Genomic DNA, 102,511 nt, shown 5'->3' on the forward strand with positions numbered 1-102,511 from the left:
ATCGATGAAAGCACAAAAGACAATGTAAAAATAGCTAATGAATCTTCTATTATTTCAAATTCTGTAAATAATATAGCTAAAAATATCTTAGATGACGTTCACACAAAGAAATTTTAAATAAAAGGGGGCTTTTTTAAGTTCCCTTTTTACTCTATTTTTTTTAAATCTTTTATAAAAAATCTAAACAAGCCTAGTTTAAATGGGCTTTTATACGCCTTAATAAAGGCAGTTCCTATTTTATATCTTATGTCATTTTTAGCTAATTCATTTGTTTTTTTATCATTAAAAGCTAGGGCTAAATTTGGACTATTTTCTAATCTTTTTTGTGATAAAATTTGTTCTTTATCGTGTTTTTGCTTAATATAGCTTAGTACAAAAAACATTTTTAACATACTAATTAAACCCTTTTTATACTCAAGTATTACACTTCCTAGCTTATAAGCAAGATGATTTTTTGTTTTGTTAATGTCATCATTTTTAATAAGTACGAAATTTGAATTCTCACCAGCTAATAAGGCTTTAAGCCTTGCATTTTCATCATTTGCTAATTTTAACATAGCCCTTTCACTACTTAACCAACCAAGTCTAAATTCACTTCTTTGCAAGAAAAAATCCCTATTAAATTTATAATCTATGCCTATAACTGGAATTTTATGCATTTGAGAATAAGGCACAAACAAAGGATTAAAAGAACCAAACCACAATAAATCACCCTCACAAAAACACCTTGGGTCACTTACTGGCATTCTGTGAAAATAATTATTTGCTACAAAGATATGCTTTTGAGGCAAAGGATGATTTCTTATGGCTTTGTTTTCATAAAATTTTATATAGGTATTTAATCTTAAAGGTGTATCAAAATAAATATCAGGGCGAGTTAATAGGGTATAATCGTAATTTATCAATTTTTCTTTTGCATATTCAAGGGCTAGAATTTGTACCTTTTTAATGCTTAAAAACATGCCCTTATCTTCGTTTAAATGTTCGATTAAATAGGATTTTGGATTATAAATTTTACAAAGTTCTTCTTTATCTTCATTGCTTAAAACCTTGCCATTTAAGCCTTTAAAAATTTCTTCTCCATTATACCAAGCAAAGCCCGATTTTTCAAACTCATCCCAGCTATGCAAAAAAATATCAATCTCCCAATTATCATTTAAATTTGTCTTAACTATATTTTTAAATAGCGATTGATAAGTTTGCTTATAGGTTCTTAAATGCCCAAAAAGACAAAGTGCTAATCTCATAAATATTCCTCATCATGTAAAAGCTCACTTAAAATTTGTGTAGCATAAGAGCCTTTTTGTAGAAAAAATTCCATGCAAAAATGTGCCTTTTCTTCATCATAGGTAAATTTAGTATTTTGCATAAAGCTCCACAAATATCTACGCGACCCTTGCATTTGTGATTTAAATTGCAAATAAGGATTAAAAATTTCTTCTTCTATATCCTTTGCAAAGCCGTTTTCACATTCAAACATTTTTTCACCAAATAAAGCACCTGTCGGGCTAATTTGCTTATTAATAAATCTTTGTACTTCTTCGTTTAAATTCTCACAAATAAAGCATTTTCCAAAGGGATAATGGCTTAACACTTCTGTTTTTAATAATTTAAAAAATTGTTTTTGTTCTTTAATGCACCTTAACTCATCCTTGTCTATTTTATAAATTTGTGCAAGTTCTTTGATTGAAAAATCACACATAAAATGAGAAAGCTGTACTCTTTTACTAAGATATCTATTAAAAAGTTCGCTTTGAAAGGCTGAGATTAAAAAATTTTGCATACGTTTATTTTTCATTTTTTTACCCTGCAAAATTTCAAGTCCACTTTGAAAATTATCCTTAAATTTGCCAAATCTTTGATAGCCAAAATAATTTGCAAAGCCTTCTTTATCAAGCATCTTAAAGGCTTCTTCTAATTTTAAAGCATCAATCTTACTTACCTTTTTAAGCCTTATAAAAAAGGAATTTCCCTTTAAATGTCCTATTTTTAATTTATTATTATGAGTAAATAAATTTATTATTTTTAGTTTTTCGTGTGAAAAATTTTCTATTGTATGTTGCATTTTTTTAGGCATAGAAAGGTATTGATAAGTAAGTCCTTGCTTATCTTTAAGTCCTGCATAGCCAAAATCTTTTATCTTAACTCCACTAATTTCACTTAAAATTTGCAAGGCCTCATTTGTGCTTAAATCCTTTTTGCAAATTTGTAAGATTAAATGCTCGCCACTGCCACTAAATTCATATAACGGCACCTCTCTAACCACAAAATCCTTACTATTTTTACTAAAATAAGCATCAATCTTACTATGTTTTAAAGCAAAAAGAGGCTTAAAAATGGTGTTCTCGTCCGATAAATTCATAACTTCCTTTTATTGCTTTTCCAAAAATATTAATCTTTGTTTTATGTTTTTTAGCAATTTTTTTAATTATATTTTCATATCTTTTATCAAAGGCAAACAAAATTTCATATTCTTCCCCACTATAAAGCGTATAAAAATCAAGTTCTTTAAAGAATTTTACTCCAAGCTTATTAAGGGCTAATAAACGCGATAAATCCTTACTTAGTCCATCTGAAATATCCATAGCACAAGATACAAATTTAGCTATATCATAAAAAAATTTAGGTTTTAATTTAGGTCTTATAAAGGTGTGATTAAAAGGCAGTTTCTTTCCATTTTGCAAAAGTTCAAGCCCCTTTAAAGAAGTCCCAAGTTTTCCTGTATAGGCTAATAAATGGTCTTTTTTTAAGCCCTTTCTAAAAACAGCTTTTTTATTGATTTTAGAAATCAAGCTTATAGAAATTGCTATTTTATCATTTTCAATTGTATCTCCACCTATGATTTTAATATTAAATTTTTTAGCACATTCTAAAAAGCCCTTTTGCAAGGATAAAATTTCATTTTTGCTTAAAGTTTTAGGTAGCCCAAGTCCTAAAAGAACAAATTGTGGTTTTGCATTCATAACAATTGCATCAGAGATATTAACTAACATTGCCTTATAGGCTATTTGTTTTAGGCTTAGCCATTCTCTTTTAAAGTGTACATTTTCAAAAAATAAATCCTTGCTAAAACACCATTTATCAAGCACGGCCCCATCATCGCCATTAATATCATTTAAAAATGCTTTTATAATAAATTCTTCCTTATCCATAGGCAAAATTTTATAAAATTTCTTTTTAAAAGCTAGTAAATTTTTAAGAATTTTTTATATAATTAAACAAAGGAAAAATTATGAAAGAATTAGAATTAAGAATATTTAGATTTGACAAAGATAAGGATTATGAAGCCTATTATAAGCCTTATGTGTATAAAAATTATGAAAATTTTGCTATGCTTTATGACTTGCTTTTACAAATTCAAGATGATGATATTTATTTTAGTTTTGATAAAAATGAGTCTTCTTTTGTTTTGGTTAACAAACAAGCATTTTCGCTAAGCACCCCTTTAAGCGAAATTTTGCAGCTTTGTGGTTTTGAATTAATTATTCAACCACTTAGCACAAAAAGGGCAGTTTATGATTTAATCATTGATAAAAGTGATTTTTTAGATAAATTTAAGCTCATAGAAGAACTTGTAAGCAAAGAAGATAAAAAGCTTTATGAAGGACTTGATTATTTATATTATACTAGTGAAATTTTAGAGTACTTGCCAGAATATTTAGGCGATTCATTTTTTTATTTTGTTAATGAAATGATACAAAAATATCCACTTAAAAAAAGAAAATTTTTAAGCCTTATAGCAGATAAAGAAAGAGGAATTTTTTATCATTTAAGCACTAAAAATGAGAATTTAGAAAAGATTATAAGTAACCTACAAAATGAGATTTTAAGAGAAGGGCTTTTTGATAAAAAATTACTTAAAGCAAATTTAAAAGATGATGAGATAAAAAAGAATCATTTAAGTAGTATAAAATACGATTTTAAAGACTTTAATATAGCTTGTTATGGTTTTAATCCTTGCGAGAATTTAAGGGCTAAGATTAAGGCTAATTTTGTTGATTATGATTTTAAAAGCAAGTCTAGTCCTTATACACTTTTAAATTTAAATGAAAATTTAGCTTATAAAATAGCTGCAAACATTATTTTAGATGCTTATGATAGTGGAAGTGATTTTTTAGTGGTAGCTAAAAATAATGATTTTTACCTTTTTGATACTTGTGCTAAAAAATTAATGAATGAAAGTGGTAGGGATTTTGATGATTTTTATGTCTTAACTAGGGCTGAGTTTATTAGTTTAATAGGTGGAGAAGTATCCTCAAGTCTTAAAAATCATAATTTAAAGGTAAGCTTAATATGAGAATTTCCTTAGAATGCAAAGATATATTAATAGCTAGGGCCTTGGAATTATTTTTAAAAGAACATTTAGTTATGAAAAAGGATTGTGATTTTATAATTTGTGATGAAAAAATAACAAGCCCTAAGCCCTTATTTATCATATCTAACAATTCTCCTTTTTTATCTGTACCATTTAGCAAGGAAATTTTAATTGCAAATTTACAAGAATTTGACACTGCTTTAAAGCTTAACGCTCAAAAATTAGCAGATGAACAAAGGCAAATTTTAGAATCAAAGATTGATGCGATAACTACTGCTTTTAAGGAAGACTATCAACATAAAATTGACTTAGCTATAGCTGATTTAAAAGATAAACTTGTAAAAGCCTTAATGAATGTCTAGAAATGAAAAAATTTATACCATTATAGAAAGTGGCAAATTTAAGGGTAAAAAGCTTTTATTGCCAAGTTTGACAAGTACTAGAAGCACTAAAAGTATAGTTAAAAACTGTGTTTTTAATGTGTTAAGATATAATTTAGAAGATAAAGTGTTTATCGAATGCTTTGGAGGAAGTGGGGTTATGGCAGCCCTAGCACTTAGCAATAATGCCTTAAAAGCTTATGTTATAGAACTTGATAAGGATGCTTATAAGATAGCTTATAAAAATGCCCTGTCTTTAAATTCAAATTTAGAGGTTTTGCAAGGGGATTGTTTTGAGCTTTTAGATACGCTTTTAAAAAGGCAAGATAAGGATATAATCTTATATTTTGACCCACCCTTTCATATAAGATATGGTTTTGAAAAAATTTATGAAAAACTTTGTGCTTTTTTAGAAAAAATTGACTTAACAAGGGTTAAAAATATCATTTTTGAACATAGTTCAAAGATTGAAATTTGTTTAAATATAAAAGAATTTCACAAAAATAAAATTAAAAAATTTGGAAATACTACTCTTAGTTTTTACGAAAAAATATAAGTTGGCATTATTTTTGCTTTAAAAGCATAAAAGCTAGTTATTTAAGGAACTAAGATGAGAATTTTATTAACAATTTTATTTTTTAGTGTAAGCGTTTTTGCAACGCAGATTAAAGAAATAGTAAATACCGTTGGCGTTAGGGATAATCAACTTATAGGTTATGGTTTAGTGGTTGGTCTTAATGGTAGTGGCGATGGTACTAGTAATAGATTTACCTTACAATCTGTATCTAACCTTTTACAAGGTATGAATATAAAGGTTGACCCAAATGATATTAAATCAAAAAATACAGCTGCGGTTATGGTAACTGCTAGAATTCCAGCCTTTGCTAAAAGTGGGGATAAGCTTGATGTAACCGTTTCATCTATGGGTGATGCAAAGTCTTTACAAGGTGGTACTTTATTATTAACTGCTTTAAGAGGAATTGATGGTGAAATTTATGCTATAGCCCAAGGAGCCCTTTCAATAGGTGGACTTAGTGCAAGACCTGGTGGGGCTGGTTCTCACCCAAATGCAGCCTCTGTTATAAACGGGGCAAATGTTGAAAGAGAAATTAATCAAAATTTTAGTACTAGCAATGATTTAACCCTAAGTTTAAAAAATGCAGATTTTAAAACAGCACATGATATTGAAAGGATTATAAATACTATCTTTGATGATGGTGTTGCTGTGGCAGTTGACTCAAGGACTATTAAATTAAATAAGCCTGATGAAATGTCTTCTGTGGAATTTATGGCAATGATTTTAGAACAAGACGTAGCTTACAAGCCTGTTAGAAAGGTAATAATTGACGAAAAAACAGGCACTGTTATAGCAGGAGTTGACGTAGAGGTTGAACCTGTTTTAATTACTCATAAGGACATTACTATCAAGGTTGAAGCAAATAATCAAGCAGGTATTAGTACTAATGAAATTGATATGAAAGATGGAGGGGCGATTGACCCAGCGTCAAATACCTTGCGTATAATGAATGAAAAAACCACGGTTGCAAATATAGCAAGAATGCTTAATAAACTTGGGGCAAGTCCTAATGATATTATTTCTATTATGGAAAATTTAAAAAGGGTAGGTGCTTTTAGTGCTGATTTGGAGGTAATTTAAAATGAAGATTGATACTTCTTTGAATAATTATATATTAAATGGAATAGGCTTTTCAAATATAGCTACAAATTCTATGACAAGTGAGGTTAAGATTGAAAGTAAAGAAGATGAGGCCTTAAAAGAACAAACCGATGCCTTTGAATCTTTTTTAATAAAGACAATTTTAGATATTTCTATAAATCAAGAAAACTCTCTTTTTGGAAAAGATGCAAGTGATGAAATTTATTCTTCTATGTATAATGATACAATGAGCAGGGCTTTAAGTGGTGGAATGGGATTTTCTAATATGTTATTTAATTTTTTAAAGGAAAGGGGTTAAATTTTTATCCTTAATGCCGATTTAGCTTTTAGAAATTTTTAAAGCAAGGAGGCATAATGATAAATCCTGTTAAACAAGGCTTTGTTGCGGGTTCTACTTTGAATACAACAAAGACCGATAAAGATTTAAAAACAAATCAGACTCAAAGAAGTGAGAATGATAAACTTGCAAGAATCAAAGAACAGGTAAAAAGTGGTAGCTATCAACTCGATATGAATGCTACTGCAAATGCCATGGCTGATTCTTTAATATAAAGCTTATCTCCTTTTTTTGAGTATGAATAAAAGTAAAGAAAGGAGATAAGATGATTAAACAATACTTAGACGAGGTAAATGAAATTCTCGAAAAACTCATTGATATCACAAACGAAGATATAGAAAATATAAAAGTAGCAAATCATTCTAGCGTTAAAGAAAGCGTAGAAAAGAAAAATAAGCTTATAGAAGAATTTGTACTAGCTAAAAGAAGACTTGATGCAGCCCTTGTTCAGCTTAATAGTAGCACAGATAAGGGCTTAGCAAGTATGCTTGATAGCGAGGATAAGCAAAAATTAGATATTTTAAAAAAGAATTTAAAAATGCTACATGAAAGAAATAAAGAATATGCAAAATTTATGTTAATAGTTAAAGATTTTATAGATGGACTTGTCAATAAAATGTTTAATATAAATGATGGAACAAATAATGCTTATGGTGATAAGAAGGCACAACCTGAATCGTTATTTAAATTAAATGTGTAAAAAGGAGATAAAATGGGTATTTTTGCAACATTATATACAGGTGTAAGTGGTTTAAAGGTTAATGAACTTCAAATAGCTACGGTTGGTAATAATATCACAAATGCAAATACTGAATTTTACACAAGACAAAGAGTTGTGCAAACTACGAGTGGCTATTATACCACTAGTGGAGGCGTGCAAGTTGGAACGGGTACCACTGCTGAAAGTATAATTAGAATACACGATGAACTTTCATATACTAAGCTTAAAGATGCTACTACCCAGCTTGAATATACTGAGTATATGGCCACTGTTTTACACGAGATAGCAGAACGTTTCCCGGACTTAGAAACTACTGGTATTTTAAATAATTTAGAAAATTATTACACAGCGTGGAATGACTTTGCTTCTAATCCTAATGAAGATGCCACAAAGGTAGCACTAGCAAATGCAGCCCAAACCTTAACTGAAAGCATTAATCAAGCTTATAATGATATGAAAGCTATACAAACTAGAGTTGATGATGAGATTAAATCAACGGTTGAAGAGATAAATTCAATAGCCGAACAAATAGCAGCTATAAACAAGCAAATTTATAGCTCAGAAGTGCTCCCAACAGACCATGCAAACGAGTTAAGAGACCAAAGGGACCAACTAGAACTCCAACTTTCAAAGCTTGTTGATGCAGTGGCTAGCAAAACTGAAATTTCAAGGGATAGTTCGCAAGATTATACTATAACAGAACCTGGTCAGCAATATAATCTTAGTATTTGTGGTTATTCTATAGTAGATGGGGTTAATTATCACCCTTTAACCCTTGAATATAATGATATTACAGGTTCATATAGCATTTATTATCAAACAAGGGATGAAAAGGTACGTGATTTAACAGAAAAAATTTCAGGTGGACAGCTTGGTGCACAACTTGATTTAAGAGGTAGAAGTTATAGTTCTACAAGGGAAAAATATGATGATGGTATTATTCAAGGTTATTTAGATGCTCTTGATACCTTTGCTAAAACCCTTATAAATGAAACAAATAATATCTATGCCTCATCAGCCCAACACACAATGGCTTCTGATTATATGACAGGTTTAAAGAGTGATACTACCTTAATGAATTATGATAAGACCATACAAGCAGGGACCTTTGATATAGTAATTTATGACGAGGCAGGTAACGAACAAGTTAGAAAAACGATAACAGTTACCTTAAAAACTACTATGGAAGATATTGTCTCACAAATTACTTCAAATACTGATGATAATGGCGATAATAATTCATTAAACGACGCGGATGATTACTTACAATCTGTTGCTTTTAGTTATGATTATAAAACAGATAGTGGATTTTTTCAAATGGTTGCTAAGAATGGCTTTAAGGTGGCAATTGAAGATAATGGTACGAATTTTAGTGGGGCATTTAGTATAGGTGGTTTTTTTAGTGGAACAGATGCTAGTACAATTAGCGTTAAAAGCTCACTTCTAAGCGACCCAAGTACTATTAGGGCAAGTGTAAATGGGGTTGATAGTGGTAATGATATGGCAAATGCTATTATCCAGCTTCAATATACTAAGATAAATTTTTATAATGAAGATGGGACTATTGATTATTTAACCACTGAAGAATATTATAGAAAGCTTACAGGACAAATTGCAAGCGATGGGGAAAATAATGATATATTAAATGAAACCTATACTACGCTTTATAACTCAGTTTATAGCGAGTATCTATCAATAACAGGTGTTAATACAAGCGAAGAGTTAACTGCTTTAATACAATATCAATCCTCTTATGCAGCAGCTTCAAAGATTATTACAACCGTTGATGAAATGTTAGATACCCTGTTAGGACTTAAATAAATTGTCTCTAAAAGCTAGGCTTGATAATTTAGCCCTAAAACATAATACAAATTTAGGGCTTTTTACGGCAAGTGATCCCTTGCAGATTGCTAAAAATAATAAGGATGAATGTGCTATTTTACTTTGTGCCCTTTTTGCTTATGGCAATGCTAATCAAATTTTAAAATTCTTAAAAAAGCTTGATTTTTCTTTGTTAAATGAAAGTGAAAAGATCATTAAAAAAGATATTAAAAATTTAAAATATCGCTTTCAAAACGAAGTTGATATACAAGAAATTTTCATTAGTTTAAGAAGATTTAAGCAAGAATATAATTTAAAGGAATTTTTCTTTGAACATTATAAAAAAGAATTTAAGGTACAAGTTGCTTTTAGGGAATTTATAAGAAAAATTTATGCTTTAAATTCTTATAAGAGTCAGGGCTTTTCGTTTTTTTTCTCAAAGGTCTTTGAAAATGAGCCAACCTCTACGCTTAAAAGATATAATCTTTTTTTAAGATGGTTAGTTCGCAAGGATGAACTAGATATAGGAATTTGGGCTGATAAATTTAGCACAAAGGACCTTTTAATACCTCTTGATACACATACTCACAAGGTAGCTTTAAAAAATAAGCTTTTGCAAAGAAAAAGCTATGATTTTAAGGCCGTTTTAGAACTTACTAATAAGCTTAAAGAATTTGACAAAAACGACCCTATAAAATATGATTTTGCCCTTTATAGGTTAGGACAAAGTGGGGATAATTTATTAATTTAAGCAAAATCAAAAAAAATTATCCTTATTTTTAAAGGATAGCTATGAAAATTTTAAATTTTTTGATTTTAAGTTTATCCTTATTTTTAAGTGCTTGTGCCTATGTGGAAAATACTTCAACAAAGTTAAGCAATCCTACTAATAAAATTGTTGATTCTAGTGTTTCTATTTATGATGGCTTTGCTAATTTATTTTCATCAAATGAGTTAACAGAAGAAGATTTGTTTAAGCCTCAAGGTTATGTAGAAGAAGCATATAAATTATTTTATAAAGAATATTCTTCTGATAATTATTACCTTATAAGTTATGAATACGCAGAAAAACTCGCTCAACAAAAAATATAAATCAATTTATCAAAAAGGCGTTCACATAAAATCGCAAAAACAATGTATTGATAAAATAAAAAATGATATTAATACATTTTTTCTTCCTAGTTCTCAAGTTACAATGAGATTATATTATGTTAAAAAATCTAATATTAGACAATATTATATGAAGATTGCAACAATATATTTGCCAAAAGATAAAACTTGTGCAGATTATTTTAGTAAATAATTAAAATTTAAGGTAAAAAACTTTACCTTAAATTCTTAAAATAAGGCAAATAAACTTCCTTGAATCACAACAGCATTAATTAAATCTATAAAAAATGCCCCAACAAGTGGCACCACTATAAAGGCGACATGGCTTTGCCCGTAGTGTTGAGTGACCGTTTGCATATTTACCATAGCAGTAGGGGTTGCCCCAAGTCCAAATCCACAATGTCCAGCAGATAGTACAGCAGCATCGTAATCTTTTCCACAAAATCTAAATGTTATAAAGATAGCATAAAATATCATTAAAATAACTTGTGCGGTTAAAATCATAAGTATAGGCACGGCAAGGGCTACTAATTCCCAAAGATTTATACTCATCATAGCAAAGGCTAAAAATAGCGATAAGCTTACATTTCCAAGTACTGAAACTTCTCTATCAAAGACTTGGTGAATTCTTAAAATAGATAAGGCATTTCTTAATACTACCCCTATAAAAAGACAATATACAAAGGTTGGCAGGTTAAAAAGTGGCCAAGCTGTCTTTGCGTAAGCACTTATAAGTGTTCCTATAAGCAAGGAAATGGCGATTAAGGCAAGGGATTCTATAAAGCTAGTCGGGGTTATAAGCCTTTCTTTTTGTGGGGTTTCAAAGATATGAATATCTTTAATATCTTCTTCTTTTTTAGGTAATTTTAAATTATGCTTTTTTATTAAATACCTAGCAACTGGCCCACCTATTATCCCACCACATACTAAACCAAAGGTAGCACAAGTTACAGCTACTTCTGTGGCTGCACCAAAACTATAAGGTTCGCTTTTAAAAATTTCAGACCAAGCAGCACCTGTTCCATGACCTCCACTCATGGTTATAGAACCTCCAAGTAAGCCTATTAATGGCTCAACTCCCATAACATAAGCAAGGCTAACCCCTACTATATTTTGCAAGGCTAAAAGTCCACAAACTATTACTAAAAATATAGCCAACATTTTTCCACCCTTTTTTAAAGATGCAAAATCAGCACTTAAACCTATGGAGGTAAAAAAGGCTAGCAATAAAGGATCTTTTAAAGAACCATCAAATTTAAATTCTATCTTTAAGCTTTGATAGATTATTAAAATCGCAAGGGCTGCGATAATGCCACCAACTACAGGCTCTGGTATATTATAATCTTGTAGAAATTTTACCTTTTTTATGATTATACGACCAAGTAATAAAACTAAGACCATACAAACTAGGGTAGCATAAAAGTTAAATTCTAAAACTTGCATTTATCTCCTTTTTGAAAATTTATAAATTGTATAAAATTTGAACTAAAAAATGAGTTAGCTATATGAAAATTTATATTTTTGTGTAACTTTTTTGCATGTTTTATTTTTTATATTTTAAAAATATTTATCATTTATTAAAAATTTAAGTAAAAAAATCTTTTTTTTATGTTAAACTTACAATGTTAATTTTTATATTAAGGAGTAATTATGAAAATAACTAGGCTTAGTTTAGTTGCGACTTTAACCGCTGGTGTTTTTTCTAGCGTTAGTGCGATTTCTTTAGAAGAAGCTATAAAAGATGTAGATCTTAGTGGAGTTTTAAGATATCGCTATGATAGTGGTGCTGTTGATAGTGTAAAAACTCATGGCTTTAATGATTCAAGATCAAATGTAGGTGGTAGGCAAGACCATGGCTGGTTGGCACAAATTAATTTTAATGCTGCCATTGCGGATAATTTCAAAGCTTTTATTCAATTAGCTTACGAACCAGAAGATGACTATGGTTTTACAGATGGTAGTGTTACTAAGGTGAGTAACTCAAATACTACTACACCTTTTACTGTTAGACAATTTTATCTAACTTATGAAAGCGAAGAAGCACAAGCTAGTGTATTATTTGGTAAGCAAGCAGTAAATTCTATCTGGTCTGATAATGGCGAAGAAGGACTTATAGGAACTGGTGTTAAAATTTTAAATCAAAGTGTTGAGGGTTGGACCTTTGCAGCCTATGCCTTTGATGGTTTTAATGTTGGTTATACAGGTGATGAGGGCGATGTTATCCTTAGTTCAGGTGTGTATGATGATTTTAGCTTTAATCCATACAGTAATAACCTTTATGGTGTAGCAGCTATCGGTTCTTGGGAGCTTTGGGGATTTGAAATAAGCCCTCAACTTTGGTTAGCTTATCTTAATGATACAGCATTTTTCTACGCACTTGATATAGCTTATGCTACTACCTTTGGAGAAAGCTTGGATTATGTCCTTGAATTTGCATACTTAGGAAATGCTATACAAGGTGATTTAGAAGAAATGAGTTTTAATGCTAATGGTAACCCAATGGGAGGCGTAGGTAGTGCGTCTGCTGTTGATGATGGTAACTTCTTTGCCTTGCAAGGTGCTATTGAATATAATGGCTTTGATGCAAGTTTAGGTGGGGTTTTCTATGGTAATAAGGGCAAATTAACCATAAACACACTTGAAGATAATGGTAATATAGTACACCTTTTAGCAGGTGAAGAAATTTTCTATACAGATGGTTCTAACCTAACTGGTGATATCGGTCAAAATATCTTTGGTTATGTAACTGCTGGTTATACTTTTCAAGAGACTTTTCGCGTAGGTGTTGACTTTATCTATGGTGGTACTAAAACAAAGGGATATGCAAGAACTTACACACCAGGTGGTGAAAAAATGGAAGCTGTTGCAAGACTTGAATATCAATACTCTCCAAAACTTAACTTTTCTGCATTTTATTCTTATATGAGTGTAGATGGCAACAATGACTTAGAGGGTGAAAAAAATACAGTTCGCCTTGAGGCCTTGTATCAATTCTAAGAAAATAAAAAGAATTCTCCAAATTTAACCTAGTTTAACTAGGTTAAATTACTCACTAAGACTATCAAGCAAAAAAGCGATATTTACAAATTCTATCTTAGAATATGAATTTAAGCCTATCTCACAGGTAGCACTTGAACTTACACCTAAATCAAAATCCAAACTTTCATCCTTTAAATACTTAGTCGAACTTTGATTAAGCTCAGGTACAAAAAAGCCCTTATCTCCGGCAAAACCACAGCACTCAAAGCTTTTTATTAGCTCTACTTCATCGCTACACATTCTTGCAAGTTTTTCTATAAATTCATCTTTTTTTGCCTTTTTAAGTAAGCAAAGTTTGTGAACTAGAATTTTTTTATCTGTTTTTTGAATTTTTAATTTAGAAGATATTTGAAATAAAAATTCGCTAATGTCAAGTACCTTTAAATTTGAACCCTCAAATTTTTTAAGCAATTCATAATAACAGCTTGAATGGTCCAAAACTATGCTAAATTTGCCATTTTCACTTAGACTTTCAAGCATATTTTTAAGTCTATTGATATTGCTTTCTTGCAAGTTATCAAAATTACTAAACATTTTTCCACAGCAAAGCTTAGGTAAATTTGGCGGGTAAAGCACAGAAATTTTTGCTTTTTTGCACAAATTTTCAAAAACTTCTTGTAAGCTTTTGTTTTTATTAAATTCTAAATTCGGTTTAAAAAGCCTATTTGTACAAGCACTAAAATAAATAATCTTTTCTTCAAATTCAAAGCTACTTTTTAGCTCATAATTATTAGCCAAAGGCATTTTAACAGGAATAAAAGGTATTTTTGAATTTAATTTTTTCACCCTTAAACTTAAACTTGAAATAAATTTTGGATTAAAAATTTTACTTGTTTGATGATAAATTTTAAGCCCCTTTTTAGCTAAGATTAATTTTTTATCTAAATTTTCATAAAGTTTAATAGCATTTTTTTCAAGGTCTTTATTTAAGCTTTTTCTTAAATCAAGGGCAATTTGTGCCGTGTCAATATTTAAAGGACAAAGTTCTAAACACCTAGAACAGATAGCACAGGTATTAACGCCAAAGTACTCATATTCTTTTAAAAGCTTGTTAGCTTCTTTGTGCAAGCTTTTATTATTAAGCCTTGCAACCTCTCTTAAAACGCTAATTCTTTGCCTTGGGGTTAGGGTAATTTCACGGCTTGGACAATGCTTTTCACAAAAACCACATTCTATACATTTATTTATCATCTCTTTAATGTTTGGTAAATTTTCAATTTCTACCATATCTTTTAAATTTTGCTTGTAAATATCCTTGTTTTTAGTAATTATTACGTCTGGATTTAAAAGATAGTTTGGGTCAAAAAGTTCTTTTATCTTTACATTTAACAAATAAGCCTTTTTACCCCATTCTAACTCAACAAAGGGTGCTACCATTTTGCCCGTGCCGTGTTCAGCCTTTATACTTCCTTTCATTAAGCTTACTTTTTCACTCATTTTTACAACAAGTTTTGCAAAATTTTCATACTGGGTCTTATCGCTTAAATTTGGCGTTATGATAAAATGCAAATTTCCACTTAAAGCATGGCCAAATATAACCCCATTATCATCAAAGCCAAATTCCTTAAAAAGTTCTTTTATAAAGGCAGCCCCATCGCAAAAATCTTCAATATGAAAACAAATATCCTCTGTTATTACGCTACTTCCTTTTTTTCTAACTCCAGCTACAATAGGTAGCAAGCCTTTTCTAATTTTCCACCAATTTATTTGTTCTTTTTCATCTACTGAAAATAAGGGCTCAAAGGCCATATCATATTCTTTTAAATTTTCCTTTATGATTTGTAAATTTTTATCAAGCCCTTCTTTGCTATCGCTTACACTTTGAAGTAAGATACAAGTATAATCTTTTTGACATTCTTTAACAATGCTAGGAACGCCCTCATAGTCCTTAACAGCATTTAAACAAGCATAATCCATCATTTCAGCTGCATTTACTAAATCTCGCCCTAAACTTGCAAGTTTTACAACCACCTTTGAAGTTTCATCTAAATTTTTAAAAAATAATAAGGCACAGCCCTTAAATTTATAATCCTTAACACTTTTATAACGTACCTTTGAAACAAAGCCAAGTGTGCCTTCACTGCCTATAAATAAATGGTTTAAAATATCTTTTATATTTTCAAAGTCAAGCAAGGCGTTAATAGAATAACCAGTGGTATTTTTTATCTTAAATTTATGTCTTATTAGTTCACAAAGTTCTTTATCTTCTAAAAGTTCTTCTCTTAATTTTAAAATGCTTTCAACTAAACTACCCCTAGTTTTTAAAAATCTTCTTATGCTAAGGGCGTCGCTAGTATCTAAAATAGAACCACAAGGTAAGATAACGCGTATTGAAGAAACGGTATGATAACTATTTTCTTCTACTCCACAGCACATTCCACTAGAATTATTATTAAAAATTCCCCCTATTAAAGCCGAACTAATGGTAGCTGGGTCAGGTCCTATTTTTTTATCAAAGCCCTTTAAGGCATTATTAGCTTCTTCTCCTATAACTCCACAATCACAATCTATAATACTAGCATCTTCGTTTAATTTTATATCCTTAAAATGCGAATTTGCAATAACCAAAACCCCACCACAACTTGCCTGACCACTTAAACTAGTCCCAGCTGCTTTAAAAGTAATGCTAGTTTTATGCTTATTTGCTAGTTTAAAAATCTTTTGAATTTCTTTTTCGTTATTTGCATTTATCACAACTTGAGGGGTATAATTATAACAACTTGCCTCTATGCCATAAGCATATCTTAGCAAATAGCTATCATAAACTTCCTTACAAACCCTTTTTGCATCCTTAATAAAATTTGCATAATTTTTTTCAATCTTATACATTGCTTTCCTTGTATTTAATTTTGATTAAAAATCAATTATACTTTAAATTTAAAGAAAATTTCTTAAAATTCTTTGAAAGCTTAAATTTTTAATTCAAAATAAAATTTCTTTTGTGTATAATCTTTCATTTGACTAGTAAAAAAAGGAAAAATCTATGCCAAAGCGAACTGATATTAATACTATTTTATTAATAGGTAGTGGTCCTATAGTTATAGGTCAAGCGTGTGAATTTGATTATAGTGGTACTCAAGCTGCAAAAACCTTAAAAGAATTAGGCTATAGGGTAGTTTTAATAAATTCAAATCCAGCTACCATTATGACAGACCCTGAATTTGCCGATGCAACCTATATTGAACCTATCACTAAAGAAAGTATTTTAAGTATTATAGAAAAAGAAAAGGTCGATGCGATTTTGCCAACAATGGGTGGTCAAGTAGCTTTAAATGTGGCTATGGAGGTCTTTGAAAGTAATCTTTTAAAAGATGTTACATTTCTAGGGGCAAAGCCAGATGCCATTAAAAAGGGCGAGGATAGACAGATTTTTAAAGAATGTATGCAAAAAATAGGTATGGATTTGCCAAAATCAATGTATGCTTATAATTATGATGAAGCCCTAAGGGCTACAAATGAAATAGGTTTTCCTTTAATGATTAGGGCTTCTTATACGCTTGGAGGTGCAGGGAGTGGGGTTGTTTATAATATGGATGAATTTAAAGAATTGGCCACTTCTGCTTTAAATTTAAGCCCTATACATGAAATTTTAATAGAAGAAAGTTTACTTGGCTGGAAAGAATACGAAATGGAGGTTATTAGAGATAGACTTGATAATTGTATTATAGTTTGTTCTATTGAAAATGTTGACCCTATGGGCGTTCATACAGGAGATTCTATAACTATAGCCCCTGCATTAACCCTAACCGATAAAGAATATCAAGCCATGCGAGATGCTTCCTTTGCTATTTTAAGAGAAATAGGCGTTGATACTGGTGGGTCAAATGTACAATTTGCTATAAATCCAAAAAATGGCAGAATGATAGTAATAGAAATGAATCCACGCGTAAGCCGTAGTTCAGCCCTTGCAAGTAAGGCTACAGGCTATCCTATAGCAAAGGTTGCTACCCTTTTAGCCGTTGGATTTAGTTTAGATGAGATTAAAAATGATATTACAGGTACTCCTGCTAGTTTTGAACCTGTAATTGATTATATAGTAACTAAAATTCCTCGTTTTACTTTTGAAAAATTTCCAGGGGCTATAACTACGCTTGGTACTGCTATGAAAAGCGTTGGCGAGATAATGGCTATAGGTAGGACCTTTAAAGAAAGCATTCAAAAGGCACTTTGTTCTTTAGAAAGAAATTTAAGTGGCTTTGATAGAATAGCTTATGAAGATAGTAATGAATTAATTTATAATATAAGAAATCCTAACGAAAAAAGATTATTATACATAGCACAAGCATTTAGAGAAAATTTTAGCGTTGATGAACTCTATGAGTTTTGCAAGATTGATAAGTGGTTTCTAGAACAAATAAAAGAAATTGTTGATTTTGAAAAAAATATAGATATGGATATTTTGCATAATAAAGAACTTTTAAGACAGGCAAAAACCTTTGGATTTTCTGATAAAATGATAGCCTATGAGATAAATTTAAAGGATAATTTAGATTTATGTCAAAATGATATTTATTATGCTAGAAAAAATTTAAATATTATTTGCGAATTTAACGAGGTGGATACTTGTGCGGGTGAATTTAAGGCCCTTACTCCTTATCTTTACTCAAGTATGAATGTAAGCGAATTAACCCCTATTAATAAAAAAAGTGAAAATAATGAAAAAAAGGTTATGATTATAGGAGGTGGTCCAAATAGAATAGGGCAGGGTATTGAATTTGATTATGCTTGCGTGCATGCTAGTTTTGCCTTAAAAGATATGGGTGTAAAGACTATAATGTATAATTGCAATCCTGAAACCGTTTCAACCGATTATGATACAAGTGATATTTTATATTTTGAACCTATTGATTTTGAGCATTTAAGAGCGGTTATTGAACATGAAAAACCAGATGGCATTATAGTGCATTTTGGAGGACAAACCCCTTTAAAATTTGCAAAAAGATTAAGTGCCTTTGGGGCTAAGATTATAGGTACAAGTGCTAGAGTTATTGATTTAGCAGAAGATAGAAAGAAATTTTCAGAATTTATAACAAGGCTTAAAATTTCACAACCTAAAAATTCTACAGCTACAAATATAGAAGAAGCCTTAATCAAGGCTAATCAAATAAAATATCCTGTCTTAGTTCGTCCAAGTTATGTATTAGGTGGTAGGGCAATGCGTGTTGTAAATGATGAAAATGAGTTAAAACTTTATATGCAAGAAGCAGTACAAGTAAGTGATAAAAGCCCTGTTTTAATAGATGAGTTTTTAGAAAATGCAAGTGAGATTGATGTTGATGCTATAAGTGATGGAAAAAATGTATATGTGGCTGGGATTATGGAACACATTGAAGAGGCTGGAATTCATAGTGGGGATAGTGCTTGTTCGTTGCCACCTTGTGATATAGATGAAAAAATGCAAGAATTAATCACTCAAAAAACTGCTGATATAGCCTTGAATTTAGGCGTTGTAGGCTTATTAAATATACAATTTGCAATTTATAATAACGAACTTTTTATGATAGAAGTAAATCCTCGTGCAAGTAGGACCGTACCTTTTGTAAGTAAGGCTACAGGAATTCCACTTGCTAAGGTAGCAACTCGCGTTATGTGGCAAGGAAATTTAGAAGAGGCCTTAAAATTTTATGATAAATTCGGGGTGGTTGATTATAGTAAAAACATATTAAGACCTAAAAAATCAAAGCATATTAGCGTTAAAGAAGCAGTTTTTCCTTTTGCAAAGCTTAGTGGAAGTGATTTAGAATTAGGACCTGAAATGCGTTCAACTGGCGAAGTAATGGGGATTAGTAAGGATTTTGCAACCTCTTTTGCTAAGAGTCAAATTTCTTCTTTTAATCACTTGCCTAAAAAGGGTACAATTTTCATATCTTTAAAACAAAAGGATAAAAATTACGCTAAAAAAATAGCCCAAGAATACTCAAAACTCGGCTTTAAGCTTATGGCTACAAGTGGGACTTGTAAGGAAATTATAAAAAATGGCTTTGAATGTGAGTTAGTTTATAAAATTTCAGAAGGAAGACCAAATGTTGAAGATAAGCTTAAAAATGGTGAAATCGACCTTGTAATTAATACAAGCGACCAATATAGCTTTAAGGATGATACGAAAAAGATAAGAGAAAACATAATAAGATTTAAAATTCCTTATTTTACAAATTTAAGCTCAGCCTTTGCAGGTGTAAAAAGCATAAGCACTATGCAAAATAAAACCTATTTAGAGGTGAAAAGTTTGCAAGAGTATTTGAAAAATGATTAAATGGGAGAGATTATGGAAACTCAAAATTTTACTTATGAAGAAATAGCACAAAAGATATTAAAAGAAGAGAAAAAGCCATTAGGTGGTAGGGAAATTTGGAAGATTGCGAAAGAAAGGGGTTTGAAAGAAAAACATGGTGAAACTCCTTGGCAAACAATCGATTCTCGTATGGCTACTATGAGCAAAGAAGGTGAAATTTTTTATAGAGTTTCAAAAGGAAAATATTATTTAATCGAATTAAAAGAAAGTTTACAAACCCCATTAAAACAAGAAAATAAAAATAAAGAATGTACTTATATAGAACGCGATTTGCACCCATTGCTTGTTAAATTTTTAAAAGAAAATAAGCAATTTAATCTTTATTGTAAGACTATTTATCACGAACAAAGTATAAAGGGTTTAAAAGGTCTTAACAAATGGGATTATCCTGATATCGTTGGTGTGCATTTTTCATTTGATGATAATTATGATGATTTAACTCTTAATTTGCGTAATATGCTTTATAAAAAACATAATTTTTATTCTTTTGAGTTAAAGGTAAGAATTAACTCGCAAAATTTAAAAGAATATTATTTTCAAGCAATTAGTAATTCAAGTTGGGCAAATGAGGGTTATTTGGTAGTTTTTGAAAAAATTGAAGAAGATATTTTTAAGGAGTTAAGAAGACTCAATGAAAGCTTTGGTATAGGAGTGATTTGCTTAAAAGAAAAAGAAGTAAAATTACAAGCTAAATATAAGGAAATTGATTTGTCTACAATCGATATGTTGATTAAACAAAATCCAAATTTTAAGGATTTTATGAAAGCTATAATAAAGGTTGTTAATATACTTGATAAGACAAATGAATCAAGTAAACCAGACATATACGATAAAATTTTAAGCGATGAAGAATTAATAAAGCATTGTAAAGAACATAATATCGAGTATAAAATTTGAACTCTATACAAAAACATTTAAACAAAGAAGAAAGTATAAATTTAGGTAGCTTTTATACGCCTTTAAATTTAGTTAATATTGCTTATGATTTGATTGAAAGGCTGAATTTAAAGCTAGATGAGTATATTTTTTTAGATTCTTCGTGTGGGTATGGGGATTTTTTCATTAAAAACTATACTTATATAGGCACAGATATCGATGAAAAGGCTTTGACAAGGGTTAAGAATGCTAAAATTTTTCATACAAATTCCTTGCTAAATGTTTCAAGGACTAAGTTTAAAATTTCACAAAGTCAAAGATTAATTATTATAGGCAATCCCCCTTACAATGACACGACTTCCTTAGCCCGTCAAAATTTAAAAAATAAAATCATGATTTGCGATAAAGATTTAAAATATAGGGACCTTGGAATTTCTTTTTTACGTTCTTATGCAAAATTAAAGGCTGATTTTGTCTGTGTTTTGCACCCTCTTTCTTATCTAATCAAAAAGACAAATTTTAATGCCTTAAATGATTTTAGAAAAAAATATAAATTAATCGACGAAGTAGTAATTTCATCGCAATTTTTTACGCCAAATTCAAGCACATTTTTTCCCATTATCATAGCCTTATATGAGAAAAATAAGCAAGGAATGACCTATGATTTTATACAAAATTATAAGTTTAAGACTTTGGAAAATACAAGTTTTAGCTTGAAAAATTTTGATTTTATTTCAAATTATATTTGCAAATATCCAAATTTAAAGGATAAAAGAAAGGCTGTTGCGTATTTTCATACCCTAAGGGATATAAATGCCTTAAAACGCAATAAAAGCTTTTTGCAAAAGCAAAGCTCAAATTCCATTAAGGTTTTTAAGGAAAATTTAAAATACTATGTTTACGTGCATCTTTTCAAACAATATGCTAGTAAATTGCCTTATTATTTTGGAAATTTAGATATTTTTATAGACAATGCTAGCTTTTTAAAAATCGCAGGTGAGTTTGAAAAATACTTTTATAAGCAAGATTTTAATCAAGGTGTGATTGATGATTATTTTATAAAACTTTTTGCAAGGTATAAGGTAAAGATTGATGATTTATAAATTAAGCTTTTGCAAAATAAGGAAAAATTATGATTTATGAACTGCCATTAACTCAAATTACGGGCAAAATTCGTATAAAAGAAAGACTTACCTTTAGTGATTATGGATTAAGTATCGCACCACTTAAGACCATAGTAAATGAAAGACATTATATAGAATGGCAGATTGGTTATGATAAAATTGCAACTAAGTATAATTTTCATTTTTATGGGGCAAATAAAAAACCTAAACGACTTTATGAACTTAGTGAGATTATTTTTGATTTTTATAAAAATGATATTATTAAAAGAAAAAGTTTAGAAAATATTAAATCTTTTTTAGAAAATAATACCGAGTTAATCGAAGATAAAGCACAAATCAACAGAAGTATTTTTAAGCCTGAAAATATAGCTAATACCCAGTTTTTACAATCTTTTATTTCTTATCCTTTGTTTATTTATAAGGATAAGAATTTTTTAAGTGAGATTATCATTAAAGAAAAACAAAGGGCAGTTGGTATACAAGCTATGCTTTATTTTTGCTTTCCACTTTCTATGCTAAAAAATAAAAAAGAAGAATCTTTTTTAAAGAAAAGCATACAAAGTAAGGAAAAAGGATATTTAGAAATCAATAAAGAAAATATAGATATATTTTTGAAAATGTTAAAAATTTTTGGAATTTTAAGTAAAAATCACAACTATGATATTTTACAAATTTTAAACTTTATGCTTAAAAATTAAATATCTTTAAAATTTTTCCCACCAAATTTTAAAAGAGCGCATCCCCAAGTAAAGCCACCACCAAAGGCATCAAGCAAGATTAAATCCCCATTTTTAAGCCTACCTTCTTCATAAGCATCATTCATAGCCATAGGTATAGAAGCAGCAGAGGTATTGCCGTATTTATGAACGCTAATAACGCATTTTTCATCGCTTAATTTTAGCTTTTCTTGCACAGCCTTAATTATACGCAAATTCGCTTGGTGAGGGATAAAAAGGTCTATATCATCGGCTTTTATATTGTTTTTTTGCAAGATATTTATCACATCACTACTTAGAGTTTGAACGGCTATTTTAAAAACCTCGTTGCCTTTCATTTTCATAGCTAACATTTCTTTTGTAACACTAAATTGAGCCCTTCTTGTGATGAGTAAATCACCATAATTACCATTGCTTGAAGTATGTACATCGATTATAGGATTTTGCGTATCAAGGCTTATTATCCCAGCACCTGCACCGTCTCCAAAAAGTATACAAATGCTTCTATCTGTATAATCCATAATAGAACTAGCCTTTTCAGCACCTACTATTAAGACATTTTTCTTAACCCCACTTTCTACTAAAGCCCTAGCCACATCTAGTAGATAAATAAAACCAGAACAAGCAGCCGAAATATCAAAGGCGGTTATATTTTCAAGTCCTAAATTTGCAGCGATTTTACAAGCAGTTGAAGGCATGGTAAAATTATCAGGGCTAAGCGTAGCAACTACTATTGCATCAAGCTCACTAGCCTTCATACCTGCCCTTTTTAGTGCTAAAATGGCAGCCTTTGTGCCTAAATCGCTTGTTAATTCGTGTTCACTTGCAATATGCCTTTGTTTAATGCCAGTACGTCTAACTATCCATTCATCATTTGTATCTAAAATTTGTTCAAAATAATGATTATCTAAAATTTTTGCAGGGACATAAGAGGCTATGCTTTTTAAACTAGCTTTTAAATTTGTTGAGTTCATTTTCTATTACTTCATTAATCTTGCAATTATAAAAATCAATGGCTTGAAAAATGGCGTTTTTAATAGCCCTAGCATCGCTTTTTCCATGGCTTATAATAACGCAACCATTTACACCAAGTAAGGGTGCTCCACCATATTCTTGCCAATCCATATGTTTTTTAAGCTTTTTAAAGGATTTTTTCATTAGTAAGGCACCCATTTTTGCACCAAAAGAACGTTTAACTTCTCTTTTTAAAATTTGAAAAATCGCCGTTGCTACGCCCTCACAGGACTTTAAAATTACATTACCACTAAATCCATCACAAACTAAGACATCAATACTTCCATTAAAAATATCACGCCCTTCAGCGTTACCTATAAATTCAGGGATTTTTTTCATTAATTGGTGGCTTTCTTTGGTTAGTTCATTACCCTTGCATTCTTCTTCACCATTAGAAAGTAGGGCAAGTCTAGGCTTTGATAAATTCATAATATGCTTTGCATAAACATTACCCATAACGCCAAATTGAAACAAATTTTCAGCCTTGCAATCAGTATTTGCACCTACATCTAAAAGTAAGGTTTTAACTTGTTCGTTTGGCATAAGCGTAGCAATAGCAGGTCTTAACACTCCTTTAATACGACCTAACCTAAGAGTAGCTAGGGACATTGTAGCCCCACTATGACCAGCTGAAACTACAGCTTGTGCCTTATTTTCTTTAACAAGTTCAATAGCCTTATAAATAGTGGTTTCTTTTTGTTTTAAGGCATCAGTTGCGTTTTCTTCCATAGAAAAAATTTCACTAGCTTCTTCGTAACTAATGTATTTTTCTAAATTCTTTGGAATTAAAGGCTTTAAGATTTCAGATTTCCCAACTAGGATAGCATTAAAAGGCTTAGTATGTAAGGCCTGTATTAAGCCATCTATTATGGGTTTTTCTCCAAAATCTCCACCCATTGCATCAATAGCAATGTTTATCATAGATTTTAGTATTCCTTAGTTACAGGATTAACGCGATGAGACATTTTGTAACTTCCATCCTTATCCTTTACAGGTGTTGGAAGACTTACTTTATAATGAGTTCTACGTTTTGCTACGTGAGTCTTGCTCATCCTTCTTTTAGGTACTGCCATTTTATCTCCTTTTTTTAAGTTTCATTACATTTTTGACAATAAAAATAATCGCTTAAATATGCTTCAAGCTCACTTATTCCAAGTTCTATAAGATTTATTTGTCCATCAAAAAATTCCATTACATCACTTGGAGTATGTGTATCATCTTTAAAAATTCCATCACTTGCGAAGAGTTCCAAATTTTCATCTATATCTAATTCTATTTCTTCGCCACATCTATCACAGGGTCTATAAACTACGCCCTGCATGGTAGAGTTAATTTTAACTAAATTTTGATTAACCCTTTGAATTTTGCCATCAAAGACCATATTTTCTAAATTTAAAGTGAAAGGATATGGGGTTTGATTGATTTTAGAAAATTCTATTTTCATTAACTAAGTTCATTTTCTTTAAAAAAGAAATTAATTTCAATTTTTGCATTTTCTAGGCTATCACTGCCATGTACAGCGTTTGCATCTATATTTTCTGCAAAATCAGCCCTAATTGTCCCAGGCTTTGCTTCTTTTGGATTAGTTGCACCCATTAAATCCCTATTTTTAAGCACTGCGTTTTCACCTTCTAAAACAGAAACTACCACAGGACCACTTGTCATAAATTCCACTAAATCATTATAAAATGGTCTTTCTTTATGAACTGCATAAAAATTTTTAGCATCTTCTTTGTTAAGTTGAATTTTTTTCATTGCAACAATTCTTAATCCATTGCTTTCAAAGCGATCTAAAATTTTTCCTATAACGCCCTTTTTTACAGCATCAGGTTTTATTATAGATAAGGTTCTTTGCATTATTTGCTCCTTATTATTTATTTAAGCTTGAAATTATACTTGACTTTGTATTAAATAAAGTTAAATTTTAGAAAGAAAAGCTAGTTTAAAACTAGCTTTTTGAATTTAGGCAAATACAGGAGTATTTGAATTTCTTAAATCAGCACCGATATTTTCACGGCTTGGTTGACCAGTTTCTACGCTACTCCATACTATACAACCCTCGGTTGGACAGGCGCTTGCACAGGCTGGCTGGTCATTGTGTCCTACACATTCAACGCACTTATTTGCATAAACATAATATCTATCAGCACCTTCTGGATTATTTGCATCATCCACTATTGCACCCACCGGGCATTCATCTATACAAGAACCACATGCAATGCATATATCTGTAATCTTTACTGCCATTTTTGACTCCTTTTTAAATTTTGGTTTTGAATTTACATTTTAACACAAGAAATCTTAAAAAATACAAAAATTATTAAATTTTGATAATCAAAAAAATAGTATTTTGATAAGATATATTAATTTTTAAAATTGGTGAATTTTTGTCTGATTTGTCTGAATTTAAATTTTTTTAAAGTTTTAAAGGATATAATTTTGCCGTCAATAAAATTTATTATTTAGGAGAATAAAAATGGTTGTTACAAAAAAAGCGGTTGATTTTACAGCCCCTGCGGTATTAGGAAACAATCAAATAGTTGAAGATTTTAATCTTTATAAAAATATAGGTCCAAAAGGTGCCGTGGTATTCTTTTATCCAAAAGATTTTACCTTTGTATGCCCTTCTGAAATTATTGCTTTTGATAAAAGATATCAAGAGTTTAAAAATCGTGGTATCGAAGTAATCGGCGTTTCTTGCGATAACGAATTTTCACATTTTGCTTGGAAAAACACTCCTGTAAATCAAGGTGGTATCGGTCAAGTACAATTTCCATTGGTTGCTGATTTAACAAAACAAATCGCTAGAAATTTTGACGTGCTTTTTAGCGAAGCTGTTGCTTTACGCGGTTCTTTCTTAATTGATGCAGATGGTACAATTCGCCACGCTGTTATTAATGATTTACCACTTGGTAGAAACATTGATGAAATGGTTAGAATGGTTGATACTATGCTTTTCACTAATGAACATGGCGAAGTTTGTCCAGCTGGTTGGCATAAAGGCGATGAGGGTATGAAAGCTGATCCTAAAGGCGTTGCTGATTATCTTGGTAAAAACGAAGGTAAACTATAAAAATACAAAGTCCTTTTTTAAGGACTTTTCACTTCTTTAAAATTTCTTTTATAAAATTTCACTTTTAAAACTTTAAAAACAAATTTTATGTAGTTTTATATGCTATAATATTTGCAATTTTGATTAAAATTTAAGGTGCAAAATGGCAGCTGATGACCAAGAAAAAACAGAAGAACCCACGTCCAAAAAGATAAATGACGCTAGAAAGGAAGGCAATGTCCCAAAAAGTCAGGATGCAAGTGCTGTTACTACATTGCTTGTGGCTGTTGTCGTATCACTTTTCACTATAGGTTATATGGGCGATAGGATTAGTACTCTTTATAAATATTATCAAAGTTTAATAGGGCTTGAAGTAAATGTTCATTTAATACAATCTGTTATGATTAAAACTATGCTTGAAGTTGCCTTAATGGTAGCACCTATTTTTATTTGCATTATGATAGCTGGAATTTTTGGTAATGTTATGCAATTTGGCTTTATATTTACCACTAAGCCTATAACTCCAAATTTAAATAAGATGGACCCTATTAAGGGCATTAAAAATCTTTTTTCTATGAAAAAGCTTATTGAAGGTGTGAAGATTATTTTAAAGGTAGGAACTATTTTTACGATTGCTTTTATAGTGCTTTTAAATTTTATGAGAGAATTACCTAGGGTTGAATTATATGACCTTATTTCGCAAATGTATTGGCTTAAAGAAAAGGCCATTATTTTAGCTGCAATCGTAATTATCGCTTTTATAATTATCGCTGTAATTGATATATTCTTAGTCCGTTTCCAGTATTTTAAAGGGCTTAGAATGAGTAAGCAAGAAATAAAGGACGAATATAAGCAAATGGAAGGAGATCCTCAAGTTAAGGGCAGAATTAGACGTTTGCAAATGGAGGCTGCAAGACGTAGAATGGTGCAAGATGTAGCTGGTGCTGATGTTGTTATTACTAACCCTACTCATTATGCTGTTGCCTTGCGTTATGATAGAACCAAAGAACAAGCCCCAAGGGTAGTGGCTAAGGGGGTAGATTATTTAGCCTTGCGTATTAAGGAAGTAGCTTATGAAAATAATGTTATTATCTATGAAAATCCTCCACTTGCAAGAGAACTTTATAAGATGTGCGATATAAATGATATTATCCCAAGGGAAATGTTTAAGGCAGTTTCTGAGGTCTTTAAATTTGTTTATCAAGCAAATTCAAAGGGTCGCCTTGCTACTCAATTTAGACAAGAACACCAATAATTAAATATTTGGCTTTTGATTGATTGCCAAGATAATAACTTCTGGCTTTGCTATTTTTTTTATCTCATCAAGAGGTAAATTTAGCATTTTTTCATCATTATAAATATAAAGTGTGTTGTTTGAAAAGGCAAAATTTATTTTTTCTTCATTTAGACTTAAAATTTTTGCTAGGGCAAGTATGAAATTTAACCACATAAGTACGGGAAGTTTTGGTAATAATTCCTTAAAATTATTTATATAATAAGGGTTAAGTTTTTTGCCATTAAAGCGAATAATACTTGCAATTAATGCCTTTTCTTGGTGTGAAAAACCATAATTTAAGCTATTTAAAATAAAATAAAAAGAATGTTCATTAGCAAAATAAAAATCCAAATACTCACCTATATGACAAAGCTTAGCAGCGTTTATAAGGCTTGTTCTAAAATGAGTTTGTAGTTTATGCAAGGGATTTAGGGCGTTAAAAATTTGCAAGGCAAAATGTGGAGTTTTTTTATCTCCGTGTAAAAATCTATCTTGCAAGCATTTAAGACTTGTATTAAAATTTGCAGGAAATTTATTTGCAGGTCGCAATAAATCTTGCAAATAAACGCCCTCTCTAATGCCAACTCCACTTGTAATAACTTGTTTAATTTTAAGTTTATCAGCTATCTTTAAAAAGATCAGGGTGCCCTCTTTTATAGTATCAAAACGTTCTTTTTTAATGCCATAATTTATTAAATCATCAAAATCAGCGTTTAAAATTTTATTGACATGATTATATTCAGCCTTAAAATCATATCTAAAATCGTGTAAATTTTTCAAAGGATAAGAATTTTTTTGCATAATAGAATTTGAAATCGCTCTTAGACTACCTCCAATTGCTATTAGATTATCATTTGCAAAATTTGCAGGGATTTGCTCTAAAATAGGCTTTAAAAAATCATCAAGGCTATCTTGCTTTTTGGTATCGTAAAATAATTCTTTAAGCCTAACTGTTCCCACGTCAAGTGATATAAAATCAACAATTTTACCATTTTGTATCAAGCATAATTCACTAGAACCTCCACCTATGTCAAGAGTGGTGGCATTTTTAAAAGAACTTAGTAAATTTAGTGCAGCAAAGCCACCTAAAAAAGATTCGTTTTTGCCGTCAATCACTTTTATATTTAAGCCAAGTTTATCTTTGATTCTTTTTACAAAATATTTAGAATTTGGTGCATCTCTAAGGGCTGAGGTACCAACTATAAAAATTTTTTTACACTGGTGTTTAATTGCCCTTTGTTTAAAAAATGCTAGTGTATCTTCTGCCCTTTGCATAGGTTCTTCTTGCAAAACCTTGCCATTATTATAGGCATTTTCACCAAGTCTAACCTTTCTTTTATACTCATAAGTAGTGAAAAATCCATACCTTGAAGTTTTTTCAAAGACAACCATTCTAATGGAATTTGAACCAAGGTCCACAACAGCGGTTTTTTTTGCCATTAATACTCTTTATTATGGCTTTTAAGACGCAATTCTTCGATTGTTTCTATATTGTCAGGGTCTGCTATAATACACTCATAAGGACAAGCCACTATACAAGCAGGTTCTGAAAAATCATTCACACATTCAGAACAAAGGTCAGGGTCAATCACATAAATAGGACTATTTTCATAAATTGCCTCGTCAGGACATTCTTCCCTACAAGCATCACAGCAAACACAATCTTTTGTTATTAAAAGAGACATTGTTACCTTTCATGAAAAAAATTTTAGCAAAGTTTATACAATAATAAGACTTAAAGAAAATTTAAATTTTTGCAAAATTGATTGTGTTGAGAATTTATTGAGAAATTTGCACCAAAAAAGGTGCAAAATATTTTAAGCTTTTTTAGGAAAGCAAAATCTATAACCCCTACGACGAACTGTTTCAATAGTAGAGATATTTAAAGGCTTATCCATTTTTTGACGAATTTGATTAATGGCTACTTCTATCACATTTGGAGTAACAAGTTCAGGCTCTTCCCAAATAGCATCCAAAAGCTGTTCTTTAGATACGATTTGATCAGAATGTCTTGCTAAATGCGTAAGTACCTCAAAAGGCTTACCCTTAAGCTCAATTTCTTGTCCTTTATAGGTGATTTTTTCTTCATCTGGGTCTATTATTAAATCTTCTATTTTAATAATATTTGTACCACCCATTCTTAATCTAGCCTCAATCCTTGCAAGTAAAATATCAAAATCTATAGGTTTTTTGATAAAATCATCAGCCCCAAGTCTTAGCATTTCAATTTCTGTTTCCTTGTCTGTTTTAGAAGACATAATCAAAACAGCAGTGCGTGGAGATTTATGCTTAATAGTATTTATAAGCTCACTACCATCGCCATCAGATAAATTCCAGCTTATTAAAACTAAATCATAATGTCTAATACCAATGAAGTATTCACCATCTTTGAAATTCTCGGAATTATCTGTTTGATAGCCATAATCACTAAGATTGTTAATAATTGCCTTGTTCAAATGAAGGTCATCTTCTATTACCAAGATTCTCATTTTTTATCCTTATTAAGAAAATTTTAAAGGATTGTAGCAAATTTAAGTTAATGTTTAAGTAAATTATAAATTTTTTAAAAGAATTTTTTAATTTTTGCCCCAACCCTTGTATTTTTAAGGATTTGAGGCTTATAGGTAATGATTTTTAAATAAGAGAGTTCATTAAAATTATTTTTTAAGTTTTCACTAATAAATTTAAGAGATTCTTCAATAGTATAAAATTTTTCTTTCTTATAAATTTTTTTAATCTCTTTTGCTAGCTTTGCATAATCTAAAAATGTGTTAGACTTTGCAGAAATTTTTACTATAATTTTTTGTTTTTTCTTGCGTTCAAAATCAAGCATTCCTATTATACATTTAAATTTAAGCCTTATTCTTATATCACTTTGCATTCTTCTTTAAAGACCAATCTTTTTATATTTGGAATGTGCTTGTAAAAGATTATAAAAACTATGATTATAACGGGTGCGTGCGTGTCAATTACAGGCATTTCATAATGATAAATAAAAGAACAAATTATAAAGGTAAAAATGGCAACTAGCGAGGCAAGGGAGGAAATTTTAAAAATTTTTCCTATTATAAACCAAGCAAAAAGGGCACTAAGTGCTTCAAGTGGTAACATTACAAGCATTGCCCCAACCCCTGTTGCTATGCCTTTTCCACCATCAAATAATAAATAAATTGAAAAACAATGCCCAAGTATAAGCAATACAGCCACTGACCATAATAAGCCTTCATCAAAGCCTATAACTTTCATCACAAGCAAGGGAATAAAAGCCTTAGCAAAATCAAGTAAAATAGTAGCAATTGCAAGTTTTTTTGCTAATTTTGGATTATTTTTTTTAACAACCCTTAATACATTTGTAGCCCCTATACTTTGAGAACCATCCTTTCTAATGTCTAAATTTGCAAATTTCTTAGCTATTATCAAACCAAAGGGAATTGACCCTATCAAATAAGCAAGGGCGTAAATTATCAAATTTTCCATTTATTAACCTTATAAAATTTTTCTAAATTATAAGATAAAAATATAAATAAACAAAGTAAATTACCCAACCACTAAAAATGGTTGGGATTAAGATTAAAGTTCAGGTTTTGGTGTCTTATCAGTAGAAATAGGTAGTTGAGGATAGCTAATATCTGGTTTTTTACCTGTTAAAGTGCGTAAAAATACTTCGATTTTAGCTGCTTCTTTATCGTTTATATTAATGCCAAGTTGCACACTTCCCATTTCTTTAATAGCATCTTTTAAAGACCAAATAGCACCATTATGAAAATATGGGGCAGTTTCTGTGATATTTCTTAAAGTAGGAGTTTTAACCAAACCATTTTCATCGCCTTTAAAATCTCCTAAATTTGCAAATTTATACTTTCCAGCCACTTCAAAAGCTTGCATAGAACCACCCAAATTTACACCAGTATGACAAGCTATACAACCCTTATCTATAAACAATTTAAGTCCTGCTTGTTCATCCTTGCTAAGAGCTTTTTCATTACCATTTAAAAATTCATCAAAGCGAGAAGGGGTAATAAGTGTTCTTTCAAAATTTGCAATTGCATCGGCGATATTGTCAAAGCTTACGCCACTTTTTCCATAAATTTTCTTAAATTCAGCTACATATTCAGGCAAAGAAGAAATTTTTTCAACAGCTAATTTTGCAGGAGTTGCCATTTCAGGTTCTGCCTCGATAGGTCCTTTAGCTTGGTCAGCTAAATCACCAGCTCTACCATCCCAAAATTGAGTAGTATTTAAAACAGAATTATAAACGGTTGGAGAATTTAAGTGATGAGGATTTGACGCCCATTTATGCCCAACTGCAGCACTAACACCATCAGTTCCTCCAAGTCCTAAATTATGACAGGTATTACAGCTTATAATCCCACTTTTTGAAAGTCTTGGTTCAAAATAAAGTTTTTTACCAAGTTCAGCCTTTTCAATGCTAAATTCACTTGCCTTAACATTGTTTTCTTTAAGAATTTCATCAACTCCCTTTTGGTCACTTGGCAGTGCAACTAAACCAGAAGATTTTGCCTCTTCTATTAAACTAGCGCCAAATACGCTAGAACAAGCTACCATCAATGATGAAGCAATCATAAATTTAATTTTCATTAAAAACTCCTTAAAATTTGATTTAGAATTGAGAAATTATTATATTTAGTATTGTCTTAAAGAAAGATAAAAATTATTAATTGAATATATTTATTAATAGATATTCTTGAAGATAATGTTTCTATAAATTATTATTTTGATACAGATAAAATTAAAGATTTTTTAAATGATAGTGATTTTAAAATAAGTCAAAAAAAAGAAAAAAAGATTATAAAGCTATTTGATTTACCAAAAGAAGTGCATAATGATTTAGAACGACAAAGAAGAGTATATTCTATATGGAATTTCACTCACTGTATTAGCAAGGTCCGATACAACAAAAATATATATTGAAAAAAATGGAATAAAAAAAATTAGAAAAATAACCCCTGAGGAGAATTTCTATATACAAGGCTTTGATAAAAAATTTGTCAAAAATATTAAGGATACTGGCATAAGCGTGGCACAAATGTATAAGCAATCAGGAAACGCTGTTAGTCCACCAGTTATATCTAAAATCTTAATTACTTTAAATGAAAAGTATAAAAAATGATGATTAAATTTATAGATTTATTTTGTGGTCTTGGTGGTTTTAGAATTGCCTTTGAATCCTTTGGGGCTAAGTGTGTATTTTCTAGCGATATAGACAAATATGCTGGGCAAACATATAACTTAAATTTTGGCGAATATCCAAAAGGAGACATAAGCAAAATAAACGAAAAAGATATTCCTAACCATGATATTTTATGTGCAGGATTTCTATGTCAACCATTTAGCATTGGTGGCAAAAGACTATGTTTTGATGATGCAAGAGGAACTTTATTTTTTGATATATTAAGAATACTTAAAGAAAAAAGACCCTCTGCTTTTTTTAGAAAATGTGGCTGGAATATGCAGTCATGATAGTAGAAGAACAATTAAAATTATAATAAATTCTTTTAAAGAAATTAATTATCAACCTATTTTTAAAGTAATAAATGCCAAAGATGTAGATTACTCTCAAAATAGGACTAGGTGGTATTGTGTTGGATTTGATAAAAGTATATTTAAAAATATAAATGATAGTTTTGAATTTGCTTTTCCAAAAAAGAAAAATCTTAAATATAGTGTTGATTCACTGATTGAAAATGTGGTATCAAATAATTATTTAAATACAAAAATTTGTCAAAATAATATTTTAACCCATATTGATAAATTTAAAAAAAGTAAGCGATTTAATAATAAATATATACTACTAGCTTATGAAGTTAGAAAATCTAGGTGTAATTTTAGATGCGATGGGATATCACCATGTATAACAGCTAAAATGGGTACTGGAGGAAATAATGTACCTATTGTTGTTGAATAAGGAAGAAAATTAACCGAAAGGGAATGCCTAAGAATTATGGGTTATCCCGACTCCTATCTTATTAAAGAAAATTTTCATCAAAGCTATAAACAAATTGGAAATAGTGTTGTAATTCCAATAATAAAAGACATAGCCAAAGAAATTATAAAAATTATAAAAAGTCAAACAAACCTATGATAATCTCTAGGTCTAAATTCAATAGTATACTTTTCCTTGCTACGACCAGCCCCCGTAATAATGGAAAAATCATTTAATTCATTTTTATGCAATTGTCCATTTTCATATATAAAGATGTTAATAAAAATGGCAATAAACAAGAAAATAAATTTAACTCACCATATCTTTTATTATTTAAATATGATGAAATTTCAATTTAATTGCTAAATCCATGTACATTGCTTGCCATAATAAATTTCTCCAAAAAAGCTTAATCTCTTTTTATAATACCAAATTTATAGCATTTTACGCGAAAAAGTATGAATTTTTAAGTAAGTTTTATAAAAAATTGATAAAATTACAATTTTTAAAAAAAGGGTTATAAATGCACTTCTTGCAAAGCTTAGCTTTAAAATATTCTCATATAAAAATGCAAAAGGATTTAAATAAAAATTTAAATATAAGTTTTAATACAAATGAAGATTTTAAAATTCCTACAAAAAAAAGCTATATGCTTTATATGCATATCCCATTTTGCCATACTTTTTGCCCATATTGTAGCTTTCATAAATACTATTATGAAGAAGAAAAAGCTAGGATATATTTTGAAAATTTACGCAAAGAACTTCATTTTATAAAAGAAAAAGGCTTTGATTTTCATACCTTATATGTTGGAGGTGGGACTACTTTGATAAATGAAAATGAGCTTTTAAAAACCTTAGAATTATGTAAAAAGCTTTTTAATATAAAAAAAATATCTTGTGAAAGTGACCCAAATCATATAAGTATAGAACAACTTAGTAGATTTAAAGGCTTAATAGATAGATTAAGCTGTGGGATACAAAGCTTTGATAATGAAATTTTAAAAAAGATTACAAGATATGAAAAATTTGGAAGTAGTGAAATTTTACAAGAAAAATTAAGCAAGGCTATAGGAGTCTTGCCTATTTTTAGCATAGATTTAATCTTTAATTTTCCAAACCAAAATAAAGAAATGCTTTTAAAAGATTTAAATATAGCCAAAAGTCTAAGTCCAAATCAAATAACTACCTATCCATTAATGAAGTCAAATTTAACTAAAACAATCATTACAAAAGCGTTAGGTACCAGTTTAAAAGACAATGAATTTGAATTTTATAAGATAATTTGTGAATTTTTTAAGGATTTTAAGCAAAATAACGCCTGGTCCTTTGCCTTGCAAAAAAGCGATTTTAATGATGAATATGTAAGTTCAAATAACGAATATGTAGGCGTTGGAAGTGGGGCTTTTAGCTTTTTAAATAATAGACTTTTGATAAATATATTTGATTTAGATGATTATACAAAAGCACTTTTTGAAAAAAAAGACGCAAATATAGCTTATGCGAGTTTTGAAAAAAAAGAAATTTTAAAATATCTCTTTTTAACAGAACTTTTTTCAAATAAAATAAATATAAATGCTTTTAATACTATGAAAAATTGCAATTTAAAAAAAGTGTTAAATTTAGAAATGAAGGGCCTAAAAGCTTGTAATGCTATCATAGAAGAAAACGATAATCTTATAAATACTGATTTTGGAAAATATTTATGCCTAACATTAATGAAAGATTTTTATATAGGAATGGATAAAATAAGGGCTGTGTTTAGGGAAAATAAGCACATTTACACAAAGAATAATATAAATATTATGAAAGCAAAACTCTCTTAAAAAGGTCTTGCAATCATAACAATAGCAATTACTATAAAAATAAGGGTTGGAATTTCATTGTAAGCCCTAAAAAACTTACCACTTTTTTTACAGCTATCATTTGCTAAGCTTTTTAAAGATAAGAAATTGTGAAAATGATACAATAAAAGTAGCACTACGCATAAAATTTTAACATGCATAAAACCAGCACCCTTTAAAAGAGCTGGATTAGCAATTAACATTAAAATTCCAGTTATCAAGGCTACAATCATAGCAGGGCTTTGAATATAATAAAAAAGCTTGTATTCTTGAATCTTAACAACCTCAACAAAGCCTTTATTTTCAATGTGTTCAACATGATAAACAAAAAGCCTTGGTAAATAAAAAAGCCCTGCCATCCATGAAACAAAGGCTAGATAATGAATAACCTTAATCCAAATATAATACTCATATAACATTTTAATCCTTTTTAAACATAAAAATTTAAGACTTTGAATTTTTTCTAGTTTTTATAATATTTTGAATCTTTTTTTTATTTTCTTCAAAAGTAGAGTCAAATTCATTATTTTCTTTTTCCTTTTCTATAGGATAAGATTCAAGCAATAAATTTGAAGAACCAAGTATTAAAACATAACGTTTTTCATTGTAATCTATGATAACAAATTGATTATTTTTATCAAGAGGTCTTTGAAAGCTTATGTTAAAGTCTTTAATGCCAAGGACGTTTTTATAAGCCACCCTTCTTTTAAACCACCAAAGCACCAATAATAAAAGCACCAAAATAGATATTATCAAAACATAGTTTAAATAATCAAAATTTGTATTAACTTGCTGCTTGGTACTAACCTTGTCAATATCAGCTTGAAGTGGCTTTTCTACTAAATCTAAATTTGGCGTCGGCAAAGCTTGAGAACTTTGAGATAAATTTTCTTCTGTCTTTGGAACTATCCTTATACGAAAGCCTAAATTATCAGCAATGCTTGGCAATACTTCTATATCTTCTTTACTTTGAAAGATTATATAGGTATTGTTATTATCCGAACTAATCTCCATTTTATCTAGCAATTTAGACTTAAAGCCTTTTTTTTCCTTTGTAGCATAGGTAGCATCTTTTAGGGTTAAAAGCGTGAAATTTTTATCCTTTTGCTTGATAACCTCGCCACCAAAAGCACTATCAAAAGAAAGCATTATATCAACTCTTTCATTCCTATCATAAATATTATAACCTACTATTTGTGCCCCAAATAATGGCAAGGCACATATTAAAAACAATAAAAATTTCATTGAATTTCTTTTTTAAAATATTGAAGCACAGTTTTTGAATCTAAAATTTCATTAATTCTAATGGCGAGATTTTTTTCATAAACCATAACCTCGCCCTTACCAAAAATTCTCTTATTAATATACACCTCAACGCTCTCACCAGCCGGTTTTTCAAGATCTATTACAGAACCAACCTCTAATTTTAAAAGTTCAGCCACGTACATATTTGTAGTACCAAGCTCACTAACAAAATCAACGGTTATATCTAAAATATCCTCATAAGATTCTAAAAGACCATGTGGGTCGTCAAGTACATTATCATCACTCATGATTTCTTATAGCCTAATCTAAATGCGTGTCCATTTATACCATAAGTAATTGATTTTTCAAGTACTATGCTTGAAAAATCAATCCTGCCTAAATACTCAGGAATTCCAAGCTTATAAGCATCATCGCCCTTAATATCGTTTAATAAATTTTTAGCATAACCTACTATTTGATTTGCACATTCTTTTATTAAATCACACCAATCATCTTCTTTAAATTTATTATTAGTAATAAGCACATCAGCAAAAATCTTTAAGGCCTCTTTTGGAAAGAAAAGATAAAAGCTATACTCACCTTCTTCACCAGTAACTGGTATAGAAGCACCATATAATTCACCACCTATACTATCCATCTCAGTAATATGCAATCTTAAAATATGCTCACAAAAATGCGTAGTTGAGTACTCTAAAATCTTTATCATAGTAAAACCACCTTTAAAAAAACTCTTTGCTTGAAATTGTAATTAAATATAGTTAAAAAATCTTTTAATTTTTAAAAATTTCTCTAATTTCTTGCAAAATTTTATCCACATTGCCATCTTCAAAAAGCTTAACAATGCTAGTGCCTACAATACAACCATCAGCCAAGTTTCGCACCCTTTGTACGTCTTGATTGTTTTTAATGCCAAAGCCTATAAAAATAGGCAAAGTTGAAAAATTGCGAATTTCTTCTACCTTTTGTGCTAAAAGTTCATGTTGAGATATTGTTCCACCTGTAATTCCAACACAAGCAAGTAGATAAATAAAACCCTTAGCATCTTTAAGAAGCTTTTTAAGCCTTTCTTTTGGAGTGCTTAAACTAATAAGGGTTATTAAGGCCAAATTTTGTTTATCGCATTCCTTTCTTAAATCATCGCTTTCTTCAAAACTAAGTTCTGGTACTATTAAAGCACTAATGCCTACTTCTTTTGCCTTTTGAACAAAACTAGCCAAGCCATAAGAAAAAATAAGATTATAATACACCATAAAAACAAGGCTTTTTTTTATTTTAATATCCTTTAAAATTTCAAAAACCTTATGTATATCACAACCATTTTCTATGGCCTTTAAGGCTGCATTTGCGATAATTTGCCCATCGGCAATAGGGTCAGAATAAGGCACTCCAACTTCTAAAATATCAATATCGCTTTCATCAAGCCTATTTAAAAATTCCTTGCTAGTATCTAAATTTGGATAGCCCATCACCATATAAGCTACATTTGCATTATCTTTATAAACTTCTTTAAAATCAACCATAAATCGTTCCTTTTTTATAGTTTCTAATAGTATCCATATCCTTATCACCTCTACCTGATAAATTCACTACTATAACGCTTTTTTTCTTTAAAGTAGGACAAAGTTTTTCTAAATAAGCTAAGGCGTGAGAACTTTCAATAGCAGGAATAATGCCTTCTTTTTCACAAAGCAATTTTAAGGCATTCATGCACTCATCATCACTAATTGCTACATAATCTGCCCTTTTTATTTCTTGCAAATAAGCATGTAATGGCCCAACACCTGGATAATCAAGCCCGGCTGATATACTATGAACTGGCAAAATATTACCTAAATCATCTTGTAAAAGCTTAGTTTTCATGCCATGGATAATGCCTGTACTACCCTTTGTCATAGTAGCTGCATGATAAGGCGTATCAATTCCAAGCCCTGCTGCTTCAACCCCTATTAATTTTACATTTTCATCTTTTAAAAAGGCAGAAAAAATTCCAGCTGCATTTGAACCACCTCCAACTGCAGCTATTATATAATTAGGCTTTTTACCCAATTTTTCAAGCTGTTTTTTGCATTCCTTGCCTATTATGCTTTGAAAATGCATTATCATTTGTGGATAAGGATAGGGACCTACCACGCTACCTACTACATAAAATAAATTTTCTATATCATTTACCCAAGCTTGAATTGCAGCAGTAGTGGCTTCTTTCAGGGTTTTAAGCCCTGTTTCAATGGCTTCTACCCTTGCTCCTAAAAGCTTCATTTTATAAACATTTAAAGCCTGTCTTTGCACATCTGTTGCACCCATGAAAATTTCACATTCTAAACCCAAAAGTGCTGCTGCAGTTGCAGTTGCAAGCCCATGTTGTCCAGCACCAGTTTCAGCAATAATCTTTTTTTTACCCATTTTTTTGGCTAAAAGTGCTTGTGCTATTGCATTATTAATTTTATGTGCACCCGTATGATTTAAATCCTCTCTTTTTAAATAAATTTCATGCTTGTAAATTTCACTTAATTTTTTAGCATAATATAAGGGCGTTGGGCGACCTACATAATCTTTTAAAAGATTTTTAAGTTCTCTTTTAAAGGATTTTTTAAAACTAAATTTTAAAAATGCCCTTTCTAACTCATCTAATGCAAACATAGCACTTTCGGGCAAAAATTGTCCACCAAAATTTCCATAATAAGTTTTTTTCATTTAAACTCCTTAATAAGTTCCTTAATCAATTCTACATTTTTTAAGCCCGGTTCTATCTCAACCTTTGAATTTATGTCAATTGCAAAGGGCTTTAAATTTAGGGCATCTTTTATATTGCTAAGCCCTATTCCACCTGCTATTATATAATCTTTTTTAAAATTTTCAAGCAAGGACCAATCAAAACTAGTGCCATTTCCTCCTCTAAATTTACCCTTAGTATCAAATAAAATATAATCATAATAAGCATTTTGTGGTAAAATCAATTTATCTAAAATGCTTACTACCTGCCATACAAAAAGATTTTGTTTTTTTAATCTTGTATAAAATTCCTTGCTTATAGTTTTATGAATTTGTACCCCATCAAACCCAACTTTTATAGCACTTTGTAAAATCATTTCATTATCTTCATCAACAAAAACGCCTACAACTTTTTTATTATTTTCATGTATTATTTTAGCTAATTTTATGCCCTTTTCAATGCTAACTTGCCTTGGGCTTTTTGCAAAGATTAAGCCAAAAAAATCAATATTTAACAAAGATAGTTCATAAGCATTTTGCTCATCTTTTATGCCACAAATTTTAAGCTTTGACAATGATTTTACTCCTTTCTTGGAAGTTTTTAAAATATTCTAAGCACTTACCAGAATGAATATGTTCTAAAATCATATCCTTAGCCTTTAAAGGATTATCTACAATATTTGCTGTATAAAGTGCAAACATGGTATTTAAGATAACTACGTCAAATTTAGCCCCTTTCATTGTGCCACTTAAAGTTGCAATTAAATCTGCTGCATTTTCTTCAGGACTTCCACCCGTAATATCACTATGAAAAGCCCTTTTAAAGCCAAATTGTTCAGGTGAAACATTATATTCTAAAATTTCTTTTTCACTCACCTCAAAGACCTTTGTTTCATCACAAATACTAAGTTCGTCCATGCCATCATTACCCCTAACTATTAAGGCATGTTTTCTACCTAGCATTTGTAAAACCTGTGCTAATAATCTATGTACAGGGGCGTGATAATTGCCCATTAATTGATATTTTAGCTTTAAATTTGGATGCATTAATGGACCTAGTACGTTAAATACCGTTCTAATGCCAAGTTTAACGCGAATTTCGCGAAGTCTCCCAACTAGTGGATGAAAAAATCCAGCATGAAAAAAGCTAAGTCCTGTATCTTCAAGCAGGGCTAGATTATCTTGCAAACTAGTACCTAGTGGGATATTTAGGGCTTCTAGTACGTCTGAGCTCCCACTTTTGCTAGTCATAGCCTTGTTTCCATGTTTTGCAACCTTTACGCCCATACTTGCAAGTATAAAAGCAGAGGTAGTTGATATATTAATAGTCTTAAAGCCATCACCTCCGGTCCCAACAATATCAAGCATCTCACTATCATCAACAAAGGTCTTTGAATACCTTAAAATGCTACGTACAAAATAACTTAAAGATTCTTGATTTAAGGATTTTTCAGTGATTAAAACTAAAAGTGCTGCAAGTTGAATGGGTTCAAAATTTTCACTCATAATTAACTCACAAACTTCTTCAAAATCATCGCTTTCTAAGGCTACATTATCGCTTAATTTTTGCAAATAAGGCGTAAAATCTTTTATATTTTTTTCTTTTTTAATATCAGCATTTAAGAAATTTGCAAAAATTTTAAGTCCATATTCACTAAAATAGCTTTCTGGATGAAATTGAACACCAAAATAAGGTAATTCTTTGTGTCTCATAGCCATTAAAACGCCGTCTTCACTATATGCTAAGGCCTGTAAGCACTCAGGTAGATCGCTAACTTCTAAGGAGTGATAACGCATTATAGAAAATTCTTTTATAAAATCTTTGAAAATTTCACTTTCGTTTATGATTTTTATTTTTGAATTTTGAGCGTGGGCAATTTGTTTTAAAACAGAAATTTTAGCCCCAAAACTAAGACCTAGGGCTTGGTGACCAAGGCAAATTCCAAGTACTGGAATATTAAGCCTTGCCTTAAAAATTTCAAGGCAAATTCCACTATCTTTTGGGTGTTTTGGACCGGGGCTTAAAATGATATGAGTAGGGTTTAAATGCCTTATCTCATCAAGGCTAATTTTATCATTTCTAACAACATAAATTTCATCCTTGCAAAGACTTTCAAGCATTGTTTTTACATTAAAAACAAAAGAATCATAATTATCTATAAGTAAAATCATTTTATCAACCTTTTTTCAAAACTAGCTACTAATGCCTTTCTTTTAGCACAAATTTCAGCATATTCTTTTTGAGGCACTGAACTAAGTACTATACCTGCCCCACTTCCAATATAAGCTTTATCATCTTTAAAAAATGCCGAACGAATAATTATAGCTAAAACAACGTCCTCGCTAAAATTTAAAAAGCCAACGGCCCCTCCATAAACGCCTCTGTCTATTTTTTCAAGCTCACTTATAATCTCAAGTGCCCTAATCTTAGGTGCCCCACTTAGAGTCCCTGCTGGAAAAATAGCAACTATTACATCAAAAATACTAACATCTTCTTTCATTTTTGCGTAAACATCGCTTACTATATGCATTACAAATTTGGTCCTAACTATGCTTAATAGATTATCCACCCTAGTTTTTGTACCAAATTTAGATATATCATTTCTTGCTAAATCAACTAGCATTTTATGTTCACTTAACTCCTTTTCATCGCTTAATAAATCCTTTTCAAGTGCCATTAAATCACTATTTTCATCCAAATTTCTGGTACCAGCAATAGGGGCTACAAAAATTTCCTTATTTTTAATGCTTAAAACAAGCTCAGGTGAAGCCCCAAGCACCACCCCATACTTACTAGGAAAATAAAACATATAAGCACTAGGATTTAACTTGCTTAATTCTTCATAATAATCAAAGGCGTTAAGATTATGCTTTATACAAAGGGTTTTTGATAATACAACTTGAAAAATATCCCCATTAATTAGATATTCTTTTGCCTTTTCTATCATCTTTATATAATCATTTTTTTCATCTTCAAGTTTACTTAAATACTCAAATTCTCCACCACTTTTTTCAAAGATATAATCATCGCTTAAATACTCAAAATACTTTTCATCTCCAAAGCTAAAAATCATCTTGCTTTCTTTTTCATAAACCAGATAAGCCCTAGCATTTGCAAATAAAAACAAAGGATATTCATAATTTTTTTGCCCACATTTTGGCAAGTCTTCAAATAAAGTAATAAAATTTGCACTAAAAACACCAAAAAACCCAGCATATTCACAAAGTTTTTCTCTACTAGCACACTCATAAAATTTAGCCTTAAAATCGCTAAATTCCATATCATTAGCATCTAAAAATTCACAATCAATGCCTATGATAGTTTTATTTAAATCCTGTGCAAGATAGGAATTTGGGTATCTTTGTAAAATTTGTCTATAATAAAAATTTGCTTCCTTTCTAAGCATGATAAAACCTTTACTAAAAAATTAAAAAATAAAATGAAAATAAAAAGAAAATTAGAAACGCCAATAACGAAAGGTATAAATAAATAGAGTTAAAAAACGCATAAAAAACTGACTCATCGCTTACCTTTCTTAATTTAAGTGTCAAGGATTATAAGACAAAAAAAATAAATTTTTGTTTAAAAATTGTCAAATTTAAGTTTTAACTTTGATTAGTTAAATTTTTCATTATTTACAAATTTGCCATAAATTTAAACAAAAAATAAAAAATATCAATATTTTTTAAATAATCCTTTGATAAATTATTTAAAAAATGTTAGAATAATGACGATTTAAATTTATAAAAAGGAAATATTATGAAAAGTGCTAAAGAGATTATAAAAACAACTTGTAATGAATTGGGTCTTACGCAAAAAGAATTGGCCAAAACCATGGGAATAGCCGAAAATACAATAAGCCAATGGGCAAGGGGTGTTACAAGTTTACCTATATGGGCTATGAAAATGTTTGAACTTCTAATCATACAAAAAAGATTTAACATTATGCGTGAATTTTTCAACGATAAAATAAAATCTTAACAAAGCCCTTAACTTAGGGGCTTTTTCTTAAAAAACAACTCCTTTACTATAATCAATACAAGACTAAGATTAATAAACACATCAGCTAGATTAAAAATAGCAAAATTAAACCACTTATGCCAAAAAAACATATCTACAACCCCACTATGAATAAAGCGATCAAGCAAATTTGAAGAACCAGATGAGAGCATTATCCCAAAAGCGATTATATTATCTTGTAAAAATTTTTTTTGCCAAAAAAGATAAATAAAAAGGGCAACAACCAAGGCTAAATGCAAGTATTTTAAATAAGGCCCTAAAAAATCAAACATAGAAAAGGCTACTCCGTCATTTAAAACCAAGGTTAAATCTAAGAATTCACTATTAAATCTAAGCCCTTTTAAGCTTAGAAATTTTAAGCCCTGGTCTAGTAAAAAAACTATTACAAAGCTTAAAAAAAATAAAAAATAAGATTTTTTATCTAAAATTTTAGCCATTTAAAGCTTTCTTAAAAAATTCACTAACCACTTTCATTTCTTTTTCTAAAAGCTTACTATCCTTTGCCTCAAGTAATAATCTAATCAAATTTTCAGTCCCTGAGTATCTAAATAAAGAATTAATGCCCTTTTTTTCTAAATCTTGCTTTAATTCCTTTAAGCCCTTGATTTTATTTAAATCCTTTTTTTCTGAAATTTTAAGATTAACTAAAAGCTGAGGATAAGGCTTAATTTGTGCTAAAATCGCACTTGCTGATTTTTTCTTTGTAAGCATTAAGGCACTGAATTGCAAAGCAGCTATCAAGCCATCCCCTGTCTTTGCATAATCACTAAAAATAATATGACCACTTTGTTCTCCACCAAAATTTCCCCCACAAGCCTTTAATTTTTCAAGCACATATTTATCGCCAACATTGCAAATTTCAAACCCGATACTATGTTTATGTAAAAATTCCTTTAAGGCCCCATTACTCATAACCGTAGTTACTACCTTTGAATTTAGACAATCTCTTTCTTTTAAGAAAAGTGCTAAAACACCAAGTAAGCTATCTCCATTTGCTACCACGCCTTTTTCATCAACTACCACAAGCCTATCAGCATCCCCATCAAAGGCAAAGCCAACATCTGCCCTGAGTTTTTTAACCTCTAAAGCCAAATTCATAGGATGTAGTGCCCCACAATTATCATTTATATTTAAACCATTTGGCTCATCATTTATAACAATAACCTCGGCCCCAAGTTCTTTAAACACGGTAGGGGCTACTTTATAAGCAGCCCCATGTGCTACGTCCAAAACCACTCTTAAAGGCTTTAGGGTTAAATTTTTTGGAAAGGAATTTTTAATACAAACTATATAACGCCCTATAACATCATCAATACGTTTAGCCTGACCTATCTTATCCATAGAAACTTGAGAACTTTTTATAAGATTATCATTAAAATAAATTTCTTCAATCTTTTTTTCTTTATCTTCGCCCAGTTTATTGCCATCAGAATCAAAAAATTTAATGCCATTATCAAAATAAGGATTATGAGAAGCTGATATCATAATACCTGCATCACAACGCATATCCTCTGTTAAAAAAGCAATGGCAGGGGTTGGCATAGGACCTATTTGAATTACATTATAACCTATAGAAGTAAGCCCTGAAACAATGGCATTTTCTATCATATAACCACTTCTTCTTGTATCTTTTCCAACTAAAATATTATTAGTTACACGTTTATCCTTAAAATAAATTCCAGCAGCCATAGCCAAACGCATAGCTAAGAAAGAATCTAAAAATTCTCCAGCCTTACCTCTAACCCCATCAGTCCCAAAAAGTTTCATAATAAGCCTTTGTAAAATTTTAAATAAATTATAGCTAAAATAAATAACAAAAAATAATTGCCTTAAATTTGTTACTTATCTATACAAAAATTTATTTTAATGTGTATTTTTTGTAAAATTTTTTAAAAAATTTCTAATTAATAAATATTATTCATTAGATTATATATAATTTCAAACTTTTATAATAAGGATTTGATATGAACGAAAAAATAAGGACTAGTTTTCCAAAAGAAAGCTTTGAAGAATTTATTAGAAAAAATGAGTTAAAGGCAAGTGAGTATTCTTACAAAATTAGTGATTTTTTTACGCATTATAGTGAGAATAATGATGGCAATTATATCTTACTTGATAAAGAAGAACTAGTAATGTTTGAACATGATAATTTTTTTGTCAATACAAATTTTAAGATTTATCAAGAATATGAGATTGAAATTTATAAAAAAGAAAATGAACCTGTGATTGATTTAAAATTTGTAAATATGGGAAATGTAACCATTGGGGCTGTGCTTAAAAAAAGTGAAAGACCTATTAAGCAAGATATAACACAATTTTTAAAGGATAGAATTTATAGGGCTATGGCAAATGCTGGCTTTTTGCTTGATTTTAGAATTTTTGATTTTCACAATAATATAAAGCTTTTAGGGGCTAAGTTTTTAAAAGATGGTATTATTGATAGAGATTATAGTTTACCTATTGCAAGAGGCGTTGCTAGTGTTGATGATACTGATGAAAAATTAATTTTGCATTATGAACAAATTTTAGAAGAAAAAAAGGGTAAGGATTTTTCTTATGCAAAAAAGGAATTTTCAAGCATTATAGAAAAAAATGAACTTGTTTTAGAATATAAAAAAATCATTGAAGGCAAGGATGGAAAAAATTTAAAATGCCAGTTTTTAAGTCATATTTCTTACTCGCCTCAATTAATTTTTAGCGTTAATGATGAACACTTCATTAAAGAAGAAAATTCAAGCAGTATAAAGTATTTTGCTAAGATTAATGGCTTTGTAAAAAATGAGAGTTTTTATTTTGATATAGTAAATAGCTTGGATATGAAAAATTTAAATCTCAAAAATACAGGCTCAGTTCTTGCAGGTGATAATAAAAAAGTATCCTTAAATATCCAAACCCTAAAAGAAGAAGATGGGATAAAAGATGGGATTGTGGTTGAAACTGAAAAGATAAATTTGCAAGGTTCGGTAGCCCAAAGCACGATTAGAAGTAAAAATGTAAATATAAACGGACAAACGCATTCAAAGTCTAAAATTTATGCAAAAAAGGCACAAATTTTTAATCACAAAGGCTATTTAGAAGCTGATACTGCCTTTGTAAATGTGGCTGAAAGGTGCTTTATAAAGGCTAAGATTGCTGTTGTTAAAACTTGCATAAATTCTAATATTGAAGCAGAAAAAATTTATATTAAAAGTTTGCATTCTCAAAATACCATTAAATTTTTAAAAACTTGCATTATAGAACACTGCAAAGGGGAATCAAATACCTTTTCTTTTGATATGAATGTTTCTCAATCTTTTAAAAATAGTTTAGAAGAGTCATTTAGAGCTATTGAAACCTTTAAAAAGACAAATGTAGCCTTAAAAAAGGAGTTAGAATTTATTAAAAAAAGCCTGGCTGCTAGTAAGGAAAGTATGAGTAATATCTTAAAATCATACAAGCAATTAAGAGAAAATAATCAACCTGTACCTCAAAGCTTTGAAAGGCAGATTGTAAATTTTCAAGGGCTTATTAAAAGGGAAAAAGAACTTATTGAAATTCTAGGAAGTGGGGAGAAAAATGTAGATAAGCTTGGAGAACACTTGACAAAAATGCAAAAAATAGTGACCCAGGCGAAAGTAATAAATATAGACAATACTTGGGGAGATGGTTATAATAAGATTATTTTTAATATACCCTTTCCAAAAACTACACTTGCCCATACTTTAAGAGGAGAAGAAGATTGCACTAAGATTACCTTAAAAGAACAAAATGATTCTTATGTGCTAAATTTTGGACATGCCATGGATGAGAATGAGTTAAAGCCTTTTAACAAGCAAAAATATTTAGATTTTATTTATGAGTAGAGTCTAAATTTTAGCTTTAAATAAGCAATTAAGCCATTTTTAAAATGGCTTAATCTTATAAATTTACGCAAAAATAAATATCTATTAATATATTTATTTTTTGCAAAAAAATGCACATTATTAAAAAAATTAAATCCCTTAAATTTATAGTTATTTAATTTTATTTTTAGTTGATTAATCTTGTTATTTTTAGTATCTTTGATAAATTTCTCACATTTACCCTTATATATCCCACATATATATGTGCTATCTCTGTTTTGTGGTACTCCAGCTTCTAATGAATTTATTATTGTAAAGTCAACAACATACCCAATTTTATTTAATGTAATTAATATTTTTTGTATAGTTTGACAATTATCATGGCTAATAAGATTTTTGACATTTTCTAATAATACATATTTAGGTTTTTTTCCTTAAGAATTCTTGCTATATCAAAAAAACAAGGTTCCTCTAATATCATCAAATCCCTTTTGTTTACCTGCAATACTAAATGATTGACATGTAAAACCAGCTACTAATAAATCATGGCTTGGGATATCTTTTTCGTCAATTTTTGTAATATCTCCATATAAATTTTTATTTGAAAAATTCGCAATATAAGATTGTCTTGCAAAAGAATTAATTTCTGATGCAAATACGATATCTGCTTTTATTTTTGCTTTTTTAAAGCCTTCTTCAAATCCACCAATCCCAGCAAATAAAGATACAACTCTTATTTTAGACATAAAGTTCTTTATTATTTATCTTTGTTATCTTCATCAACTCTTAATATAAGCTGAGAATTAATCTTGTCATAATAAACCTTAAATTTGCTTTTTCCTTTTACAATATCTAAATTTTCTAAGATACTTTTAGGCATACGAATTCGCATATCTTGCTGTAATACATAAGTATCAAGGTAAATTAAATCTTTATTTTTCATTTTTGTTTCCTAGACTATATTTAGTTTAATTATAGTCTAAATTTTAAATTTTGTCAAAGCAAAGATTATTTGCAATATTTAGCTAAAATTACTATTAAAATTTTTTTAAAGGATAAAATGTGAAAAAGGACTTAAAATATTATATGAATTTGCCTTATGAACTTATTATAACAAGTAAAGAGGGAAAGTATTTTGCTAGGTATAAGGATTTTCCTTTAAGCCTTAGTGCAAAGACAGAAAAAAAGGCTATTAAAAGGTTAAAAAATGCTTTTGCTAAAAGGCTTAAAATAATGCTTAAAAATAATGATTTTATAAAAGAACCTAGCAAAAAAGAAACAATACTTAAAAATCTTAATGAACTTTTTGTTTCTAGGGCTAAATTTTATGCCTTTTTTGATGAAAATATAGCAAAAATAAAGGGCGATATTTTTGATTTTGAAAACGCTGAGGCTTTAAATGCAAAAAAAGTTTATGAACGATTTTATCATTTTGATTATGCTATTAGAAAATTATTACCTAGTGTTTATAGTGCTTATGAGATTAAAGATAGTGATTTAAGTAAGGACTTTTAAGTCCTTACTCTCTAAATGAAAAATTTAAATTCTTAGCATCTTCTTCTATATTATCACCTATCTTATCATCTGCCTTAAAGCCACCTCCAAAGGCTTTAATTACTTCAACAATAGCATTTGCCATATCGTAATTTGCACTAGCAAAGGAAATTCTAGCATTAAGTAAATTTCTTCTAGCATCTAAATATTCTATAAGTGGAATATTGCCATTTTCATAACGAATACTTGCTAGGTCATAAATTTTTTCTTGAGAACTTAGCAAGGTTTTATAATTTTCATAATTTTGCATACTTGTTTGTCTTTGGGCTAAGGCTAAACGCACTTCTGCAAAGGCGGTTCTAAGTATGTTTTCATAATTTAAAAAGGCCTCATCCTTTGCAAGTTTAGCTAAATTTACACTTTGCCAAATTTCACCCCATCTAAAAATAGGCAGGGTAAAGCTACCACCTATATTCCAGGTTTTGCTACCATCTTTTAATAAAAGGTCTAAATCATAGCTTTCAAAACCAAAAAGTCCTGTTATAGAAATGCTTGGCAAAAAGGCAGTTCTTGCCACACCTACAAGGTAATTTTGCTGTGTTAGTGTTTGTAAGGCTGCACCAATATCAGGTCTTTGAAGTAAAATTTCACTACTAATGCCCTCGGGCAAAGATAGGGAATATTTTGCAAATTTAGTATAATCTTGTTCATTATATAAAATATCATCTAAATCATCACTTCCTATTAAAATTTTAAGCACCTTTAAGTAATTTTCCTTAGTGGCAATGGCACTTGTATATTGAGCCCTTACGCTTTGTAATTCAGCCCTATTTTGTTCTAACTCATACTCATCAATGCTACCTGCTTCAAATTGAATTTCTTTTATCTCATAGGTTTGTGTATAAGCATCCAAAGTTTCTTTTAAGATATTCATATTTTCATAAGCATTTGCTAGGTTAAAATATCCTTGTACCACACTTGCAATAATAGACAAACGAGAGGCCTCATAGTCAAATTCACTAGCCCTTAGGGCTGCTTGTCCTGCAAAAAAGGAATCTCTATATTTACCCCATAAGTCAAGTTCATAACTCATTTGAAGACCTAGGATAAAATCATTGCCATATACAAAATTATTTGTTTGATTGCTTGGGGCATTTTTTGAAGTTTTAGCCCTAGTCCCACTTCCAGTAGCATCAATTTTAGGCAATAAATCGCTAAATTCAATACCAAGTTGCGCGGCTGCTTTTTCAAGGTTAATATAAGCAATACGCAAATCGGTATTATTTTTTAAGGCCTGTTCTACAAGTTTATTTAATTTTTCATCCTCAAAGCCTCTCCACCATTGTTTAGAAAGGCTTGTATTATCATCCTTTGCAGTGTAATTTGCCTCGGGTATTACTAATCTAGGCTTTAAAGAACAAGCCGTAAAAAACAAGGCAAAAATTAAAATTAAAATGTGTAACTTATTCATTTATTATTCCTTTTTTCTTATCAAGCCATTTATTAAAGGTTTCTAGTAGATAGAAAAATAAAGGTACAAAAAAGATTGCTATGGTAGATGCTGCTACTATGCCTCCAAGAAGTCCGGTACCAAGTGATTGGCGACTTGCCGCACCTGCCCCAGTTGCTACAACTAGTGGCACAATTCCAAGACCAAAGGCTAAGGAGGTCATAACAATAGGTCTAAATCTAAGTCTAGCAGCTTCTAAACTAGCATCAAATATGCTTTTTCCATCTCTTAAATGTGCCTCCATGGCAAATTCCACGATTAATATTGCATTTTTTGCCGAAAGTCCTATTAAGAGTAAGAGTCCAGTTTGCAAGTATACATCATTACTAAAATCCCTTAAATAAGTAAACAACAAAGACCCAAGCACCGCAAAAGGCACGGCCGTAATAACTGCTGCTGGCATAAGCCATCTTTCATATTGGGCTGCTAAGATTAAAAACACGAAAACAAGTCCTATAGCAAAGGCTATTTGCCCATCGCTTGAACTTGTTACTTCTTGATAAGCAGTACCTGACCAAGCAATAGTATAATCACTTCCTAAAATCTCACTTGACACCTCAGAGATTGCTTGAATGGCTTGACCTGAGGTATAACCAGTAGCAGGGTCGCCTTGTACGAGGGCAGCTGGGAAGAGATTAAATCTTTTAACATCATCAGGACCACTTGAAGTACTTAGTGTTAAAATTGCATCAAGAGGTATCATATTGCCATCACTTGATTTAACATAAATTTTATTTAAGGCATCTTGGGTATTTCTAAAATCACCCTTAGCCCTAACATTTACTTGGAAATTCTTTCCATACATTGAAAAGTCATTTACATAATAAGTTCCTATAGTAGAAGCAACCGTTGTAAAGACATCTTGCATAGTAAGATTATAAAATTTAAGCTTATCTCTATCAATTTCTAGTTTATATTGAGGATAACTTGTATCAAGCGTTGTACGCACATTAGAAAGTTCTGGTCTAGCTCTTGCTGCTTGGACTAACTCATTTACATCAAGTTGAATCTCATTATAAGTTTTACCACTACGATTTTGCACATACATATCAAAGCCACCTGTTATACTAAGACCTTGAATTGGTGGTGGGTTAATGAAAAAGGTTTGACCTTCCGTATTATAAGCATATTTTCTATTATAAGAATTTGTAACATCAAAGGCGGTTTCTTTTCTATTTTTTATATCTTTAAGATTAACAAAGGCAACCCCTGAATTTTCTTTTAAAGATGAAGTTAATATATCCCAACCTATCATAGCCATACTATCTTTAATTACGGGGTCTTGTTTAAATACCCCGTCCATTTTATCTATATAATCAACCGTTCTATTTAGTGACGAACCTGCTTGTAAATTTGTAATGGCTATAAATACACTCTGATCTTCCACAGGCACTAATGAGGTAGGAATTTTTGTATATAAAAAAACGGTTGCTACTATAAAGATAAAAAATAATATAACAAATAATTTTAATCTATGCAAAACATAACGAACCCCATTTACAAAGACCTCTGTCGACCAATCAAAAAAGGCGTTAAATTTTTCCACAAATTTAAAGGGTGATTCATGAGTTCTTCTTAGATACATAGCACAAAGTGAAGGCGTTAGGGTAAGTGCCACAAAGCCTGATATTGACACTGAAACGGCTAGAGTTAGGGCAAATTGTTTTTGAATTTCGCCAACAAAGCCTGAGTTAAAGGACACAGGAATAAACACAGCACAAAGTACTAAAACTATAGAAACAACAGGTGAGGTCATTTCTTTCATGGATTGAATGGCCGCATCTTTTATGGATATATCTTTGTTTTGGTGAATGATTCTATCTATGTTTTCCACAACTATAATTGCATCATCAACAACTATACCAATAGCCAAAATCAAAGCAAAAAGGGTAAGTAAATTTATAGAAAAGCCTAAGGCATAAAGTCCTGCAAAGGTCCCTATAATAGAAACAGGCACGGCTATCATAGGGATAATGGTAGAACGAAAATTCTTTAAGAACATATACATAACCAAAATAACTAAAACTAGGGCTTCAAAAAAGGTTTTTACCACCTCTTTTATAGAATCTATGATAAAGGTAGTAGTATCATAAGGAATTCTATATATTAAGCCTTCTGGAAAGGTTTTTGAAAGTTCTTCCATTTTTTCACTTACAAGCCTTGCTGTTTCAATTGAATTTGCACCAGATTGTAAATTTATGATAATAGGCACAGCATCCCCACCTGTATCTCTACCTTGAGAAACATATTGTTTAGACCCTATCTCTACTTCTGAAACATCCTTTAATCTTAAAAAAGAACCATCACTATTTACTCTTAAAATTACATTTTCAAATTCCTCAACCGTTCTAAGTTGCCCTTGCATAGTGATTTGATAAACATAAGGAGACTTATTAATTACAGGCTCTTCTCCTATCTTACCTGTGGCATATTGCATATTTTGGTCATCAATTGCACTAAGCACTTCATTAGCTGTGATTTGATATTTATTTAATAAGTCAGGGTCAAGCCATACACGCATAGAATAGTCTTTATTACCAATTGCTGTAGCATCACCAACACCTGGAACGCGTTTTAAGTCATCTAAGACATTTAAAACTATATAATTATAAACTTCTGTTGAATTCATACTTCCATCAGTTGAAACTAAGGTTAGGGCCTCAAGTGTAGTTGAACTTGCCTTTCTAACCGTAACACCTAGTCTTTTTACCTCTTCTGGTAGTTTAGAACTAGCATTTGAAACGCGATTATTAACATCTATTGTGGCTTGGTCAGGGTCCGTTCCTATCCTAAAATAAACAGTCATTCTCATAGTACCAGCACTTGCTGTAGTTTCCATGTAAATCATATTATCCACGCCGTTAATTTGTTCTTCAAGTGGCGTAGCAACGGTTGTTGCAATGGTTGCAGCATCAGCACCTGTATAAGTAGCACTAACACTAACTGTTGGAGGGGTTAGTGAGGGGTATTGTTCTATAGGTAAGGATATTAAAGACATAGCACCTGCTAGCGTGATTATAATAGAAATAACACAAGCTAAAACAGGTCTTTCTATAAAAAATTTAGAAAACATTGCTAGCTCCTAATTTGTCTCGTTATTTTCACTAGCAATCTCACTAGCTATATGGGCTTGAATATTTTCTTCTTGTGCTCCAAGTTCTCTAACAGGACTTCCAGCACCGATTTTTTTGAAATTATCAATTATAACCTTATCACCTTCATTTATACCACTTTCAATAATCACGTAATCACTTGTTTGATAACTTACCTTAACAACATTCTTTTTAACCGTGCTTTCTTCGGAGATAGTATAAAGATAATTTTCTTTTTGGTCCTGCATCAAAGCAATGCGTGGAATTTTAAAACCACCCTTTTGTATAAAACCATCACTTGCAAGAGTTACAAAGGTACCTGGTAATAAAACAGAATTTGAATTATCAAACACGGCCTTAGCTTTTACAGAACCACTTTTTAAATCAATAACTGAATCAATAAAATAAAGCTCGCCTTCATATTCTCTTTCAGCCGTTTTAAAAGAAACCTTATAATTTTGCAAATCCCATCTTCCATTTTGCAAATTTCTTTCTATATTTAATTTATTTGTATCAGAAATGTAAAAATCAGCATAGATAGGGTTTAAATTCGTAACCCTAACTAAATCAGTACTAGATGCTATTACATAATCGCCCACATTAATTAAGGCATCGCCTACCATGCCATCAAAGGGTGCTTTTATCTCAGTATAATCTAAGTCAATCTTAGCATTTGAAACATCAGCCCTAGCACTTTCAAGCGTAGCTTTAGTGCTTTTATAGGTTGCAAGGCTTGTGTCAAAATCCTTTTGAGATATAGCATTTTTAGCAATTAAAATTTTATTTCTTTCGTGGTCTTTTTCAGCATTGTCAAAATCAGCCCTAGCTTGTAAGGCCTTACCCCAGGCTGCATCAACTGCTGCTTTGTATTTGTAAGGTTCTATTAAAAAGAGTTTATCCCCTTTTTTTACATAGTCACCCGCCTTAAAATATTTTTCCATTATGACCCCATTAACTTGAGGTTTTATCACTACATCATAATCACTTACTAACTGGGCTGGATATTCAAATTTTAAAGGTAAATCCTCAGGTATGGCAATTACTATGTTAACTCCTTGTGGTGGCAAAGCTTGTGGGGCTGGTTTTTCACAAGCTGTTATTAATAAGGTTGCAAGTAGTGTAAAGCATATATTTTTATTTACAAAGTTCATTTTTTTACCTTTCTGTTTTTAAAATTTTATATTTTAGTATTTGTAATTTAACGATTGTTTTATAAACCTTCTAAGTCCCTTAAAACTTCGATTTGTTAAAAAAGTAATTGTTATTACTAAATTAAAAAAATGTAGTTTACATAAATTTGGTTAATATAATGGTTAATGAAAAAAATTATTTTAAATTTTTTATACCACTTAAAAAAATTTCAACTACAAGTTTTACGCGTTTTTTTTGTTCTTGTTTACTTAAAAGCTTTTTATCCATTAATACGCTTAAATTATAATTTGGGTCCTTTATCATAGTACAAAATAACTCAGCTAACTCAAGCGCATTTTCACTTAAAAATTTACTATCTTGTTGTTTAAAATAATTTGCTAAAAGCTGGTCTATGAATTTAGACCTATTTTTGTTAAACCAAGTAGCTATTAATTTATCCTTGCTATAAACTTGCGAGTAAATTATCTTACCAAGCGTAATAGTATTGTTATCATTAAAAATTTGTATAAAGGCTAATCCAAAACGATACAAAACATCCTTTAAATCATTATTTTTTATCTTTGCTAAATGCTTTGTAACATTCTCAAAATGCTTTGTAGTTCTTTCTTCTAGTATAGCTAAAAATAAGTCCTTTTTGTTTTTGTAAGTATTATAAATATTAGAATAAGAACCACCCGATAACTTAATAATATCGTTAATACTAGTTTTCTCATAACCCTTGGTTAAAAATAACTCAAGGGCTACTTCTTTAATCTTTTCTTGCCTAGCTATTGCCTTTGGCGTTGGAGTTTTATTTTTTTTCATCTTTAAACTTGTCAAATTCGGTATTTTTAGGATAAGAAAAAATACTTTCTCTAAACACAACTATATTTTCATCATCAACTGCGTAAGCCCTTATGTGTAAAGGAATGATAGTATCTTTTTTATCATCATTTGCAAGTTTTTTTGTAGCCCTTAGGGTTACTACTTTTTTAGTATTTGCACCTGCTTTTAAGGTAAATGGCTTACTAGGACTTACTATTTCAATCCCACCTTCAATGCCTTCTAAAATGGCTTCAAAATAATACTGGTGGTCTTTATTATCAGTATTTTGGAATAAGAAAGTATAAGCATTAATTACTTCTAATTTATCATTTTTCTTTTCTATGTGATATAGTTCAGTAGCCCTATTTATGTTTAAAAGCATATGCTCTTTTTTCGTACTTGCAATCAATAAGCCTATAAAAACTATACTTAAAACTACCACATAAGCAATGGTTCTAAATCTAAAATAATTTACCTTTTGCCTTGTTTCAATGGACTTTGCACTGGTCCAATTTATCAAAGAAGGTCTATTAAATTTAAGTTGAATTTTAGAACAAGCATCAGCACATTCTAAGCAGTTAATACATTCCAGTTGCATACCCTTTCTTATATCAATATGTGTTGGACACACGCTAACACAGGCCTCGCAACCTATACATTCTCCTTGAGGCGGCTTTTTATGTAATTTTGTATGCCCATCATAAATAACCCCTCCTCTTTTTTCATCATAAATTACTTGAATGGTATCATGGTCAAACATTACAGATTGTATTCTTGCATAAGGACACACATAAATACAAAATTTTTCTTGCAAATACATAATATCAAAGCTTAAAAACAAAGATGCAAAAAAGATAATCCCTATTAAAAGCATATGTTCGCCCGGATTTTGAATATAAGCAAAAAAATCTTCTGGTGGTATAAAATACCATAATAAATTACTCACTGCTATAATAGAAACGCAGTAAAACAAAATACCAGCTATAAATTTCTTAACAAATTGTCCTTGAAATTCCTTTTGTTTATCCTTAATATTTTTTCTAATTTTAAGTAGTTTAGTTTGGATAATATCCCTATAAATAACGCGAAAAATTGTCTGTGGACAGGACCACGCACACCAAATTCTACCAGCTAATGTTGTTATAAAAAATATTGTTAAAAATAAAAGTATCAACAAAAACGGCATTAAGTAAAGTTCTTGAGTATCAAAGGCTACAAAAAATAAATTTAATTTTTTGTGGTCAAAACTAAGTAAAAAGAAATGGTTTTTATTAACTCTAATAAAGGGCAAGGCAAAAATAACAATAGTAGCAAGTATATAAAAAATATACCTTTTATTTGTATAATTAGTAATACAGGCTTTCATAAGCACTCCTTCTCATTTTTTGTGATATTAATACTAAAAAAATAAAATAAGACTTAAATAGTGTTAAAATATCAAAAAAAAAAAAAAAAAAACTACACGATTATACACTTTTTAGGCTTAAACTTAAATTCATATTTTTATAATATAATTTAGCTTTTACAAAATTTATACAGAAAGGTGGTGAGGATAGTGCCAGGTATCAAGGTGCATCCTAATGAAAGTTTTGACGAGGCTTATCGTAAATTTAAAAAGCAAGTAGATAGGAATCTTGTAGTTACAGAAGTAAGGGCAAGACGTTTTTTTGAGCCTATGACTGAAATTCGTAAAAAACAAAAAATTTCAGCTCGTAAAAAAATGCTTAAAAGACTTTATCTGCTAAGACGTTACGAATCAAGACTCTAAAATTAAGCCCTTTTTTAAGGGCTTTTTATTCTTATAATTTAAAAAATATTTTTAATCTTTGCATTTATTTTTTTTTGCTAGAATTTAACAATTTTGAAATTTAGGAAAAAATATGAATAAACATATCAAAAAAATTATTCAAATTAGTATGTTAGGTGGCATTGCTGCTATTAGTGGTGGTGTTTTAACAGCTTGTAGTACAGAAGAAAATGTCCAACAAGCACAACAAGGTGCCTTTGTGATAATAGAAGAAATAGCCCCAAATCAATACAAAATAAAAGACCAATTTCCAAGCGATGAAACAAGGGTAGTTTTAAAGCAACTTGATGGCAGTGAAAGGGTATTAAGTAAACAAGAAATGGATGCTTTGATAAAAGAAGAAGCAGCTAGGATTGACAATAACACCTCGGCTTTAATAAGCGATAATGCCCAATTAAGTAGCGGAGGTTTAAGCTTAGGCGAAACCTTACTAGCTAGTGCAGCTGGTGCTATTTTAGGTAGCTGGATAGGTTCAAAGCTTTTTAATAATCAAAATTTTGCGAATCAACAAAGAGGGGCTTTTTCAAATCAAAGTGCCTATCAAAGAAGTGTAAATAGCTTTAATAATGCAGGTGCTAAAAGTAGCACAAAATCAGGCTTTTTTGGTGGAGGTTCAAAAAGTTCGTCCTCGTCTTCTTTTGGTTCTTAAAGGTCAATAAAATGAAATTTTTAGAACTTGAAAAATTACAAAAAGATTATTTAGAAAATATGGGCTTTTCTTGGCATACTGATACAGATGGAAGTGATTATATAGATAATAACTTAGTTTGCGTTAGTCACAAAGAAGCAAATGCGTATTATGAGGCCGCTAATGAACTTTATGATATGTTTGTAAATGCAGCACAAAATGTAATTGATAATAATAGATTTTCAGAACTTAATATCCCTTTTAATTTAATTGATGCTATTAAAATGAGCTGGGAAAATGATGTGCACTGGCACTTATATGGTCGTTTTGATTTTGCAGGTGGGCTTGATAATGAGCCTATAAAATTAATTGAATTTAACGCTGATACGCCTACTTCTTTATTTGAAAGTGCTATTTTACAATGGGCGATTTTAAAACAAAATAATCTTGATGAAAGTGCTCAATTTAATAATATTTACGAAGCCTTAATGGATAATTTTAAAAGATTAATTAGCCTAGAAGAAAATGTCGAAAATTTTGAAGAACTTTATAGGGGTTGGAAAATTCTTTTTTCAAGCATAGCAGGCAATAAAGAAGAAGAACTTACCACTAAGCTTTTACAACATATAGCCATTGAAAGTGGCTTTAAAACGAGTTTTGCTTATGTTGATGAGGTGGATTTTTCAGAGAATGGAATTTTTAAAAATAATGAGAATTTTGAATACTGGTTTAAGCTTATCCCTTGGGAAGATATAGCTATAGAAGAAGGCGAATTAGCCATGCTTTTAACTCAAATAATGCGTAATCAAAAGGCTATTATTTTAAATCCAGCATATACCTTGCTTTTTCAAAGTAAGGGCATAATGAAAATTTTATGGGAACTTTACCCAAATCACCCCTTATTGCTTGAAACAAGCTTTGAACCATTACAAGGTGATTATGTAAAAAAGCCTTTTTTTGGCAGAGAAGGGGCAAATATTAGCATAGTTAAAAATAAAAAAATAGTGCATGAAAATATCGGCCCGTATGGCAATAATCCTTGCATTTATCAAGCCTTAGCTACTTTTAATACTCACAAGGATAATTTTTATCAAGCTGGAGTATTTTTTGCCTTTGAAGGCTGTGGTTTAGGCTTTAGAAAGGGTGGGACGATTATTGATAATGTTTCAAAATTTGTAGGACATATTATAAAGGAGAATTAATGAAAATTGTATGTTTAGATGCGGCAACCTTGGGAAATTATGATTTAAGTGTGTTTCAAAATTTTGGCGAGTTTATTAGCTATCAAACAACGCCAAAAGATAAGGTTATAGAAAGATTGCAAGGGGCAGATGTAGCCATGGTTAATAAGATTATCATGGATAAAGAAGTGCTTAGCAATACAAATTTAAAGCTTATTTTAGAAACTGCAACAGGGGTTAATAATATAGACTTAGAATATGCAAAAGAAAAAAATATTATAGTAAAAAATGCAGCTGGTTATTCTACAAAAAGCGTAGTACAGCACACTTTTGCTTTGATTTTTGCCTTTTTAAATCAAATAGTTTATTATGATAAATGGGTAAAGGATGGCAATTGGACTAGGAGTGAAATTTTTACTGATTATAGTGCTATATTAACCTCTATTCAAGCTAAAAATTATGGTATCATAGGACTTGGGACTATAGGAAAAGAAGTAGCAAAAATCGCAAGTACCTTTGGGGCAAATCTTTGCTATTATTCAACAAGTGGAAGAAATAACGATTCAAATTATAATCAAGTTAATCTTGAAGAATTGCTTGAAACTTGTGATGTTATAAGTATACACGCACCCTTAAATGAAAATACTAAAAATCTTTTAAAAGAAAAAGAATTAATGCTTTTAAAAGAAAATGCTATACTTATAAATATGGGGCGAGGTGGCATTATAAATGAAGAGGACTTAGCTAAGGTTATAGATAAGAAAAATATAAGAGTTGGGCTTGATGTGCTAGAAAAAGAACCTATGATAGCAAATCATCCACTTTTAAGCATTAAAAATAAACAAAATTTAATCATAACCCCTCATGTTGCTTGGGCTAGCACAGAAGCTGTGGAGGCCTTAATGAAAATTGTTTATACTAATCTTTTAGAATGGGTAGCAAATGGCAAGTGAACATAGTTTTGATATAAGTGCTAGTGTTGATTTACAAGAGCTTAAAAACGCCCTTGAACAAGCAAAAAAAGAAGTTGAAAATCGCTACGATTTAAAGGGCGTAAAGACTGAGTTTTTACTTGATGAAAAGCAAAATATCTTTAAATTAAGAAGTTCAAGCGAGACTAAGCTTGAAATTTTAAAGGATATTTTAATATCCAAGCTTATTAAAAGAGGTTTAAATTCAAATGCTATTAAAGAACTTTCAAAGGAAAGTGGGGCTATGTTTTCTTTAAATTTAAAGGTAAACTCAAGCATAGATAGCGAGAATGCAAAAAAGATTAATAAGACTATAAAAGATAGTAAATTAAAGGTAAATTCTAGCATTAGAGGGGATGAAATTCGCGTTGTAGCTAAGCAAATTGATGACTTGCAAGCTGTAATTAGCCTTGTTAAAGGCTTAAATTTAGAATTAACACTAAGTTTTAAAAACCTAAAATGAAAAAAAAATTTATCTTTTTATGCTTGATATTTATAGGGCTTTTTTTAAATGCTTGTGCTAGTAAGAATGAAAATTTTACTTCACAAAGCGTTTCTATTTTTATTTTTTCACCTAACATTAGGCTAAATGATAATGGTTTTTTAAAGCAAGATAAACAAAAAATAAATTTAGAAGTATATAAATTTGGCAGGGCCTTTTTTGAATTAAATATAAGTGATAAAATTTGTACAAGTGGCGTTTGTTATGATAAAACTAGCTTTAATAAGAAATTTTTTAAAAATGTTTATTATGATGAGTTTTTAGAGGATATTTTGCTTTTAAAACCTTTATTTAATGGTAAGAATTTAACTAATACAGATTGTGGTTTTTATCAAAATTTAATCTCTAAAAATTATGAAATTTTATATGAAAAATGTGACGAGGGCATTAATTTTAGGGATAATATCTCACACACTAGCATTCGTTTGCTTTATATTTAGGAAAGATTATGCAAGATTTTAGGGAATTTTTAACAATGAGCGTTGAAAAAACAAAAATTTTCAAGGAGCTTAAATGTTCTAAAAATGAGGGTTTGATACTTCAAGAACTTTGTAAAAATTATGTCAATGCAAATCCAAGCGTAAATACCTCTTCCTTGCTTAGTACAGCCTTTAAAAATAAAAATTATGAATTCTTAGATTATTTACAAGATGTTAAAAATTTAATCGCAAGAGGTTTTATAGTGCAAAGTTCTGGCTTTTTAAAAGCTATCAATTCTAATAAAATTCAAAATTCAAAATTAAGTCTTTTGCAAAATGATTTAAGTTTAAGTGAGTATTTTTTGGAATTTTTAGAAAATAAGCCTAGAATCAGCCTTGATAAAACCGAAGCTTATACTGATTTTTTAGAATATTTAAAGGACGAGTTTACTAGGATTGAATTTTATGAAAAATTAAGCTTTATGAAGTCAAATTCCTATAATATAGAGCTTAAAAAAGAGATTGCTAATTTTGAAAAATACATAAAAACTCGCCTTAAAAAAAGTAAATTTTACAATGTTTTAAACGCTATTTTTAAAGAATACGCCTTAGAAAAAAAAGAACAAATCATTTTCATAGCCCTTTTAAAAGAAGAATATACCCTAAGCGATGAAAATTCAAGCAATAGGGAGTTAAATTCGCTTTTATCTTTGATAAGTGAAAACGAGCTTGATTTAAGGCAAAATAAAAAAATCTTAGATGAGGGCTCAAAGCTTATAGATAATGGATTAATTGAAGGCGATGAGTTTTTTAGCAATTTCGGGCAGATTAATAAAAGCTTTTTTATAAGCGATGATATTTTGCAAAGAATTATTAATGTTAGGGGTAAGCAAAGTACTAAGATTAAGCTTGAAAATGCTATTAAAGAACAAGATATTTTTGAGTTAATTGAACCAAGCACAGATATAAAAGATGTAATCATGCCTGAAAATACGCAAATACTGCTTGCAAATATCTTAAAACAACAAGATAAAAAGGTGCTCGAAAGGCTAAATTCTTGGGGTATTAAGACAAATAAAAATATAGAAGCAAAGATTATTTTTTATGGACCTGCAGGAACGGGTAAGACAATGTCAGCACTAAGCATGGCAAAATCAATGAAAAAAGCCGTTTTAAGCTTTGATTGTTCTAAAATTTTAAGTAAGTGGGTTGGAGAAAGCGAACAAAATGTGCGTAAGATTTTTGATACCTATAAACATGTTTGTAATTCTTGTAAACAAAGTCCTATTTTACTTTTAAACGAGGCAGACCAGTTTTTAAGCACTAGGATTAGTGGGGGTAGTGGTAGCGATAAGATGCATAATCAAATGCAAAATATTTTCTTAGAACAAATAGAAAGATTTAATGGGGTTTTAATAGCCACTACAAATTTTTTAGAAAGCTTTGATAGTGCGTTTTCAAGACGTTTTGACTATAAAATAGAATTTAAAAAGCCTGAATTTAAAGACAGGCTTAAAATGTGGCAAAAATTTTTACCAAAAAATGTGGAATTTGACGAGGAATTTAACTTAAAAACACTTGCAAATTATGAGTTAAGTGGGGCTCAAATTTTAATGGTTATTAAAAACACTGCCTTAAGGGCTGCGGTTTCAAAGGAGGGTAAATTTTTAATGCAAGATTTTTTAGATAGCATTAGAAAAGAACTTGACTCAAGCTTTGATAAAAGCAAGATTGTAGGCTTTTGATATGAAAAATATTTGCATTATACCTGCACGTGGTGGTTCAAAAAGAATTCCAAGAAAAAATATTATAGATTTTTGTGGCAAGCCCTTACTTGCTTATAGCGTTGAAAATGCTTTAAATTCTAAGATTTTTGACGAGATCTTTGTAAGTAGTGATGATGATGAAATTTTACAAACTGGTATTAAATTTGGAGCAAAGGCACTTTTAAGGGATGAGAATTTAAGTGATGATTATACTACTTCTTCTCAGGTGATTAAAGAAAACATTAAAAAGCTTATAGAAAGTGGCGAAAATTTAGACTCTGTGTGTTGTCTATACGCAACTGCTCCATTAATAAACGCTGATATTTTAAAAAAGGCTTTTGAAAGATTTAAGGAAAATAAAAGCAAGTTTTTATTTGCAGCAACTGAGTTTGATTATCCTATACAAAGGGCTTTTAAGCTTGATGAGAACTTTCAAGTTTCTATGTTTGATGAAAGATATTACAACTCCCGCTCGCAAGATTTAACTAAGGCATACCATGATAGTGGGGCTTTTTATTTTGGAAAGGCTAGTGAGTGGTTAAGTGAAAATATAATGTTTAGACCACATTCTAGCGTATTTTTATTGCCTAAAAAATTAGTTTGTGATATAGATACCATGCAAGATTTAGAATTTGCAAAATTGCTTTATAAGGCAAATTATGAAAACATTAATTAGGGTGGATAGTTCTTCAAAAATAGGCTTTGGGCATATTAAAAGGTGCCTTGTTTTAGCTAAACAATATAGCGAGGTTAGCTTTGCTTGTCTTGATTTAGAAGGGGCATTAATTGAAGAAATTCCTTACGAGATCTTTATACTTGAAAATGAAAGCATTTTTGAACTTATAAATTTAATAAAGGCTGAAAAATTTGAGTTTTTGATTATAGATAATTATAATATTAGTGCAAATGATGAAAAGCTTATAAAGCTTGAAACGGGCGTTAAAATTTTAAGCTTTGATGATACCATAAAAGAACATTTTTGCGATATTTTATTAAATGTAAATGCCTTTGCAAAGGCAAGTGATTATGATGGACTAGTACCCTTTAAATGTGAAAGAAGATGCGGTTTTTCCTATGCCTTGTTTAGAGATGAATTTTATGAAGAGGTAAAGAAAAAAAGAAAGAAAATTTATGATTTTTTTATTTGCTTAGGAGGCACTGACATTAAAAATCTAAGCATACAAATAGCCCAAGACCTGCCCCAAGATAAAAAAATCGCCATTGCTACAAGTAGTTCAAATGCTCATTTAAAAGGACTTAGAAGATTTGCAAATGAAAATGAAAATATAAGCTTATTTGTAAATTATGACAATATCGCAAAGCTTATGCATGAAAGTAAAAAGCTTATTATAAGTGCAAGTTCTTTGGTAAATGAGGCCTTACTTTTAAAGGCAAATTTTAAGGCTATTTGTTATGTGGATAATCAATTGCCAACTGCAAACTGGCTTGTTCAAAAGGGCATTGAGGTGGAGTTTATACAATGATATTTTTAAAGGATTTTACTAAGCTTAATAGGGCTGAACTTTATCTTGTGTTAATGTTTAGGAATGATAAAAAAATCGCCTCTTTTATGCATACAAAAGAAATTTCTTTAAAAACTCACTTAGAATTTATTGAAAATTTAAAAAATGATAAAAGCAAAAAATATTTTTTAGTCTTTGATGATGATGAAATTTTAGGCGTTATTGATTTTGTAAATATAAATAAGCAAAGTTGTGAATTTGGTATGTATCAAAATCCTTATTTAAAGGGCTTTGGGGCTATTTTAATGAAAGAGATTAAAAAATATGCCTTTGAAAATTTAGGATTAAAAAATTTAAATGCTAGGGTGTTTAAGGATAATGAAAGGGCTTTAACACTTTATTTAAAGCATGGTTTTAAGATTATAAAAAAGGATGAAAATATGATTTATCTTAGCTTAAATGGGGGGGGGTTAGCTTAATTTACGAGAGGCTTGCCTCGTGAAAATAGCCATATTAACTAGTAAAAATCAATGGTTCATACCCTTTGCTAAAAAATTAAATAAAAAGATTAAAGATAGTAAGCTTTTTTATTCGCATGATAAGATAAAAGATTACGACATAGTTTTTATACTAAGTTATCATAAGATTATAGATAAAAAAACCTTATTGAAAAATAAAGAAAATGTAGTAATTCACGCTTCAAATTTACCTGCCTTTAAGGGCTTTGCCCCTATGTTTTATCAAATACTTAAAAATTATAAAAATATAGTTTTTTCTTGTTTAAAGGCTGATATAAATGTTGATAGTGGGGATATTTATTTTCAAAAGACCCTGCGTTTAAAGGGCGATGAGTTATATGATGAGTTAAGGACAAAGCAAGGGGAATTTATAATAAAACTTTGTCTTCATTTTTTAAAACTTTATCCAAATTTTAAGCTTAAAAAGCAAAATGGGGTTGAGAGTTTTTGCAAGAAAAGAAATCCAAAAGATGGCGAACTTAACATTAAAAAAAGTATCAATTCGCAATTTAATCTACTTAGAATTTGTTCTAATGAAGAATTCCCAGCCTTTTTTTACAAAAATGGAAAGAAGTATATTTTAAAAATTTATCGCCAAGATTGAAATTTGAAAATATCAAAAAAAACCTTTTAAATTTTAGATGAAATTATGGATTAAATAATTATAATTTTAGCTATACAAAAAAAAGGATGATTTTATGAAATTTACAAAGCCACAAAAGCAAATTTTTGATAAGAATCTTAATAATTTATTAAATGAGAATTTAAAAATCTCACTTCAAAATATAAAATCAAGCTCCTATAAAGTAGTTATAGGCGAAGATTCGCTTGATATAAATTTAAAAAAGGGTGATGATTTTTTATATGATAATGCCTTACAAGAAACACTTTCAATGCAGCAAATTTATAAGCAAAAATATATTTTTTACCCTGTTTTATACTTTTTTGGCTTTGGCAATGGAATTTTATTTAAATTGCTTTTGCAAAATAAGTACTTAAAGCATATCATAGTTTTTGAACAAGACATAGAGATTATTTGGACAATCTTTCATTTGGTGGATTTTAGCAAGGAGTTAAAGGATGACAAAATCGTGCTTTTTGATATCAATCATAGCGATACTAATTCTTTTGTCTTAACTACCTTATTTAGAAGTATCCCTATGTGTTATTTTTTAAGGGTATATTTTTTAAAACTTAGCTCAAAATACTATGAAAAAAAATTTCACCAAGAAATTCTTGATTTTAATAAAAAAATAGCAGAAATAATCCATTATGTTATATTAAATAACGGAAATGATTCTAATGACGCCCTAATAGGCATAAATCAATTAGTTTATAATCTTGATAAAATGATAACTCATCCAAGCTATGAAAGCTTGATTAAAACAAGAAAGGTTAGTGGTAATCAAACAGCCATTCTCATAGCAACAGGTCCTAGTTTAGTAAAACAGCTTCCTTTACTTAAAGAAGTTCAAAACAAGGCAGTTTTATTTGCAGCAGATAGTGCTTATCCTATACTTTATAAGCATGGAATAAGACCTGATTATGTTTTATCCTTAGAAAGAGTTGTTGCAACTGCAAGATATTTTGACAATGATTTTAAGGAATTTGATAAGGATATAGTCTTTATATTCTCACATTTAATCCATAAACAAAGCATAGAAAATTTAGAAAAAAATAATAGAAATTATATTTTAGCATTAAAAAAACTAGGCTTTTCTGATAGCTTAGGGCTTAATCATTTTGGATACTTAAACACAGGTCAAAGCGTAGCCCATTTATCCTTTGGTCTAGCTTGTATGTTAAATTTTAAAAATATCATTTTAATAGGGCAGGATTTAGCATTTTCAAGCGAGGATGGAAGCACCCATGCTAGTGGGCATGTTTATGGTAATTATGGTGGCTATACTGGCAAAGAACACGAGATAGATTATAGCTTAAAGGTAAAGGCCTATGGTGGCAAGGGAGAAGTTTCTACAAGAAATGCTTGGAATATCTTTCGTATAACCCTACAAGAACACATAGTACAAAGTAAATATTTTGGCATTACAACTTATAATTGCACAGAAGGTGGAGCACGTATTGAAGAGTGCATTGAAGAGCCTTTTTTACAAGTATGCAACAAGCTTTTAAAGGATGATTTAGTTAAGGGGGGGGGCTTAACACCCTTTTGTCTAGCTAAACAAAATGAGTTTTTACTTAGGGCTTATGCTAGAATCTTTAAAAATTTAAGTATAGCACAAGATATTAAAAAGCAAATTATCCAAATTAAAAATAGTATCATAAATTCCTTAAATAACATAAATAACGCAAATGAAGAAGAGAAAAAATTTATCTTTGAGTATAGTTTTAATGAGATAGATAAGCTTAAAAAAATAATATCAGATGAGAATTGTTTATCAGATATGTTTCAATCCTTGTTTTATCAAAATGAATTAAATATGGCTAAACTGTATGTTTTTAATCCACAAAATGAAGCAGAGATCATGCAAAAAAAGATTTTTTGGATTAATACGCATTTAAATCATTTTGATGAAATTTATGGGCACTTAAATGTTATGCAAAATAGCGTTTTTGAAAATTTAACCCCTTTTGAAAATATCATAAAAGAAAGAAAGCTTAGCAAATACAGAGATAAAATTTTCAATAAATTAGCTTTAAAATTACAAGGTTAAGCATGGAAAAAAGGCATTTTTTTGTAATAGGTGGAGGAAGTTTACAAGCTGATTTGATTTTATTAGCTAAGAAAGAATTTATAGTTCATTTATTTGATTATAATGAAGATTGCTTTTGTAGGGATTTAGCTGATATTTTTCATTTAATCTCAATAGATAAAAAAGAAGAAATTTTAAAACTAGCCAAAGAATACAATATAATAGGCATTGCAACTTGTGCTACTGAACTTGGAAATTTAAGCACTTGTTTTGTTGGAGAGCATTTAAATTTAGGAACAAATTCCTATGAATGCGCTCTAAATACTACCGATAAACTTCGTATGAAAAAAATTTTTGCTAAGCATGATATAAAAAGTGCTGAATATATCATTTTAAAAGAAGAAAAGGACTTAGAAAAGATTAAAAGCTTTCCTGTTGTTATAAAGCCAAGCGATAGGAGTGCAGGTAGGGGAGTGGTTAAAATTTATGATAAAAAGGATTTAAAAAATGCCTTTGAAAATGCACTGAATTTTTCTTTTAATAAGATAGTCTTAGCAGAAAAGGAGTTAAAGGGTAAGCAAGTAAGCATTGAGTGCATAAGTTCAAATAAAAAGCACCAAGTTTTAGCTATAACAAGGGAGTATTTTAGAAGAGGCGAATTTGAAGATGATTTTTTAGAAACCATGCATTTAATGCCAGCAAGATTAGATAAGGATGATGAAAATTTAATAAAAGATTTTGCTATAAAAATTTTAAATGCCTTTGAAATTTGTTATGGGGCAAGTCATATTGAGATTAAATTTGACCCTGATACAAAGGAGATAAGTGTAATTGAGATTGCTAGTAGAATGGGTGGTTTGCGAGATTTTTTAATGCAAAATTCCTTAAATATTAATTATTTACAATTATTACTTGATGCTACCTTAAAAAAGCCCTTAAAACCTATATCAATTAAGCCTAGTTGTACTTGTTTGGATTATTTTATTTATACTAAAAAAGACTATGAATTTTATAAAGCTTTAAAACAATATAAACCCGAACTTTTCATAAAAGAACATATACTAGCAAATGAAAATACCAAATTTTCTTACCCATCCTCTTTAACAGATTCTCATGGGTATTATTATATAAAACTTGATTTAGACCAAGACATAAAACCCTTTATAGAACAAAATTTACAAGCTATAAAAATTTAAACTTATTTTTATAATAAATATGCTTTAATTTCAGTTTCAAATAAGCTTATTTTGGAGCTTATTCTCATTTTATAGTTTATTTTAAGGACTTTTTCATGCAAAGAAGACAATTTCTAGCACTTTCTAGTGCCTTTTTTGTTTCACTTGTCTCTTTAAAGGCAAATGATTTTTCTAAGGTAAAATTAGGATTTTTACCTATAACTGACCATTTTTTAATGATAGCTAAGGAACTTTACCCTGATAGCTTTCAAAGCATTAAATTTAACTCTTGGCCTGATTTAAGCGAGGCCCTAAGGGCTGGTAGCATAGACGGGGCTTTTATGTTAAATCCACTTGCCTTAAAACTTTCAACGCAACTACCGTTAAAATCAATTATGGCAACTCACAGAAACGGGTCGGTCCTAAGCGTAAAAAAAGAAATCAATAGCATAAACGATTTAAAAGGTAAAAAGATTGCTATACCAAGTCGTTTTTCTACTCATTTTTTACTTTTAAACACGCTTTTAACGCAAAATAATATTAAGCTAAGTGAAGTAAACTTAATAGATATGGCACCAAGTGAAATGCCTTTTGCTTTAAAAAATGGCTCAATTGATGCCTTTTTAGTAGCCCAGCCCTTTGGAAATTTGGCAAATTCCTTAAATATTTCAAAAAGTTTAAAATTATCAAGCCAAATTTTGCCAAACCACACTTGCTGCCAGTTTGTAGTAAATAAAAATTTATATGAAAATAAAGATAAATTGCAAGGTCTTGTTAATAATTTTGTAAAAACTGCTAAGTTTATAAATGAAAATAAAGACGAAGCTATAATCTTAGGCAACAAGGTTTTAGGGCATAAAAAAGAACTTTTAGCAAGTGTTATAAGAGATGAAAATTTGATATCTTTTTCGAATTTAAAAGTTAGCCAAAATGATTTTGACATAGTAATTTCGGGCATGAAAGATGCAGGGGTAGAAAATTTTAACATTTCATATAGCGATTTTGTAGATATTTCTTTTATAACTAAGGCTTATGTTAATAATGCTTAGTTTTCGTCTTTTATCCTTAGTTTTATTTGTCCTTGTTATAGGGCTTTGGCACTTTTTAAGCATTAAGGGCTTTTTTGTAATCATTCCAAGTCCCTTAGCTGTTTATGAGTGCTTTTTAGCAAATTTAAATGTCTTGCAAGTGGCTATTTTTGATAGCTTAAGAAGATTTTTTATAGGCTATATTTTAGGGGCATTTTTAGGGGTAATCTTAGGTCTTATTTTAGGTCGTTTTAGGCCGCTTGAAATTTTACTTGAACCTTTTACCCAGTTTTTAAGACCACTTTCTCCACTTGCACTCTTACCCTTAATAGTGCTTATCTTTGGCATAGGTGACATTGGGGCTATTTTTATAATAGCTTATTCTGTATTTTTCCCTATACTTTTTTTATGTATTAGTGGGGTTAGAAATATACCAAAACAAAGGCTTTTAATGGCTCAAAATTTCGGGGCAAATGAAAGGCTTATTTTTTATCATATCATTTTACCAAGCACCTTCTTAAGTATAGCAAGTGGCTTAAAACTAGCTGCAGCAATAGCCTTTATACAACTTGTAGCTGCTGAAATGTTAGGTGTTCAAAGTGGTCTTGGATATATGATTATTGATGGTAGAAACTTACTTCAAGTTGATTATATCTTAGTAGCCATTATAGTAATAGGCTTTTTAGGCTTTGTACTTCAAATTTTATTTAGTCTCTTAGAAAATTTCATTAAAGCAAGAATGGGTCATAAATGAATATAGTTTTAAAAAATGTTAGCAAGACTTATTCTAACAATATTATTTTGTCAAATTTAAATTTAAGCTTTAAGGATGGCGATTTTACCACGCTTTTGGGGGCTAGTGGCTGTGGAAAAAGCACACTACTTAATATAATAAGTGGCTTTGAAAGCTTTGGTGGAGAAATTCTTATCAATGAAAAAGCCTATAAAAATAGCTTAACAATTGATAATACAAGAATTAAAATTTTTCAAGATTACGCCCTTTTAGAATATAAAAGCGTTTTAGGAAACGTACTTTTTGCCTTAACATGCAAGAAAATTCCTAAAAATAAGGCATTAGAAAGGGCTAAGTATTATTTAAATTTGGTAGGACTTTATGAAAAAAGGGATAGTTTTATAAATGAGTTAAGTGGAGGTCAAAAGCAAAGGGTAGCACTTGCAAGGGCGTTAAGTGTAGAACCTAAAATGCTTTTGCTTGATGAGCCCTTTTCTGCCCTTGATAACTTTACTAGAAAAAAGCTACAAAATGAGCTTTTAAGCATAGTTTCTAAGCTAAAAATGAGTGCTATTTTTGTAACCCATGACTTAGAAGAGGCTGTGTTTTTAGGAAATAGAATTATCATTTTAAAGGAAAGGGGTGAAATAGTTGGCGATTTAAAGGGCTTAAAAAATATCACAAGTAGACAAAGCCTTGAATTCAACGCCTTAAAAAATGAAATAGAAAGCCTTTTAAAGGGAAAAAGTAAAGATGAGTATTATATCTAATCAAATTTTAAAGGAGAAAATATGAAAGAAAATGTTGTTGCAGGTTGTGCTTGTTTAAGTCCTATTGATAGGGCAGGTTTAGAGGCCTTAATAAAAAGTGGCAAGGAAAATCCAGAAGTGATTAAAACCTTAAAATGCAAAACTATAGCCGTTGGTAAGTTTAGACACGAAAATTATATTCGCAATCTTCCAGCCTATATAGTTGATGAACCGCCTGTTTTACTAGGAGATGATACAGCGCCAAATCCTAGCGAGGTAGTTTTAGCCGCGCTTGGTTCTTGCATTTGTGTTGGAATTCATGCTAATGCAATAGCCCAAAACATTACTATAAGTAAGCTTGAAATCGAACTTGAGGGCGATTTAAATATAACTGCTGTTTGGGGAACTGGTGATTTAAGTAAAAATAAACCACTTGGCTTTACTGAACTTAGAATTAAGGTTGATTTGCAAAGCGATGCAGATGAAAAAACTAAAGAAGCCTTAATAGAACATGCGACTAAATACTCACCCGTGGCAAATACTATGATTCGCCGCGTTAAAGTCGAAGTTGACGATAAAGAATTTAAAGGCTTATAATGCAAGTACTTGCAAAAGAACTTTTAGTTTCAAAATTAAAAGAAATTCATCAAGGATATTATCCTAAACAAGAATTAAAAGCCCTTGCACAAAAAGGGCTTTTTAATGGCTTTAATGAGGGGCTTTTTGGGGCTGTTAAAAACATTATGTTAATATCTTCATATTGTGCAAATACGGGCTTTTGCGTATGGTGTCAATATACTTTGATTTGGTATTTACAAAATAGTTCAAATGAGACCTTGAAAAATAAATTTATCCCCTTGCTTTCAAGTGGGACTGAATTTGGAGGAACAGGGCTTAGCAATGGAGCAAAGGCATTAAGTGATATTGAAAAAAATTTCATTAAAGCAAAAAAAGTTGATAAGGGCTATGTTTTAAATGGCAGCTTGCCTTGGGTTTCAAATTTGGATAATAATCATTATTTTGCCTTGCTTTGTGACGCAGATGAAAATGAAAAAATCTTTGCCTTTATTGATTGTTCTAAAGCAAAATTAAGCGATAAAATTCATTTTTGTGCTCTGGAGGGTTCTGCTACAAAATCAGTAAGCTTAAATGATTATTTTTTAAGTGACGAATTTATCATTGCAAAAAATGGAGAAGAATTTTTTAAAAAAGTATTAAAGGGCTTTTTATTGTTGCAATGCGGCATGGGTCTTGGGCTTTGTAAGAATTCCATTGAGCTTATGAAAAAGGCTAAAAAAGATGATATAAATTTTTTACCTATTAAGCCTAATATGCTTTTAGATAAGGTTTATGACTTTGAAAAAAAGACAGCCTTACTTTGTGAAAATATGAATAATACTGATATTAAAGAAATTGTTGAATTTAGACTGGTCCTGGCTGAGTTAAGCTTAGAGTGTTCAAAGTGGGCAGTTTTGTATCAAGGAAGTAATGCTTATTTAAAGGATAGTAATGGGGTTAAGAATTTGCTAGAAAGCTATTTTATGGCACTTGTAACGCCTTCGATTAAGCATTTATATAAGCTTTTAGCCAAATAATTGTTGCCAAAGGGCCTTTGCTTTTTGGCTTATATCATTAAATTTATTTTCCCATTCTTTATAAAGTAGAGTTTTAGGTCTAATCACAGCATTTTCTTTGCCATTTGTAGCATGATAAATGCTTACTCCATATTTGTTTGCATAATATCTCATTAAAAGCTGTTGCAATTTATACTCACTTGAATAATTAAACCAAGCATTATTTGAAATGGCTATTATAAGCTTTGATTTTTTATAAATTGCTTCTTTGGTAGCCTCGTAGCAAATAGCGTTTGTAATAAGTTGATTTTTAAGCTTATATTGACTAAGTAGGGGACCTTGAGAAAATTCTTGCATATTTGGTAAAAACCATTTTCTAACAAGGCTTGAAAAATAAGGAATGTATTCACCAAAAGGTACCAAATAATGCTTATCTAAGACATTCAAAATTCCACTTGCATAAATATAAGTAGAATTAAATACTTCATTATCATCGTCCGTGTTAAAGGCACCCGTTATTATAGTAATTTTTTTAGAAAGTTCTAAAAGTTCCTTGTGAAATTCGCCCTCATAAGCATTTTTTAAATCAAAGGCAAAGGCACTTTCAGGTAAGATTACTAATTCTTTTTTATTATCAATTGCTTTTTGAATTTCATAAAGTAAGATATTTGCATCTTCTATTTTATTTTCATTTATGTATTTTTTACCTTGATTAATATCTGTATTTACCAACTCATATCTTAAATTTAAGCTTTGACTTTCTTTTATATCATAATGAAAGCCTATAAAGAAAATTGCTGTTATAATCGCCATTTTATAGTATCTTGAAATAAAACGTTCATAATAAAAATAAGCTATTAAAAATAAACAAATGCTTCCTTGCAAATTTGAATCAAAAAAGCCAGGCACTGTTAAAATTCCCCAATTTAGCCAATCAAAGCCAATAGGGTGGATATAACTTAAACAAAAAATCGCACTTAAACGCAATAAATCAAAGTGAAATAAATGACAAATTCTAAACAAAATTCCATATACTAAACCAACTAATAAGATAATAACAGGCACTAAATAAGTTAAATCAAAATAAATAGAAGATAAACCAAGCCACCAAAACCAGAAAATTCCTACTAAAAAGCCTACCCAAAAATAGCCCTTTGCCTTTTGTCTAAGCAATAACACAAGTCCCCATATAGATAAAAGCGGGCTTAGGGTTTGAGTGTATATATTGTCATAAAAAGATAAATAAATACAATTTGATAGTAAAATTGCTATAAAAAAGACTTTTATTATTTTAAAAATGATAGAATTATAATTAAAATTTTTTGGAACAAAGGAAAAATATGACAGAATCGGGACTCTTAAGCTCATTGTTACCTCTTATAGTGCTTTTTGCAATTTTTTATTTTCTAGTTATACGACCACAACAAAAACAAGCAAAAGCTCACGCTTTAATGCAACAAAACCTAGAAAAAGGCGATAAGATTATCACCAATGGAGGTTTAATTTGCGAGGTTGTAAAACCAGAAAATGATTGTATCAAAGTTAAGCTTAATGATGAGAATGTTATTGTAAAAATTTCAAGAGAATTTGTCGCAAAGAAAATTAATGAGTGAATCTAAAATCACATATAGACTCGTAGTTTTCGCTATTGTATTTATCTTTGGTGTATTTTTTTCACTTCCTTCTTTTTTACAGTCTGAAAGTGGCAAAAAGATAAATTTAGGCCTTGACCTACAAGGTGGACTTTATATGCTTTTAGGCGTAGATAATGAAGAGGCCATAAAATCTAAGATAAAATCCATTGCCTCGTCCTTATCTTACTCAATAGATAAGGAAAATATACTTATAGATAAGATAATTATTAAGGATAAAAGTGTAGAATTTAATTTACTTGATGATAGCGATAAAAATAAAATTGAAAATTTGATAAATGAAACGCAGGGCTTAAATTTTAAGGTAGAAAATTTAGCTTATGAGTTATTGTTTAGCGATGAAGAGCTTAAAAATATAGAAAATTTTGCCCTTTTACAAGCTGTTGAAACTATTAGAAATAGACTTGATGAATTTGGACTTGCTGAACCTACCGTGGCAAAACAAGGAGAGGATAAAATTTTAGTAGAACTTGCTGGCATAAAAAGCAAGGAAGATGAGTTAAGGGCAAAGGAAAGAATCACCAAAGTAGCACATTTGCAATTAATGGAAGTTGATGAGAGTAAGCTTCATTTAGCAAATTCAATGAGTGATGCTGAGGCTGCTAGTTATGGGCTTGTAGTCGTTGAAGATGCTAAAAATAAAGATTTTAAATATACCTTAAAGGCTATTCCTATTTTGGATGGCTCACTTTTAACTGATGCAAGAGTAGGTTTTACTGATACTAGCACTTATCCAGTTATAAATTTTAGTTTAAATTCAGAAGGTGCTAAGAAATTTGGAGATTATACAGGTGCAAATGTTGGAAAAAGACTTGCAATAGTACTTGATAATAAAGTATATTCTGCTCCTTCTATTAATGAAAGAATAGGAGGAGGAAGTGGTCAAATAAGTGGGGCGTTTACTCAAGAAGAAGCAAGAGACGTGGCCGTTGCTTTAAGAAGTGGGGCACTTTTAGCCCCTATCAAGCTTTTAGAACAAAGAAGTATAGGTCCATCACTTGGAGCTGATAGTATTAGAATGTCTATGATTGCATTAATAGGTGCCTTTGTTGTGATAGTACTTTTTATGATGCTTTATTATGGGGTGGCTGGTATATTTGCAAATATTGCCTTGATTGCAAATATTTTGGTAATTGTCGCTGTTATGGCTATGTTTGGAGCCACTTTAACCTTGCCCGGAATGGCAGGGCTTGTTTTAACCGTTGGCATGGCAGTTGATGCAAATGTTATTATAAATGAGCGTATAAGGGAGCTTTTAAAAGAAGAGCAAGGCATTAAAAAAAGCATAGAAAATGGCTATAAAAACGCTATGAGTGCGATAATTGACTCAAATATTACCACCCTTGTTACCTCAATAGCCCTTTATGCTTATGGAACCGGACCTGTTAAGGGCTTTGCAGTTACCTTGGGTATAGGTATAATTATCTCTATGATTACTGCTATTTGGGGAACACATGGGCTTTTTGATTATTTTATGAAAAATATTGAAAAAAGTAATAATACAAGAATTTGGCTAGGATATAGGAGAAAATAATGCAATTTTTTAGCGAGAAAAAAATTTATAATTTTATGAAAATTCGTTTTATAGCCATTGCATTTTCTGCTTTTTTAATACTTGGTTCTATTTTTTTACTTTGGGATAGGGGACTTCAATATGGCATTGATTTTAGTGGTGGTACCTTAGTGCAGTTAAAATACGACAAAGACGCCCCTATAGCTCAAATTAGAGAACTTTTAGGCAATACAGGTAAATTTCAAAATTTAAGCGTAACTGAATTTGGAAGTAGCGAAGAAATTACCATTCGTTTTTTAGGAAGTGATGATAATTTAGGCGTTGATATAGGAGAGAGTATAAGTTATCTTTTAAAGGATACTGGAAATTTTGAAGTTAGAAGGGCTGATGTTGTAGGGCCAAAAGTAGGAGATGAGTTAAGAACTAAGGGCTTAATGGCAATAGGTGTTTCTTTAATAGCTATTTTAATATATCTAGCTTTTCGTTTTGAGTGGCGTTTTGCAATGGCTGCTATTATTACTGAAATTCATGATGTTTTAATCACCCTTGGGGCTATTTCTTTATTTAGAATTGATGTAAATTTAGAAATTTTAGCTGCCGTTTTAACCGTGCTTGGTTATTCTTTAAATGATACTATTATTATCTTTGACAGAATTAGAGAAGGCATTCAAAAAAGTAAAAGCACAAATCTAGCACAAATTATAAACGAAAGCGTTTCTGCCACACTTTCAAGGACTATTTTAACCTCTGGGCTTACCATTATAACCGTTGTTATTTTATATCTTTTTGGAGGTTCCATGATAGAAGGCTTTTCACTAGCCTTAATCGTAGGCTTAGTAGCCGGTACGCTTTCATCGATTTTTGTTGCAAGTCCTGCACTTTTATGGTTTAAATTTAATGTAGAAAATTATAGACAAAAAGAACTTTTAAAATTAAAAGCAAAACAAGAAAAAGAGAAAAATCGTGCATTATATGAAAAAGGTAGGGTTTAAAAATGGCTTACGAGGCTAGTTTAATAGAAAAAAAATGGCAAGAATTTTGGGATAAAAATGCTAGTTTTGAGCCTAAAAATGATTTTAACTTAAAGAAAAAATATATTTTATCAATGTTTCCATATCCAAGTGGGCGAATTCACATGGGTCATGTTAGAAACTATACAATAGGTGATGCTATGGCTAGATATTATAGAAAGGCTGGTTATAATGTACTTCATCCTATAGGTTTTGATAGTTTTGGAATGCCAGCTGAAAATGCAGCCATTAAACATAAAATTCACCCAAAAACTTGGACCTATGAAAATATAGATTATATGAAAAAAGAACTTTTTTCCTTAGGATTTTCTTTTTCTAAAAGGCGAATTTTTAATACCTCTGACCCACTTTATACTAAATTTGAACAAGAATTTTTTATAAAAATGTTTGAAAAGGGTTTAATTTATACAAAAGAAGCCCTTGTAAATTGGTGTGAACACGATAAAACCGTCTTAGCAAACGAACAAGTTGAAGATGGCAAATGCTGGCGTTGTGGAAACGAGGTTATTCAAAAAAATATGCCAGGATATTATATAAATATAAGGGCCTATGCTAACGAACTTTTAGATGGGCTTGAGGGCTTAAAAGAAAAATGGCCAAGTCAAGTTTTAACCATGCAAGAAAATTGGATAGGAAAAAGCGAGGGCCTTGAGTTTAAACTAAAACTTGATGATGAAAGCAATAAAAAGGCAGAATTTGAAAGCTTTGAAGTATTTACGACAAGGGCTGATACTATTTATGGTATTTCTTATGTAGCACTTGCCCCAGAACATAAAATTATAGAAAATTTGATTAAAAATAAATATTTAGATGAGAATTTAACAAAAAAACTTAAAGATTTATTTAATACTAGCTTAAAAGAAAGGCAAATGGCTGAAAAAGAGGGTTATTTTTTAGGAATTTATGCACTACACCCTTTAACAAATAAAAAAATTCCTATCTGGGTAGCAAATTTTGTTTTGGCCGATTATGGTAGTGGGGCTGTTATGGCAGTACCTGCACACGATGAAAGGGATTTTGAATTTGCTAAAAAATATAATTTAGATATTATTCAAGTAATTAATCATGCAAATTTTAATCAAAACGAAGCTTATATTGATAAAGAGGGTATTTTAATAAATAGTGATGAGTTTAACTCATTAGATTGTAACGAGGCTAGAAAAAAGATAATTGCTAAATTTGAAAGCTTAAAGCTTGGAAAAAAGGTGATTAATTTTAAGATAAGGGATTGGGGAGTTTCAAGGCAAAGATATTGGGGCGCTCCTATCCCTATGATAAGGTGTGATAGATGTGGCATAGTATCTCAAAGGCTAGAAAATTTGCCTATAACCTTACCTGATGATGTGCAAATCACAGGCGAGGGTAATCCTTTGGTAAATCATGCAAGTTGGAAATTTTGCAAATGTTCAAAATGTGGTGGTGATGCGTTAAAAGAATGTGATACCCTAGATACTTTTTTTGAAAGCAGTTGGTATTTTGCCCGTTTTGCAAGTGATGAAAATACTTGGCAAGAAAAAGCCTTTGATGAAAAAAGCCTTGATTATTGGATGAATGTTGACGAGTATATTGGTGGCATTGAACACGCTATTTTGCATTTATTATATGCAAGATTTTTTCAAAAGGCATTGCGAGATTTAGGATATTTAAGAGATAATGAGCCATTTGCTAAGCTTTTAACTCAAGGCATGGTTTTAAAAAATGGGGCTAAGATGAGTAAGTCAAAGGGCAATGTAGTTGACCCTGATGAGATTATTAAAAAATATGGTGCTGATACGGCTAGGCTTTTTATATTATTTGCTGCCCCTCCTCAAAAGGAATTAGAGTGGAATGATGATGCACTAGAAGGGGCTTATCGCTTTTTGTGTCGTCTTTGGGAAAGGGCTTTGAAGGTAAAAAAAGGAAAGCTTAGTGAAATTTTACAAGATAATTTAACTAAGGATGAAAAATACGCTCGTTTAAAGGTGTACGAGGCTTTGAAAAAATCTTACGAGGTTTATGAAAAAAGCTTTGCCTTTAATACCTTAATAGCAGCTTGCATGGAAGCACTTAACGCCTTAGCACTTTGCAAAAATGAAAATTTAGAACAAGAGAGCTTTTATATTATTTTAAATATTTTAGAGCCAATTGTTCCTCATATTTGCTTTGAGTTAAGTTCTATGCTTTTTGACCTAGAAAATTTTAAAGAGATTAAATTAAAAGATGAAGTTTTCATTAAAGATAGCTTAAATTTAGTAGTTAGTGTTAATGGAAAAAGAAGAGGAGAGATTGAAGTTAAAAGTCTTGCTACTAAGGACGAAATTTTACAAAGAGCTAAGGAAAATGTAGCAAAATGGCTTGAAGGAAAGGAAATTATAAAAGAAATTTATGTAGATAAAAAGCTTGTAAATTTGGTGATAAAATGAAAAAAATTATTTTATTTTTGAATATATTTTTTATATCTTGTTCTTATACACCAACTGCACAGCTTGCAGATTCTATATTTAATGATAAAATATATGTAAATGTGGAGTTAAGTCCACTTGACCCTCAAAATAGTGTTTTTATCGCTGATGCCTTAAAACAAATAACTATAAATAGGTTAGGTAAAAAACTTGCCTTGAAAGATGAAGCAAATGATATTATAAATGTTCGTATAAATAATCTTAGCTTTTCACCTTTGGTTTACGACCAGCATGGATATGTGGTTCGATATAAGGCAAAACTTAGTTTAGATTTTTATGTTGTTTTTATGGATGGGACTTCTGCGAATTTTACGACTGGTGGAAGTTATAATTTTGATATCTCGCCAAATAGCATTATTAGTGATAATGCAAAGACTATGGCCATTAAATATGCCTCAAGTGAAGCATTTGACGAGTTTATTTCAGTGATTGCTATTAGGAGGCAAGGCGGTGTTACCAAATATTAACGATATTGCAAAGCAAACTTTAAAAATTTTAAATGAAAGAAAGTTAAAACCCACTCCTGAAAATTACAATGAAATTTTTGAAGAAATTAGTAAAAAAAGTGGAATCATTAGCCAAAACCAGTTAAAAATAGAAAAATATAAATCCTTGCTTGTTCAAAATTATCAACAAGAACTTAAATCAAAACACATACGAACTATTGAAGAATTAATTAGCTTTTTAATTGCCATTTTAAATAGACAAAGTGGAAAGCAATTTAGCGAATTTTATGAGTTAATGTCTTTGATTATGAATGTTTTGCAAAAAAGTAAGGATAAAAAGGCAAGGGATTTAGCTAAGGTTAGCCTAGGAAGATTATCAAAAACTATGGATAGTGAAAGTATTTTTTTGTTATCTAAAAAATGGAAAGAATTAGAAAGCAGCTACGCAGATAATGACTTAGAAATAGAACTTAGCAAAATAGGCATAAATAAATATGAAGATTATGAAAGCATTATTAAAAAATTACTAGCAAGGCTTCAAGAAAGGTCCTTAGAATATTTTGCTACCTTGTTAAGTTCTTCTTTAATGCCTTCTTTGGTAGAGGATTTAAAAATTTTAGGTTTTTCACAAAATTTAGCCCAAAAGCCCTTTGTTATGATGGATACAAATTTTAAAAAAGAATTACTTGCTAATGTTAATCGAAGAATTGCAGTTGATAATATGTACGTGCAAAAAAATCTAAATTTCTTTAATGAAAATTTGCAAAAAACTCAGGAGTTATTAAGCTTACTTGAACATTCTAATAAAGAAAATATTGATTTTATGAATAATTTAACCCCCGATGAAAAGGGCGAGGTAAGGCTTAGTTTTGATGATTTAAAGGAAAAATTAACCCAGCTTAGTCAAAGAATAGATAGCTTAAATATACAGATTAAACTTACTCAAAGTAACGAGGCAAGGGAAGATTGGAGTATGGATAAAGAACTTGATAAGCTAGATGATAATTTTGAAAAATATAAGGTTAATTATTCTTTGGCTGTTTTTTCTATAGTCAATTATCGTTTTATTATGGAAAAATACGGACTTGAAAGCTTAAATGAAATTTTTGTACGTTTCAAAAAAACCTTAAAGGAAAGTTGCGAGGATGTGGATGAATTGTGGATGGTTGATGAAAAAAGCTATCTTATAATAACCCCTGGAAAAAACAAAGAAGAGATTGAGAATTTAGTTAATATAAATGTACAAAACTTGGAAAATTTTAGATTTATTTATAAGCAAGATGTGATTATGCCAAAGATTAAAGTATTTTACTTAGATAAGCAAAGCAAACCAGATTCTAATATAATAGAAGAAATTTTAGCCCAAATTGCCATACAAGATAGGGAGTACGAAGCCCAGTATGAGTGAGTTTAAAAGGCATTTAGAAAAGTTAAATTCCTCTTATTCAAACATAAATCGCTTTAGGGCTTTTTTTATCTTTGAAAAATATAAAAAAGAATTAAATTTAAAGCCCATTATTCACATAATAGGCACAAATGGCAAGGGAAGTACGGGTCGCTATTTAGCTCAGCTTTTAGAATGCTTAGATTATAAAATAGGCCATTTTACAAGTCCTCATATTTTTAGCTTTAATGAAAGATTTTACACTGATAAAAAAGAAGTTAGCACCACTTTGCTAGAAAGGGGTCACTTAGAATTAAAAGAAGTTTTAAAAGATGATTTAAACAAACTTTCTTATTTTGAATATGCTACTTTTTTATGTCCCTTTGTCTTTAAGGATTGTGATTTTATCATACTTGAAGCAGGGCTTGGTGGAGAATATGATGCTACTAGTATCTTTGAAAAAAGATTAAGTATTTTTACAAAAATTGGCTTTGATCACACTCAAATTTTAGGAAATACTTTGTTAGAAATTGCTAGGACAAAGTTAAAGGTTATGTCAAAATTAGCCTTAATTTCAAACGAACAAAGCGAAGAAGTATTAAATCTAGCTAAAAAAATAGCCTTTTTAAAAAATACTACATTAATAAATGATTTAAATTTAGATAAGAATTTATTAATTAAATTTAATGAATACAGCAAGTGTTACGATTTAGCACATTTTTTACAACATAATTTAAAATTAGCCCTAAAAGCTTGTGAAATTTTAACTTCCAAAGAAAGTACTTTCAATGCTTTAAGCAAGTTACCCCCTTTAAATTTAAGAGGTAGATTAGAAAAAATAAATGAAAATCTTTTTGTGGATGTAGGGCATAATGAAATGGCTGCAAGGGCTATTTACAAGAAATTTAAAGGTAAAAAGTTAATTTTAGTGTATAATTGTTTTTTTGATAAAAATATTTATGAAATTTTAAAAACTTTAAAGCCTATTATTGATACAATGCAACTTTATGTTTATCCTAGTAAGGATAGAAAATTAGCAAGCGATGAGGTAATTAGTATTGCTAAAAAATTAAATATAAAATGTGAAAAATTTACACACATAAGCCATAAAAAAACCCTAGTTTTTGGGTCTTTTATGCTAGTAGAAAATTTTTTAAAGGAAATGAGTGGCAAAAAATAAATTTACTATAACAATAACAGATGTAAATGGTTCTAGGCATTTTTATCTAAGTCAAGTGATAAAAAAAATCGTTTTTTATGTTATAGCCTTTGTGGTCATATTTTTAATATTTAGTGGATTTTATATAAAGTATTTAGATTCTAAGGTCAGCGACCTTGATAGAAAAAGAGAAGAATTAATTGCAAAAAGCAAGGAATTAGAAGAAACAAACGCTAAAATTCAAAAAAGCGTTGAAGAAAAGGCAGAACAATACGCAGCTATAGAAGATAAGATAGCTTCTTTTGAAGAATCTTTAGGTATTATTATGAGCGATGAGCATATTAGCATTGATGAAAGGCTTGAAAATCTTTCTTTGACAAATGAACAACAAATTGGAATTTTAACCCAGGTTCCAAATGGATATCCTATTGTAAATAAGGGCATTACAAGTAGTTTTGGCTGGAGGGATCATCCTGTTATAAATAAAAAAGAATATCACCCAGGCATTGATTTAAAGGCTGATATGGGGACCCCTGTTTATGCAACTGCAGCTGGGGTGGTAGAATTTGCAGGCGTTAGCAATAATGGTTATGGTTATAACGTGATTTTACTTCACAATTTTGGCTTTAAAACCGTTTATGCTCACTTAACAAGGAAGGATGTAGTTAAAGCAGGACATTTTGTAAATAAGGGAGATTTGATAGGCTATTCCGGCAATACAGGGCTTTCAACAGGACCTCATTTGCATTATGAAGTAAGGTTTATTAACAAAACCTTAGAACCTTTGCATTTTTTAAATTTGCAAAGAAAAAATATGAATCAATTTTTTAATCAAGAAAGGAGAGTTCCATGGCAATCTTTGGTAAAGGCAGTGACATTGCAACATCAAACGCAAACACAGAAACAACGGTAATTGCAACCGGTTCAAAATTAGAGGGTAAATTTTATTTTACTTCTATGCTCCATATAGACGGGGAAATGAGCGGGATTATTCATTCTGAAAATATAGTAGTTGTAGGTAAAAACGGGAATTTAAAGGGCGAGTTAAAGGCTGATAAGGTCGTGATAAATGGCTATTTTGAAGGCGAGTTAGAAGCTGATAGCCTTGAAATTTTATCAAGTGGGGCTGTAATTGGCAATATTACTATTAAAGAATTATCTATTGAAAATGGTGGAAAATTTAGTGGAGGTTCTACTATTAAAGAAGATTCATTAAAACTTCTTGAAACTAATTCAGACTAATGCAAGCTGCTTTTTTTGAGTATTTGTGTAATAAAAGCTGTGAGCTTTTATTGTGTGAAAATGATAAAGAAGCAGATTTATTAGCTCAAGTTGCTATTTTTAAGGGTTTAAAGACCTTTGTTTTGCCTGATTTTCGTGCAAATTTTGGAGATGATTTAAGGGTATTTTCAAAAGAACTTTTTGAACTTTGTAAGGTTTTAAATGCTTATCATAAGGAGAATGAGAAGAAAATTTTAATCTCTTCTTATTCTACTATCTTAAAAAAATTACCTTCAAAAAAGCATTTGCAAAGTTTTTTTATAAATAAAAAAGATAAATTTAATTTAGAAAATTTCAAAGATGAGATAACTAGGCTAGGTTATGAATTTGTAGATATCGTACAAGATAAAGGCGAAGTTTCTATAAGGGCTGATATCATTGATATTTTTTGTATCAATGAAGAAAATCCTATAAGAATGCTTTTATTTGATGAAGATATTGAAAGTATAAGATTTTTTGATATAAATACGCAAAAATCAATTGTAAAAGAGCTTGAAAATATTGAAATTTGCCCCTTTTTAGCCTATTTTAGCAAGGAAAATTTTAGCACTTTTAATGAAAAATTAGAAAATTTCAAAAGCCAGGCTTTGTTAAATGATATAAATTCCCTAGGCTTTTGGTGCATAGATGATTTTTATGATTATTTAAATTTAAATTACATAAGTATTAAAAAATTTGATGACTTAGATGAAAAATTTAATTTTATTAATGAAAAAATCATGCCCAGGGCTAAAATTTATCAAGACTTAAACATAACATATACAAAGGATTTTTTTAATTTTCATAAGGATAAAAAAATCACCATTTTAGCTAAAAATGAAGGGCTTTTTAATGGCTTAGAACTTGATGATTTATCAAATATTAGCTTTGTAAAAAGTGATTTAAGATTAAATATTATTAGCAAAGAAAAAATCATACTTTCCTTAAATAAAAAAGAAAGAAAGCAAAGGATTAAAAAGGCAAGTTTGATTATAGATGAGCTTAATAAAGATGATTTTGTAGTCCACGTTGACTATGGGGTAGGTAAGTTTTTAGGGCTTAAAATGATTGAAATTAGTGGGGCAAAACGTGAATTTGTAGAACTTTTATATCAAAACGATGATAGATTATTATTGCCTGTTGAAAATTTATATATGATTGATAAATATCTTGGTGTCAATGGGTCTATTCCCTTGCTTGATAGACTTGGTAGAAATAGTTTTTTAAGGCTTAAAGAAAGGCTTAAAGAAAGACTTTTTGAAATAGCTAGTAATATTATAATCTTAGCAGCAAAAAGGGCATTAATCAAGCCAAAGCCTATAAATATAGATTTTGCCTTACAAGCAAATTTTGTAGCACAGGCTGGATTTACTTATACGCCTGACCAAGATTTAGTAAGTGAAGAAATTTTACAAGATTTATCAAGTGGAAAGGTTATGGATAGATTACTTAGCGCGGACGTGGGTTTTGGAAAAACTGAACTTGCTATGAATGCTATTTTTGCAACACTTTACAATAAATTAACAGCCTTTTTTTTCGCACCCACCACGCTTTTAACCCAGCAACATTACAAGGTTTTACAAAAACGTTTTAAGCCCTTTGATATGCAAGTTTTTAGATACGACCGCTTTAGCAGTACTAGCGAAAAAAATCAAATTCAAGCCTATTTAAAAGAAAATAAACCCTGCGTTGTTATAGGAACTCACGCCTTGCTTAATGTAAGTTGTGAAAATTTAGCTTTGATTGTGATTGATGAGGAGCATAAATTTGGGGTTAAACAAAAGGAAAAGTTAAAAGAAGTGAGTGAAAATTGTCATATCTTATCAATGAGTGCAACGCCTATTCCAAGAAGTTTAAATCAAGCATTAAGCACTATTAAAACCTATAGTACACTTCAAACGCCACCAAATGAACGTTTAGCAGTGCGTACCTTTGTAAAAGAATATGATGAAAGCTTGTTAAAAGAAGCTATTTTAAGGGAGCTTAGACGTGGAGGGCAAATTTTTTATATTCATAATCACATAGCAAGTATTGATGAGTGTAAAAAAGAACTTTTAAATCTAATTCCTAATCTTAGAATTTTAGTACTACACTCAAAGATAAAAGCCCAAATTCAAGAAGATGAAATGCTTAAATTTGAAAATAAACAATACGATATCTTGCTTTGTACTAGCATAGTTGAAAGTGGTATTGATTTACCAAATGCAAATACTATTATCGTTGAAAAGGCTGATTTTTTTGGCATGGCTGACTTGCATCAATTAAGAGGTAGGGTAGGTAGGAGCAATAAACAAGCCTATTGTTATTTTTTAGTAGAAAATAAATTAAGCTTAAATAAACAAGCCTTAAAACGTTTAGTAAGCCTTGAAAGCAATTCTTATTTAGGTTCAGGTAGCGTTTTAGCATATCATGATTTAGAACTTAGAGGAGGAGGAAATTTACTGGGGGTTGACCAAAGTGGGCACTTAGAACAAATCGGTTATAGTCTTTATTTAAAAATGCTTGAAGATGAGCTTAACAAGCTCAGTAAAAATCAAAGTTTAAAAGAAGAAAAGATTGATTTAAAACTTAATGTAAATGCCTTTTTAAATAGCGATTTAATCACAGAAGATAGACTTCGCCTTGAACTTTATAGAAGACTTAGTAAGTGTGAAAAGGTAAGTGAAATTTATGAAATAGAAGCTGAGGTTGAGGATAGATTTGGCAAACTTGATACCTATACAAAGCAGTTTTTATCGCTTTTAATGATAAAAATTTTAGCAGTAAATAAATACAAAATGATAAGCAATTTTGAACAAAATATTCAATTTGTCAATTTGCAAGATGAAAAAACAATAATTCATGCAAGAAGCAGGGATGATGATGATATTATCGAAGCAGTTTTAACACATTTAAGAAAGGTTAAAAATGGACTGGACTAACATTTATGCAGCAATTTATAGGGCTAGGAAAGATTATTTAAAGCCCGTTTTTGAAATAGATGATATAAGCTTAGATGATTTAATAGGTATTGAAACGCAAAAACAAGCCCTAGTACAAAATACCTTAAATTTTTTAAATGAAAAAGGGGCAAATCATGCCTTGCTTTGGGGTGCAAAAGGAACTGGAAAATCAAGCTTGATTAAGGCAGTTTTTAATGCTTACAAAACGCATGGTTTAAGACTTGTTGAACTTGCAAAGGATGATTTATTTGCCCTAGTTGACATTATAGATGAGTTAAGGCAGGAAAGCTTTAAATTTATCTTATTTTGTGATGATTTTTCCTTCGAAGAAAACGATACAAGTTATAAATTTTTAAAGCCCTTGCTTGATGGTAGTATTGAAAAGGTGCCTAAAAATATTTTAATTTATGCTAGTTCTAATCGCAGACATTTAATAAAAGAAAATTTAAGCGATAATGAAAATACTCAAATTTCAAGAGGGGAACTTCATCTTGGAGATAGCGTTCAAGAAAAGCTAAGTTTAAGCGATAGATTTGGACTTTGGCTTAGTTTTTATCAAGGAAATTTGGATGATTATTTAAGGGTGGTTGACTTTTATTTTAAAGATTTAAATATTAAAAAAGAGCTTTTACACGCAAAGGCTAGGGAATTTGCAGCATTAAGGGCAAGTATGAGCCCTAGGACTGCTAAGCAATTTTATATAAGTTTTAAGGATATCTTACAATGAATGGGGCAGTTATTTTTAAAGCACTTTTAAAAGAAAAAATTGATTTTTCTGGCTTTGATTGGCTTGAAAATAGGGGCTTGAGTGAATTTGAACTTTTAATTTCTGTTGTTTTAACTCAAAATACTAACTGGAATAATGTTTTAAAGGCATTAATAAATTTACAAGAGGCTAAAATTTCAAGTTTAGAACAAATTGCAAATTTAAAAGAAGAAAAACTTGCCTTATTGATTAAGCCAAGTGGTTTTTATAATATGAAAGCAAAACGCGTTAAAAACTTAGTTTTAGCTATTTTAAGGGATTTTAGTGATATAGAAAATTTTAAAGATAGGGTAAGTAGGGAGTGGCTTTTAAATATAAAGGGTCTTGGTTTTGAAAGCGTAGATAGCATTTTAAATTATCTTTGTAAAAGAGAAATTTTAGTAGTTGACAGCTACACAAATCGCTTAGCAAATGCTTTAGGTTATGAATTTGAAAGCTATGATGAGTTAAGGGAATTTTTTGAAAGTGGGATAGAAATTAATATGAATTGTTTAAATACAATTTTAAATAAAAATTACGAACTTTACGAACTATATCAATTTTTCCATGCCTTAATAATAGCCTTTTGTAAGATGCATTTTAAGGGAAAAAATATAGATGAAAAAGGACTTAAAATTATTGAAAATATAAGAAAGGAAAATTTATGAAAAAGGCAAAAAGTACTTATTTGATACCTATTTTAAGTATAGCAGGGAGTGATTGTAGTGGAGGGGCTGGAATTCAAGCTGATTTAAAAACCTTTAGTGCTCATAATCTTTTTGGAATGAGTGTTATTTTAAGTGTAGTGGCTGAAAATACGGCTAGGGTTATTAGCGTTCATAATGTGCCTACGAAGATAGTAGACGAACAATTACTAGCTGTTTTTGAAGATATTTATCCAAAGGCAGTCAAAATAGGCATGATAGGTTCAAGTGAGTTAATGAGTTGTGTTGCTAAAAATTTGGCTAAATTTAAGCCAAAAAATGTAGTAATTGACCCTGTAATGTTTGCAAAAAATGGCTTTGCCTTAATGCCTGCAAATGAGAGAGAATCTTTTAAAAATAATATTTTACAATTTGCTGATATTTTAACGCCAAATATACCAGAGGCCGAATTTCTTTGTGGTTTTAAGATAAATAATCAAGATGATATGATGAAGGCTGCTTTTTATCTTTATAAATTTGGAGCAAAAAGCGTTTTAATCAAGGGTGGGCATAGTAATGAAAATGCAGATGATATTTTTTATGATGGAAATGATATGTATGTTTTAGAAAGCAAAAGAATTGATACTAAAAATACGCATGGGACGGGTTGTACTTTAAGTTCGGCAATTGCATGCAATCTAGCACTAGGCTTTAACAAGGTAAAAGCAGTAACAAGGGCTAAAAAATATGTTAAAAACGCTATTTTGTATTCTTTAAATTTGGGCAAGGGTTGTGGCCCTACTAATCATTTTTATAAAAATATCAAGGATAAAAAGCATTGAAAAAACTTGATTTAAGCCTTTATTTAGTAGCTAGTAAAAAAGAAAATCAAAGCGATGAGTGCTTTTTAAGTATCTTAGAAAATGCAATTTATGGTGGAGTTAGCATTATACAGCTTCGCGAAAAAAATCTAAGCACAAGGGATTTTTTCAAACTTGGCTTAAAGGTAAAAAAGCTTTGTAATGTACGTAAAATTCCCTTTATAATAAATGATAGACTTGATTTAGCACTTGCCTTAAATAGCGATGGACTTCATTTAGGGCAAGATGATTTAGATATAAAGATTGCTAGAAAATTTTTAGGTTCTAAAAAAATCATAGGTCTTTCTGTTAAGAATTTAAAGCAGTTAAAAAAAAGCGTTGGGGCTGATTATTTAGGCTGTGGGACCATTAGACAAACGCCTACTAAGCAAAGTTTAGTACTTAGCAAGGATGATTTAAAGGATATTATAAAGCATTCAAAGGTTCCAGTTGTAGCAATTGGTGGCATTGATGAAGAGGTTATAAAGGATTTAAAGGGCTTAAATTTAGCAGGTATAGCAGTGGTTAGGGCTATTTTAGATTCAAATGATAGCAAAAGAGCAGCACTAAATTTAAAAAAAGTCTTTAATACTTATATAAAGGGCATTTAGTGCAAATTTATTTTTTAGGCGAAGATAAATTTGAGGGGGTAGAAAACTTAATATTAAATGAATTTAAATTTTTTCATTTTGATATTAATTTTAACGACTTTGACGCCCTTATAATAAGTTCTAAAAATGCCTTAAGGGCTTTGGAATTTAATCAAATAAAACCTGATTTTAATAAGCCCCTTTTTGCAGTTGGGGAAAAATCGGCTAAAAAAGCTATAAAAATGGGCTTTAAAAAGGTAAAATTTCCTAAACTTGCCTATGGTAAAAATTTAGTAAATGAGTTTAAAAATGAGCTTAAAAACAAGCATTGTTTATATTTAAGGGCTAAGCAAATTGCTTCAAATTTGGATTTTTTATTGATTAATGAAGGTGTTAAACTTAGTCAAATAATAGCCTATGAAAATATCTACAAGCACTCAAATTTAAAGCTTATTAGGCCCTGTGTTTTTATATTTTCTTCTCCTTTGCAAGTTAGCAATTTTTTAAAAACCTATAAGCTAGAAAAGGATGATAAATGCGTGGTTATAGGGCAAAGTACAAAAAAAGCTTTAAAGGATTTTGAAAATGTCTTTTTAAGCAAGGATACAAATTTAAACTCTTGCGTCAAACTTGCTAAAAAGTTAGCAAATTTTAATAAATAATCTTACTTAAATATAAGCCATTTGCAGGGGCTAATTCTCTAATATAAGCTCTTTTACCTTCAATTTGTTCTAATAAATTTTTTTCGTTAATTTTTTGATTAAGGGTTGCTAAAATAGCTTGTACGCTTAGTCTAATCTGTGCCCTTAAAAAGCCATTTGCCCTAAATTTAAAAACGCTAAATTCCTTAATTTTATATGCCTTTGTAAGATAAATTGTCCTTATGCTAGTATTTAAATCATTTGTTTTTTGAAAAAATTTAAAATCATGTGTGCCTTCAAATAATTTTAAAAGTTCTTTCGCTTTTTTAATGTCAAATTCAGGGTAAAAATACACAAAATCACTTAAAAAAGGATTAAATTCCTTATGGCAAAAAATATAGCGATATTCCCTAGCCTTTGCGTTGAAACGTACTTCAAAATTATTATCTACTTTTTCAATTTTTTTAATATAAATGTGAGGTGTGGCAAATTTGTTAATTTGCCTTTTTAAATATGCAAGGTCTTTAAAATGCTCCCCACACTCAATACAAGCTACTGCCCCACTTGCATGAACGCCCTTATCAGTCCTTGAGGCAAAAAGTGGTCTTTGATAAATTCCTAAATGAGTTAGGGCGTTTGCAAGTTTATCTTGGACGCTGTTTTGATGAGGTTGGCAAGCTGAGCCTAAAAAAGTGATGCCATTGTATGCTAAGGTTAATTTAAGCTTCATTAATAACGTTTCAAAATGGTCTTTTTAAAATAGATTATAGATGCTAAAAAGGTGCTTAAAAATATGAGTAAAACGGCTAAAATTGGGGGTTTATGAAAGATAGTTAAAAGTCCAAAATAAATAGAAATTACTAAAAACATACCCACATAAATAATGCCCTTTTCATAGCGATAAGTTACTATGCCAAAGGAGAGGGCAAAAAGCGTGCTAGCTAGTGGAAAAAGGGCGATTGTAGTATAAATTACAAATTCTTTAGCCTTGTGTTTATTGGTGTTTAAATCGTTCCAGTACTCATAAAATTTTCTTATTTGCATTAATTCATTGCTAAATTTGGTATTTATAGTTAATTTTTCAAAATCGCCCACAAATAGGCTTTCATCGTTTTCAAAATTATACATTTTGCCATTTAATAAATCAAAAGCAAAGTTATCCTCATTCCTATGAAGACTAGCCTCTTTTGCTATTATGAGTTGTTCTTTATCTTTATCTTTGCGCTTTGGGTGATACATAACTATATTTTCGTATTTATCATTATCCTTTTTTTGTATAAAAATCATCCATTCTAAAAATTTTTGTCCAAATTCTCCTATTTTGTAATTAAATTTAACCTGAGTTTTTTTATAATCTACAAAATTATCTTGCAATTCAAATACTATAGGAATCATAACAAGAGCTATAAAAAGCATAAAAGCACTAACTAGGGTAGAAATTTTAAGAAAAAATTTAGCTAAAAGTTTAGGTGAAAAACCAAGGGTAAAAAGTACTATGCTTTCATTTTCCCTTGATAAGCGATAAAGTGCAAGGCTAAGAGCGATAAAAAAGGATATTGGCAGGGTAAAAATAAGAATTCTAGGCAACATAAAAGAATAAAGTTTAATAAAGTCTAATAGGCTAATTTCAATGCTTGAGGTAAGCTTTGCAAGCTGTATAAAAAAAATCATAGAAACAATGCTAAAAAGTACAAAAAAGATTGATAAATTCGTGCTTAAAAATTGATTTAAAATATACTTAAAACTTAGTTTCATTTGTAAATTTCCAAAAATAAAAAATATACTATAAGATTAAGGCTAATAAAGGGTAAAAAGGCTATTTTTTTTACAAAGAAAAAAAAGGGCAGGGCTAAAACACAGGCTAAAAATAAGACCCAAAAGGCAAATTTAAAGCCAAAAATTCCACTTATACTAGCCATTATTATAATATCTGCATCGCCTAAATTTTCTTGTATATCCTTGCTTTTTATGCTTTTTAAAAAGGATATGAAATTTTTGAGCAAAAATAAAAAACCAGCACATAAACAAGCATTAAAGATAAAATCTATATCATAATTTACACAAAAGGCTATTATAAAGCTAAGCCACAGGATTAAATTTGGCACGGCTTTTAATTTTAAATCTATCAAAGAAAGACTAAAAAGCATAAATAAAAATAAGGAAAAAAAGATAAATGAAAAATTTGCTATTTTACTAGCATAAAGGCTAAATGGCAGCAAAAAAACCCCTATGATTTCGGCTAAAAAATTTATCTTTGGGATACCTTTGAGACAGTACTTGCATTTACCTTTTAAAAAAATATATGAAAAAATGGGTATTAGGGTAAAAAATGAGAGTTTATGATTGCAATAAAAACAATAAGAGCGTATTGAAAATAGGGGTTTGTTTTCGCAAAATCTACTTGTAAGGCATATGAAAAATGAAGAAAAAATTAAACTTAAAACAAAAAGAAAGGCTAAATTCAACGTCCAAAGGTCCTTTCTCTTTGCCTAAATTCTTTTATAATCTTTCTAAATTCCCTTTTTGTAAGCCCTGGAAATAGGGTTTGACTAAAATAAATTTCAGCATAAGAACTTTGCCACAATAAAAAATTTGAAAGTCTCTTTGCATTGCCAACTCTAAGCATTAAATCAACGTCCATACAAAGGTCTAAATTTTCACTAATATTTTTTTCATTTATTTCTAAATTTTTTTCTAAAACGCGTTTAACAGCCCTTACAATCTCATCACGTGCCCCATAGCTAATAGCCAAATTTACGCATAATAAATTGCAATCCTTTGTATCTTCTTCTAATCTAGCAATTTTATTTCTAATATCCTTATCTATAAGGGTCAAATCTCCTATAGCATGAAATTTAATATTATTTTTTTTAAATTCCTTCAAGGCATCTTCTAAACACCTGTTAAGAAGTTCAAAGATAAATTGAATTTCTTCTTTTGGACGTTTCCAGTTTTCTGTACTAAAGGCAAAAAGGGTTAAATTTGAGATTTTTTCATCAATGCAAACTTCCATAAGCTTTTGCATAGTTTTCACACCTTGCGAGTAGCCAACCGTGGCTAAAAATCCCTTAGCTTTAGCCCAACGTCTGTTTCCGTCCATTACAATGGCAAGGTGATTAAGCGTGTTCATTAGCTATCCTTTAAAATCAAATAATTTTTTAAATGTATATAAAGGTTTTAATTTATTATCATGCAAAACATTATATTCTAAGTGTTTATTAAGAAATTTTTGCACCTTTAAAAAGGGTGTGAAAATAGAAACTCCTTTTTTATCAATAATGATTTTTAAAGCCCCAAAAACACTAAAATAAAGATAAAGTTCTATGAAATTTTCATTTTTTCGCATTTGAAACAAACAAGCCTTATTTTCAAAAATAAAGGGAATATGATAGATATTTTCATAACTTGCAAAAAGCATTTCTTTTAAAATTTGATATTTTTGCCTATTTTTACACTCACAAATAGAATTTATAACAAAATCTTTAAAATTTATCTTTGTTTCTAAAAGTGCTACTATCACACTTAAACCCTCTTCAAAGGGGAGTAAATTTGGTCTCTTGCTAAGATTTTTAAATTGTAAAATGCCACCCTTATTTGTGTAAAGTTCTGCCAAATACTCAGCCCCAACTTCTAGTTCAATTAAGCTTTTTGTGCTTATTTTTTTGTGATTTAAAAGCAGTGTGTAATGCCCCTTATACGAAGAATCAAGCACCTTCATTTGAATAGGTAGGGTCGAGTTTATCATACTACTCATAATTTTTCACACATTCTAGCTAATATATAGCCTAATTCTTCTTTGCTTATTAATTTTGAAGTACTTATATCATTTTTTGTTATAAAGCTTAATTGATTAAAATTTGAACCAAAATTATTTTTATCTCCTAAAATATTTAAACAAATCATATCCAGCTTTTTTTCAATCAAGGCTTTTTTAGCATTATCTAAGGCGTTTTTTTCATCAAGCTCCATTTTAAAGCCTATTTTAATGCCCTTAAATTTGGTATTTTTAAGTAGGTCTTCATTTAAATTTAAGCTTAAATTTAAATTTTCTTTGCCTTTTTTAATCTTACCCTTTGTATATTTTTGTACAAAATCACTCACAGCTGCTGCCATTATCAAAAAATCATCATTTTGAAATTTATCAATTAAATTTTTTAAATCCTTTGAACTTTCAAAATTATACACTGCATAAGGTGCCTTAAATTCAACGCTACTAAGTAATCTTACATTAGCCCCTAAAAAATAAAAGGCATCAGCTATAGCCTTAGCCATTTTTCCACTTGAAAAATTGCTAATAAATCGCACATCATCAATCTTTTCTTTAGTCCCTCCACAAGTTATAACAATATTTTTATTTTCAAAAAATTTTTCTTTAAAAAGTTGTCTTTTGACTATATTAAAAATATCTTTTATATCAGCTAAAGCCCCGATTCCCTCGTCCTTACAAGCTAGTTTTTTAACTATGGGTTTAATGATTATGGCCTTATTTTTTTCTAAAATTTTAAGAGAGATTTGAGTGCTAAAATGATTATACATATTTGAATTTGCTGCAGGGGCTATTATTAAGGGCTTAGAACTAGCTATTAAGGTTTGGATAAATAAATTATCACTTATGCCATAAGCTAGTTTATTAATGGAATTTACACTGGCTGGTGCAAATACTATAATATCACAATCCTTGCTAAATTTAATATGATTATTATCATTTTCCCAGCTTTCATTTTCTACGCACAAAACGCTATCACACAAGGCTTCAAAGCTTAATCTACTAGCAAATTTTAAGACCCCTTCGCTTAATAAAACCTTTACTTTAAAATTTTCTTTTTTAAATAAGCTTATTAACTCATAAGCTTTATAAAATGCTATGCTACCACTAACTGCTAAAAGAATAGTTTTCATTTTTTTCCAAATTTTTTATAAAAATAATCCTTGACTATCTTTTCTTTTGCCCTATTTATAAATAGTGTCCCACTTTTTATATTTTGACTTACACAACTTCCAGCAGCGATTATCACTTCATCATCGATTTTTATAGGGGCGATTAGTTGCGTATCTGAGCCTATAAATACATTTTTACCTATTATAGTTTTATACTTTTTGACCCCGTCATAATTGCAAGTTATAGTCCCACAGCCTATATTTGTGCCCTCATCAATCTCACAATCTCCAAGATAGCTTAAATGTCCGGCTTTAACACCATTTAATCTTGCCTTTTTACATTCTACAAAATTTCCTATATGAGTGTTTGAAATCTCACAACCTGGTCTAATGTGTGCCAGCGGCCCTATATCTGAGTTTAAAATAACGCTTTCTTCTATAACGCTAGAATGCTTTATAATGGAGTTTTCAATTATGCTTTTTCCTAAAATTTGCACATTTGCTTCTATTTTGCATTCTTTAATAAATTTAGCCTGTGCACTTATAAAAATACTAGCTGGATTTTGCATTATAACGCCTGCTTGCATTAAGTTTTTTTTGATTCTTTCTTGCATTAAATTTTCAGCCACGCTTAATTCAAATTTATCATTAACGCCCATAAACTCATACTCATCAACAAAAATAGGAAGTATATTGTAATTTTTTTCCTTGCTAAGCCTTATAATATCTGTTAAATAAAACTCCCCGACCCTATTGTCATTTGTAATCTTAGGCAAAAGTTCATTTAAAATACTAGTTTTAATCACATAAACGCCACTATTGCAAATTTTTATATTTTTTTCTTCTTCATTTGCATCTTTTAATTCTACGATTTTTTGAATTTCATTATCTTTTATTATTACCCTGCCATAGCTTTTTGCATCTTTGGTATCAAACACTGCCACGCTTAAATCTGAGTCATTGTTAATCAAATTTTTAAGTGTTTCTTTTTGTATTAAGGGCATATCTCCACAAAGTATCAAAACCTTATCGTGCTTAGCCTTATATTCTTTTAAAGCCCCTGCTGTGCCCGGATAATTTTGCAAATCCTGGCTTATAAAATTTATATCCTTAAAATCAAGACAAATTTCTTTTTCAACCTCTTCTTTTTTATGTGATAAAATAACGCTAATATCATTACTCAAAGTATTAGCCTTATCTAAAATATGCCAAATCATGCTTTTATCTGAAATTTTTTGCAAAACCTTTGGAACATCTGATTTCATCCTAGTCCCAAGCCCTGCAGCTAGTATTACTATACTTATATTTTGCATAAAAAACCTTTATAGAATAAAGGATATTTTAGCAAGTTAAATTAAATATTTTTGCAATTTAGAAAGTATTTAGTTTTTTATTTTAAATTTAAGAATTGTTTTATATTTTTAGCTAAAGCATTTGAAACATTTACAGATACTGCATTGCCAAATTGTTTATAAGCTTGCGTATCGCTTACTACTTGTTTCCATGAATTTGGAAAGCCTTGCAGTTTGCTACACTCATTTGGAGTAAGTTTTCTTACATTTATAAGATTGTCATCATTAAATTTTGCAAAATTTAGTTCATTGGTTACATAATTATCTTGACTAGCCCTATGCATTTTACACATTGTAGCAGTTAGTGTTTTACTAATCTTACAATTTATGCTAGGTTCAGCTTTATATCCACCACTACCCCAACTAAGTATTGTTTTTGCTATTTTTTTACTTAAAAAATAGTTTTTATCTACATTTTTATCAAGTAAATCTTGTGTTGAAATTTTAAGCTTATAACCTTTTGGAAATTCAAATTTAATATTGCTAAATTCCCTTAAAATAGCTACTATAAAAATTCTTGTTTTTTGTTGTAGTAAACCAAAATCTTTAGTATTTAACATCTCATAAAAATAATTATATCCTAAATTATCTAGTAATTTTAACATTGTATTGAAAGTTTGTTTTTTGTTATGAGAGATTAAATTTTTAACATTTTCAAGAACTATAATTTTTTTTTTTTTTTTGACAATATCTAAAATTTCATAAAAAAGTGTTCCACGTTTATCATCAAATCCTTTTTGTTTTCCAAGAGAACTAAATGGTTGTCAAGGAAAGCCTGCGAGTATTATATCGTGTGGTGGAATTTGTTCTTTAAGAATTAAAATATCGCCTAAGATTATATTTTATCTATGTTTTCTTTATAGGTTTGCACAGCAAATTTATCAAAATCATTAGCCTAAATTATTTTAAAATTATTTTGCAAAAATCCCAAATCAAATCCACCAATGTCTGAAAATAAACTAACAATTTTCATTAAAAACTCCACTTTGTTGGATTTGTTGAAAAAGTTTTATTAAAACATCTACAACTATAGAATTTCCACTTTGTTTTCTAGATTGAGCCATAGAAACGCAAATTTTAAAATCATCACTAAAACCAAAAAGTCTCAAGGCTTCACGTTCTGTTAAGACCCTTAGTTTATTATTTGTAGTTACATAATTATTAATACTAGCCCTATGAGAGTTACCTTGAGTGGAAAGGATTGCACGGGCTATTTTTAAATCAGTTTTAGCATTTTGATGATAAAAATTCTTAGTACCTGGACTTAAAACATAGGCTTTTAACTTTTCACTTAAAAAATATTTATCATCTACAACACTAGGTGATTTTTTTATTTTAAGTTTTCCATTTTCACTAGTAAAATTTCTAAATTTACAATTATCTAAAAGAAGTCTTGCATACTAAATTTAAGTTTTTCTGGTTTTGGAAATTTAAAGTTATTAGCAAAATGTGCGTTTTTAAAAGCTATAATAAAAATTCGTTTTCTATCTTGTGGTATATTATAATTTCTATTATCTAAAAGTTGATATTTTAAGACATAGCCAAGTGAGCCAAATACGTTTTGCATAATATTCCAAGTTTTACCCTTATCGTGTCTTAATAAATTTGAGATATTTTCATAAATAAAAACCTTTGGTTTAATTTCTTGTATTATTCTTGCATAATCATAAAATAGTGTCCCACGCGTATCACTAAGACCCATTTGGCGACCAATTTGTGAAAAACTTTGACAAGGTGACCCACCTACTAAGATATCAATTTGTCTTTTAAAATCAATCCCATCCAAAAGTCTAATATCCTTAAAAAAGTAATCACATTTGTAATTTGCTAAGTAAGTATCACGAATAAAATTGTGTTTTTTAGAGTTATTTTCATAAAGTTTATAACAATATTCTTCTTTTTCTTTGGGACTTTTTAAGCATTTAATAGTTTTTAATTCTTTATCATAATCTATTGTTAAGTTTATATCACTATTGTCACAAGCAAATATTGTTTTGTGTGGAAAATTTAAACGTTTTAATGCAAATTTAAATGCACCTATTCCACTAAAAACTGTGGCAATTTTAAGCATTTTTTCTCTTTTGTTCTTTGATTAAAAATTGTTTATAATGCCAAGACATAAAACGTATTCTTTGATCGTTTAGAAAAAAATTTGATATTTTTTATCATTGTATATATAAAGATTGTCTGCAAAATTACCATTTTCATTACCAAACAGGTAGGAAAGTTTTAATCGTCTATTGTTATCAATACTTATTAAATGTTTATCAAATAAAGCATCCATATTGGCAGATAAAAGTAAACCATTATGTATGTCATATATTTCTTTTAAATCACTATTTTTGTAACTTTTTATATGCGAAGCCCTAAATAATATTAAAAAGTTTTCTCTACTTGCCTCAATACCGCTAAATGGACAACTTATTGTTCCATTTTTTTGTATAGGCTATTACTTCATCTGCTAATTTATTACGTCAAACATTTTGGAAATTTCTATTTTTTACAATACATTTGATTTGTTCATTTATGGTAAGTTTATGATTTTTTAATTTTATTTGATTATTTATAAATTGTGTCAAACTTGGAAGCTGAATTAATTTATCGTTAAATTGCTGATACGAGAGAGAGTTAAAACGGCTGTTTTTGCTTATGTTTCTTCCTATTTTATTTATAATTTGTTTTGTATAATATTTTGTAAAATACTCTATTTCATGTTCGTTTACGATATAAATATTTGCAAAATCTGTCAAATTTATATTTTTTGCTTTGTTTCTTTTTTTCATTCGGTGTTGGTAAATTTAAGAATTTATTAAATTTACAAAGGAAAAAAATGCAAAAATTAAAAGTAAAAATAAACAAATGAAAAAGGTCAAATTTATTCTCATATTCAAAAATGGTTCACTATAAGACCTGAGAAAATAATTATACAAAAATTTGTATGTACTTTAGTGAACGAATACAAATATAATCTAAATTAAATGTAAAAAGAATTAATACTTACAAGGCAACGGAGAGAGATTCAGTTAGTAATTTAAAAAATGCTAGTGATATAGCAAAAAACAATAATCCTTTTATAATCGTAGAATGCAAATCTGATAATGTTTACATAGATATAGGTCATGTAAAAGAAATTATAGATATACAAAAAAAACGATGATGATGAAAAAGAAAGACAAAGATTATTAAAATCTATAGTAGTTTTTAAAAAAGATGAATTTAACAAAGTGCTTAATAAATGCCGTGATATAATAAGAAACGCAGAAAAACACGACACAGCAAAGACCTTTGATGAGATTGCAAAGGTTTTATTTATGAAGGTTCATATCGAAAGAAATGCTTTAAAACAGATAAGTCCTACAACAAATATTTTTTCTTTAAAATATATAGAAGATAAGGAAAATGACCCTGGTAGAAATTTTAACGAAAGTGTTTTTAAAGATATGTTTGATCAAACTAAAAAGGAATTTTCGAGAGATAAAATTTTATGGAAAATGAAAAAATAGAATTAAAAGATAGTACCATTAAAAATATAGTCAAGGAATTAGAAAAATATAATCTTTCCTTAACTTCTGCTGATATTAAAGGTATTGCCTTTGAAAATTTTTAAGCACTACTTTTAAAGGTGATTTAGGACAATATTTTACACCAAGGGCTGTGGTTGATTTTATGATAGAAGCGTTTAATCCTTTATAAAATGAGCTATGTTGTGACCAAGTAGTAGTGGTTTTTTAATAAATATCTTTAATCAAATTAAAAAAGATATTCTACAAGTAATTTTTAGTAGGTTTTATAGGCTTTAAAGTCCTATTTTTTCATAACAATTTTTTTATATTTTTTTAAAAATGGCACAAAATATGCCACTAATTTTAAAAAAACTGTAAATATTATAATCTTTTTTTGCATTTTTTGTCAAGTTTTTTTAAAAAAATATTTCATTTTTTTGCAATTTTATATAATAATGGCTTATTTTTAATGTTTATTTTATAAAAATTGCTCTTTTTGGTTAAGGTTTTAAACCTTTTAAACTTAATTAAAGCTTAAAAAAGTCGGGGCTTGATTGGTTTTTATATAAATTGGTTGGCTTTTTGCAAAATTGCATTTTAAATATTTTTTTAAAATTAAAAGCGCGCCTGCAATTTTATATTAATTTTTAACTTTTTCATTTTTTATTAATTGCTTTCTTTTTTTTTGTAAGTTTTTTTATTTTTTTTTTCGTGTAGCGTGGTGAAGTTTTATATTAAATTAAAAATTGTGTGTAGCGTGAAAAGGTAAAAAAACTTAAAAAATAATTATATTTTTAAGGTTGTGTGCGTTGGTGTAAAAAAAATATTAAAAAATCGTGTGCGAGTAGCTATGACTTGTGAGAGAATATTTTAAAAATTTAGCTTTGAAAGATGTGTTGCAAAATGGGTTTAAAAATTGTGGGTTGGCTTTCTTGTAAGTTATTTTTTTTTTTTTTTAAATTAAAAATAACTCATGCGAGGTGGGTTATTTTTTAAAAATGATATTATTATTAAAAAAAAATATTATTATGCCTTTTATACACAATATTTTAAGCAAAAAAAGCCTTTAACCCTTTTTTTAAAAATTACATTAATTTAAAATATCTTAGTTAAAAAAAAAGGAGTAATAATGGCTAGTGAGTTGAGTATTGAAGAGCAAATTAAAGAAGTTTTAGCAAATGACAACGCCTTTTTAGAACAAGTTAAACTAACCTTGCTTGGCGTTAATGAAATGTATAATATTTTTAAATCTTTAAATGAGAGTTTTAATAATATTGAAAACAATTTTTTAAGCCATGATGAAAGCCTTAAAAATTTACAAGATAATTTAAATCAAAATTTAGAAAATATGTCAACACAAATAAGTAATTTTGAAAGCTTAATTAATCAAAAAGAAAAGGATTTTCAAACCTTACAAAATTTGCTTAATGAAACTAGTGTTTTAATGGAAGAAAAAGGCGAAGAATTTATTAAAATAAGTGATGAAGTTAATAATTTAAAAAATATTATTTTAGAGCATAAAAATGAAATAGCTGCCCTTTTAGAACTTTTAAGAGATACTGAAAATTATGAAAAATTAAAGATAATTAGTAATAACTTTGATGCTCAAATTCTTTCAATTAATAGTTTAATTGAAAATTTTAATTCAAATTATTTATTAAAAAAGATTGATTTTAAACATTTTGTACAAGAAAGCAAAACAAGTCTTATTAAAGACGTACAAGTTTCTAATATTAAGCAATTGGCTAATATTTATAATTATTTATTTACACTAGAAAACACAATTTTTAAAAATACGCTAAAACAAATTAAGGAGTAAAAAATGGCAAATTTGATTTTAAATAAGGTTTCAAATTATACAGGCCTTAGTGGGTCTATATTTGATAGTGGCTTAAGTTTTTCTTATGAGGATTTAAATGAAGAGCAACTTAATACAAAATTTATTATTACATTAACCGCTAATAATTTAACACTAAATAGCGAATATAATAATTTAATAGATGAAAGTGGTACTGTTACTTTTTCTCATACTATAAGCGAATATAATGAGGCTTTTAAGGCTTTAAAAGTAACCCTTGGTAATGAAAATGGTAGTCTTGAAATAACTTATAATTCTTTGCTTACAAATAGCGAAATAAAAGAAAGTATTATAAGTATTGTAAAAACGCCTAGCGAATTAATAGAAAATGACTATCAAAAAATTAATTTTTATCTTGAAAATATACAAAACTCAGCTACTATTTTACAAGATTTAAGGCAAAGGGTTGAACTTGCCTTTGGAGATTTATCAAGCTTTGATAGCGATATAACCTCTCTTTTTCAAAGTTTCAAGGATTTAAAAACTCAAAATGAAATACTTATTAATGAAATAGTAGAAAGGTCTAAAAATGAATTAAATGAGTTAAAAGAAAATATTATAATTGAATTTAACGAACTTAAAGATAATCTTAGCCAAGAAATAGAAACCGCTAAAACTACAGCTTTAACAGAAATAGAAAGCGCTAAAACTACAGCTTTAACAGAAATAGAAAGCGCTAAAAATCCTTAATTTTTAAGGATTTTTAAACTATTTTTAAGGATTTATTATGAATGAAAATTTAAATATACTTTTACAAACTCAAATTAATGCTTTGATTGAGTTACAAACTCAGCTTAAAATAATACTTGATAATTTTGACAGTATTGATTCTTCTTCTTTTGATGAATTAATAAGTCAAACTTTACAAGAATTAATAACCACCTATTTAGAAGAAAATGAAGGTCTTAAAGAATTACAAAATCAATTTGAAGAAGTAAAAAAAGAGGTTGAAAACATTAATATAACAGGCAATATAAACACAATTAATACCTTACAAGATGAAATTAAGGCTTTAAGTAATGAAATATCTTTAAAGC

Annotated in this window: 105 protein-coding genes and 7 pseudogenes; 63 read left to right on the forward strand and 49 right to left on the reverse strand. The window is 29.6% G+C overall.

Annotated elements, in window-relative coordinates:
* Nucleotides 1-117 (forward strand): annotated as a pseudogene (locus tag FMM56_RS03020) (methyl-accepting chemotaxis protein); the annotation flags it as partial.
* A gap of 29 nt (nt 118-146) precedes the next feature.
* Here the strand turns inward: FMM56_RS03020 and FMM56_RS03025 are convergent.
* The 3 genes from FMM56_RS03025 to FMM56_RS03035 are packed head-to-tail and all read right to left on the reverse strand — an operon-like array spanning nt 147 to nt 3,152.
* A complete protein-coding gene (locus tag FMM56_RS03025) occupies nt 147-1,247 on the reverse strand; it encodes a hypothetical protein (RefSeq protein ID WP_150207760.1) in 1,101 nt (366 codons plus the stop codon).
* Complete coding sequence (gene truD, locus FMM56_RS03030) at nt 1,244-2,362, reverse strand: tRNA pseudouridine(13) synthase TruD (protein WP_150139992.1); 1,119 nt, start codon at nt 2,360-2,362, stop codon at nt 1,244-1,246. Before truD ends, FMM56_RS03025 begins: the two co-directional genes overlap by 4 nt.
* Nucleotides 2,331-3,152 carry a thiamine-phosphate kinase gene (locus FMM56_RS03035; RefSeq protein WP_150139993.1) on the reverse strand — a complete coding sequence of 274 codons (822 nt, stop codon included), beginning with the start codon at nt 3,150-3,152 and terminating at the stop codon, nt 2,331-2,333. Before FMM56_RS03035 ends, truD begins: the two co-directional genes overlap by 32 nt.
* A gap of 80 nt (nt 3,153-3,232) precedes the next feature.
* Between FMM56_RS03035 and FMM56_RS03040 the strand changes: the two genes are divergently transcribed.
* From FMM56_RS03040 to FMM56_RS03085, 10 genes and pseudogenes are all read left to right on the forward strand, one after another.
* The gene (locus FMM56_RS03040) at nt 3,233-4,297 is read left to right on the forward strand and encodes a DUF5644 domain-containing protein (protein ID WP_150139994.1); all 1,065 of its coding nucleotides are present in this window, start codon (nt 3,233-3,235) and stop codon (nt 4,295-4,297) included.
* On the forward strand, nt 4,294-4,677 hold the full coding sequence (locus FMM56_RS03045) for an ornithine carbamoyltransferase (protein ID WP_150139995.1): 384 nt from the start codon (nt 4,294-4,296) through the stop codon (nt 4,675-4,677). Before FMM56_RS03040 ends, FMM56_RS03045 begins: the two co-directional genes overlap by 4 nt.
* Nucleotides 4,670-5,251 carry an RsmD family RNA methyltransferase gene (locus tag FMM56_RS03050; RefSeq protein WP_150139996.1) on the forward strand — a complete coding sequence of 194 codons (582 nt, stop codon included), beginning with the start codon at nt 4,670-4,672 and terminating at the stop codon, nt 5,249-5,251. Before FMM56_RS03045 ends, FMM56_RS03050 begins: the two co-directional genes overlap by 8 nt.
* Before the next feature lie 54 nt (nt 5,252-5,305).
* Nucleotides 5,306-6,352, forward strand: a complete 1,047-nt coding sequence (locus FMM56_RS03055; RefSeq protein ID WP_150139997.1) for a flagellar basal body P-ring protein FlgI — start codon at nt 5,306-5,308, stop codon at nt 6,350-6,352.
* A gap of 94 nt (nt 6,353-6,446) precedes the next feature.
* Nucleotides 6,447-6,671, forward strand: a pseudogene (locus FMM56_RS03060) (rod-binding protein); the annotation flags it as partial.
* Nucleotides 6,672-6,727: 56 nt separating this feature from the next.
* The gene (locus FMM56_RS03065; protein ID WP_150139999.1) at nt 6,728-6,925 is read left to right on the forward strand and encodes a flagellar biosynthesis anti-sigma factor FlgM; all 198 of its coding nucleotides are present in this window, start codon (nt 6,728-6,730) and stop codon (nt 6,923-6,925) included.
* Between the two features lie 50 nt (nt 6,926-6,975).
* On the forward strand, nt 6,976-7,410 hold the full coding sequence (flgN, locus tag FMM56_RS03070; protein ID WP_150140000.1) for a flagellar export chaperone FlgN: 435 nt from the start codon (nt 6,976-6,978) through the stop codon (nt 7,408-7,410).
* A 12-nt stretch (nt 7,411-7,422) separates the two neighbouring features.
* Complete coding sequence (gene flgK, locus FMM56_RS03075) at nt 7,423-9,252, forward strand: flagellar hook-associated protein FlgK (protein WP_150151376.1); 1,830 nt, start codon at nt 7,423-7,425, stop codon at nt 9,250-9,252.
* 1 nt (nt 9,253) lies between these two features.
* Nucleotides 9,254-10,003 carry a TIGR02757 family protein gene (locus FMM56_RS03080; protein ID WP_150140002.1) on the forward strand — a complete coding sequence of 250 codons (750 nt, stop codon included), beginning with the start codon at nt 9,254-9,256 and terminating at the stop codon, nt 10,001-10,003.
* 41 nt (nt 10,004-10,044) lie between these two features.
* On the forward strand, nt 10,045-10,344 hold the full coding sequence (locus FMM56_RS03085) for a hypothetical protein (RefSeq protein ID WP_150151373.1): 300 nt from the start codon (nt 10,045-10,047) through the stop codon (nt 10,342-10,344).
* Between the two features lie 246 nt (nt 10,345-10,590).
* Here the strand turns inward: FMM56_RS03085 and gltS are convergent, their stop codons facing one another.
* Nucleotides 10,591-11,805, reverse strand: coding sequence for a sodium/glutamate symporter (gene gltS, locus FMM56_RS03090; protein WP_150140004.1), 1,215 nt, complete (start codon nt 11,803-11,805; stop codon nt 10,591-10,593).
* A 207-nt stretch (nt 11,806-12,012) separates the two neighbouring features.
* Here gltS and FMM56_RS03095 point away from each other — a divergent pair, with 207 nt between their 5' ends.
* Nucleotides 12,013-13,359 (forward strand): major outer membrane protein, encoded by a 1,347-nt coding sequence (locus FMM56_RS03095; RefSeq protein WP_150207762.1) that lies wholly within the window; start codon nt 12,013-12,015, stop codon nt 13,357-13,359.
* Between the two features lie 48 nt (nt 13,360-13,407).
* Here FMM56_RS03095 and FMM56_RS03100 read toward each other — a convergent pair whose 3' ends face one another.
* Nucleotides 13,408-16,230, reverse strand: coding sequence for an FAD-binding and (Fe-S)-binding domain-containing protein (locus FMM56_RS03100; protein ID WP_150140006.1), 2,823 nt, complete (start codon nt 16,228-16,230; stop codon nt 13,408-13,410).
* A gap of 154 nt (nt 16,231-16,384) precedes the next feature.
* Here FMM56_RS03100 and carB point away from each other — a divergent pair, with 154 nt between their 5' ends.
* From carB to FMM56_RS03120, 4 genes are read left to right on the forward strand one after another with little or no spacing between them, the layout of a single operon-like run.
* Nucleotides 16,385-19,654, forward strand: coding sequence for a carbamoyl-phosphate synthase large subunit (carB, locus tag FMM56_RS03105; protein ID WP_150140007.1), 3,270 nt, complete (start codon nt 16,385-16,387; stop codon nt 19,652-19,654).
* Nucleotides 19,655-20,590 (forward strand): HTH domain-containing protein, encoded by a 936-nt coding sequence (locus FMM56_RS03110; RefSeq protein WP_223811462.1) that lies wholly within the window; start codon nt 19,655-19,657, stop codon nt 20,588-20,590.
* Nucleotides 20,587-21,672, forward strand: a complete 1,086-nt coding sequence (locus FMM56_RS03115; protein ID WP_190318963.1) for an Eco57I restriction-modification methylase domain-containing protein — start codon at nt 20,587-20,589, stop codon at nt 21,670-21,672. The genes FMM56_RS03110 and FMM56_RS03115 overlap by 4 nt, the downstream gene beginning before the upstream one ends.
* A 29-nt stretch (nt 21,673-21,701) precedes the next feature.
* Nucleotides 21,702-22,391, forward strand: a complete 690-nt coding sequence (locus FMM56_RS03120) for a R.Pab1 family restriction endonuclease (protein ID WP_150151367.1) — start codon at nt 21,702-21,704, stop codon at nt 22,389-22,391.
* Here FMM56_RS03120 and FMM56_RS03125 read toward each other — a convergent pair.
* From FMM56_RS03125 to FMM56_RS03150, 6 genes are all read right to left on the reverse strand, one after another.
* Complete coding sequence (locus FMM56_RS03125; protein ID WP_150140009.1) at nt 22,388-23,383, reverse strand: beta-ketoacyl-ACP synthase III; 996 nt, start codon at nt 23,381-23,383, stop codon at nt 22,388-22,390. The genes FMM56_RS03120 and FMM56_RS03125 overlap by 4 nt on opposite strands.
* Nucleotides 23,358-24,344 (reverse strand): phosphate acyltransferase PlsX, encoded by a 987-nt coding sequence (plsX, locus tag FMM56_RS03130; RefSeq protein ID WP_150206156.1) that lies wholly within the window; start codon nt 24,342-24,344, stop codon nt 23,358-23,360. Before plsX ends, FMM56_RS03125 begins: the two co-directional genes overlap by 26 nt.
* Nucleotides 24,345-24,349: 5 nt before the next feature.
* Nucleotides 24,350-24,496: a 50S ribosomal protein L32 gene (gene rpmF, locus FMM56_RS03135; protein ID WP_150140011.1), complete on the reverse strand. Its 147-nt coding sequence runs from the start codon at nt 24,494-24,496 to the stop codon at nt 24,350-24,352.
* Between the two features lie 14 nt (nt 24,497-24,510).
* Nucleotides 24,511-24,867 (reverse strand): DUF177 domain-containing protein, encoded by a 357-nt coding sequence (locus tag FMM56_RS03140; RefSeq protein WP_150140012.1) that lies wholly within the window; start codon nt 24,865-24,867, stop codon nt 24,511-24,513.
* Nucleotides 24,867-25,280, reverse strand: coding sequence for a nucleoside-diphosphate kinase (ndk, locus tag FMM56_RS03145; RefSeq protein ID WP_150140013.1), 414 nt, complete (start codon nt 25,278-25,280; stop codon nt 24,867-24,869). Before ndk ends, FMM56_RS03140 begins: the two co-directional genes overlap by 1 nt.
* Before the next feature lie 105 nt (nt 25,281-25,385).
* Nucleotides 25,386-25,670: a 4Fe-4S binding protein gene (locus FMM56_RS03150; RefSeq protein ID WP_150140014.1), complete on the reverse strand. Its 285-nt coding sequence runs from the start codon at nt 25,668-25,670 to the stop codon at nt 25,386-25,388.
* A 229-nt stretch (nt 25,671-25,899) separates the two neighbouring features.
* On the opposite strand from FMM56_RS03150, the gene FMM56_RS03155 reads away from it, so the two are divergent.
* Nucleotides 25,900-26,496, forward strand: a complete 597-nt coding sequence (locus FMM56_RS03155) for a peroxiredoxin (RefSeq protein ID WP_150140015.1) — start codon at nt 25,900-25,902, stop codon at nt 26,494-26,496.
* A gap of 142 nt (nt 26,497-26,638) precedes the next feature.
* Nucleotides 26,639-27,730: a flagellar biosynthesis protein FlhB gene (gene flhB, locus FMM56_RS03160; protein WP_150151364.1), complete on the forward strand. Its 1,092-nt coding sequence runs from the start codon at nt 26,639-26,641 to the stop codon at nt 27,728-27,730.
* Here flhB and FMM56_RS03165 read toward each other — a convergent pair whose 3' ends face one another.
* The 6 genes from FMM56_RS03165 to FMM56_RS03190 all read right to left on the reverse strand — a co-directional run bounded on the left by FMM56_RS03165 (nt 27,731) and on the right by FMM56_RS03190 (nt 32,335).
* Nucleotides 27,731-29,191 (reverse strand): Ppx/GppA phosphatase family protein, encoded by a 1,461-nt coding sequence (locus tag FMM56_RS03165; protein ID WP_150140017.1) that lies wholly within the window; start codon nt 29,189-29,191, stop codon nt 27,731-27,733.
* A complete protein-coding gene (locus FMM56_RS03170) occupies nt 29,191-29,436 on the reverse strand; it encodes a YfhL family 4Fe-4S dicluster ferredoxin (protein WP_150140018.1) in 246 nt (81 codons plus the stop codon). Before FMM56_RS03170 ends, FMM56_RS03165 begins: the two co-directional genes overlap by 1 nt.
* A gap of 132 nt (nt 29,437-29,568) precedes the next feature.
* A complete protein-coding gene (hsrA, locus tag FMM56_RS03175; RefSeq protein ID WP_150140019.1) occupies nt 29,569-30,240 on the reverse strand; it encodes a homeostatic response regulator transcription factor HsrA in 672 nt (223 codons plus the stop codon).
* Nucleotides 30,241-30,314: 74 nt separating this feature from the next.
* Entirely contained in the window at nt 30,315-30,632 is a 318-nt protein-coding gene (locus FMM56_RS03180; protein ID WP_150151361.1) for a dihydroneopterin aldolase, read from the reverse strand.
* Nucleotides 30,617-31,228, reverse strand: a complete 612-nt coding sequence (gene plsY, locus FMM56_RS03185) for a glycerol-3-phosphate 1-O-acyltransferase PlsY (RefSeq protein ID WP_150140021.1) — start codon at nt 31,226-31,228, stop codon at nt 30,617-30,619. The genes FMM56_RS03180 and plsY overlap by 16 nt, the downstream gene beginning before the upstream one ends.
* Before the next feature lie 93 nt (nt 31,229-31,321).
* Nucleotides 31,322-32,335: a cytochrome-c peroxidase gene (locus FMM56_RS03190; protein ID WP_411675290.1), complete on the reverse strand. Its 1,014-nt coding sequence runs from the start codon at nt 32,333-32,335 to the stop codon at nt 31,322-31,324.
* 343 nt (nt 32,336-32,678) lie between these two features.
* Here FMM56_RS03190 and FMM56_RS09390 point away from each other — a divergent pair, with 343 nt between their 5' ends.
* The 4 genes and pseudogenes from FMM56_RS09390 (at nt 32,679) to FMM56_RS03205 (ending at nt 35,520) form a co-directional block, all read left to right on the forward strand.
* The gene (locus tag FMM56_RS09390; protein ID WP_411675291.1) at nt 32,679-32,882 is read left to right on the forward strand and encodes a DNA cytosine methyltransferase; all 204 of its coding nucleotides are present in this window, start codon (nt 32,679-32,681) and stop codon (nt 32,880-32,882) included.
* Complete coding sequence (locus tag FMM56_RS09165; RefSeq protein ID WP_263312606.1) at nt 32,879-33,232, forward strand: DNA cytosine methyltransferase; 354 nt, start codon at nt 32,879-32,881, stop codon at nt 33,230-33,232. Before FMM56_RS09390 ends, FMM56_RS09165 begins: the two co-directional genes overlap by 4 nt.
* Nucleotides 33,210-33,854: pseudogene (gene dcm / locus FMM56_RS09170) on the forward strand (DNA (cytosine-5-)-methyltransferase). Before FMM56_RS09165 ends, dcm (FMM56_RS09170) begins: the two are co-directional and overlap by 23 nt.
* A gap of 364 nt (nt 33,855-34,218) precedes the next feature.
* Nucleotides 34,219-35,520 carry a coproporphyrinogen III oxidase family protein gene (locus FMM56_RS03205; RefSeq protein WP_150140023.1) on the forward strand — a complete coding sequence of 434 codons (1,302 nt, stop codon included), beginning with the start codon at nt 34,219-34,221 and terminating at the stop codon, nt 35,518-35,520.
* On the opposite strand, the gene hemJ is transcribed toward FMM56_RS03205, so the two are convergent.
* From hemJ to FMM56_RS03250, 9 genes are all read right to left on the reverse strand, one after another.
* Nucleotides 35,517-35,957, reverse strand: a complete 441-nt coding sequence (gene hemJ / locus FMM56_RS03210; RefSeq protein ID WP_150140024.1) for a protoporphyrinogen oxidase HemJ — start codon at nt 35,955-35,957, stop codon at nt 35,517-35,519. The two genes, FMM56_RS03205 and hemJ, sit on opposite strands and share 4 nt — an antisense overlap.
* A gap of 25 nt (nt 35,958-35,982) precedes the next feature.
* Entirely contained in the window at nt 35,983-36,783 is an 801-nt protein-coding gene (locus FMM56_RS03215; RefSeq protein WP_150151358.1) for a hypothetical protein, read from the reverse strand.
* Nucleotides 36,780-37,091 (reverse strand): flagellar motor switch protein FliN, encoded by a 312-nt coding sequence (fliN, locus tag FMM56_RS03220; protein WP_150140026.1) that lies wholly within the window; start codon nt 37,089-37,091, stop codon nt 36,780-36,782. The genes FMM56_RS03215 and fliN overlap by 4 nt, the downstream gene beginning before the upstream one ends.
* On the reverse strand, nt 37,088-37,510 hold the full coding sequence (locus FMM56_RS03225) for a hypothetical protein (RefSeq protein ID WP_150140027.1): 423 nt from the start codon (nt 37,508-37,510) through the stop codon (nt 37,088-37,090). Before FMM56_RS03225 ends, fliN begins: the two co-directional genes overlap by 4 nt.
* A 64-nt stretch (nt 37,511-37,574) precedes the next feature.
* Nucleotides 37,575-38,324, reverse strand: coding sequence for a tryptophan synthase subunit alpha (trpA, locus tag FMM56_RS03230; RefSeq protein ID WP_150140028.1), 750 nt, complete (start codon nt 38,322-38,324; stop codon nt 37,575-37,577).
* Nucleotides 38,317-39,495, reverse strand: coding sequence for a tryptophan synthase subunit beta (gene trpB, locus FMM56_RS03235; protein ID WP_150140029.1), 1,179 nt, complete (start codon nt 39,493-39,495; stop codon nt 38,317-38,319). The genes trpA and trpB overlap by 8 nt, the downstream gene beginning before the upstream one ends.
* Nucleotides 39,492-40,088 (reverse strand): phosphoribosylanthranilate isomerase, encoded by a 597-nt coding sequence (locus tag FMM56_RS03240; protein WP_150140030.1) that lies wholly within the window; start codon nt 40,086-40,088, stop codon nt 39,492-39,494. The genes trpB and FMM56_RS03240 overlap by 4 nt, the downstream gene beginning before the upstream one ends.
* Nucleotides 40,075-41,685, reverse strand: coding sequence for an anthranilate phosphoribosyltransferase (trpD, locus tag FMM56_RS03245; RefSeq protein ID WP_150207766.1), 1,611 nt, complete (start codon nt 41,683-41,685; stop codon nt 40,075-40,077). Before trpD ends, FMM56_RS03240 begins: the two co-directional genes overlap by 14 nt.
* Nucleotides 41,682-42,920 (reverse strand): anthranilate synthase component I family protein, encoded by a 1,239-nt coding sequence (locus FMM56_RS03250; RefSeq protein ID WP_150207767.1) that lies wholly within the window; start codon nt 42,918-42,920, stop codon nt 41,682-41,684. The genes trpD and FMM56_RS03250 overlap by 4 nt, the downstream gene beginning before the upstream one ends.
* Before the next feature lie 353 nt (nt 42,921-43,273).
* Between FMM56_RS03250 and FMM56_RS03255 the strand changes: the two genes are divergently transcribed.
* Nucleotides 43,274-43,495, forward strand: coding sequence for a helix-turn-helix domain-containing protein (locus FMM56_RS03255; protein ID WP_150207769.1), 222 nt, complete (start codon nt 43,274-43,276; stop codon nt 43,493-43,495).
* Between the two features lie 8 nt (nt 43,496-43,503).
* Here FMM56_RS03255 and lspA read toward each other — a convergent pair whose 3' ends face one another.
* Nucleotides 43,504-43,971 (reverse strand): signal peptidase II, encoded by a 468-nt coding sequence (gene lspA, locus FMM56_RS03260; RefSeq protein WP_150207771.1) that lies wholly within the window; start codon nt 43,969-43,971, stop codon nt 43,504-43,506.
* Entirely contained in the window at nt 43,964-45,301 is a 1,338-nt protein-coding gene (gene glmM, locus FMM56_RS03265; protein ID WP_150140035.1) for a phosphoglucosamine mutase, read from the reverse strand. The genes lspA and glmM overlap by 8 nt, the downstream gene beginning before the upstream one ends.
* 197 nt (nt 45,302-45,498) lie before the next feature.
* Between glmM and FMM56_RS03270 the strand changes: the two genes are divergently transcribed.
* On the forward strand, nt 45,499-47,376 hold the full coding sequence (locus FMM56_RS03270) for a flagellar assembly protein A (RefSeq protein ID WP_150207773.1): 1,878 nt from the start codon (nt 45,499-45,501) through the stop codon (nt 47,374-47,376).
* On the opposite strand, the pseudogene FMM56_RS08910 reads toward FMM56_RS03270, so the two are convergent.
* Nucleotides 47,367-48,101: pseudogene (locus FMM56_RS08910) on the reverse strand (DNA cytosine methyltransferase). The gene FMM56_RS03270 and the pseudogene FMM56_RS08910 overlap by 10 nt on opposite strands.
* A gap of 11 nt (nt 48,102-48,112) precedes the next feature.
* The gene (locus tag FMM56_RS03285) at nt 48,113-48,298 is read right to left on the reverse strand and encodes a sucrose-6-phosphate hydrolase (protein WP_150140038.1); all 186 of its coding nucleotides are present in this window, start codon (nt 48,296-48,298) and stop codon (nt 48,113-48,115) included.
* Nucleotides 48,299-48,588: 290 nt separating this feature from the next.
* Between FMM56_RS03285 and cmeU the strand changes: the two genes are divergently transcribed.
* Nucleotides 48,589-48,870 carry a CmeU family protein gene (gene cmeU / locus FMM56_RS03290; protein ID WP_150207816.1) on the forward strand — a complete coding sequence of 94 codons (282 nt, stop codon included), beginning with the start codon at nt 48,589-48,591 and terminating at the stop codon, nt 48,868-48,870.
* Nucleotides 48,871-48,874: 4 nt separating this feature from the next.
* Here cmeU and FMM56_RS03295 read toward each other — a convergent pair whose 3' ends face one another.
* The 5 genes and pseudogenes from FMM56_RS03295 to ccoG all read right to left on the reverse strand — a co-directional run bounded on the left by FMM56_RS03295 (nt 48,875) and on the right by ccoG (nt 56,773).
* Nucleotides 48,875-50,320: an efflux transporter outer membrane subunit gene (locus FMM56_RS03295; protein WP_150151340.1), complete on the reverse strand. Its 1,446-nt coding sequence runs from the start codon at nt 50,318-50,320 to the stop codon at nt 48,875-48,877.
* Complete coding sequence (locus FMM56_RS03300; RefSeq protein WP_150207775.1) at nt 50,313-53,432, reverse strand: efflux RND transporter permease subunit; 3,120 nt, start codon at nt 53,430-53,432, stop codon at nt 50,313-50,315. The genes FMM56_RS03295 and FMM56_RS03300 overlap by 8 nt, the downstream gene beginning before the upstream one ends.
* A gap of 72 nt (nt 53,433-53,504) precedes the next feature.
* Nucleotides 53,505-54,602, reverse strand: a pseudogene (locus tag FMM56_RS03305) (efflux RND transporter periplasmic adaptor subunit); the annotation flags it as partial.
* Nucleotides 54,603-54,777: 175 nt separating this feature from the next.
* Complete coding sequence (locus FMM56_RS03310) at nt 54,778-55,407, reverse strand: TetR/AcrR family transcriptional regulator (protein ID WP_150207777.1); 630 nt, start codon at nt 55,405-55,407, stop codon at nt 54,778-54,780.
* Nucleotides 55,394-56,773: a cytochrome c oxidase accessory protein CcoG gene (ccoG, locus tag FMM56_RS03315; RefSeq protein WP_150140043.1), complete on the reverse strand. Its 1,380-nt coding sequence runs from the start codon at nt 56,771-56,773 to the stop codon at nt 55,394-55,396. The genes FMM56_RS03310 and ccoG overlap by 14 nt, the downstream gene beginning before the upstream one ends.
* A 189-nt stretch (nt 56,774-56,962) precedes the next feature.
* On the opposite strand from ccoG, the gene rpsU reads away from it, so the two are divergent.
* The 18 genes from rpsU (at nt 56,963) to FMM56_RS03405 (ending at nt 72,596) form a co-directional block, all read left to right on the forward strand.
* A complete protein-coding gene (gene rpsU, locus FMM56_RS03320) occupies nt 56,963-57,175 on the forward strand; it encodes a 30S ribosomal protein S21 (RefSeq protein WP_150140044.1) in 213 nt (70 codons plus the stop codon).
* Between the two features lie 112 nt (nt 57,176-57,287).
* Complete coding sequence (locus tag FMM56_RS03325; protein ID WP_150140045.1) at nt 57,288-57,863, forward strand: UPF0323 family lipoprotein; 576 nt, start codon at nt 57,288-57,290, stop codon at nt 57,861-57,863.
* 11 nt (nt 57,864-57,874) lie between these two features.
* Nucleotides 57,875-59,044 carry a glutathionylspermidine synthase family protein gene (locus tag FMM56_RS03330; RefSeq protein ID WP_150140046.1) on the forward strand — a complete coding sequence of 390 codons (1,170 nt, stop codon included), beginning with the start codon at nt 57,875-57,877 and terminating at the stop codon, nt 59,042-59,044.
* The gene (locus FMM56_RS03335; protein WP_150206161.1) at nt 59,044-59,976 is read left to right on the forward strand and encodes a D-2-hydroxyacid dehydrogenase; all 933 of its coding nucleotides are present in this window, start codon (nt 59,044-59,046) and stop codon (nt 59,974-59,976) included. Before FMM56_RS03330 ends, FMM56_RS03335 begins: the two co-directional genes overlap by 1 nt.
* A complete protein-coding gene (locus FMM56_RS03340; RefSeq protein ID WP_150151065.1) occupies nt 59,966-60,457 on the forward strand; it encodes a YajQ family cyclic di-GMP-binding protein in 492 nt (163 codons plus the stop codon). The genes FMM56_RS03335 and FMM56_RS03340 overlap by 11 nt, the downstream gene beginning before the upstream one ends.
* Nucleotides 60,454-60,936: a hypothetical protein gene (locus tag FMM56_RS03345; RefSeq protein WP_150207779.1), complete on the forward strand. Its 483-nt coding sequence runs from the start codon at nt 60,454-60,456 to the stop codon at nt 60,934-60,936. The genes FMM56_RS03340 and FMM56_RS03345 overlap by 4 nt, the downstream gene beginning before the upstream one ends.
* Nucleotides 60,937-60,944: 8 nt before the next feature.
* Nucleotides 60,945-62,660 (forward strand): ATP-binding protein, encoded by a 1,716-nt coding sequence (locus FMM56_RS03350; RefSeq protein WP_150207781.1) that lies wholly within the window; start codon nt 60,945-60,947, stop codon nt 62,658-62,660.
* Between the two features lies 1 nt (nt 62,661).
* Nucleotides 62,662-63,357, forward strand: coding sequence for a pseudaminic acid cytidylyltransferase (gene pseF, locus FMM56_RS03355; protein ID WP_150140051.1), 696 nt, complete (start codon nt 62,662-62,664; stop codon nt 63,355-63,357).
* On the forward strand, nt 63,341-64,165 hold the full coding sequence (gene pseG, locus FMM56_RS03360; RefSeq protein ID WP_150151062.1) for a UDP-2,4-diacetamido-2,4,6-trideoxy-beta-L-altropyranose hydrolase: 825 nt from the start codon (nt 63,341-63,343) through the stop codon (nt 64,163-64,165). The genes pseF and pseG overlap by 17 nt, the downstream gene beginning before the upstream one ends.
* A complete protein-coding gene (gene pseH, locus FMM56_RS03365; RefSeq protein ID WP_150207783.1) occupies nt 64,162-64,623 on the forward strand; it encodes a UDP-4-amino-4,6-dideoxy-N-acetyl-beta-L-altrosamine N-acetyltransferase in 462 nt (153 codons plus the stop codon). The genes pseG and pseH overlap by 4 nt, the downstream gene beginning before the upstream one ends.
* A 19-nt stretch (nt 64,624-64,642) precedes the next feature.
* Entirely contained in the window at nt 64,643-65,266 is a 624-nt protein-coding gene (locus tag FMM56_RS03370; protein ID WP_150207785.1) for a formyltransferase family protein, read from the forward strand.
* A 94-nt stretch (nt 65,267-65,360) separates the two neighbouring features.
* The gene (locus FMM56_RS03375; RefSeq protein ID WP_150207787.1) at nt 65,361-67,337 is read left to right on the forward strand and encodes a motility associated factor glycosyltransferase family protein; all 1,977 of its coding nucleotides are present in this window, start codon (nt 65,361-65,363) and stop codon (nt 67,335-67,337) included.
* Between the two features lie 2 nt (nt 67,338-67,339).
* Complete coding sequence (locus FMM56_RS03380; RefSeq protein WP_150207789.1) at nt 67,340-68,512, forward strand: acetyl-CoA carboxylase biotin carboxylase subunit family protein; 1,173 nt, start codon at nt 67,340-67,342, stop codon at nt 68,510-68,512.
* A gap of 95 nt (nt 68,513-68,607) precedes the next feature.
* Nucleotides 68,608-69,540 carry an ABC transporter substrate-binding protein gene (locus tag FMM56_RS03385; RefSeq protein WP_150140058.1) on the forward strand — a complete coding sequence of 311 codons (933 nt, stop codon included), beginning with the start codon at nt 68,608-68,610 and terminating at the stop codon, nt 69,538-69,540.
* Nucleotides 69,533-70,273, forward strand: coding sequence for an ABC transporter permease (locus FMM56_RS03390; RefSeq protein WP_190318964.1), 741 nt, complete (start codon nt 69,533-69,535; stop codon nt 70,271-70,273). Before FMM56_RS03385 ends, FMM56_RS03390 begins: the two co-directional genes overlap by 8 nt.
* On the forward strand, nt 70,270-71,022 hold the full coding sequence (locus FMM56_RS03395) for an ABC transporter ATP-binding protein (RefSeq protein ID WP_150140060.1): 753 nt from the start codon (nt 70,270-70,272) through the stop codon (nt 71,020-71,022). The genes FMM56_RS03390 and FMM56_RS03395 overlap by 4 nt, the downstream gene beginning before the upstream one ends.
* 21 nt (nt 71,023-71,043) lie before the next feature.
* Entirely contained in the window at nt 71,044-71,598 is a 555-nt protein-coding gene (locus FMM56_RS03400; RefSeq protein ID WP_150206171.1) for an OsmC family protein, read from the forward strand.
* Nucleotides 71,598-72,596, forward strand: coding sequence for an acyl-CoA dehydrogenase family protein (locus FMM56_RS03405; RefSeq protein ID WP_150207791.1), 999 nt, complete (start codon nt 71,598-71,600; stop codon nt 72,594-72,596). Before FMM56_RS03400 ends, FMM56_RS03405 begins: the two co-directional genes overlap by 1 nt.
* On the opposite strand, the gene FMM56_RS03410 is transcribed toward FMM56_RS03405, so the two are convergent.
* The gene (locus tag FMM56_RS03410) at nt 72,585-73,943 is read right to left on the reverse strand and encodes an apolipoprotein N-acyltransferase (protein WP_150207793.1); all 1,359 of its coding nucleotides are present in this window, start codon (nt 73,941-73,943) and stop codon (nt 72,585-72,587) included. The genes FMM56_RS03405 and FMM56_RS03410 overlap by 12 nt on opposite strands.
* Between FMM56_RS03410 and yajC the strand changes: the two genes are divergently transcribed.
* From yajC to FMM56_RS03485, 15 genes are read left to right on the forward strand one after another with little or no spacing between them, the layout of a single operon-like run.
* Nucleotides 73,916-74,188, forward strand: coding sequence for a preprotein translocase subunit YajC (gene yajC, locus FMM56_RS03415; protein ID WP_150140064.1), 273 nt, complete (start codon nt 73,916-73,918; stop codon nt 74,186-74,188). The two genes, FMM56_RS03410 and yajC, sit on opposite strands and share 28 nt — an antisense overlap.
* Nucleotides 74,181-75,761 (forward strand): protein translocase subunit SecD, encoded by a 1,581-nt coding sequence (gene secD, locus FMM56_RS03420; protein WP_150206175.1) that lies wholly within the window; start codon nt 74,181-74,183, stop codon nt 75,759-75,761. Before yajC ends, secD begins: the two co-directional genes overlap by 8 nt.
* Nucleotides 75,761-76,732, forward strand: a complete 972-nt coding sequence (gene secF, locus FMM56_RS03425; protein ID WP_150140066.1) for a protein translocase subunit SecF — start codon at nt 75,761-75,763, stop codon at nt 76,730-76,732. The genes secD and secF overlap by 1 nt, the downstream gene beginning before the upstream one ends.
* A 2-nt stretch (nt 76,733-76,734) precedes the next feature.
* Nucleotides 76,735-79,173 (forward strand): leucine--tRNA ligase, encoded by a 2,439-nt coding sequence (leuS, locus tag FMM56_RS03430; RefSeq protein WP_150140067.1) that lies wholly within the window; start codon nt 76,735-76,737, stop codon nt 79,171-79,173.
* The gene (lptE, locus tag FMM56_RS03435) at nt 79,170-79,679 is read left to right on the forward strand and encodes an LPS assembly lipoprotein LptE (protein WP_150140068.1); all 510 of its coding nucleotides are present in this window, start codon (nt 79,170-79,172) and stop codon (nt 79,677-79,679) included. The genes leuS and lptE overlap by 4 nt, the downstream gene beginning before the upstream one ends.
* A complete protein-coding gene (locus FMM56_RS03440) occupies nt 79,663-81,066 on the forward strand; it encodes a hypothetical protein (RefSeq protein ID WP_150140069.1) in 1,404 nt (467 codons plus the stop codon). The genes lptE and FMM56_RS03440 overlap by 17 nt, the downstream gene beginning before the upstream one ends.
* Entirely contained in the window at nt 81,059-82,222 is a 1,164-nt protein-coding gene (locus FMM56_RS03445; protein ID WP_150151688.1) for a Mur ligase family protein, read from the forward strand. Before FMM56_RS03440 ends, FMM56_RS03445 begins: the two co-directional genes overlap by 8 nt.
* Nucleotides 82,209-83,114 (forward strand): M23 family metallopeptidase, encoded by a 906-nt coding sequence (locus tag FMM56_RS03450; RefSeq protein WP_150207795.1) that lies wholly within the window; start codon nt 82,209-82,211, stop codon nt 83,112-83,114. The genes FMM56_RS03445 and FMM56_RS03450 overlap by 14 nt, the downstream gene beginning before the upstream one ends.
* Complete coding sequence (locus FMM56_RS03455) at nt 83,051-83,443, forward strand: polymer-forming cytoskeletal protein (protein ID WP_150207797.1); 393 nt, start codon at nt 83,051-83,053, stop codon at nt 83,441-83,443. Before FMM56_RS03450 ends, FMM56_RS03455 begins: the two co-directional genes overlap by 64 nt.
* Nucleotides 83,443-86,382 (forward strand): DEAD/DEAH box helicase, encoded by a 2,940-nt coding sequence (locus tag FMM56_RS03460; RefSeq protein ID WP_150207800.1) that lies wholly within the window; start codon nt 83,443-83,445, stop codon nt 86,380-86,382. Before FMM56_RS03455 ends, FMM56_RS03460 begins: the two co-directional genes overlap by 1 nt.
* Nucleotides 86,369-87,130 (forward strand): ATP-binding protein, encoded by a 762-nt coding sequence (locus FMM56_RS03465; protein ID WP_150140074.1) that lies wholly within the window; start codon nt 86,369-86,371, stop codon nt 87,128-87,130. The genes FMM56_RS03460 and FMM56_RS03465 overlap by 14 nt, the downstream gene beginning before the upstream one ends.
* Nucleotides 87,127-87,816, forward strand: a complete 690-nt coding sequence (locus FMM56_RS03470; protein ID WP_150140075.1) for a 3-methyladenine DNA glycosylase — start codon at nt 87,127-87,129, stop codon at nt 87,814-87,816. The genes FMM56_RS03465 and FMM56_RS03470 overlap by 4 nt, the downstream gene beginning before the upstream one ends.
* The gene (thiD, locus tag FMM56_RS03475; protein ID WP_150140076.1) at nt 87,813-88,634 is read left to right on the forward strand and encodes a bifunctional hydroxymethylpyrimidine kinase/phosphomethylpyrimidine kinase; all 822 of its coding nucleotides are present in this window, start codon (nt 87,813-87,815) and stop codon (nt 88,632-88,634) included. Before FMM56_RS03470 ends, thiD begins: the two co-directional genes overlap by 4 nt.
* Nucleotides 88,631-89,263 (forward strand): thiamine phosphate synthase, encoded by a 633-nt coding sequence (gene thiE, locus FMM56_RS03480; protein WP_150140077.1) that lies wholly within the window; start codon nt 88,631-88,633, stop codon nt 89,261-89,263. The genes thiD and thiE overlap by 4 nt, the downstream gene beginning before the upstream one ends.
* Nucleotides 89,263-89,904, forward strand: a complete 642-nt coding sequence (locus FMM56_RS03485; RefSeq protein ID WP_150140078.1) for a uroporphyrinogen-III synthase — start codon at nt 89,263-89,265, stop codon at nt 89,902-89,904. The genes thiE and FMM56_RS03485 overlap by 1 nt, the downstream gene beginning before the upstream one ends.
* Here the strand turns inward: FMM56_RS03485 and truA are convergent.
* The 13 genes and pseudogenes from truA to FMM56_RS08670 form a co-directional block, all read right to left on the reverse strand.
* Nucleotides 89,894-90,613 (reverse strand): tRNA pseudouridine(38-40) synthase TruA, encoded by a 720-nt coding sequence (truA, locus tag FMM56_RS03490; protein ID WP_150140079.1) that lies wholly within the window; start codon nt 90,611-90,613, stop codon nt 89,894-89,896. The genes FMM56_RS03485 and truA overlap by 11 nt on opposite strands.
* Nucleotides 90,613-91,638, reverse strand: coding sequence for an LptF/LptG family permease (locus FMM56_RS03495; RefSeq protein ID WP_150207802.1), 1,026 nt, complete (start codon nt 91,636-91,638; stop codon nt 90,613-90,615). The genes truA and FMM56_RS03495 overlap by 1 nt, the downstream gene beginning before the upstream one ends.
* A complete protein-coding gene (locus tag FMM56_RS03500) occupies nt 91,635-92,102 on the reverse strand; it encodes a prepilin peptidase (protein WP_263312611.1) in 468 nt (155 codons plus the stop codon). Before FMM56_RS03500 ends, FMM56_RS03495 begins: the two co-directional genes overlap by 4 nt.
* A gap of 3 nt (nt 92,103-92,105) precedes the next feature.
* A pseudogene (locus FMM56_RS09175) lies at nt 92,106-92,348 on the reverse strand (prepilin peptidase); the annotation flags it as partial.
* Nucleotides 92,345-93,013, reverse strand: coding sequence for a polyprenyl diphosphate synthase (gene uppS, locus FMM56_RS03505; RefSeq protein WP_150151676.1), 669 nt, complete (start codon nt 93,011-93,013; stop codon nt 92,345-92,347). The gene uppS and the pseudogene FMM56_RS09175, both read right to left, overlap by 4 nt.
* A gap of 3 nt (nt 93,014-93,016) precedes the next feature.
* Nucleotides 93,017-93,637 carry a hypothetical protein gene (locus tag FMM56_RS03510; RefSeq protein WP_223810453.1) on the reverse strand — a complete coding sequence of 207 codons (621 nt, stop codon included), beginning with the start codon at nt 93,635-93,637 and terminating at the stop codon, nt 93,017-93,019.
* Complete coding sequence (gene coaBC, locus FMM56_RS03515) at nt 93,634-94,782, reverse strand: bifunctional phosphopantothenoylcysteine decarboxylase/phosphopantothenate--cysteine ligase CoaBC (RefSeq protein ID WP_150140084.1); 1,149 nt, start codon at nt 94,780-94,782, stop codon at nt 93,634-93,636. The genes FMM56_RS03510 and coaBC overlap by 4 nt, the downstream gene beginning before the upstream one ends.
* The gene (gene glmU / locus FMM56_RS03520) at nt 94,779-96,074 is read right to left on the reverse strand and encodes a bifunctional UDP-N-acetylglucosamine diphosphorylase/glucosamine-1-phosphate N-acetyltransferase GlmU (protein ID WP_150140085.1); all 1,296 of its coding nucleotides are present in this window, start codon (nt 96,072-96,074) and stop codon (nt 94,779-94,781) included. The genes coaBC and glmU overlap by 4 nt, the downstream gene beginning before the upstream one ends.
* Nucleotides 96,075-96,151: 77 nt before the next feature.
* Nucleotides 96,152-96,817, reverse strand: a pseudogene (dcm, locus tag FMM56_RS03525) (DNA (cytosine-5-)-methyltransferase); the annotation flags it as partial.
* 255 nt (nt 96,818-97,072) lie between these two features.
* A complete protein-coding gene (locus FMM56_RS09180; protein ID WP_263312610.1) occupies nt 97,073-97,447 on the reverse strand; it encodes a DNA cytosine methyltransferase in 375 nt (124 codons plus the stop codon).
* A 47-nt stretch (nt 97,448-97,494) separates the two neighbouring features.
* Nucleotides 97,495-98,184 (reverse strand): DNA cytosine methyltransferase, encoded by a 690-nt coding sequence (locus tag FMM56_RS09185; protein WP_263312608.1) that lies wholly within the window; start codon nt 98,182-98,184, stop codon nt 97,495-97,497.
* Nucleotides 98,185-98,253: 69 nt separating this feature from the next.
* Complete coding sequence (locus FMM56_RS09395) at nt 98,254-98,556, reverse strand: HNH endonuclease signature motif containing protein (RefSeq protein WP_150140094.1); 303 nt, start codon at nt 98,554-98,556, stop codon at nt 98,254-98,256.
* A 31-nt stretch (nt 98,557-98,587) separates the two neighbouring features.
* Nucleotides 98,588-98,896, reverse strand: coding sequence for a hypothetical protein (locus tag FMM56_RS08670; protein ID WP_190319011.1), 309 nt, complete (start codon nt 98,894-98,896; stop codon nt 98,588-98,590).
* Between the two features lie 441 nt (nt 98,897-99,337).
* Here FMM56_RS08670 and FMM56_RS03540 point away from each other — a divergent pair, with 441 nt between their 5' ends.
* From FMM56_RS03540 to FMM56_RS03555, 5 genes are all read left to right on the forward strand, one after another.
* Nucleotides 99,338-99,616 carry a hypothetical protein gene (locus tag FMM56_RS03540; protein ID WP_150207804.1) on the forward strand — a complete coding sequence of 93 codons (279 nt, stop codon included), beginning with the start codon at nt 99,338-99,340 and terminating at the stop codon, nt 99,614-99,616.
* The gene (locus FMM56_RS09190; RefSeq protein ID WP_263312609.1) at nt 99,598-99,720 is read left to right on the forward strand and encodes a hypothetical protein; all 123 of its coding nucleotides are present in this window, start codon (nt 99,598-99,600) and stop codon (nt 99,718-99,720) included. Before FMM56_RS03540 ends, FMM56_RS09190 begins: the two co-directional genes overlap by 19 nt.
* Before the next feature lie 1,025 nt (nt 99,721-100,745).
* Entirely contained in the window at nt 100,746-101,435 is a 690-nt protein-coding gene (locus FMM56_RS03545; protein ID WP_150207806.1) for a hypothetical protein, read from the forward strand.
* A 3-nt stretch (nt 101,436-101,438) separates the two neighbouring features.
* Entirely contained in the window at nt 101,439-102,164 is a 726-nt protein-coding gene (locus FMM56_RS03550; protein ID WP_150207808.1) for a hypothetical protein, read from the forward strand.
* Between the two features lie 37 nt (nt 102,165-102,201).
* On the forward strand, nt 102,202-102,511 hold a 310-nt coding region (locus FMM56_RS03555), incomplete at its 3' end, for a DUF342 domain-containing protein (protein WP_150207810.1).

It is taken from the genome of Campylobacter sp. LR264d (genome assembly GCF_008633895.1).
GTDB lineage: Bacteria > Campylobacterota > Campylobacteria > Campylobacterales > Campylobacteraceae > Campylobacter_D.

Excerpts from the sequence above, each read along its gene's own strand:
- uppS (WP_150151676.1), bottom strand. The coding sequence starts at position 93,013 with ATGAACACGCTTAATCACCTTGCCATTGTAATGGACGGAAACAGACGT.
- lptE (WP_150140068.1), top strand. The coding sequence starts at position 79,170 with ATGAAAAAAATTATTTTATTTTTGAATATATTTTTTATATCTTGTTCT.
- FMM56_RS03095 (WP_150207762.1), top strand. The coding sequence starts at position 12,013 with ATGAAAATAACTAGGCTTAGTTTAGTTGCGACTTTAACCGCTGGTGTT.
- cmeU (WP_150207816.1), top strand. The coding sequence starts at position 48,589 with ATGCTTAAAAATAATGATTTTATAAAAGAACCTAGCAAAAAAGAAACA.
- gltS (WP_150140004.1), bottom strand. The coding sequence starts at position 11,805 with ATGCAAGTTTTAGAATTTAACTTTTATGCTACCCTAGTTTGTATGGTC.
- FMM56_RS03125 (WP_150140009.1), bottom strand. The coding sequence starts at position 23,383 with ATGAACTCAACAAATTTAAAAGCTAGTTTAAAAAGCATAGCCTCTTAT.
- FMM56_RS03255 (WP_150207769.1), top strand. The coding sequence starts at position 43,274 with ATGAAAAGTGCTAAAGAGATTATAAAAACAACTTGTAATGAATTGGGT.
- ndk (WP_150140013.1), bottom strand. The coding sequence starts at position 25,280 with ATGCAAAGAACCTTATCTATAATAAAACCTGATGCTGTAAAAAAGGGC.
- truA (WP_150140079.1), bottom strand. The coding sequence starts at position 90,613 with ATGAAGCTTAAATTAACCTTAGCATACAATGGCATCACTTTTTTAGGC.
- FMM56_RS03300 (WP_150207775.1), bottom strand. The coding sequence starts at position 53,432 with ATGTTTTCTAAATTTTTTATAGAAAGACCTGTTTTAGCTTGTGTTATT.
- FMM56_RS03395 (WP_150140060.1), top strand. The coding sequence starts at position 70,270 with ATGAATATAGTTTTAAAAAATGTTAGCAAGACTTATTCTAACAATATT.
- FMM56_RS03390 (WP_190318964.1), top strand. The coding sequence starts at position 69,533 with ATGCTTAGTTTTCGTCTTTTATCCTTAGTTTTATTTGTCCTTGTTATA.
- FMM56_RS09165 (WP_263312606.1), top strand. The coding sequence starts at position 32,879 with ATGATGATTAAATTTATAGATTTATTTTGTGGTCTTGGTGGTTTTAGA.
- pseG (WP_150151062.1), top strand. The coding sequence starts at position 63,341 with ATGAAAACATTAATTAGGGTGGATAGTTCTTCAAAAATAGGCTTTGGG.
- FMM56_RS03270 (WP_150207773.1), top strand. The coding sequence starts at position 45,499 with ATGAACGAAAAAATAAGGACTAGTTTTCCAAAAGAAAGCTTTGAAGAA.
- FMM56_RS03470 (WP_150140075.1), top strand. The coding sequence starts at position 87,127 with ATGAATGGGGCAGTTATTTTTAAAGCACTTTTAAAAGAAAAAATTGAT.
- rpmF (WP_150140011.1), bottom strand. The coding sequence starts at position 24,496 with ATGGCAGTACCTAAAAGAAGGATGAGCAAGACTCACGTAGCAAAACGT.
- trpA (WP_150140028.1), bottom strand. The coding sequence starts at position 38,324 with ATGGTTGATTTTAAAGAAGTTTATAAAGATAATGCAAATGTAGCTTAT.
- FMM56_RS03545 (WP_150207806.1), top strand. The coding sequence starts at position 100,746 with ATGGCTAGTGAGTTGAGTATTGAAGAGCAAATTAAAGAAGTTTTAGCA.
- FMM56_RS03205 (WP_150140023.1), top strand. The coding sequence starts at position 34,219 with ATGCACTTCTTGCAAAGCTTAGCTTTAAAATATTCTCATATAAAAATG.
- thiD (WP_150140076.1), top strand. The coding sequence starts at position 87,813 with ATGAAAAAGGCAAAAAGTACTTATTTGATACCTATTTTAAGTATAGCA.
- trpB (WP_150140029.1), bottom strand. The coding sequence starts at position 39,495 with ATGAAAAAAACTTATTATGGAAATTTTGGTGGACAATTTTTGCCCGAA.
- lspA (WP_150207771.1), bottom strand. The coding sequence starts at position 43,971 with ATGGCTAAAATTTTAGATAAAAAATCTTATTTTTTATTTTTTTTAAGC.
- flgN (WP_150140000.1), top strand. The coding sequence starts at position 6,976 with ATGATTAAACAATACTTAGACGAGGTAAATGAAATTCTCGAAAAACTC.
- FMM56_RS03455 (WP_150207797.1), top strand. The coding sequence starts at position 83,051 with ATGGCAATCTTTGGTAAAGGCAGTGACATTGCAACATCAAACGCAAAC.
- FMM56_RS03510 (WP_223810453.1), bottom strand. The coding sequence starts at position 93,637 with ATGAGTAGTATGATAAACTCGACCCTACCTATTCAAATGAAGGTGCTT.
- pseF (WP_150140051.1), top strand. The coding sequence starts at position 62,662 with ATGAAAAATATTTGCATTATACCTGCACGTGGTGGTTCAAAAAGAATT.
- FMM56_RS03065 (WP_150139999.1), top strand. The coding sequence starts at position 6,728 with ATGATAAATCCTGTTAAACAAGGCTTTGTTGCGGGTTCTACTTTGAAT.
- glmM (WP_150140035.1), bottom strand. The coding sequence starts at position 45,301 with ATGAAACTTTTTGGGACTGATGGGGTTAGAGGTAAGGCTGGAGAATTT.
- FMM56_RS03350 (WP_150207781.1), top strand. The coding sequence starts at position 60,945 with ATGCAAGATTTTAGGGAATTTTTAACAATGAGCGTTGAAAAAACAAAA.
- FMM56_RS03050 (WP_150139996.1), top strand. The coding sequence starts at position 4,670 with ATGTCTAGAAATGAAAAAATTTATACCATTATAGAAAGTGGCAAATTT.
- flgK (WP_150151376.1), top strand. The coding sequence starts at position 7,423 with ATGGGTATTTTTGCAACATTATATACAGGTGTAAGTGGTTTAAAGGTT.
- FMM56_RS03375 (WP_150207787.1), top strand. The coding sequence starts at position 65,361 with ATGAAATTTACAAAGCCACAAAAGCAAATTTTTGATAAGAATCTTAAT.
- FMM56_RS03330 (WP_150140046.1), top strand. The coding sequence starts at position 57,875 with ATGAAATTTTTAGAACTTGAAAAATTACAAAAAGATTATTTAGAAAAT.
- FMM56_RS03190 (WP_411675290.1), bottom strand. The coding sequence starts at position 32,335 with ATGATTGCTTCATCATTGATGGTAGCTTGTTCTAGCGTATTTGGCGCT.
- leuS (WP_150140067.1), top strand. The coding sequence starts at position 76,735 with ATGGCTTACGAGGCTAGTTTAATAGAAAAAAAATGGCAAGAATTTTGG.
- FMM56_RS08670 (WP_190319011.1), bottom strand. The coding sequence starts at position 98,896 with ATGAAAAAAAGAAACAAAGCAAAAAATATAAATTTGACAGATTTTGCA.
- FMM56_RS03035 (WP_150139993.1), bottom strand. The coding sequence starts at position 3,152 with ATGGATAAGGAAGAATTTATTATAAAAGCATTTTTAAATGATATTAAT.
- FMM56_RS03100 (WP_150140006.1), bottom strand. The coding sequence starts at position 16,230 with ATGTATAAGATTGAAAAAAATTATGCAAATTTTATTAAGGATGCAAAA.
- FMM56_RS03345 (WP_150207779.1), top strand. The coding sequence starts at position 60,454 with ATGAAAAAAAAATTTATCTTTTTATGCTTGATATTTATAGGGCTTTTT.
- FMM56_RS03410 (WP_150207793.1), bottom strand. The coding sequence starts at position 73,943 with ATGAGCTTAAGAGTCCCGATTCTGTCATATTTTTCCTTTGTTCCAAAA.
- FMM56_RS03250 (WP_150207767.1), bottom strand. The coding sequence starts at position 42,920 with ATGCTTAGAAAGGAAGCAAATTTTTATTATAGACAAATTTTACAAAGA.
- fliN (WP_150140026.1), bottom strand. The coding sequence starts at position 37,091 with ATGAGTGATGATAATGTACTTGACGACCCACATGGTCTTTTAGAATCT.
- truD (WP_150139992.1), bottom strand. The coding sequence starts at position 2,362 with ATGAATTTATCGGACGAGAACACCATTTTTAAGCCTCTTTTTGCTTTA.
- FMM56_RS03380 (WP_150207789.1), top strand. The coding sequence starts at position 67,340 with ATGGAAAAAAGGCATTTTTTTGTAATAGGTGGAGGAAGTTTACAAGCT.
- pseH (WP_150207783.1), top strand. The coding sequence starts at position 64,162 with ATGATATTTTTAAAGGATTTTACTAAGCTTAATAGGGCTGAACTTTAT.
- secF (WP_150140066.1), top strand. The coding sequence starts at position 75,761 with ATGCAATTTTTTAGCGAGAAAAAAATTTATAATTTTATGAAAATTCGT.
- plsY (WP_150140021.1), bottom strand. The coding sequence starts at position 31,228 with ATGGAAAATTTGATAATTTACGCCCTTGCTTATTTGATAGGGTCAATT.
- FMM56_RS03495 (WP_150207802.1), bottom strand. The coding sequence starts at position 91,638 with ATGAAACTAAGTTTTAAGTATATTTTAAATCAATTTTTAAGCACGAAT.
- FMM56_RS03385 (WP_150140058.1), top strand. The coding sequence starts at position 68,608 with ATGCAAAGAAGACAATTTCTAGCACTTTCTAGTGCCTTTTTTGTTTCA.
- FMM56_RS03155 (WP_150140015.1), top strand. The coding sequence starts at position 25,900 with ATGGTTGTTACAAAAAAAGCGGTTGATTTTACAGCCCCTGCGGTATTA.
- secD (WP_150206175.1), top strand. The coding sequence starts at position 74,181 with ATGAGTGAATCTAAAATCACATATAGACTCGTAGTTTTCGCTATTGTA.
- FMM56_RS03215 (WP_150151358.1), bottom strand. The coding sequence starts at position 36,783 with ATGAAATTTTTATTGTTTTTAATATGTGCCTTGCCATTATTTGGGGCA.
- FMM56_RS03340 (WP_150151065.1), top strand. The coding sequence starts at position 59,966 with ATGGCAAGTGAACATAGTTTTGATATAAGTGCTAGTGTTGATTTACAA.
- carB (WP_150140007.1), top strand. The coding sequence starts at position 16,385 with ATGCCAAAGCGAACTGATATTAATACTATTTTATTAATAGGTAGTGGT.
- FMM56_RS03400 (WP_150206171.1), top strand. The coding sequence starts at position 71,044 with ATGAAAGAAAATGTTGTTGCAGGTTGTGCTTGTTTAAGTCCTATTGAT.
- plsX (WP_150206156.1), bottom strand. The coding sequence starts at position 24,344 with ATGATAAACATTGCTATTGATGCAATGGGTGGAGATTTTGGAGAAAAA.
- FMM56_RS03295 (WP_150151340.1), bottom strand. The coding sequence starts at position 50,320 with ATGAATAAGTTACACATTTTAATTTTAATTTTTGCCTTGTTTTTTACG.
- ccoG (WP_150140043.1), bottom strand. The coding sequence starts at position 56,773 with ATGAAAGCCTGTATTACTAATTATACAAATAAAAGGTATATTTTTTAT.
- FMM56_RS03085 (WP_150151373.1), top strand. The coding sequence starts at position 10,045 with ATGAAAATTTTAAATTTTTTGATTTTAAGTTTATCCTTATTTTTAAGT.
- FMM56_RS03045 (WP_150139995.1), top strand. The coding sequence starts at position 4,294 with ATGAGAATTTCCTTAGAATGCAAAGATATATTAATAGCTAGGGCCTTG.
- FMM56_RS03460 (WP_150207800.1), top strand. The coding sequence starts at position 83,443 with ATGCAAGCTGCTTTTTTTGAGTATTTGTGTAATAAAAGCTGTGAGCTT.
- FMM56_RS03150 (WP_150140014.1), bottom strand. The coding sequence starts at position 25,670 with ATGGCAGTAAAGATTACAGATATATGCATTGCATGTGGTTCTTGTATA.
- FMM56_RS03040 (WP_150139994.1), top strand. The coding sequence starts at position 3,233 with ATGAAAGAATTAGAATTAAGAATATTTAGATTTGACAAAGATAAGGAT.
- FMM56_RS09185 (WP_263312608.1), bottom strand. The coding sequence starts at position 98,184 with ATGCTTAAAATTGCCACAGTTTTTAGTGGAATAGGTGCATTTAAATTT.
- FMM56_RS03140 (WP_150140012.1), bottom strand. The coding sequence starts at position 24,867 with ATGAAAATAGAATTTTCTAAAATCAATCAAACCCCATATCCTTTCACT.
- FMM56_RS03325 (WP_150140045.1), top strand. The coding sequence starts at position 57,288 with ATGAATAAACATATCAAAAAAATTATTCAAATTAGTATGTTAGGTGGC.
- FMM56_RS03055 (WP_150139997.1), top strand. The coding sequence starts at position 5,306 with ATGAGAATTTTATTAACAATTTTATTTTTTAGTGTAAGCGTTTTTGCA.
- FMM56_RS09190 (WP_263312609.1), top strand. The coding sequence starts at position 99,598 with ATGGAAAATGAAAAAATAGAATTAAAAGATAGTACCATTAAAAATATA.
- hemJ (WP_150140024.1), bottom strand. The coding sequence starts at position 35,957 with ATGTTATATGAGTATTATATTTGGATTAAGGTTATTCATTATCTAGCC.
- FMM56_RS03465 (WP_150140074.1), top strand. The coding sequence starts at position 86,369 with ATGGACTGGACTAACATTTATGCAGCAATTTATAGGGCTAGGAAAGAT.
- coaBC (WP_150140084.1), bottom strand. The coding sequence starts at position 94,782 with ATGAAAACTATTCTTTTAGCAGTTAGTGGTAGCATAGCATTTTATAAA.
- glmU (WP_150140085.1), bottom strand. The coding sequence starts at position 96,074 with ATGCAAAATATAAGTATAGTAATACTAGCTGCAGGGCTTGGGACTAGG.
- FMM56_RS03285 (WP_150140038.1), bottom strand. The coding sequence starts at position 48,298 with ATGAAAAATAAAGATTTAATTTACCTTGATACTTATGTATTACAGCAA.
- FMM56_RS03225 (WP_150140027.1), bottom strand. The coding sequence starts at position 37,510 with ATGATAAAGATTTTAGAGTACTCAACTACGCATTTTTGTGAGCATATT.
- flhB (WP_150151364.1), top strand. The coding sequence starts at position 26,639 with ATGGCAGCTGATGACCAAGAAAAAACAGAAGAACCCACGTCCAAAAAG.
- FMM56_RS03170 (WP_150140018.1), bottom strand. The coding sequence starts at position 29,436 with ATGTCTCTTTTAATAACAAAAGATTGTGTTTGCTGTGATGCTTGTAGG.
- FMM56_RS03550 (WP_150207808.1), top strand. The coding sequence starts at position 101,439 with ATGGCAAATTTGATTTTAAATAAGGTTTCAAATTATACAGGCCTTAGT.
- FMM56_RS03180 (WP_150151361.1), bottom strand. The coding sequence starts at position 30,632 with ATGCAAAGTGATATAAGAATAAGGCTTAAATTTAAATGTATAATAGGA.
- hsrA (WP_150140019.1), bottom strand. The coding sequence starts at position 30,240 with ATGAGAATCTTGGTAATAGAAGATGACCTTCATTTGAACAAGGCAATT.
- FMM56_RS03310 (WP_150207777.1), bottom strand. The coding sequence starts at position 55,407 with ATGAAAAAAAATAAAACTCCAACGCCAAAGGCAATAGCTAGGCAAGAA.
- trpD (WP_150207766.1), bottom strand. The coding sequence starts at position 41,685 with ATGATTTTACTTATAGATAATTATGATTCTTTTGTTTTTAATGTAAAA.
- FMM56_RS03335 (WP_150206161.1), top strand. The coding sequence starts at position 59,044 with ATGAAAATTGTATGTTTAGATGCGGCAACCTTGGGAAATTATGATTTA.
- FMM56_RS03405 (WP_150207791.1), top strand. The coding sequence starts at position 71,598 with ATGCAAGTACTTGCAAAAGAACTTTTAGTTTCAAAATTAAAAGAAATT.
- FMM56_RS03120 (WP_150151367.1), top strand. The coding sequence starts at position 21,702 with ATGATTTATGAACTGCCATTAACTCAAATTACGGGCAAAATTCGTATA.
- FMM56_RS03445 (WP_150151688.1), top strand. The coding sequence starts at position 81,059 with ATGAGTGAGTTTAAAAGGCATTTAGAAAAGTTAAATTCCTCTTATTCA.
- FMM56_RS03165 (WP_150140017.1), bottom strand. The coding sequence starts at position 29,191 with ATGGCAAAAAAAACCGCTGTTGTGGACCTTGGTTCAAATTCCATTAGA.
- yajC (WP_150140064.1), top strand. The coding sequence starts at position 73,916 with ATGACAGAATCGGGACTCTTAAGCTCATTGTTACCTCTTATAGTGCTT.
- FMM56_RS03025 (WP_150207760.1), bottom strand. The coding sequence starts at position 1,247 with ATGAGATTAGCACTTTGTCTTTTTGGGCATTTAAGAACCTATAAGCAA.
- FMM56_RS03110 (WP_223811462.1), top strand. The coding sequence starts at position 19,655 with ATGGGAGAGATTATGGAAACTCAAAATTTTACTTATGAAGAAATAGCA.